Source organism: Litorimonas haliclonae, assembly GCF_965138505.1.
In the GTDB taxonomy this organism is placed as follows: domain Bacteria; phylum Pseudomonadota; class Alphaproteobacteria; order Caulobacterales; family Maricaulaceae; genus Litorimonas; species Litorimonas haliclonae.
Genome location: NZ_CBCSCO010000002.1, coordinates 452,052 through 566,083 on the forward strand (window position 1 = coordinate 452,052; position 114,032 = coordinate 566,083).

The 114,032-nt window shown below is 51.3% G+C and carries 106 protein-coding genes, 3 tRNA genes, 1 pseudogene and 1 riboswitch; of the genes and pseudogenes, 53 read left to right on the forward strand and 57 right to left on the reverse strand.

Annotation, left to right across the window (positions count from 1 at the left end):
• Positions 1–176 precede the first annotated feature (176 nt).
• The 3 genes from folE to ACNA05_RS06365 form a co-directional block, all read right to left on the reverse strand.
• Positions 177–797: a GTP cyclohydrolase I FolE gene (folE, locus tag ACNA05_RS06355; protein WP_415810579.1), complete on the reverse strand. Its 621-nt coding sequence runs from the start codon at positions 795–797 to the stop codon at positions 177–179.
• Between the two features lie 78 nt (positions 798–875).
• Entirely contained in the window at positions 876–1,709 is an 834-nt protein-coding gene (locus tag ACNA05_RS06360) for a hypothetical protein (protein WP_415810580.1), read from the reverse strand.
• Positions 1,710–1,896: 187 nt separating this feature from the next.
• Positions 1,897–2,505, reverse strand: a complete 609-nt coding sequence (locus tag ACNA05_RS06365; protein WP_415810581.1) for a hypothetical protein — start codon at positions 2,503–2,505, stop codon at positions 1,897–1,899.
• A gap of 78 nt (positions 2,506–2,583) precedes the next feature.
• On the opposite strand from ACNA05_RS06365, the gene cysS reads away from it, so the two are divergent.
• Positions 2,584–4,101, forward strand: a complete 1,518-nt coding sequence (cysS, locus tag ACNA05_RS06370) for a cysteine--tRNA ligase (RefSeq protein ID WP_415810582.1) — start codon at positions 2,584–2,586, stop codon at positions 4,099–4,101.
• Between the two features lie 182 nt (positions 4,102–4,283).
• On the opposite strand, the gene ACNA05_RS06375 is transcribed toward cysS, so the two are convergent.
• The 4 genes from ACNA05_RS06375 to ACNA05_RS06390 are packed head-to-tail and all read right to left on the reverse strand — an operon-like array spanning position 4,284 to position 7,160.
• Complete coding sequence (locus tag ACNA05_RS06375) at positions 4,284–4,736, reverse strand: PaaI family thioesterase (protein ID WP_415810583.1); 453 nt, start codon at positions 4,734–4,736, stop codon at positions 4,284–4,286.
• Positions 4,733–5,191 carry a PaaI family thioesterase gene (locus ACNA05_RS06380; protein WP_415810584.1) on the reverse strand — a complete coding sequence of 153 codons (459 nt, stop codon included), beginning with the start codon at positions 5,189–5,191 and terminating at the stop codon, positions 4,733–4,735. Before ACNA05_RS06380 ends, ACNA05_RS06375 begins: the two co-directional genes overlap by 4 nt.
• Positions 5,188–6,336 (reverse strand): serine hydrolase domain-containing protein, encoded by a 1,149-nt coding sequence (locus tag ACNA05_RS06385; protein ID WP_415810585.1) that lies wholly within the window; start codon positions 6,334–6,336, stop codon positions 5,188–5,190. Before ACNA05_RS06385 ends, ACNA05_RS06380 begins: the two co-directional genes overlap by 4 nt.
• Entirely contained in the window at positions 6,333–7,160 is an 828-nt protein-coding gene (locus tag ACNA05_RS06390) for a PfkB family carbohydrate kinase (protein ID WP_415810586.1), read from the reverse strand. The genes ACNA05_RS06385 and ACNA05_RS06390 overlap by 4 nt, the downstream gene beginning before the upstream one ends.
• 58 nt (positions 7,161–7,218) lie before the next feature.
• Between ACNA05_RS06390 and arsC the strand changes: the two genes are divergently transcribed.
• The 4 genes from arsC (at position 7,219) to ACNA05_RS06410 (ending at position 11,507) form a co-directional block, all read left to right on the forward strand.
• The gene (gene arsC, locus ACNA05_RS06395; protein ID WP_415810587.1) at positions 7,219–7,566 is read left to right on the forward strand and encodes an arsenate reductase (glutaredoxin); all 348 of its coding nucleotides are present in this window, start codon (positions 7,219–7,221) and stop codon (positions 7,564–7,566) included.
• A gap of 139 nt (positions 7,567–7,705) precedes the next feature.
• Entirely contained in the window at positions 7,706–9,016 is a 1,311-nt protein-coding gene (locus ACNA05_RS06400) for a hypothetical protein (protein WP_415810588.1), read from the forward strand.
• Positions 9,017–9,158: 142 nt separating this feature from the next.
• The gene (locus ACNA05_RS06405) at positions 9,159–10,460 is read left to right on the forward strand and encodes a hypothetical protein (protein ID WP_415810589.1); all 1,302 of its coding nucleotides are present in this window, start codon (positions 9,159–9,161) and stop codon (positions 10,458–10,460) included.
• Between the two features lie 204 nt (positions 10,461–10,664).
• Complete coding sequence (locus ACNA05_RS06410; protein ID WP_415810590.1) at positions 10,665–11,507, forward strand: hypothetical protein; 843 nt, start codon at positions 10,665–10,667, stop codon at positions 11,505–11,507.
• A gap of 476 nt (positions 11,508–11,983) precedes the next feature.
• Here the strand turns inward: ACNA05_RS06410 and ACNA05_RS06415 are convergent, their stop codons facing one another.
• Positions 11,984–12,358, reverse strand: coding sequence for a flagellar export protein FliJ (locus tag ACNA05_RS06415; protein ID WP_415810591.1), 375 nt, complete (start codon positions 12,356–12,358; stop codon positions 11,984–11,986).
• Positions 12,359–12,714: 356 nt separating this feature from the next.
• On the opposite strand from ACNA05_RS06415, the gene ctrA reads away from it, so the two are divergent.
• A complete protein-coding gene (gene ctrA, locus ACNA05_RS06420) occupies positions 12,715–13,410 on the forward strand; it encodes a response regulator transcription factor CtrA (protein ID WP_415810592.1) in 696 nt (231 codons plus the stop codon).
• 147 nt (positions 13,411–13,557) lie between these two features.
• A complete protein-coding gene (locus tag ACNA05_RS06425) occupies positions 13,558–14,505 on the forward strand; it encodes an Hsp33 family molecular chaperone HslO (protein ID WP_415810593.1) in 948 nt (315 codons plus the stop codon).
• Positions 14,506–14,529: 24 nt separating this feature from the next.
• Here the strand turns inward: ACNA05_RS06425 and ACNA05_RS06430 are convergent, their stop codons facing one another.
• Positions 14,530–15,996 carry a TrkH family potassium uptake protein gene (locus ACNA05_RS06430; protein WP_415810594.1) on the reverse strand — a complete coding sequence of 489 codons (1,467 nt, stop codon included), beginning with the start codon at positions 15,994–15,996 and terminating at the stop codon, positions 14,530–14,532.
• Between the two features lie 169 nt (positions 15,997–16,165).
• Here ACNA05_RS06430 and ACNA05_RS06435 point away from each other — a divergent pair, with 169 nt between their 5' ends.
• On the forward strand, positions 16,166–18,667 hold the full coding sequence (locus ACNA05_RS06435; protein ID WP_415810595.1) for a S9 family peptidase: 2,502 nt from the start codon (positions 16,166–16,168) through the stop codon (positions 18,665–18,667).
• A gap of 59 nt (positions 18,668–18,726) precedes the next feature.
• On the opposite strand, the gene ACNA05_RS06440 is transcribed toward ACNA05_RS06435, so the two are convergent.
• Positions 18,727–19,437 (reverse strand): tetratricopeptide repeat protein, encoded by a 711-nt coding sequence (locus ACNA05_RS06440; protein ID WP_415810596.1) that lies wholly within the window; start codon positions 19,435–19,437, stop codon positions 18,727–18,729.
• A 36-nt stretch (positions 19,438–19,473) separates the two neighbouring features.
• Here ACNA05_RS06440 and ACNA05_RS06445 point away from each other — a divergent pair, with 36 nt between their 5' ends.
• From ACNA05_RS06445 to ACNA05_RS06455, 3 genes are all read left to right on the forward strand, one after another.
• Positions 19,474–20,373: an SDR family oxidoreductase gene (locus ACNA05_RS06445; protein WP_415810597.1), complete on the forward strand. Its 900-nt coding sequence runs from the start codon at positions 19,474–19,476 to the stop codon at positions 20,371–20,373.
• A gap of 66 nt (positions 20,374–20,439) precedes the next feature.
• Positions 20,440–20,871, forward strand: coding sequence for an HIT family protein (locus ACNA05_RS06450; protein WP_415810598.1), 432 nt, complete (start codon positions 20,440–20,442; stop codon positions 20,869–20,871).
• Positions 20,872–20,998: 127 nt separating this feature from the next.
• A complete protein-coding gene (locus tag ACNA05_RS06455; protein WP_415810599.1) occupies positions 20,999–22,666 on the forward strand; it encodes a dipeptidyl-peptidase 3 family protein in 1,668 nt (555 codons plus the stop codon).
• A 106-nt stretch (positions 22,667–22,772) separates the two neighbouring features.
• Here ACNA05_RS06455 and ACNA05_RS06460 read toward each other — a convergent pair whose 3' ends face one another.
• The 3 genes from ACNA05_RS06460 to ACNA05_RS06470 all read right to left on the reverse strand — a co-directional run bounded on the left by ACNA05_RS06460 (position 22,773) and on the right by ACNA05_RS06470 (position 27,414).
• Entirely contained in the window at positions 22,773–24,713 is a 1,941-nt protein-coding gene (locus ACNA05_RS06460; RefSeq protein ID WP_415810600.1) for a transglycosylase domain-containing protein, read from the reverse strand.
• A 100-nt stretch (positions 24,714–24,813) separates the two neighbouring features.
• Entirely contained in the window at positions 24,814–26,772 is a 1,959-nt protein-coding gene (locus ACNA05_RS06465; RefSeq protein ID WP_415810601.1) for a cation:proton antiporter, read from the reverse strand.
• Positions 26,773–26,871: 99 nt separating this feature from the next.
• Entirely contained in the window at positions 26,872–27,414 is a 543-nt protein-coding gene (locus tag ACNA05_RS06470; protein ID WP_415810603.1) for a hypothetical protein, read from the reverse strand.
• A gap of 102 nt (positions 27,415–27,516) precedes the next feature.
• On the opposite strand from ACNA05_RS06470, the gene ACNA05_RS06475 reads away from it, so the two are divergent.
• Positions 27,517–28,035, forward strand: a complete 519-nt coding sequence (locus ACNA05_RS06475; protein WP_415810605.1) for a hypothetical protein — start codon at positions 27,517–27,519, stop codon at positions 28,033–28,035.
• Here ACNA05_RS06475 and ACNA05_RS06480 read toward each other — a convergent pair.
• From ACNA05_RS06480 to ACNA05_RS06490, 3 genes are all read right to left on the reverse strand, one after another.
• Positions 28,032–29,183 (reverse strand): GNAT family N-acetyltransferase, encoded by a 1,152-nt coding sequence (locus ACNA05_RS06480; protein ID WP_415810606.1) that lies wholly within the window; start codon positions 29,181–29,183, stop codon positions 28,032–28,034. The two genes, ACNA05_RS06475 and ACNA05_RS06480, sit on opposite strands and share 4 nt — an antisense overlap.
• Positions 29,184–29,204: 21 nt before the next feature.
• Complete coding sequence (locus ACNA05_RS06485; RefSeq protein WP_415810607.1) at positions 29,205–29,777, reverse strand: NUDIX domain-containing protein; 573 nt, start codon at positions 29,775–29,777, stop codon at positions 29,205–29,207.
• 53 nt (positions 29,778–29,830) lie between these two features.
• Positions 29,831–29,921 (reverse strand) — tRNA-Ser (locus ACNA05_RS06490).
• A gap of 248 nt (positions 29,922–30,169) precedes the next feature.
• On the opposite strand from ACNA05_RS06490, the gene ACNA05_RS06495 reads away from it, so the two are divergent.
• The 3 genes from ACNA05_RS06495 to ACNA05_RS06505 all read left to right on the forward strand — a co-directional run bounded on the left by ACNA05_RS06495 (position 30,170) and on the right by ACNA05_RS06505 (position 32,696).
• Complete coding sequence (locus ACNA05_RS06495) at positions 30,170–30,916, forward strand: N-formylglutamate amidohydrolase (protein WP_415810608.1); 747 nt, start codon at positions 30,170–30,172, stop codon at positions 30,914–30,916.
• A 10-nt stretch (positions 30,917–30,926) separates the two neighbouring features.
• Entirely contained in the window at positions 30,927–31,502 is a 576-nt protein-coding gene (msrA, locus tag ACNA05_RS06500; RefSeq protein ID WP_415810609.1) for a peptide-methionine (S)-S-oxide reductase MsrA, read from the forward strand.
• 258 nt (positions 31,503–31,760) lie between these two features.
• On the forward strand, positions 31,761–32,696 hold the full coding sequence (locus ACNA05_RS06505; RefSeq protein ID WP_415810610.1) for a hypothetical protein: 936 nt from the start codon (positions 31,761–31,763) through the stop codon (positions 32,694–32,696).
• 10 nt (positions 32,697–32,706) lie between these two features.
• Here ACNA05_RS06505 and ACNA05_RS06510 read toward each other — a convergent pair whose 3' ends face one another.
• From ACNA05_RS06510 to gshB, 3 genes are read right to left on the reverse strand one after another with little or no spacing between them, the layout of a single operon-like run.
• Positions 32,707–33,369, reverse strand: a complete 663-nt coding sequence (locus tag ACNA05_RS06510) for a nitroreductase (protein WP_415810611.1) — start codon at positions 33,367–33,369, stop codon at positions 32,707–32,709.
• A 24-nt stretch (positions 33,370–33,393) separates the two neighbouring features.
• Positions 33,394–35,058 (reverse strand): class I adenylate-forming enzyme family protein, encoded by a 1,665-nt coding sequence (locus tag ACNA05_RS06515; RefSeq protein ID WP_415810612.1) that lies wholly within the window; start codon positions 35,056–35,058, stop codon positions 33,394–33,396.
• A 41-nt stretch (positions 35,059–35,099) separates the two neighbouring features.
• Complete coding sequence (gshB, locus tag ACNA05_RS06520) at positions 35,100–36,062, reverse strand: glutathione synthase (RefSeq protein ID WP_415810613.1); 963 nt, start codon at positions 36,060–36,062, stop codon at positions 35,100–35,102.
• A gap of 141 nt (positions 36,063–36,203) precedes the next feature.
• Here gshB and ACNA05_RS06525 point away from each other — a divergent pair, with 141 nt between their 5' ends.
• The 5 genes from ACNA05_RS06525 to ACNA05_RS06545 all read left to right on the forward strand — a co-directional run bounded on the left by ACNA05_RS06525 (position 36,204) and on the right by ACNA05_RS06545 (position 38,951).
• Positions 36,204–36,878: a fasciclin domain-containing protein gene (locus tag ACNA05_RS06525; RefSeq protein ID WP_415810614.1), complete on the forward strand. Its 675-nt coding sequence runs from the start codon at positions 36,204–36,206 to the stop codon at positions 36,876–36,878.
• A 110-nt stretch (positions 36,879–36,988) separates the two neighbouring features.
• The gene (locus ACNA05_RS06530; protein WP_415810615.1) at positions 36,989–37,312 is read left to right on the forward strand and encodes a YbjQ family protein; all 324 of its coding nucleotides are present in this window, start codon (positions 36,989–36,991) and stop codon (positions 37,310–37,312) included.
• Positions 37,312–37,770, forward strand: a complete 459-nt coding sequence (locus ACNA05_RS06535; RefSeq protein WP_415810616.1) for a YbjQ family protein — start codon at positions 37,312–37,314, stop codon at positions 37,768–37,770. The genes ACNA05_RS06530 and ACNA05_RS06535 overlap by 1 nt, the downstream gene beginning before the upstream one ends.
• Positions 37,763–38,602 (forward strand): alpha/beta hydrolase, encoded by an 840-nt coding sequence (locus ACNA05_RS06540; RefSeq protein ID WP_415810617.1) that lies wholly within the window; start codon positions 37,763–37,765, stop codon positions 38,600–38,602. Before ACNA05_RS06535 ends, ACNA05_RS06540 begins: the two co-directional genes overlap by 8 nt.
• Before the next feature lies 1 nt (position 38,603).
• Positions 38,604–38,951 (forward strand): arsenate reductase family protein, encoded by a 348-nt coding sequence (locus ACNA05_RS06545; RefSeq protein WP_415810618.1) that lies wholly within the window; start codon positions 38,604–38,606, stop codon positions 38,949–38,951.
• Here ACNA05_RS06545 and ACNA05_RS06550 read toward each other — a convergent pair.
• Together ACNA05_RS06550 and ACNA05_RS06555 are read right to left on the reverse strand one after the other, a co-directional pair.
• Positions 38,944–40,014, reverse strand: coding sequence for an Mrp/NBP35 family ATP-binding protein (locus tag ACNA05_RS06550; RefSeq protein WP_415810619.1), 1,071 nt, complete (start codon positions 40,012–40,014; stop codon positions 38,944–38,946). The genes ACNA05_RS06545 and ACNA05_RS06550 overlap by 8 nt on opposite strands.
• Positions 40,014–42,014, reverse strand: coding sequence for a HEAT repeat domain-containing protein (locus ACNA05_RS06555; protein ID WP_415810620.1), 2,001 nt, complete (start codon positions 42,012–42,014; stop codon positions 40,014–40,016). The genes ACNA05_RS06550 and ACNA05_RS06555 overlap by 1 nt, the downstream gene beginning before the upstream one ends.
• A gap of 167 nt (positions 42,015–42,181) precedes the next feature.
• Between ACNA05_RS06555 and ACNA05_RS06560 the strand changes: the two genes are divergently transcribed.
• Positions 42,182–42,256 (forward strand) — tRNA-Val (locus ACNA05_RS06560).
• 714 nt (positions 42,257–42,970) lie between these two features.
• On the opposite strand, the gene ACNA05_RS06565 is transcribed toward ACNA05_RS06560, so the two are convergent.
• Complete coding sequence (locus ACNA05_RS06565; RefSeq protein WP_415810621.1) at positions 42,971–43,387, reverse strand: hypothetical protein; 417 nt, start codon at positions 43,385–43,387, stop codon at positions 42,971–42,973.
• Positions 43,388–44,466: 1,079 nt separating this feature from the next.
• Positions 44,467–44,649: a hypothetical protein gene (locus ACNA05_RS06570; RefSeq protein ID WP_415810622.1), complete on the reverse strand. Its 183-nt coding sequence runs from the start codon at positions 44,647–44,649 to the stop codon at positions 44,467–44,469.
• Here ACNA05_RS06570 and ACNA05_RS06575 point away from each other — a divergent pair.
• The 6 genes from ACNA05_RS06575 to ACNA05_RS06600 all read left to right on the forward strand — a co-directional run bounded on the left by ACNA05_RS06575 (position 44,641) and on the right by ACNA05_RS06600 (position 48,192).
• Positions 44,641–45,426 (forward strand): S1/P1 nuclease, encoded by a 786-nt coding sequence (locus ACNA05_RS06575; protein WP_415810623.1) that lies wholly within the window; start codon positions 44,641–44,643, stop codon positions 45,424–45,426. The two genes, ACNA05_RS06570 and ACNA05_RS06575, sit on opposite strands and share 9 nt — an antisense overlap.
• Positions 45,427–45,623: 197 nt before the next feature.
• Positions 45,624–46,277: an SOS response-associated peptidase family protein gene (locus tag ACNA05_RS06580; RefSeq protein WP_415810624.1), complete on the forward strand. Its 654-nt coding sequence runs from the start codon at positions 45,624–45,626 to the stop codon at positions 46,275–46,277.
• Positions 46,278–46,296: 19 nt separating this feature from the next.
• Entirely contained in the window at positions 46,297–46,638 is a 342-nt protein-coding gene (locus tag ACNA05_RS06585) for a hypothetical protein (protein ID WP_415810625.1), read from the forward strand.
• A 106-nt stretch (positions 46,639–46,744) separates the two neighbouring features.
• Positions 46,745–46,930 (forward strand): hypothetical protein, encoded by a 186-nt coding sequence (locus ACNA05_RS06590; protein WP_415810626.1) that lies wholly within the window; start codon positions 46,745–46,747, stop codon positions 46,928–46,930.
• A gap of 73 nt (positions 46,931–47,003) precedes the next feature.
• Positions 47,004–47,441 (forward strand): thermonuclease family protein, encoded by a 438-nt coding sequence (locus ACNA05_RS06595; RefSeq protein ID WP_415810627.1) that lies wholly within the window; start codon positions 47,004–47,006, stop codon positions 47,439–47,441.
• A gap of 52 nt (positions 47,442–47,493) precedes the next feature.
• Positions 47,494–48,192 carry a hypothetical protein gene (locus tag ACNA05_RS06600; RefSeq protein ID WP_415810628.1) on the forward strand — a complete coding sequence of 233 codons (699 nt, stop codon included), beginning with the start codon at positions 47,494–47,496 and terminating at the stop codon, positions 48,190–48,192.
• A 352-nt stretch (positions 48,193–48,544) separates the two neighbouring features.
• Here ACNA05_RS06600 and ACNA05_RS06605 read toward each other — a convergent pair whose 3' ends face one another.
• The 6 genes from ACNA05_RS06605 to ACNA05_RS06630 all read right to left on the reverse strand — a co-directional run bounded on the left by ACNA05_RS06605 (position 48,545) and on the right by ACNA05_RS06630 (position 54,975).
• Positions 48,545–48,673 carry a hypothetical protein gene (locus ACNA05_RS06605; RefSeq protein WP_415810629.1) on the reverse strand — a complete coding sequence of 43 codons (129 nt, stop codon included), beginning with the start codon at positions 48,671–48,673 and terminating at the stop codon, positions 48,545–48,547.
• Between the two features lie 69 nt (positions 48,674–48,742).
• Positions 48,743–49,072: a hypothetical protein gene (locus ACNA05_RS06610; protein ID WP_415810630.1), complete on the reverse strand. Its 330-nt coding sequence runs from the start codon at positions 49,070–49,072 to the stop codon at positions 48,743–48,745.
• 3 nt (positions 49,073–49,075) lie between these two features.
• Complete coding sequence (locus ACNA05_RS06615) at positions 49,076–50,422, reverse strand: tyrosine-type recombinase/integrase (RefSeq protein ID WP_415810631.1); 1,347 nt, start codon at positions 50,420–50,422, stop codon at positions 49,076–49,078.
• A 257-nt stretch (positions 50,423–50,679) separates the two neighbouring features.
• Complete coding sequence (locus ACNA05_RS06620) at positions 50,680–52,296, reverse strand: GMC family oxidoreductase (protein WP_415810770.1); 1,617 nt, start codon at positions 52,294–52,296, stop codon at positions 50,680–50,682.
• Positions 52,293–53,747, reverse strand: a complete 1,455-nt coding sequence (locus ACNA05_RS06625) for a coniferyl aldehyde dehydrogenase (RefSeq protein ID WP_415810632.1) — start codon at positions 53,745–53,747, stop codon at positions 52,293–52,295. Before ACNA05_RS06625 ends, ACNA05_RS06620 begins: the two co-directional genes overlap by 4 nt.
• Positions 53,748–53,853: 106 nt before the next feature.
• A complete protein-coding gene (locus ACNA05_RS06630) occupies positions 53,854–54,975 on the reverse strand; it encodes a GNAT family N-acetyltransferase (protein WP_415810633.1) in 1,122 nt (373 codons plus the stop codon).
• Between the two features lie 102 nt (positions 54,976–55,077).
• On the opposite strand from ACNA05_RS06630, the gene ACNA05_RS06635 reads away from it, so the two are divergent.
• Positions 55,078–56,058 carry a cation diffusion facilitator family transporter gene (locus ACNA05_RS06635; protein WP_415810634.1) on the forward strand — a complete coding sequence of 327 codons (981 nt, stop codon included), beginning with the start codon at positions 55,078–55,080 and terminating at the stop codon, positions 56,056–56,058.
• Here ACNA05_RS06635 and ACNA05_RS06640 read toward each other — a convergent pair.
• The 7 genes from ACNA05_RS06640 to ACNA05_RS06670 all read right to left on the reverse strand — a co-directional run bounded on the left by ACNA05_RS06640 (position 56,030) and on the right by ACNA05_RS06670 (position 62,640).
• Positions 56,030–56,554: a TerB family tellurite resistance protein gene (locus ACNA05_RS06640; protein ID WP_415810635.1), complete on the reverse strand. Its 525-nt coding sequence runs from the start codon at positions 56,552–56,554 to the stop codon at positions 56,030–56,032. The genes ACNA05_RS06635 and ACNA05_RS06640 overlap by 29 nt on opposite strands.
• Before the next feature lie 29 nt (positions 56,555–56,583).
• Complete coding sequence (locus tag ACNA05_RS06645) at positions 56,584–57,309, reverse strand: extensin-like domain-containing protein (protein WP_415810636.1); 726 nt, start codon at positions 57,307–57,309, stop codon at positions 56,584–56,586.
• A gap of 21 nt (positions 57,310–57,330) precedes the next feature.
• Positions 57,331–58,131: a S1 family peptidase gene (locus ACNA05_RS06650; protein WP_415810637.1), complete on the reverse strand. Its 801-nt coding sequence runs from the start codon at positions 58,129–58,131 to the stop codon at positions 57,331–57,333.
• Positions 58,132–58,136: 5 nt separating this feature from the next.
• Positions 58,137–58,550: a DUF350 domain-containing protein gene (locus tag ACNA05_RS06655; RefSeq protein ID WP_415810638.1), complete on the reverse strand. Its 414-nt coding sequence runs from the start codon at positions 58,548–58,550 to the stop codon at positions 58,137–58,139.
• Between the two features lie 129 nt (positions 58,551–58,679).
• The gene (gene rlmN / locus ACNA05_RS06660) at positions 58,680–59,852 is read right to left on the reverse strand and encodes a dual-specificity RNA methyltransferase RlmN (protein ID WP_415810639.1); all 1,173 of its coding nucleotides are present in this window, start codon (positions 59,850–59,852) and stop codon (positions 58,680–58,682) included.
• A gap of 106 nt (positions 59,853–59,958) precedes the next feature.
• The gene (locus ACNA05_RS06665; RefSeq protein ID WP_415810640.1) at positions 59,959–61,509 is read right to left on the reverse strand and encodes a BCCT family transporter; all 1,551 of its coding nucleotides are present in this window, start codon (positions 61,507–61,509) and stop codon (positions 59,959–59,961) included.
• Between the two features lie 222 nt (positions 61,510–61,731).
• On the reverse strand, positions 61,732–62,640 hold the full coding sequence (locus ACNA05_RS06670) for a LysR family transcriptional regulator (RefSeq protein ID WP_415810641.1): 909 nt from the start codon (positions 62,638–62,640) through the stop codon (positions 61,732–61,734).
• A gap of 103 nt (positions 62,641–62,743) precedes the next feature.
• Between ACNA05_RS06670 and ACNA05_RS06675 the strand changes: the two genes are divergently transcribed.
• Entirely contained in the window at positions 62,744–63,640 is an 897-nt protein-coding gene (locus ACNA05_RS06675) for a DUF4437 domain-containing protein (RefSeq protein ID WP_415810642.1), read from the forward strand.
• 107 nt (positions 63,641–63,747) lie between these two features.
• Positions 63,748–64,737, forward strand: coding sequence for a zinc-dependent alcohol dehydrogenase family protein (locus ACNA05_RS06680; RefSeq protein ID WP_415810643.1), 990 nt, complete (start codon positions 63,748–63,750; stop codon positions 64,735–64,737).
• Between the two features lie 87 nt (positions 64,738–64,824).
• Here the strand turns inward: ACNA05_RS06680 and apaG are convergent, their stop codons facing one another.
• Positions 64,825–65,280, reverse strand: coding sequence for a Co2+/Mg2+ efflux protein ApaG (apaG, locus tag ACNA05_RS06685; RefSeq protein WP_415810644.1), 456 nt, complete (start codon positions 65,278–65,280; stop codon positions 64,825–64,827).
• 167 nt (positions 65,281–65,447) lie between these two features.
• Between apaG and ACNA05_RS06690 the strand changes: the two genes are divergently transcribed.
• Positions 65,448–66,491 (forward strand): 2'-deoxycytidine 5'-triphosphate deaminase, encoded by a 1,044-nt coding sequence (locus tag ACNA05_RS06690; RefSeq protein ID WP_415810645.1) that lies wholly within the window; start codon positions 65,448–65,450, stop codon positions 66,489–66,491.
• Between the two features lie 15 nt (positions 66,492–66,506).
• Here the strand turns inward: ACNA05_RS06690 and ACNA05_RS06695 are convergent, their stop codons facing one another.
• The 4 genes from ACNA05_RS06695 to ACNA05_RS06710 all read right to left on the reverse strand — a co-directional run bounded on the left by ACNA05_RS06695 (position 66,507) and on the right by ACNA05_RS06710 (position 70,116).
• Positions 66,507–67,454, reverse strand: a complete 948-nt coding sequence (locus ACNA05_RS06695; RefSeq protein WP_415810646.1) for a cation efflux transmembrane domain-containing protein — start codon at positions 67,452–67,454, stop codon at positions 66,507–66,509.
• Positions 67,451–67,984, reverse strand: a complete 534-nt coding sequence (locus tag ACNA05_RS06700; protein ID WP_415810647.1) for a transporter substrate-binding domain-containing protein — start codon at positions 67,982–67,984, stop codon at positions 67,451–67,453. The genes ACNA05_RS06695 and ACNA05_RS06700 overlap by 4 nt, the downstream gene beginning before the upstream one ends.
• Before the next feature lie 17 nt (positions 67,985–68,001).
• Positions 68,002–68,952: an SDR family oxidoreductase gene (locus ACNA05_RS06705; protein ID WP_415810648.1), complete on the reverse strand. Its 951-nt coding sequence runs from the start codon at positions 68,950–68,952 to the stop codon at positions 68,002–68,004.
• 222 nt (positions 68,953–69,174) lie between these two features.
• Positions 69,175–70,116 (reverse strand): radical SAM protein, encoded by a 942-nt coding sequence (locus tag ACNA05_RS06710; protein WP_415810649.1) that lies wholly within the window; start codon positions 70,114–70,116, stop codon positions 69,175–69,177.
• 153 nt (positions 70,117–70,269) lie between these two features.
• On the opposite strand from ACNA05_RS06710, the gene ACNA05_RS06715 reads away from it, so the two are divergent.
• Complete coding sequence (locus ACNA05_RS06715; RefSeq protein WP_415810650.1) at positions 70,270–71,586, forward strand: PQQ-dependent sugar dehydrogenase; 1,317 nt, start codon at positions 70,270–70,272, stop codon at positions 71,584–71,586.
• Between the two features lie 13 nt (positions 71,587–71,599).
• Here ACNA05_RS06715 and ACNA05_RS06720 read toward each other — a convergent pair.
• A tRNA-Arg gene (locus ACNA05_RS06720) sits at positions 71,600–71,676 on the reverse strand.
• Between the two features lie 102 nt (positions 71,677–71,778).
• On the opposite strand from ACNA05_RS06720, the gene ACNA05_RS06725 reads away from it, so the two are divergent.
• Positions 71,779–72,774 (forward strand): TraB/GumN family protein, encoded by a 996-nt coding sequence (locus ACNA05_RS06725; protein WP_415810651.1) that lies wholly within the window; start codon positions 71,779–71,781, stop codon positions 72,772–72,774.
• A gap of 57 nt (positions 72,775–72,831) precedes the next feature.
• Here the strand turns inward: ACNA05_RS06725 and ACNA05_RS06730 are convergent, their stop codons facing one another.
• A complete protein-coding gene (locus tag ACNA05_RS06730; RefSeq protein ID WP_415810652.1) occupies positions 72,832–74,727 on the reverse strand; it encodes a TonB-dependent receptor plug domain-containing protein in 1,896 nt (631 codons plus the stop codon).
• A 117-nt stretch (positions 74,728–74,844) separates the two neighbouring features.
• Positions 74,845–75,044, reverse strand: a riboswitch (cobalamin riboswitch).
• A gap of 109 nt (positions 75,045–75,153) precedes the next feature.
• Here ACNA05_RS06730 and metH point away from each other — a divergent pair.
• Together metH and ACNA05_RS06740 are read left to right on the forward strand one after the other, a co-directional pair.
• A pseudogene (gene metH, locus ACNA05_RS06735) lies at positions 75,154–78,865 on the forward strand (methionine synthase).
• Positions 78,866–78,918: 53 nt separating this feature from the next.
• On the forward strand, positions 78,919–80,127 hold the full coding sequence (locus ACNA05_RS06740) for a M24 family metallopeptidase (RefSeq protein WP_415810653.1): 1,209 nt from the start codon (positions 78,919–78,921) through the stop codon (positions 80,125–80,127).
• A 70-nt stretch (positions 80,128–80,197) separates the two neighbouring features.
• On the opposite strand, the gene ACNA05_RS06745 is transcribed toward ACNA05_RS06740, so the two are convergent.
• A complete protein-coding gene (locus ACNA05_RS06745) occupies positions 80,198–81,631 on the reverse strand; it encodes a DegQ family serine endoprotease (protein ID WP_415810654.1) in 1,434 nt (477 codons plus the stop codon).
• Positions 81,632–81,791: 160 nt separating this feature from the next.
• Between ACNA05_RS06745 and ACNA05_RS06750 the strand changes: the two genes are divergently transcribed.
• The 8 genes from ACNA05_RS06750 (at position 81,792) to ACNA05_RS06785 (ending at position 88,123) form a co-directional block, all read left to right on the forward strand.
• Complete coding sequence (locus ACNA05_RS06750; RefSeq protein WP_415810655.1) at positions 81,792–82,343, forward strand: hypothetical protein; 552 nt, start codon at positions 81,792–81,794, stop codon at positions 82,341–82,343.
• Positions 82,344–82,432: 89 nt separating this feature from the next.
• Positions 82,433–82,825 carry a succinate dehydrogenase, cytochrome b556 subunit gene (gene sdhC, locus ACNA05_RS06755; protein ID WP_415810656.1) on the forward strand — a complete coding sequence of 131 codons (393 nt, stop codon included), beginning with the start codon at positions 82,433–82,435 and terminating at the stop codon, positions 82,823–82,825.
• Positions 82,822–83,232: a succinate dehydrogenase/fumarate reductase transmembrane subunit gene (locus ACNA05_RS06760; protein ID WP_415810657.1), complete on the forward strand. Its 411-nt coding sequence runs from the start codon at positions 82,822–82,824 to the stop codon at positions 83,230–83,232. The genes sdhC and ACNA05_RS06760 overlap by 4 nt, the downstream gene beginning before the upstream one ends.
• Before the next feature lie 25 nt (positions 83,233–83,257).
• On the forward strand, positions 83,258–85,054 hold the full coding sequence (gene sdhA / locus ACNA05_RS06765; RefSeq protein ID WP_415810658.1) for a succinate dehydrogenase flavoprotein subunit: 1,797 nt from the start codon (positions 83,258–83,260) through the stop codon (positions 85,052–85,054).
• A 90-nt stretch (positions 85,055–85,144) separates the two neighbouring features.
• The gene (locus ACNA05_RS06770) at positions 85,145–85,966 is read left to right on the forward strand and encodes an enoyl-CoA hydratase-related protein (protein WP_415810659.1); all 822 of its coding nucleotides are present in this window, start codon (positions 85,145–85,147) and stop codon (positions 85,964–85,966) included.
• A 9-nt stretch (positions 85,967–85,975) separates the two neighbouring features.
• Positions 85,976–86,707 (forward strand): DUF4197 domain-containing protein, encoded by a 732-nt coding sequence (locus ACNA05_RS06775; RefSeq protein ID WP_415810660.1) that lies wholly within the window; start codon positions 85,976–85,978, stop codon positions 86,705–86,707.
• Positions 86,708–86,900: 193 nt separating this feature from the next.
• The gene (locus ACNA05_RS06780; protein ID WP_415810661.1) at positions 86,901–87,209 is read left to right on the forward strand and encodes a hypothetical protein; all 309 of its coding nucleotides are present in this window, start codon (positions 86,901–86,903) and stop codon (positions 87,207–87,209) included.
• Positions 87,210–87,340: 131 nt separating this feature from the next.
• A complete protein-coding gene (locus ACNA05_RS06785) occupies positions 87,341–88,123 on the forward strand; it encodes a succinate dehydrogenase iron-sulfur subunit (RefSeq protein ID WP_415810662.1) in 783 nt (260 codons plus the stop codon).
• An 87-nt stretch (positions 88,124–88,210) separates the two neighbouring features.
• Here ACNA05_RS06785 and ppa read toward each other — a convergent pair whose 3' ends face one another.
• Together ppa and ACNA05_RS06795 are read right to left on the reverse strand one after the other, a co-directional pair.
• Complete coding sequence (gene ppa, locus ACNA05_RS06790; protein WP_415810663.1) at positions 88,211–88,738, reverse strand: inorganic diphosphatase; 528 nt, start codon at positions 88,736–88,738, stop codon at positions 88,211–88,213.
• A gap of 64 nt (positions 88,739–88,802) precedes the next feature.
• Complete coding sequence (locus ACNA05_RS06795; protein ID WP_415810664.1) at positions 88,803–89,420, reverse strand: LysE family translocator; 618 nt, start codon at positions 89,418–89,420, stop codon at positions 88,803–88,805.
• A gap of 115 nt (positions 89,421–89,535) precedes the next feature.
• On the opposite strand from ACNA05_RS06795, the gene ACNA05_RS06800 reads away from it, so the two are divergent.
• A complete protein-coding gene (locus tag ACNA05_RS06800; RefSeq protein WP_415810665.1) occupies positions 89,536–90,156 on the forward strand; it encodes an exopolysaccharide biosynthesis protein in 621 nt (206 codons plus the stop codon).
• Positions 90,157–90,159: 3 nt separating this feature from the next.
• On the opposite strand, the gene ACNA05_RS06805 is transcribed toward ACNA05_RS06800, so the two are convergent.
• From ACNA05_RS06805 to ACNA05_RS06820, 4 genes are all read right to left on the reverse strand, one after another.
• On the reverse strand, positions 90,160–92,823 hold the full coding sequence (locus ACNA05_RS06805; RefSeq protein WP_415810666.1) for a response regulator: 2,664 nt from the start codon (positions 92,821–92,823) through the stop codon (positions 90,160–90,162).
• A 448-nt stretch (positions 92,824–93,271) separates the two neighbouring features.
• Entirely contained in the window at positions 93,272–95,335 is a 2,064-nt protein-coding gene (locus ACNA05_RS06810; protein WP_415810667.1) for a peptidase domain-containing ABC transporter, read from the reverse strand.
• Complete coding sequence (locus ACNA05_RS06815) at positions 95,332–95,550, reverse strand: hypothetical protein (protein ID WP_415810668.1); 219 nt, start codon at positions 95,548–95,550, stop codon at positions 95,332–95,334. The genes ACNA05_RS06810 and ACNA05_RS06815 overlap by 4 nt, the downstream gene beginning before the upstream one ends.
• Positions 95,551–95,628: 78 nt before the next feature.
• Entirely contained in the window at positions 95,629–96,246 is a 618-nt protein-coding gene (locus tag ACNA05_RS06820) for a DedA family protein (protein WP_415810669.1), read from the reverse strand.
• A 178-nt stretch (positions 96,247–96,424) separates the two neighbouring features.
• On the opposite strand from ACNA05_RS06820, the gene ACNA05_RS06825 reads away from it, so the two are divergent.
• Positions 96,425–97,279 carry an AraC family transcriptional regulator gene (locus tag ACNA05_RS06825; protein ID WP_415810670.1) on the forward strand — a complete coding sequence of 285 codons (855 nt, stop codon included), beginning with the start codon at positions 96,425–96,427 and terminating at the stop codon, positions 97,277–97,279.
• On the opposite strand, the gene dapF is transcribed toward ACNA05_RS06825, so the two are convergent.
• Positions 97,276–98,124: a diaminopimelate epimerase gene (dapF, locus tag ACNA05_RS06830; protein ID WP_415810671.1), complete on the reverse strand. Its 849-nt coding sequence runs from the start codon at positions 98,122–98,124 to the stop codon at positions 97,276–97,278. The two genes, ACNA05_RS06825 and dapF, sit on opposite strands and share 4 nt — an antisense overlap.
• A 90-nt stretch (positions 98,125–98,214) precedes the next feature.
• Here dapF and ACNA05_RS06835 point away from each other — a divergent pair, with 90 nt between their 5' ends.
• Positions 98,215–100,467, forward strand: coding sequence for a prolyl oligopeptidase family serine peptidase (locus tag ACNA05_RS06835; protein ID WP_415810672.1), 2,253 nt, complete (start codon positions 98,215–98,217; stop codon positions 100,465–100,467).
• A 192-nt stretch (positions 100,468–100,659) separates the two neighbouring features.
• On the opposite strand, the gene fghA is transcribed toward ACNA05_RS06835, so the two are convergent.
• The 4 genes from fghA to ACNA05_RS06855 are packed head-to-tail and all read right to left on the reverse strand — an operon-like array spanning position 100,660 to position 103,698.
• On the reverse strand, positions 100,660–101,493 hold the full coding sequence (gene fghA / locus ACNA05_RS06840; protein ID WP_415810673.1) for an S-formylglutathione hydrolase: 834 nt from the start codon (positions 101,491–101,493) through the stop codon (positions 100,660–100,662).
• Positions 101,494–101,500: 7 nt separating this feature from the next.
• Positions 101,501–101,872, reverse strand: coding sequence for a VOC family protein (locus ACNA05_RS06845; RefSeq protein WP_415810674.1), 372 nt, complete (start codon positions 101,870–101,872; stop codon positions 101,501–101,503).
• A 35-nt stretch (positions 101,873–101,907) separates the two neighbouring features.
• Complete coding sequence (locus ACNA05_RS06850) at positions 101,908–102,591, reverse strand: hypothetical protein (RefSeq protein ID WP_415810676.1); 684 nt, start codon at positions 102,589–102,591, stop codon at positions 101,908–101,910.
• The gene (locus tag ACNA05_RS06855; protein ID WP_415810677.1) at positions 102,592–103,698 is read right to left on the reverse strand and encodes an S-(hydroxymethyl)glutathione dehydrogenase/class III alcohol dehydrogenase; all 1,107 of its coding nucleotides are present in this window, start codon (positions 103,696–103,698) and stop codon (positions 102,592–102,594) included.
• Positions 103,699–103,830: 132 nt separating this feature from the next.
• Here ACNA05_RS06855 and ACNA05_RS06860 point away from each other — a divergent pair, with 132 nt between their 5' ends.
• Positions 103,831–104,973: a histidine kinase dimerization/phosphoacceptor domain -containing protein gene (locus ACNA05_RS06860; RefSeq protein ID WP_415810678.1), complete on the forward strand. Its 1,143-nt coding sequence runs from the start codon at positions 103,831–103,833 to the stop codon at positions 104,971–104,973.
• A gap of 93 nt (positions 104,974–105,066) precedes the next feature.
• Entirely contained in the window at positions 105,067–105,207 is a 141-nt protein-coding gene (locus tag ACNA05_RS06865; RefSeq protein ID WP_415810680.1) for an entericidin A/B family lipoprotein, read from the forward strand.
• A 59-nt stretch (positions 105,208–105,266) separates the two neighbouring features.
• Here ACNA05_RS06865 and ACNA05_RS06870 read toward each other — a convergent pair whose 3' ends face one another.
• Entirely contained in the window at positions 105,267–105,806 is a 540-nt protein-coding gene (locus ACNA05_RS06870) for a demethoxyubiquinone hydroxylase family protein (protein WP_415810681.1), read from the reverse strand.
• Positions 105,793–106,296, reverse strand: a complete 504-nt coding sequence (locus tag ACNA05_RS06875; protein ID WP_415810682.1) for a disulfide bond formation protein B — start codon at positions 106,294–106,296, stop codon at positions 105,793–105,795. Before ACNA05_RS06875 ends, ACNA05_RS06870 begins: the two co-directional genes overlap by 14 nt.
• A 199-nt stretch (positions 106,297–106,495) precedes the next feature.
• On the opposite strand from ACNA05_RS06875, the gene ACNA05_RS06880 reads away from it, so the two are divergent.
• The 5 genes from ACNA05_RS06880 to ACNA05_RS06900 all read left to right on the forward strand — a co-directional run bounded on the left by ACNA05_RS06880 (position 106,496) and on the right by ACNA05_RS06900 (position 113,935).
• Positions 106,496–108,634 carry a GNAT family N-acetyltransferase gene (locus ACNA05_RS06880; protein WP_415810683.1) on the forward strand — a complete coding sequence of 713 codons (2,139 nt, stop codon included), beginning with the start codon at positions 106,496–106,498 and terminating at the stop codon, positions 108,632–108,634.
• Between the two features lie 40 nt (positions 108,635–108,674).
• Positions 108,675–109,604: a glycosyltransferase family 2 protein gene (locus tag ACNA05_RS06885; RefSeq protein WP_415810684.1), complete on the forward strand. Its 930-nt coding sequence runs from the start codon at positions 108,675–108,677 to the stop codon at positions 109,602–109,604.
• A 192-nt stretch (positions 109,605–109,796) separates the two neighbouring features.
• Complete coding sequence (locus ACNA05_RS06890) at positions 109,797–111,956, forward strand: TonB-dependent siderophore receptor (protein WP_415810685.1); 2,160 nt, start codon at positions 109,797–109,799, stop codon at positions 111,954–111,956.
• Positions 111,957–112,022: 66 nt separating this feature from the next.
• On the forward strand, positions 112,023–112,619 hold the full coding sequence (locus ACNA05_RS06895; protein ID WP_415810686.1) for a hypothetical protein: 597 nt from the start codon (positions 112,023–112,025) through the stop codon (positions 112,617–112,619).
• On the forward strand, positions 112,619–113,935 hold the full coding sequence (locus ACNA05_RS06900) for a PepSY-associated TM helix domain-containing protein (protein ID WP_415810687.1): 1,317 nt from the start codon (positions 112,619–112,621) through the stop codon (positions 113,933–113,935). Before ACNA05_RS06895 ends, ACNA05_RS06900 begins: the two co-directional genes overlap by 1 nt.
• The last annotated feature ends 97 nt before the right edge of the window (positions 113,936–114,032 follow it).

The following is a 114,032-nucleotide window of genomic DNA, read 5'->3' on the forward strand; positions in this document are numbered from 1 at the left end:
CCAAATGGCGGCGAAGAAAACGAACCGACCGAAAGGGGTTTTATGCGCTGCACTTACGGGCAACACGCGTTCCGGCCACCCAGCCGATTTCATAATTCCAAAGGCGAGGGAATGATGCGAAAGCTAAGGCAGCTTTGCGCCAAATCAGACCGGCGCTGCTCACAAAGGCTGCCGGCCTAAGACTTACCAATCAATTTCAGGAAACGATCCTGCAAAGACGGGTTGGTTTTGAACTCCCCGGTAAACTGGGTCGTAATCGTTGAGACATCAGGGTGGTGCACGCCGCGTGTCGTCATGCACTGGTGCACGGCGTCGACCATGATCGCTGTGCCGCGCGGCTTGAGCGCCTCGTCGATGGCGTCGGCAATTTGCGCCGTCATCGTTTCCTGGGTCTGGAGGCGTTTTGAGAAGACCTCGACAACCTTGACCAGTTTGGAAATTCCGACCACCTTTTCCGTGGGCAGATAGGCGACATAGGCTTTGCCGAGAAACGGCGCAATGTGATGCTCGCAATGGCTCTCAATGTCGATTTCGCGCAGAATGACCATGTCGTCATAGCCCGAAACATCTTCAAATACGCGGGAAAGCTCTTCGGCCGGATCCATATCATAACCGCGAAACCATTCACGGTAAGCCTGCACCACGCGTTTGGGCGTGTCTTTCAGCCCTTCGCGATCCGGATTGTCTCCGGCCCAGGCGATCAATGTGCGAACGGCTTCCATCGCTTCTTCCTTGGAAGGGCGGGGCGCATCATTCACGGCTTTAAGGGCGGGTTTGGAGGCTGGTTCAGTGTTCATAACCAGCATATAGGCAGGCTAACCTCGAAAAGCTAGCCTGCAAAACGGTAATTGCCCCATTCTAAAATGGGCCGGAGACTATTCTTCGTAGTCGCCTGTAATCATGCAAGTGCCGTCAGCTTGGGCGGTTGTTCCTTCCGGGCAATCTACGACAACGGTTTCGGCAGAGCCTTCCACAGCCACAGTCGGGGCAGCGACTTCAGGCGTTTCGACAACGACTTCTTTCGCGTCCGTCATTTCCGCTTTAGATTCCACCGCGTCTTTCAAAGCGTCTTTGGCCATATCCGTTTTGCTCGGCTTTCCGACAAGTGCCTTCATGCCGACAGTCGCTGCCGCGCTATCGCCCACGACATCTTCAACTGCGTCTTTGGCAGCGTCTTCGGCTTTTTCTTTCGCCATGGATTTCACAATCTCAGTGGCCTTTTTCTCAGCGGCGTCTTCGGCAGCGTCCAGGACAGCGGCATCGCTCAGCGTCGGGGCGGCGTCTTCAACCGCTTCAATAGCGGCCTCCTCAGCGGCGCTTTCTGCTTCGTCCTCAACCATTTCCATAGCATCCTCTTCGGCAGCCTCTTCAACGGCCTCCATTGTCGCCTCTTCCGCGGCGTCCACAGCGTCTGCTTCGGCGTTCATTTCCGCCTCTACCGCTGCGTCCATAGCTTCCACGTCAGCGTCAGCTTCAACTTCTGACTCAACTTCCGCTTCGATGGCTCCTTCAACAGCGTCCTCAGTGGACTTGGCAGCCTCTTTCTCGACCATTTCGAGGGCTTTCTCTTTGACGACTTCTTTGGCCTTATCCTTTGCGACGTCGACGGCTTTGTCTTTAACGGCGTCAGAGATTTGGGCGTAAGCGGGCGTAGCCAGTAAGGCGATCGCGGCAACCGAAAGGGATAGAGTGCGGGATAGATGGGTCATGTAACTCTCCAATTTGATAAACAAATGTTTCGTAACGGGCTAAATGAGGCCAAATTATGATCAAGATGACGATGCCGTTACCAAATTTTTAGTCTATTTTAAGAAGCGAGGCAAATTATTATAAAAGAATACGCTCAAAATCGGCGAGGTCAGATGGGCGCCCATTGCCAAGTAAAGATAGGTAATTTCAGCAACTTAAGGGTTCCGTCAAAAGATTATACTGATTTATTTCCTCCGGCGAGAGGATATGAAGCTCCTGCGGGGAGGCGGCGTCGCGCGTAAAGACATAAAACGCCGGGTCAATTCCCATATCGCGTAGAAATCCTTCCTGGCGCCTTTGTCTTGCGTCAAAAATGTCGTTTTTCGGCTCGTAAGTCTCAAGGCCAGCAATTGACCAGCTATGCACCCCGATTTGCGCGCCGCAGTCCATGGTCCGCTTTGTCCCCGCCAGAAACAGATCCACCGCGCCGGAGGCGATACGGCTATTTCTCTCCAGATGGGTTTTCAACCGGTTTTTCCGAACGGACCGCGCGAGGCGAAGATTCTGATCCGCATCAACCGTGCCGGGCATATATTTCAGAACCAGCGTGTCTACTTGCGGGTTTTCGCGGATAAGCGCGTCCACTGCTCCGGCAGAAGCGCTATCCGTTGTGCCGTAAACATAAGCTCTTTCGCCTTTCACATCGAAGTGAAGTTCGCCGTCTCCGGTATCTGGACGATTGAAAATCGCGACGGCCAAGACCAACAAGGCGAGAGCGCCCACAATGATTTGTTGTTTCTTGAAAGGGTTATTCATGTCGGCCTTTTGAACAAAACCCACCTGACAGACAAGAGAGGCTTCCAAACAAGAACAGCATTGGGTAGAGACACCGCCATGACCACGGAAGAACATCCCCTGACGCTCTATAATTCGCTGACGCGAAGCAAAGAGAAATTCATTCCGCAAGACCCTAAACGGGTGACGGTGTATAATTGTGGGCCGACGGTATATAGCTACGCCCATATCGGCAATGCCCGCGCCGCCGTGGTGGCCGATGTATTGTTCCGCGTGCTCCGCCATATCTATGGCGAAGACCATGTCGTCTATGCGCGCAATATTACCGATGTGGACGACCGAATTATCCAAAGCGCCAAGGAAACGGGCAAACCCATTTCCGAAATTACGGAAAAATACGCCAAAATTTACAATGACGATTTGGCGGCGATAGGCTGCCTTCAACCTACCTATCAGCCGAAAGCGACCGAACATATTTCAGATATGATCGAGATGATTTCAGAGCTGCTTTCAAAAGACTATGCCTATGAATCTGACGACCACGTCTTTTTTGATGTGTCCAAATATGACGATTACGGGAAGCTTTCCGGCAATACGCTCGACGCGCTGCGCGGCGGCGACCGTGTCGGGGAAGGCGAAGTGGCGCGCAAACGCAATGCGGCAGATTTCGTGCTCTGGAAACCGGAACTGGACGGGGTTGGTTGGGACGCGCCTTTCGGGAAAGGTCGCCCGGGCTGGCATATCGAATGTTCCGCTATGTCGAAAGCCAAGCTTGGCAAAACAATCGATATTCATTGCGGCGGGGTCGACCTAAAATTTCCGCATCACGAAAACGAAATTGCGCAAAGCTGCTGCTCAAACGGCACGGAAAAATTTGCCAATTTCTGGGTGCACAATGAATTCCTCAATATGGGCAGCGAAAAGATGTCCAAGTCCTTAGGGAACGTCACGCTGATCCATGACCTGCTGAAAGAGTGGGACGGGGAGGTTATTCGCTTGGCGTTGTTAAAGGCCCACTATCGGAGTGAGTTGCAATGGTCAGACGAGTTACTGCGAGAGAGTAAGTCAGATTTAAAAAGCGCATATAGTCAATTAAGTCGTACCAAAATAAACCTTCAAAAGTTAAACCGTGAAATCACTGAAGATGAGGAAGCGAAGCTAAAAAGCGACCTCGAAGATGATAAAAATAACGCAGAAATACTTACGGATTTAAACGCTCTGAATTCTGTTTTACTTGCTAGAACAGACATTAGCAACGCGGCGAAAATTTCCGATGGGATGATTGAAAATTCGAACAGACTCTCAACGAATGACTTCTTAGATGCTCATTTCTTTTTTAAAAAGGCAAACCGAGCTTTTCATTTAGTTGGTCTCCTTCAAAAAGACCCGGAAGACTGGTTCCGGGGCAACACGTCTGACGACGAGGAAGATGAAATTAACGACCTGATCCAGCAACGCGACGCCGCCAAAACCGCGGCAATTGCCGCCAAAAAACTCGGCGATAAATCCGCGATGGGTGAGCAATTCAAACGATCTGATGAAATCCGCGATAAGCTGAAAGCGCGAGGAATTGTGCTCGAAGACGGCCCCGACGGCACGACTTGGCGGCGTGAGTAGTCGCAAGTCCTCTTTCCCCATTCTCGGGTTTGAGCCAAAACGACGTTATACGTCGTGACGCGAATGGTCCTTCGAGAGTGGGGGTTGGGGGCGCGTAAATCGCTATCCTTTGTCGTGTGTGGATATTGGCAGTACCTCATGACCTGTATGTGGAATGAAGACGAGGCGGTGAAAGTGACCGCTTACCCTTTCGCGGTCAGGAAATGTCCGTGCAGAGTGGCGATGGGGGAGTCATAGCTTTCCTGCCACGCCCGTACCCGCACATTGGCCACGCGGCTACCTTGTTTGAAAATGTCGGCGCGGGCATATGTTTCGATAGGTTTGCCGCGGCGAAGATAGTCAATATTGATACCTATAGGCTTCGGGAAGTTTTCAGCTTTGCTCCCCATGATAAGTTCAGCAATTGCGCAGACTTCCATAAAGCCGCCGACGCCGCCGCCATGCAGAGCCGGGAGTGTTGGATTGCCGATATTCTCCAGCTTATATGGCAAAATGAGCGTAAACTCCTCGCCCATGAAAAAGGGCCTTACGCCTAGAGTCTGGGCGTAGGGAATAGATTCGAGAAGGTCTCGAATGTCAGGGTGGGACTTTGCGGGGTCTTCTGATTTTTCAGGGATGTTTGAGGGACGGTTCATTTGATATCCTCCGCTTTGAGACGCGGGCCAGTGGCCATGAAACAGGCTTGCGCAGTGGCGATCGGGTCTGTCTCGTCTCCGTCATGAGCAAAGGCCCGAATGAAGGCGACATGTTTGGTCGCCTTGTAACAATGAGCTTGCGCAATAATCGTTTTTTCAGGAGTCGCCGAGCGCATATAATCAATCCGAAGGGAGAGCGTTGCCGTCGCGCCCAGCGTCTCGAAGCCGGCCACCGCCGCTAATCCGGAGGATTGATCAAGCAGAGTTGTTACCGCCCCGCCATGCAATACACCTGTATTAATGTCGCCAATCAGCTCTTTATTATAGGGCAATGACATCGTCGCGCGGCCTTTATCGACGGCAACGAATTTGATGCCGAGCTTTTCAGCGTGCGGCGTCCCCGTCGTGAAGGTCGGCCCCATTTCCCAAAGGCGTTCTAATATCTTGTCACTCATTTTGAATTTCCTAAAGCGGCATAAGCGGCGTCAATAAGGCGGCGCGAACGGTTATCCCCGATCAGAGTGTTATGCTGACGGTTCATAACATAGGCGCCGTGAAGTCCAGTTTTAGGATCGGCGAAAACGCAAGATCCGCCCCATCCGCTATGGCCGACCGTTTCGGCTGTCGGTCCATAGAAATAATTCGGCGTATTGAGCATAACTCCGGCCGCGAAATTGATTTCGAACGGTAAGACCAAGTCATCTCCGCCGATGCGTTTTTCACGAAAGGCGGTCAACGTATCCTCACTTAGGACGGCGGCGTCTCCGCAGCGGCCATTGACTGCAATTTGCATGAGTGTCGCCAGTCCTTTCGCGGTGGCGTGGCAATTTGATCCGGCAAGTTGAGCCTCGCGCCAAGCGGCCGCGCCTTTACCGCCGGGCGAGGCGGCTTTGCTCATAAAAGCGGCTTTCGTTGCGGCGTTCATTTCGCCGAGATCCGCCATGGCTTTGGGCTTTGCAATCTGGGCGCAGCGCTCATGTTCGCTGGCAGGCAGTCCTATCCAGACATCTGCATCAAATGGGGCGGCCAGTTCTTCGCGCAGAATGTGCCCTAAGTGACGCTGAGGCTCATCGGCCAAGCGCGCAATTTCTCCGGCCAGGAAGCCATAAGTAACGGGATGATATCCGGTCTGTGTGCCGGGCTCGAAAATTGGTTCCTGAGCCGCCAAGGTCTTAATTGTTTTTTCCCAATCAAACCAATCTTCCGGTTTCCATTCCATATCCGTTATCCCGGGCAGGCCGGATTGGTGGGACATAATCTGTGCGATCGTCAGTTTATCTTTGCCGTGCTGTCCGAAATCCGGCCAGAGGGTCGTCACGGGTTGGTTATAACCAAGGCGGTCTTCTTCCGCGAGCCATGCTATCACCAGCGCGGCCATGGCTTTACCAGTCGAAAAGACACTGAATAGTGTATCGTCGTGAACTGGCATGGTTTGTTGGCGATCCATCCAGCCGCCTTTGAGGTCGAGCAAAACTTCGCCTTCCCGCATCAAACAGAATTGCGCGCCAATCTCATCCGTTTCTTTGAAATTGGCTTTGAACGCCTCGACCGCCGGATCCAATCCATCGGCGGCAAAAATATCAAACGGCGTTTCAGTCATATCTCTATCTTTCTACTCATCAAAGGGTCAACTTGGACAAGCGCTTCTTGTTTTCGGACAATTGGCAATTCACCAGCATCCAATTCCATCGCGGCAGACATGACTTCAAATATGGACGCGACAGAGAATTCCAAGGCCTGACGAGGCGATAACCCGAGAAGTATATGCCCCAAAAAAGTTGCCGCGAGGGCGTCCCCTCCACCATGAGGGACTTTATCAAATTTTTTATGTTGGACGAGAGAGGACTCTTCAGGCGTCACGAGCAAAGCGCCAATCTCCCCTCCAACCGGAACAGAGGTGACTAAAATGTCAGTGTCGGCGCTCCAATCTTTGGCTGTCTGAGCGATAGCCGGGGCAGTCTCAGACTCTTTTCCCGTCAAATATGACAGCTCCCAAACGTTCGGAGTCAGAATATCGGCGAGCGGGACAAGTTGCGACTTTACCATCATCGCGCGATCTTCGGGAATATAGAGTGCCCCTTCATCGCCCATAACCGGATCGACCAGTATTATGGCCTCCGGATTATCTTGTTTAACCTCTTGAACGATGCGGGCGCTTAGGGCGGCATGATCGACATGCCCCATATAGCCGGTCAGGACGGCGTCGAAATGAAGTCGCTGTTTTCGGATGGCCTGCCACATATCTTCTATCTGAGCCGTCTCGGCTGCGCCGCCCCCCGGCGCGCCCCATCCGGGGTGCCGACCCATTAAGGTCGTCGGCAAGACAATCGTCTCGACTCCGAGGCGGCGCAAGCAAAATGCGCTGACAGTGGCCCCGACCCGGCTGGACGCGACAAAAGAAGATATCACTAAAACCGTTTTCATTATCCCGTCATGACGCTATGATGTGGCGAAATCAACAAGCATCTCAATAGAGGCTCCCATGGATATCACCATTTATCACAATCCGCGTTGTTCCAAATCCCGTCAGACTTTGGCGTTGATTGAAGAGGCGGGGTACGAGCCTACTATCGTAAAATATCTGGAAGACCGTTTGAGCGCATCCGATTTGCAAACTCTCATGACCCGTCTTGGCATTGGCGATCCAAGAGAAATTATGCGTAAGGGAGAAGCGGTTTATAAGGAATTGGGTCTCAAGGACGAAACAGATCCCGCGACGCTTCTTAGTGCCATGGTCGAAAACCCTAAGCTTATCGAACGTCCGATTGTGGTGCGCGGCAAGCAAGCGATCATTGGCCGTCCCCCTGAAAATGTGAAGTTGCTATTATAACCGCGGTTCTAATGTGGTTAAATAATATCTAAAAAATTCAGCTCTTAAACGGCTTGTTAAGCAAAACAGGGCATTCCTTTGTTAACCATGGTCAGGAGTCCGTCCTTTTTCGGGCGCCTGCGTTTGAGGGGGATGTTTCATGCGTCTTGTTTTATGTGCGGTTTCGGCAATTGCTTTGTCCGGGTGTTCCTGGTTGGGAGGCCTGACGGGCAGTTCTCATCAGAAACAAAGTTCTTACGCCCAAAATGGCCAATACGGGGCCTATCAGGCGCAAGGAGCATATGATCCGTGTCAGGTTCCAACGGCTCAATCCACGGCGCCGCAGGGATGTGACCCAGCTGCAGTCACGATCGCGACATCACAATATGGCGCGACAAACGGATTTCCACAACAGCCACAATTTGGGCAGCCGAGCTATACCACTGGCGGATATGGCTTGCACGTTGGTTCCGCCGCTCACCAAGGCGCAAACTATCAGCCACACACCCCGCAACTCCGCAAACCGAAATTTCGCGGCTCTTTAAGCCTCGGCGCTGAGAAAAGTTTCCAAGGCGATGTTTTGGATTATAGAATATTTCCAACGGATCCTGAAACCGGTCTGTCGACTGACCCAACGGTTGGCTATAATCCTCAAGCCTATACAGAAGGCCGCGTCGAAGGTTCTGTTGCAAGCGGGCGAGTAGAATCGACAACTTACACCGCCGGAGCAAGAGACCGCTTTGGAGGCGAGCTGTATGACGAGGCGAGAACCCCGACAATTTCCTTTGATGATGCTTGGTCAACACCTACCCGTATAGCCATTGGCGGTGAATATATTCTGTCTAACAAGAATACCATTTTCGTTCAGGGCGGTTATTCCGCGGCGGAAGGCAAATCCGGCGTAGTTGGAACAGTCGAGGCAACGCTCTACCGCGATGTTACGACAACGGATTATGATGATACCGGCGCGCAACTCGGCCCTGCTGTGACACAAACAGCTTTTATTCCAAATGAAGATGTCGCGCGGTTTTCAGCCGATTTCTCAGATATGAAGCGTTATGACGTAGAAGTCGGCGCGCGCCATTATTTTAATCCGGTAAATAAAACGGGCGGGGTCAATACCATCACACCTTTTGTCGGGGCTTCTGTCGGCGCCTCGCACTATAACGCTGTATCTTATACAACAGATCAACAGCAGAGATTCTATGAGCAGGCTTTCAACGATCCTGATGGAGAAGAAACACAGTTTTACGATCTGGATGGGCAAGAGCGTACGGTCAATTTGTATGACAGCCAGTGGGTGCCATCGGGCCAATTAAACGCAGGTATTGATTGGCAATTAACGCCACGCGTTGGTTTGGCGTTCGAGACGGGATTACGTTTCGAAGGCGCTCGCAAATACGCCAATGATGAAAAAGGCGATACCAATATCGCTGTCCCGTTGACCATTCGAGGAAGTTATAATTTCTAGACGATCGGCGTTAATGAGGTCGATTAACCGTCTAATGAGTTGAAAATTAAGGTTTTGTTGTAGGTTTAGCAACGCTTTATTAAGCATAAGGTGGTTTAAAGTAAAACAGAACAGGACCAGTTTTGGGAAAAGGGAGGCCGATATGCGGCTCGCAGTTTGCGCTTTATCAGCGGTATTATTATCAGGTTGCTCTTGGCTCGGATCGGGCGGACATCAAGCCAATTACGGACATCAAGCAGGGGGCGCTTACGGCGTTTCAAATGCGGGCTTTACGGGCGCTTATGGTCAAGCTGGCTATGGCGGCTATGAACAAGCCGGATATGGCCAATATGGTCAAGCGGGTTACGGCCAGGCGGGTTACGGTCAAATGCAATATGCTCAGGCCGGATATGATCAAGCTGCCTACGGCGCCTCGGCCGGTGGTTACGCCCAAGATAGTTACGGACAACAAGGCGCCTACGGTCAAAATACCTACGGGCAGAGCGTCTATGGCCAAACCAACTACGCGCAAGGAAATGCTTACGCTCAAGGAAACGCCTACGGACAACAGGGAAGTGCTTACGGACAAAATGTCGTCGGGACGCAACTTTCTAATGGTCAATATGTAGACGGTGCCTATGTTCAAAACATCCAAGGTGAGCCAATATATGTGCCGCAACCCTATGCCGCCGGCGGCGCATGTTGCGGCTATCAGCAGCCTGTTCGTGTCGAGAGCGGGTGTTGTAGCTATCAAACCGGTCTGCGCGGCGGAAGCGCTGCTCTCCCATTCGGTTTTGAGGCGGGAATAGGGACAAGCTTCGACATAGATGGAGAGCTGTTTCCAGGTAAGGGGGCTGGGCCCGCGCTAGACGAAAATGGACAGCCAGATCCAAACCGCCTTGTCTCGGCAACGCCCGCGATCAGTTATAAAGACGCGTTTGAAAACGGCGTCAGTTATGACTTGGCCACCACCTACGACATAAGCCCTTCGACAACAGTTCTGGCCCGCGTGGGATACAGCGAAGCAGAGGGCAAGGACTTTTCTCTAGGCGACGCGACTGAAAACGGCGTTACAGCCCCGATTACAGGACGCCTGTCCGATATGGAGCAATACACGATTGAAGGCGGAATTCGGAAATATGTAGGCGGTTTCAATAACGGCCTGACAGGGCTACGTCCTTATTTTGGCGTCTCCGGTGGTTTCACCCATACCAATGATCTAACGTTAACCCAAACGTCTGCAGCCTTTAATGGCGGCGCCGGCGGTACTGAAACACAACAATATGTCGAAGGAGGTTGGACGCCAACTGCGGCAGGCGTCATCGGCGCTGAATATCAAGTGGGGGCCCGTACAGCGATCGGTGTGGAAACTGGCATACGCTGGACAGACGATTTGCAGACAAACGTTCAGTCTGACGACCGTTGGCAAGTGCCTGTAAAATTACGCGGACGCGTAAGTTTCTAAAAAATCCATATCTCTTACGGAAAGCCCGGCCTTAGGTCGGGTTTTTGCGTTTTTGCTTTCAAGTGAATTCCTCCGCTAATTTTTAACTCTTTGTGAACCACGTTTCCAATCAGAATATTTAGACTGGTGCTGTAATTGCATAGGCAGAACGCAACACATTGACGTGTCGGCAATTGTGCCAATTCAAAACACAGGATGAAAACAATGCGGATTTTATTACTCGGCGCAGCGACAATCGCGCTTTCAGGCTGTTCTTTCCTTGGATTTGGCGGCCAGAATAATTACTCACATCATCAGACCCGTAACGGCTATTACGGGCAAAATACGGCGTCTCAAGCTCCAAAGGCCTGTCATAGCGGGCAATGCTTAGCGCGCTGGAATATTGAAGGCGGCATCGGAGCGGCCTTCCCAGTGCACGGCGACGCTGTCACCGGGGACGAAGCGCATCAAGTTGCTGGTAAGGACATCAATAATCTGTCCTGGAATGATATGTATGATACAGGCTATCGCGCGGAATTAGGCGTCTCTTATGCGGTAAATCCAAACCGTAAAGTAACGGCCACAGCCCATTTGGAAAAAGCGGAGAGTTCCGGCGTGCAGGACTGGGGCGACGTTGCGACAGGTCAAAACCTTCGCGGGTCTCTTTCAGATTATGAATCTTATGGCGGTGAGATTGGCTTACGCCAATATTTCAAACCACGTCCGGGTGTTATCCTTAAAAGTGTTCGTCCTTATGTCGAAGGACGTTTAGGGGCCAGTTATGTAGACGATATTTCTATCGAGAATGCGTCTATCAATAATGTTGACACCCCTGCGCTCAACACGCGTTTTTACGATAGCGGATGGGTGGGATCTGCCGCAGCCCTTGTCGGCGTCGAAACGCCTCTGACGCGTTATTCTACGATTGGTATAGAAACCGGCGTCCGATATACGCAGGCCCTAGATAGTTCTGACTCAATTTCGGGCAGTTCACCGATTGCCGGCACGAATAATAGCCGGGGACGCACCACGATCCCGGTAATGCTGCGCGGGCGTTACCGCTTCTAGGGAAGTAGGTTTTTTAACACGCCCCTTATCATTCCTTTGGGGCGAGGGCAGACCTCCACAAGTGTGAGGTCATGATGGGGGCAAAGCCTTGACGAAGACGAGATGTCTTCGCCAAGGCTTTTTCATATTCAGAGGAGGCTTTCTGTGCTTCTTAGGAGCTTGATTTACTTAAGGAATCGAGAGATTCACTCTTTTTTTTCTCGCTTATTAGGGCTCAGACGCGGAACGAGAAGAGACGAAAGCAACCCGCTATTGCAACAGACGGCCCTACGGTCTGAAGTCCTATAGGCTACTGGGAGGTTCGTTTCGCAACGCACTTTCCGTGATCTCATATCGCTTCAAGAGAGGGCCTCGTCGGCCAACCCAAGGGTTTATCCGAACCTGCAGGAGCGTTAGCGGATCAAAAAAAAGCCCGCCAATTCAGGCGGGCTTCTAAATCAATGCGTGATTTATTCGTCAGATACGTAAGCGTCCGGTTATCCGGTGCGTCGGTTCATGGCTTTTTCTGCTTTTGCAGCTAGGCGGCGCGCGCGAACGCGCTCAAAGCTATCAAGAGAGTCCATTGCAATGCGGAGGTCTTCAGAAAGGTTGCCGGTCTGGTCCAGAATATCGTTTAGCGAACGGCGCAGGTTTTCTTTCCGGTCTATAACGGAATTGGCATAGGAACCGTAAGCAACATAACCTTCTTTTTGAGCGTTCGGATCCACATTGTCTTCTGGTACGCTATCGTTGAGCTTACGGATCTGGCGTTCCAAGTCCTCGCGGGTGGCTTCCAGAACACTGATGCGTTTTTGTAACTCGGAAATTGCAAACCGAGTTTTCTGGATAGACTTATCCATAGAGTGTGCCATTTTTATCTCCCAAAATCTCACTGTGATCGTTGCCGATCTTCACCATCCTTCTCCTCAGAAGGTCCGGAAGGGATCGCAAATCTTATAAAGTGACTTGTCGTCCTAACCGTCTTTGAAACTGTTATAAGTCAACAGAATTGCGATTCAGTGAAGGGATAGGGTTAAAAAACATTAGGAGGTCTTACCGCTTATTTAGACCTATTAACGGCCAATCTCCCATAAAAAGGCAGTTTTTCTGACATTTTAGTCAGATTGGTTAATGCCGTTAACATTTGGTTTACGGGATTCCCTTACCGATTGAGTTCCATTAACCATGTCTCATCGGCTAGAGACAATGATTCGCCTGGGAGGGAAATATGCGTGTACTTCTAATTGAGGATGACAGTGCGACAGCACAGGGCATCGAACTGATGCTCAAAACAGAAGGGTTCAATGTTTATACAACGGACCTGGGGGAAGAGGGCGTCGACCTCGGCAAACTCTATGACTATGATATTATTCTTCTCGATTTGAACCTTCCAGATATGCCGGGCTTTGACGTGCTGAAGACGTTGCGCATGGCAAAAGTCAATACACCCATTTTTATCCTGTCTGGTACGTCCGACATTGATACGAAAGTCCGCGGACTTGGAACAGGCGCTGATGACTATATGACCAAGCCATTCCATAAGGATGAGCTGATTGCACGTATCCACGCCGTTGTCCGTCGTTCTAAAGGTCACAGCCAGTCTGTTATTACAACAGGCGACATCAAAGTGAACCTAGACGCCAAAACAGTTGAAGTCGGCGATCACCGCGTTCACCTGACCGGCAAAGAATACCAAATGCTCGAGCTCTTATCTCTTCGTAAGGGCACAACCCTGACGAAAGAAATGTTCTTGAATCACCTTTATGGCGGCATGGACGAGCCTGAATTGAAGATTATTGATGTCTTTATCTGTAAGCTACGCAAGAAATTGGCGTCCGCGACACAGGGCGATCACTACATTGAAACTGTTTGGGGCCGCGGCTATGTATTGCGGGATCCTTCAAAGGATAAAATGAGCGCTTAAAGCTCGCTCTCAATTTAGAAAATTTAGAGGGTCCTCCCACCCTCCTTTTTTGCCTCGCCTTGCCAGCGGGGCTTTTTACTATGACACTGACGAACTTCAGGGACCGCTGTCATAACGTCCCTTGCAAGCCCGCAATGCCAACCCCACATGAGCGCCATGACCGATACGAAACAGCCTATCGCTGACCTCGATAAAATGACTGATAATGAAGTGACCGTTTTTCAATTGGACGGCCAACCTGTGCGCGGACGTGCCGTGCATTTGGGGGAAGCGTTGAATGACGCTCTGACTGGCCCGAAGGGAGAGTCACGCTATCCAGACGAAATTTCCCGCTTATTAGGCGAAGCAATGCTGATTGGCGCCCTCGTGACACAAGCGCTGAAATTCGAGGGCCGTCTGGTGGTACAATGTCATGGTACAAATGACGGGGCGGTAAGCTTGCTCATGGCGGACTGTACGACGGACGGCGCCATTCGCGGCTATGCCCGATGGGATGACGCAAAGTTGAAAGAGACCAAACTTGATAACCGAAATCCCGGCGCAGAAGCGCTTTTGGGCGGCGGGACGTTTTCCATGACAATAGATCAGGGCCCAGACATGGATCAGTATCAGGGACTGGCCGCCATTCAGGGTGAACGCCTATCTGATTGCGCGCAGCATTATTTTGAGCAATCTGAACAAATCCCGACGGAAATCCGATTGGCCGTGGGACAGGTACAGGAAGCGGGCAGCGCCCCCTCTTGGCGCGGCGGCGGTATGATGATTCAGAAAATTGCTGATGATAGCGCCCGCGGCGATACCCAGGAGGCGTGGGACACCGCGCGATCTCTCTTTGGCACGCTGAGTGATGCCGAATTGATTGATCCGGATTTGTCCCAGAACAGATTGCTTTTCCGTCTCTTCCACGAAGACGGAGTCCGCATTGTCGAAACTCATAAGGTCTCCGGCCAATGTCGATGTTCGAAGGAACGTCTGGAAAACACGCTGAAAAGCTTCGAGCGTGATGCTCTAGAGGATATGGCTGAGGACGGCACTATTAAGGCCAATTGCGAGTTTTGTGCGACAGATTATATTTTTAAATTGAGCGAGCTCTAAACCCGAATTCAAAAGCCCTGAATTTTAATTCCGCCAGAACCCCGGGCTAAGCACCACAAGGGCGGTAACGATTTCCAGGCGACCGGTGATCATGGCCGTCATCAAGACCCATTTCGCGCTGCCGGGCAAGGACTGGTACGTTCCCGACGGGCCGATAATCTCGCCCAAGCCGGGTCCGACATTGGCCACGGCGCTACCCGCGCCTGACCACGCCGTCAGCGGGTCTAGACCTATGATGGAGAGTAAAATAGCGGTCACGGCGAAGGTCAGAAAGAATAGAAAGAAATACCCTAAGACCGAATAAACAACGGCTTCCGGCAATACCCGTCCGCCGTAGCGCAAGGGGGCTACGGCATGATTTCGCGGCATTTTGAAAAGATAAGCCCGCAAGCCTTCGAACGCGACCTGATATCGGAATATCTTAATAGAACATGCCGTCGAGCCCGCACAGCCACCAATAAACATAAAACAGAAAAAGCCTGCAACGGCCAGAGGACCCCAGAGATTGTAGTCCGCTGTTGCGTAGCCGGTTCCGGTGACTATCGAGATCGTATTAAACGCCGAAAGCCGCAGAGCGTGCCAGAAACTTTCATTGTCAGACGAGCCAAATTCGGTTCCGAGCCAGAGCGCAAAAGCAATCATCAGGCTGAGTATCAGTAGTACGGAAATAAAAGCTCTGACTTGGGGGTCCTTCAAGGGGGCGTTGAAATCACCACGCGTCATGAGAAGGTAAACCCCAAACGGGATACCGCCGGCAACCATAAATATCATTCCGACCAGATCAGCCCCCTGATCCATAAACCCGCCCATAGACGCATCGGATGTGGAAAACCCACCCGTCGCCAAAGTCGTCATAGCATGGGCTATGGCATCAAACCCGCTCATCCCAACGGCCATGTACAAAATGGCGCAGACGAGCGTCAGGGTCAGATAAATCAAAGAAATCGCCATAGCGATAGAGGCCGCCCTTGGCAGAATTTTTTCGCCCATATCTGAGCTTTCCAACCGGAAAAGCTGCATTCCGCCGACTTTAAGCATAGGCAGGACAGCCATAGCCGTCACGATAATACCAATTCCGCCAATCCATTGTAACATCGCCCGCCAGAGCAATACGCCTTTTGGCAAATCATCCAGACCTGTCAGGATTGTCGCTCCTGTCGTTGTGATACCGGATGTCGCTTCAAAAAGGGCATCCGTAATGGATAATCCGACAGGCTCCATGATAAACGGAACAGCGGAGAATACGGACAGGGAGACCCAGCTGAATACAGTAAGGAGAAAAGCCCCCCGGGCGCGAAGATCAGGATTAGGTGTGTAATTTGCCAGGGAAAGCGCTCCGCCAAAAAGGGAAGTTAAAATTCCGGAGACAGCAAAGGCGCGCCAAGAGCGACCTTCGAAGGCCACATCAATACCCATAGGTATAAACATCAGTAAGCCCAGAACGGCGACCATCAAGCCGATAACAAAAAAGACTGGGCGCAAATCCGGCATTGGCAAACCCTATCCAAAAGGAAAAGAATTGCAAAGCGATAAGCAAAATTTTGCGTGAAAGACGCGCTTCAATTGCGAGAATAACTTGAATGACCTGTCCGCATGATATTTAACGGAAACATCATTTTATGACACCTCCTATAAGAGCTGTTCGATACAAGGCTATGTAATGTCGTCTCTCCGACCAAAACCCAATTTCCTATCGCTTAAAACGACATTAGTTCGTAGAGCTACTTTTGCAGCATTTTTGGCCGGCAGTCTTACACTTTCTGCCTGTAATAATGACGGCGCAGAGCCTTCAGAGCGGGTGAGTGAGAACGAAACGTCTTCATCGACAACGTCTCAGGACAGTTTACAGGCCGCGGCCAGACAGGCTCAGACTCGCCAGCGTCCAAAGACATATCTCACAGCCGATCCAGGGAACGGTTTTCTTACTCCGGAAAACATCAACGGCTCCCCGGCTCTGTCCGGAAAGACTCTTTCCAGCCCGAAAATTGCGCCTAGCGGAGAATTCATTACCGTTCTGCAGGGCCGCGAGGACGACGCCAGACAACAAGACCTTTGGGCGTATGATCTGACGACGGGGGAAGGCCGACTTTTGGTGAGTTCAACAGATCTGCTCGAAGAGCCTGAAGTTCTGTCAGAGGAAGAAAAGAACCGCCGAGAGCGCGCTCGTGAATATGGCAAAGGTATTATCACCTATTCCTGGGTGGGCGAGAATCTGCTTTTGTTCCCATTAGGCGGGGATATTTATCTTTACGACCTAGAAGCCAAAGAAAGCCGTCAGGTCACAGCCACGAAAGGGTTCGAAACCGATCCGAAAGTGAGCGCCGACGGCAGTAAAGTCGCCTATGTCCGCGCAAATGAGCTATATATAAAAGATTTGAAAAGCGGGTTGGAACGCCAGCTTTCTGACGGCGCGAGCGAAACGGTTCGTAATGCGACGGCGAGTTTCGTTGTTCAGGAAGAATTAGATCGTAATACAGGGTTTTGGCTTTCTCCAGAGGCTGACTATGTCGCTTATACTCAAATTGATGAATCCGAAATTGCGATTGAAAACCGCCTCGACTTCGGAGCTGATGGGGTAGAGAATATTTCCCAACGTTACCCGTTCGCAGGCACTTCCAATGCGACAGTTAAGTTAGGGGTTGTCAGCGCCAAAGGTGGCAAGACCCGCTGGCTTAATCTCGGAAACGATGAAGACATTTATTTAACGCGTGTCATCTGGGATGAAGACGGTAAATCGTTGGTCGCCGGAGTTTTGTCGCGAGATAACAAAACCCATACCTTCCGCCGCTATAATGTTCGCAATGGGAATGCTGAGGTTTTATATACTGAAACCTCGCCGACTTGGTTGAATATCGGAAATGATTTGAGATCTCAGCCGGATGGAAGCCTTCTATGGTCAGCGGAACGCAATAACTTCCGCCAAATTTTCAATATTGATACGCAGGGGGACATAACGGCCCTCACGCCAGAAAATCTGAATGTGCATAATTTATTATGCCAAAATAATCAGACAGGCGATCTTTATGTTTCCGGTTGGCAGGATAGCCCTTTGGAAAATCATATTTTCAAAGTCTCCCAAACAGAGGAGTCCGACGCAGAATCCAGCACTGAAGCGGACGAAACTGAAACAGATGATGCGGAGGAAGACAATTCTGCAAATGAATTTGCAGGCACCGTTACCCAAATCACCCAAGGGGCGGGTCAGCATTCTGCCAGTTTTAATCAGGATTGTACGCGTTATATCGGAACTTACAGCAGCGTTGACACGCCCCCACAAACTCGCGCTTTCAATGCCGATGGGACGCCCTTGGCGTGGCTTAACGAAAACAAGCTGGATGGTGACCATCCATACGATCCGTATTTATCTAACCACATCACACCAGAATTTGGGCAGATCAGTGGTAAAGACGGCACCAAACTCGACTATATGCTATTCAAACCGCTTGATTTGAAAGCCGGGCAAGAACGCGCGAGCATTACAATCGTCTATAACGGTCCGGGCGTTCAGAGAGTCAAACGCGATTTTCGAAACCAATTCGCTCAAATGCTCGCCCATCACGGATTTGTTGTGTTTCAAATCGACGGACGCGGGGCGAGCAATCACGGTAAGGATTTTGAAGATGGTCTGAACCGAGCGATGGCCACAGTTGAAGTGACAGATCAAATTGCCGGGGCGGATTTCCTACGCGCTCAGAGCTTTATCGATGACGACCGTATGGGAATATATGGGTGGTCTTATGGCGGGTATATGACACTGCAAATGCTGGGTCAGACAGATATTTACGCCAGCGGCGTTGCCGGAGCGCCTGTCACAGACTGGAGCCTTTACGATACAGCCTATACCGAGCGCTATTTGGGCGACCCTAATCCGGAATCAGAGAATTATACGGAAGGTGCCTATGAAAACAGTAGTGTCTTCGCGCATATTGACGGCATCACCGAACCTATTCTCCTCATCCACGGTATGGCGGATGATAATGTCGTGTTCCGTCACTCCATCAAATTTATGGATGCGATGCAAACGTCCGGAAAGCAGAATTTGCGGGTAATGACGTATCCGGGCGAGAAGCACGGCTTTCGCAAGACGGAAAACCGCATTCACCGCGATCGTCAAATTCTCGAATTTTTCCTAGAGACGCTGGATTTACCAGACGAAGGCTAAAAAAATGGGGGCTCAAAGCCCCCAATCTTATCTTTTGGTCTTGGGTTCTAGCGTAAGAGTTAATTCGCTTCTGAGACCGTTTCAGGTTTTTTCTGTTTGCGGATAGCCTCTCTAATGCGTCCACGAAGAACGGCGGTTTCGACGCTTTCGGGATTAAGCGTCAAAGAGGCCTCAATATCCTCGAGAGCGGCTTCTAATCTATCCTGCTGCATTCTCGCATCCGCCCGGTAGCGCAAAGCTGCCGCACTTTCGGGATCAAAAACAAGAGCGGAGGTCAAGTCCGTTTCCGCGTAATCATATCGCCCTTCAAGACTGTAGGCGCGCGCGCGCGCAATTCGTAGATCCGTATGATTTTCTTTTAACTTCAATCCGGCTGTGGAAGAGGCATAGGCTTTTTTAGGATCATTGGAGATGAGCCAGAAATTCGCGGCTTCTGCATAAAAGTCAGCTCTCATCGCTGGAGTGCCGCCATCGGAGGCTTTGGCAAGTTGATCCAGACGGTGAGCGGCTTCATCCTCATGTCCCAGGGAAAACAGCGCCATCGCCTCGCAATGCTTAGCCCGGCGGCCGCCGCCCTCTGAACGCCAAATCATAGCTTCTTCATAAGCGAGGTCGGAGTCTTCGGCGATACGCTCCAAGCATTGCTTATGTTTCTGATCAAAAGCGTCCGTCATATCGTCCGCAAAAGCCGGGTGAGCGATAAAGGTTATTGCCACCGCAGACACAGCCGATAAGACAGGGGTCAAACAAATAAAAGGGCGTCGTAACATAAGAGCGCCTTTAGCAAGGGGAGGGGCGGCGCAGCAATGCCGAGCCACATTAATTCGCAGACAGCTAAGACGGGCAAAACGGCTTTACTTTTGGGGGTAGGGTATGTCGCCTCCCGTCTCGCGCCTACCCTCGTAAGGCAAGGTTATGATGTTCTGGGAACAACCCGGTCTAATGACCCTACAGGAGAGCTAGAAAAGTGTGGAATCACTCCGATTGTTATTAAGAATTTGAACGAGCCGGAATTGCGGGATGCATTTGAGCAGGCGGACCTTATATTAAGTTCGATCTCACCGAAAAAATTATCGGATGTAAACGGGTTTTATGACCCGGTTCTTCAGGGACTAAATCAAGCAAAAATAAACGCGAAATGGGTTGGATACCTCTCTGCGACAAGTGTATATGGTAACCGGGCCGGACAATGGGCCTTTGAAGGGGAATCGCCAACGCCAAGTTTGAAACGGGGCCGGGCCAGAGCAGAAGCTGAAATGGAATGGCTCGAGACGCTCTGGCCTGTGCATATTTTTCGTCTCGCCGGAATATACGGCCCTGGACGTGCGCCTTTCGAAAAACTGAAAACGGGGGACGCCCGCGCCGTTATAAAGGAAGGTCATGTTGTCAACCGCATACATGTAGACGATATCGTGTCCGCTGTGATGGCGTCTATCGCAGCGCCTAGCCCGCAACGAATTTATAATATCGCAGATGGTCATCCGGCCCCGCCGCAAGATGTTCTGGACTATGCTGCCAAACTTATAGGCGCTAAAAAACCTCCTCGGGTAGGAATGGATGATGAAAGCGTGTCTAAAATGGCTCGTAGCTTTTACAGCGAAACCAAACGTGTGGACATCAGCCGCGCGAAACGTGAATTGGATTGGTCACCTAAGTATAGAGATTACAAGGACGGCCTTCGAGCGACTCTAGACGCGGAGGCTTAGGATACACCTCGTAATTAATTCAAAACCCCTGCTGACATTTCCGATTATAAGCCTTAGGCTTAAGTCATGACCCTTCACGCCGAATATGACCCAAGCAATGTCTTTGCCAAAATTATTGACGGTGAAATACCGTCAGCAAAAGTTCATGAGGATAAGGACACGCTCGTTATTATGGATGCGTTTCCGCAATCACGCGGTCATTGCCTCGTGATTCCCAAAAGCCCTGTTCGCAATCTGCTGGAACTCGCCCCTAAAGACATCGGGCGTTTGTTCGGCACGGTTCAGCGGGTCGCCCAAGCTGTGGACAAAGCCTTTAATCCGGACGGAATAGTTGTAACTCAGTTTAACGGGGCTCCGGCTGGACAATCTGTCTTCCACCTTCATGTACATGTCATACCGAAATTTGAAGGCGAAGCCTTTTCGGGGCATGGCGACGCCAAATCCGGGGATATGGACGCGCTGAAGTTACTGGCCGGAGAAATCGCCGCTCAGCTTTAAAGCTTGGCCTCTTCCCTGTCTGTGATTACTATGCCTTTAATAAGAGGCGGGCTGCGCGGTTTTAAATCCGATAACGTTCCATTTTGCGCCACAGGCGGTCTCGAATAGATAGATAAAGGATAAATTCATGCGCTCTTCGCTTCTTAAAACCTCACTTCTAACTCTTTCAACTGCGGCTCTGGTTTCGGCCTGCGCAACCGCTCCGAAAATGATGATGGAAGACGGCACGGAATATGATGTCGCCGCGCAATATCAAAAATTTGCTCAAGTCGATATGAACCCGGACACAAGCTTTCTAAGCGCGTCTGAGAAAGCAGTGGTGAACAAGCTAATAGAGGCCAGCGAATACCTTTCCGAAATTTATCTCCGCCAAAGAGGGGCGAATTATCCGGCTCTGAGGGAAGAGATCGCGCAGAATGGTTCCAAAACCCAGCTCGCTATGTTTGATCTCCATTACGGGCCTTGTGATAGCCTAGAGGGTGATTTTGCTTTTTACGGCAATAATGAATGTCCTGAGGGGGCCGGGTTTTATCCGGCTGATATGACGCGTCAGGAATTTGAGGACTGGATTGCGGCCCATCCCGAAGACGAGGAGGCTTTCACCTCCGGTTATACGGTTATTCGCCGCACGGAAGACGGCGGATTAAAAGCTATTCCATATCACGTCGAATATGCCGAGTTTCTTAAACCGGCGGCGCAGCTTATGCGCGAAGCTGCGGAGCTGTCCGAGAATGCAAATTTGAAAAAGTTTCTAAATCTGCGCGCCGATGCCTTTTTGGATGATGATTATTTTGAATCAGAAATGGCCTGGATGGATTTAGACGGTGATATCGAAGTCGCGATCGGCCCTTACGAAGTTTATGATGATGGATTGTTTGGTTACAAAACAGCTTATGAAAGTTTCGTGACGATCAAAAATCCCGAAGAATCTGCGGCCCTCGCAAAATATAAAAATTATCTCCGCGATATGGAAGCTAACCTTCCCGTCGAGGAAAGTTACAAGAATTTTTCACGCGGTTTTGCTTCGCCAATTGCTGTGACCTATCAGGTTCATGGCGGCGGTGATAACGAGAATGGCGTACAGACAATTGCTTTTAATTTACCCAATGATGAGCGGGTGCGCGAAGCCAAAGGCGCGAAAAAGGTAATTCTAAATAATGTGCTCGGCGCGAAATACGACCGCATTCTCGCCCCGATTGGCGAACGTGTTTTGGTACGCGAGCAAGCTGAACTGACTACTAAAAAATATATGAGCTATAATACGCTCTTTCATGAACTCTCCCATTCTCTCGGCCCCGGAAACATCACGGTGGACGGAGAGGAAACAAGCGTGAGTGCGCAGCTGAAAGACCTCTATTCCGGTGTGGAAGAGGGAAAGGCCGACGTTATGGGCGCCTATAATATCCTTCATATGATGGAACGCGGTGAATTGCCATCTGCTGAGAAAAAAGAGTTTCTAGCGACGTATTTCACGGGGCTGTTTCGCTCAATGCGGTTTGGTATTACCGAAGCCCATGCCAAAGGGGCGGCGTTCCAGTATAATTATTATATGCAAACAGGAGCCGCCGAATGGCTTCCGGACCAAGAACGCTACCGCGTAGACTTTGATGTGTTGGAACAGTCTATTTCCGATCTGACCGGAGAAGTGGTGCGCTTACAGGGTGATGGCAGCTATGAGGCAACGGAAACCTTTTTGCAGACATATGTGAAGCTCGACGAACCTGCAAAAGCAGCGCTCGGGAAGCTTGAAGATATTCCTTACGATATCCGTCCCGTCTACCCGTCTGAGATCTAATTCAGCGGCGCCGAACTTCGCAACCTGATCGAAATAGATGAACGTCCCTCTTAACAACGGGCCTTCATAAACGGCGCGAAACAGTTACTTCGCCCTGTCTTAATTTTTAAGGCAGGGTGTTTTCTATCGTTTGCAGCAGGGTGTCGAGTGAGCGATCTTTGCGGCTACGCTGCTGCGTGACGCGGTTAGGTTCCGTCGCGACCATCAATTCAGACTTAGGCCAAAATTGCAGCGTGCCTTCCATATAGTCGTGAAATATCTCTGTCGGAATGGTCCCGCCCGTTACGCGTTTCATCGGCGCGTTTTCGTCATTCCCGACCCAAACCCCTGTCACTAGGTCCGGGTGATAGCCGACAAACCACGCATCGCGAAAATCATTTGTTGTCCCGGTTTTCCCGCCAATATCGCGCTCGGGGATACGCGCGCGTCCGCCCGTGCCGCTTTCGACAGTATGCATCATGAGGCGATTCATCTGCGCCAGATGGGTTAGATCCATCACGGGGGTAAGCTCGGGGGTCGCAGCGTCGTAAAGCGGCGACCCCTCGGCCGTCGAAATAGAGATAATTCCATAAGGCTCGGCCATTTTCCCCCAGTTTGAAAAGGGAAGATAAGCCCGGGTCAAATGAAGCGGCGTTGTCGTTTGCGCGCCGAGGGAGACACTCCGTAAGGGTTTGAGCGGACCGAGGCCGAATCGCTCTGCTGTGGCAACGACCCTCTCTCTCCCGACGTCTTCGGCGATGGAGACCGCGACAGTATTAATTGATTTGGCAAAAGCATCTTCGAGTAAAATATTGCCGGCATATTCTTTTTTAAAGTTTCGGGGGGACCAACTATCAATACGGCTCTTGATTGTAATCGGCGCGTCGACCTGCATATCCCACGGACTCATTCCGGCTTCCATAGCAGTAAGGTAGACGAACGGCTTAAAAGCCGAGCCGGGTTGCCGTTCGGCGTTCACCGCCCGGTTGAACTGGTTCTCGGAATAAGACGCGCCGCCAATCATGGCGATGACGGCGCCTGTCCCGTCCAGGCTGACCAGGGCGGCTTGGTCGGCACGGCGGTCTTTATCCAGATGCTTTGATACGGCCCTTTGGGCGTAGCTCTGCGCGGTCATATCAAGCGTCGTTTGCACGACAACATCCTGTCCAGGCGGGCCGCCCAGCACGCGTTCTATGTCGGACCAAATCCAATCAACAAAATATTGGGCGGAGTTATCAGATTGCGGTCTGTGGATGCGGATGGGGTAACGCAGGGACGTCTCATACATCTTGGCATCTATAATATTCTGATCCCTGAGAATATCCAACACGACCTTGGTCCGGGCGGCGGCTTTGTCCGGGTTGTTGACGGGATTATAAGCCGATGGCGCTTTCAACAACCCGGCGAGCATGGCGGTTTCCGGCAGGTTCAGCTTTGCGGCCGGCTTATCGAAATAGCGTTTCGAGGCTGCTTCCAGTCCCCAGGCCCCGCTGCCGAAATACACTTTGGAAAGATAAAGCTCGAGAATTTCCTCTTTAGTAAAGCTCCGCTCCAGCCAGAGAGCCATCATCATTTCCTGAGCCTTACGGCGCAAAGTTTTGTCAGGCGAGAGAAACACATTTTTGGAAAGCTGTTGTGTCAGGGTCGAGCCGCCCTGAACATATCTTCCTGCCTTTAGGTTAGCAACAACAGCCCGGCTGAGCGCTTCGGGATCGACGCCGATATGACTAAAATACCGCCTGTCTTCGACGGCGAGCATGACGAGCGGGATATGAAATGGGAGTTGGTCGACTTTAACGCGCGGCGCAACCGTGGCCCCGCGAACTAAAATATCCCGTCCTTGCCTGTCGACGATTTGTACGCTGACGGGGCGTTGATTTTCCCAAAGCCGTTTCGGATCAGGTAAATCCCGCGCCGCTAGGGCAAAGGCCCCAAAGCCGGCCATGCCGCAGATATAGGTAGTGAGCGCGACGCCCACGGCTGCAAATTTCAAGCCTGACTTGATTCTGGGGGGGAGGGCAGGCGGCTGCCAGTCAGGAAAACGCAATGATGTCAGAAACTCGCGCATGGCACTCTAGGTAACAGGGTTAATAAGGCGTTAGCCCTGTTCTGCGCTCCAACCCTTTAAGACGGGTTTAACGCCGACTGCCATCGGTAGAATAATACAGCTACGAGGGCAGTGGTTTCGAAGGCCCGGCAAGACCTCCAGACTTCTTGGCGCCTTCGCCGCGAATAGCCCCTTTTTCCTGTTTTTCTTTGGGCGGAGGCGAGAAGCTCAGCACGGTCATGCCCTCGGCGCGGGACTCTTGTCCGGGCTGAATGAAATCAATCGTGCCATCCTGACGTTTGGTCAAGATGAGGTCTACATCATTGCCGCGGTCATTATAGAGATCCTCTAGCGTATAAGCTTCAGACAGGTTGGTCGAGCGGAAGCGCCAGCCGCCCCACCAGTCACGCGTAAGCGCATCAAAGCTGCGGCCGCGGGAGGTCAGCGTGCGACCCCGAGACGTAAAGGCAATTGTATCGCCGTCTTCCTCATCATTTTCTTGCGCAGGCACTTGAAAGACGCGGTGGCGCCCAAGTTCGGGGGCAAATTCAACGCAAACGAGCGAGTTATAAGCGTCATTCGGCGTTGCTGCGATAAGAACGTTAAAGGCTGAGTGATCAAGGGAGTAATCAGCATTTTCCGATAAAACTTCGCCGTAAAAAGTTTGATGCCCTTCCAGACGGGCGCCGCGAAGACGTCGCCAGTTTGTATCGGCGACCGTCACGTTAATCCCCATATCTTTAATGGCTTTGGCCAGTCCCAGTGACCAGGGGTTGGCTCCGACAATCATAACACCTTGTCCGCCGCCTGCGGCCAGACCTAGCATTTTCGCAATGGGGCTAATGAGAAACCCTGCGAATAGAACGGTGGCAAATACAAGGGCAAAGGCAAGCGGGACGAAGAGTGTACCATCCGCTCGACCTAGCGCGTTCAACTCTGCAGCAAAAAGACCCGCAACTGCTACAGCCACGATCCCGCGAGGGGCGATAAAGCTAATAAGAATGCTTTCCTTCCAGGTAAGTCCGGAAAAAAGCGTCGACACCATCACCGCTATTGGCCGGACGAGGATCATCATGGTTAAAACAAAAGCAAGAACGCGCCAGTTTGTGACAAACTCTCGCAGAATGGCCGGAGTCAAAGTGGCGGTCAAAATCACGAACACGCCGGAGACAAGAATAATCGCGATGTTCTCTTTAAAGCGGCGCATTTCCACCATGGCCGCAAATTTGGTGTTTGCCATTGTCATGCCGAGGGCCGTAACAGCCAAGAGACCTGTCTCATCTGCCAAACGGTTCGCGATAACGTATATGAGCAAGACCCAGGCGAGGACGATAGGGGCTTTAAGATATTCCGGGATGTGTCCGCGGCGGAAGGCCCAGGCCATACCAATACCCGAGACTATCCCGACGAGAGTGCCGAAAATCGCTGCAAATGCGAGCTTACCAAAGACAAAGAACATAGAGGCTTCGGTCAAAGAGAAGCGGATAAATTCATATCCGCCGACCGCAAAAAGCGCTCCAAGGGGATCATTTACAATCCCTTCCCATTTCAACACATTGGCGGGACGGGTTTTCAGATGGGCCTGACGAAGCAAGGGCATGATAACGGTGGGTCCGGTCACAATGAACAGACCCCCCACCATTACGGAAATATCCCACGCTAGGCCGACGATGTAATGCGCTGCAAGAGTGCCTAAAACCCAGGCAATGGGGGCGGCAACAAAAACCATACGCCCGACGGCATGGCGTGTGTCGCTTAAATCCCTAAACCGGAGATTCATCCCCCCTTCGAAGAGGATAATTGCCACGGCCAGTCCAATCATGGGTCGATAGAGCTCTCCAAAGTCGTTTACCGGATCGAGCCGCAACTGTTCGAACAAATGCTCAATGGGGCCCGGTAGGTTAAACCCGAGGAGATAGCCAAGGAGAGGGCCGAAGATCAGGCCTGAAATAGCCATGAGCACAATTGCTGGTCGCTGTAAGCGCCAAGCTAGCCATTGGGCGCCAATGCCAAGAGTGCCGATGAGGGCAATTTTAAGAGGTAAGGCACTTACCGCGTGATGGGCAATATCAACCGCCATGCTATTCCTTTATCAAACTCGAAAGTATCGATTTACAAGTTGGGCATGGCCTACATTGCCACCGAGCGTTCGGCGATTCACGCAACAGCCCCGTCCTATTTAGCTATTCATTCGTAGAATATCAAACCCGATATCCGTATTTCCGTAATCCCCATTGTCATAAGCATCGACGCCGTCTTGGAAATATTCCATCAGATGAGCATAGAGCCCTTCAATCAGGGCGTCCATTTCGGTGTCATTAATCGGCAGGCTGAGTTTATGTTCCCGGCCCTTTTCGGGGCTAATATACATATAGCCGCCTTCTTTCCGGCAGGTAATGACAAGGCGCATGTAATCGCCGAATTTTGTGATCGCGACTGCGAGACCAAAACTAATCGGCTCAAGGGGTAAAAAGCCTTTCCCGGAAACAGAAAAAGCGGCGGAACCAGCATTTGCTGCAGCAAACGGGCCCTTTGGGGGGACGAGAAATACGCACAGGCGGTCTTCATCCAGAAAGAGGCAAAATTCGTCGCGCAGGGTTTCGGCAACATTCCGGATCTGGGAATAGTTGTGGAAACTGCGATTTCCGTAAGTCTGGGCGGCTTCGGCCAGCTTTTCCAACCGATTGGGGCGCGGGGAAGTCACATTCGTCTTCTTTGTCATGCGTCGTCCTTCATTCATCATAATCTGTAGGCCTAACCTATCTTTACGGACATTGGCACAGAAATTGTATGACTTCTCTCATATTCATTTACGGAGAGCAGAATGAGACAGTTTTTAAAAGCTGCGATGTTGAGTGTGGCTACGCTGGCCATTGCAGGGTGCGCACAATTGGGCGCAGTTGGCGATTTTGCTTGGAACGCGACCGAAAACACCGCCAATTTCTTCTATAAGCCTGTGGTGTCTTTGCTTCGTCCAGCACCGGAACAGGCTTATGTGTTTAACGAGCGCGAAAACTACGAAGTCGTACTTTATGAAAATCCCGGTCAGGCAGAAACACTCGCCACGGCTCGAACAGAGCAGGCTGTAGCACCTCCGGCTCAGGTAACGGGCACCGGATATTATCAATCCGAACCATTGCCGGTTATTCCTGATATATCCTTTGCTAAAGTGGGCGGCGGATCAAATATGCAGGATTGGCTTGCCTGCGAGGCAAAATCGGGTGGTTATCTTTATTGGGAAGACGGTAAAGGCTACGCGCTTGATCCAACATTTGAGAGCTGTATGCGCGGCATGGATTATGCGCTTGAAAGCGAAATCGCCAAGAAAAATAGTGCACTCTAGCCCTCACTTTTTTTAAACGGCGTATGCTGATCTAAAATTTTAATTTCATGTTCGACGGCTTCCCGTTCTCGGACGAGGTAGTTTTCCACCGCCGCCTGTAAACCCGGATGGGCCAGGTAATGCGCGCTGTGAGTCGCCACAGGCTCATAGCCGCGCGAAAGCTTATGTTCGCCTTGCGCGCCAGCTTCGACACGCGGTAGCCCTCTTTCCAGCCCGGCTTCGATGGCCTGATAGTAGCAAAGTTCGAAATGCAGGAATGGCTTATCAATTAGAGCTCCCCAATTGCGCCCGTAAAGCGCATCAGAGCCGATGAAATTCAAAGCCGCGGCAATAGGGTCGCCGTTCACCCACGCCATAACCAGGCAAATATCGTCCCGCATAGTTTCTTGCATTCGGGCGAAAAATTCACGGTTCAAATAAGGGCGGCCCCATTTGCGCTGCCCGGTATCCAGATAACATTGGTAAAAGACGTCCCAGTGCTCGTCTTTTAAATCATCACCCGTCAGCCGCTTTATGACTACGCCCTCTTGGGCGGCTTTGCGCTCCTTGCGGATATTTTTACGTTTACGGCTGGTTAGGCTGGCGAGAAATGAGTCAAAATCTTTATAGTCACGATTGATGAAATGAAATTGCCTGTCCTCGCGTGCGGCAAAGCCCATTTCATTTAAGACCTTCCGGTCATTCTCTTGCAGAAATGTCAGATGGATTCCTGACATCTCCCACTGCTGACACGCCGACACCATAGCCGTGGCCAGGGCCCGCTTATGGGCGGGCGATGTTGCCAAGAGGCGCGGGCCTGTCGCAGGCGTAAAAGGCACGGAGCATTGCAATTTCGGGTAATATTGCCCTCCTGCGCGGGCGAGGGCGTCCGCCCATCCATGGTCGAAAACATATTCGCCTTGGCTGTGGAGCTTTGCATAAAGCGGCGCCGCGCCGAGAGAGTTTCCTTTTTCGTCCTCCAACCAGATATGACGCGGGATCCAACCTGTCTCGTCCGCCGCGCAGCCGCTCGCTTCCAAAGCGTGCAGAAACCGCCAGCTCAGAAACGGGTGTGAACCATCTGGTAAATGGGCATCCCATTCGGCCTCACTCACCTCATTGATCTGAGTGAGAATACGCGCGCTAAATGTCTCTGAAGAGGATTCCATTATAATCCTTACGGCTAGAGCCTAATCAAGTTCACCAGAAAGCTGTAAGAGGCGGAGTTTGTAGACGGCCGCGATTGTCATGCAATCCGTGATGCGTCCGTCTTCGATATGAGTGATCGCGTCTTCGATTGAGAGCTTGAGCTGCGTAATATCTTCGGATGCCTCGGGCTCCGTCTCTCCCTCGCTTAAACCCGTCGCCAGATAAATTTGTCCCCATTCATCGGTTATGGAATTAGATGTGTGTACATCAAAAAGATGGGTCAGAGTCTCGGCCGTCAAACCCGTTTCCTCTCTCAGCTCCCGCTTGGCGGCCTCAATCATGTTTTCGCCCTCGGGCACGCCGCCTTCAGGAATCTCCCAGCTATATTCGTCTAGCGCGTAGCGGGTCTGCCCAACCATCCAAATCATTCCGTCCTGATAAGGAATTATGCCAACGGCGCGATTTTTAAACCGAACAACCCCGTACACGCCGTCCGACCCATCCGGTAGCTCCACAGGATTAGCTTCCACACGCATCCATGGATTTTCGTAAACAGTCTCGGTCGATTTCGTCACCCAAGGATTGGGCGGAGAAGGGGGGAGCGGTTTGGTCATGGGCTGGGTTTAGCGAATGAGGCGCGGGGGTAAAGGGAAGAGTAGAGGCCCGCTGGAGGTGAGGATGGGATTCGAACCCACGTTAGGCTACAAACCTAAACACGCTTTCCAAGCGTGCGCCTTAAACCACTCGGCCACCTCACCTCTGAGGCATTGACCTCGGCAAACGCCGAGGGGTTTGAGATAAGCGCACGCTTATCTTTAATGTTTGCGCCGCTATGCGGCGCGGGCAGTGCGCCTTAAACCACTCGGCCACCTCACCTCTGAGGCATTGACCTCGGCAAACGCCGAGGGGTTTTCTGAATAAGCGAAGGCTTACCCACATGTAAGCGCGGGCCATTAGCATCGAAACTTTACTGGCACAATAGCGTAATATGCGCCAAGTGGGAGGAATGACAGAGCCATTCAAACTTATTCCTGAAAAGGGCAATCATGACATTTTTGTTTTCGGAGATCATGCGTCCAACCAAATTCCGTCGGAGCTTAATAACCTCGGATTGAGCGGCGAAGATCTGACGCGGCATATCGCCTGGGATATTGGGACAGAAACCGTCATTCGGCAGCTATGCGAGCATTTCGGATGTGTGGGACAATTGGCGGGGTTTTCCCGGCTGGTTATTGATCCAAACCGGGGCACGGACGCGATTGACCTAGTGCCCGAAATTAGCGACGGAACGAAAATACCTGGGAATTCGAATTTATCTGCGAAGGATGTCCAGCAACGGATCGAAAGGTATTATCAACCCTATCACAATCAAGTGAACGCAACCCTAAAAGCGCTCGGAAATCCGTTCGTTATCTATATTCATAGCTTCACGCCGCACCCCCATACAGGCGAAAAACGGTCGATGGATTTTGGTCTGCTTGTAAAGCATGACCCCAGTAGCGCGGAGGTTTTGCGGCAAAATCTAGTGGAGTTGCCTCAAAATTTCACGGTCGAAGTGAACGAGCCTTATTCGGCGGAATATTATAATCACACTATGGATACGCATGTCACGTCGCCTGCCTTGCGTCATCTTGCAATCGAGATAAGGCAGGACCATATTGATACGGAAGAGAAAGCTCGGCAAATTGCCGCTCTCCTCGCGGACTGTATAGAGCCGATTATTAACGGGACAGTTTCGCCCCTTTCGACTTAAGGAGATTACTATGCTCGCGACTATCGATAAACATCATGTAAATGGAAATTCCATGTTCGGTGATATTCCGGATGGAATGCAGCAGGTTCAGTTCGGCATGGGCTGTTTCTGGGGCGCGGAACGCATTTTGTGGAAACTGGATGGCGTTTATGTGACTTCTGTTGGTTATTCTGGCGGCACGCACCCCTCGCCGGATTATAGACTCGTCTGTTCCGGTTCGACTGGACATGCGGAAATGGTGCACGTCGTTTATGATCCCAAAGTCATCACATTCGAAGAACTCCTAAAAGTCTTTTTTGAAAACCATGACCCGACTCAAGGCAATCGTCAGGGTAATGATCGCGGCACACAATATCGCAGTGCAATCTTTACCTATAGCGACGCACAGATGGCCGCTGCAAAAGAAGCGTCCAAACGTTATGAGGAAGCTTATGGCCGAACTGTTACAACGGAGATAAGAGACGCGCCGGAGTATTACCCGGCAGAGGATTCCCACCAGCAATATCTGGCGAAGAATCCGCAAGGTTATTGCGCGCACGGGCCAACCGGCGTGACGTGCCCGATACCGGAGCGCGCCAGCGCTTGAAGAAAGCGGTAATAATCAAAAAATTGAAAGCGGGCCTCAGGGCCCGTTTTTTTATGCGGGTTTAATATATAGGTCCTCCGCCGCGATAGCGGGGGATGAGGAGGGGGTAGTTCCTATTATTGCTGCTACGTCACAAATCTTCTTCGCCACATGCGAGAAGAGGAAAATAACCCTCTCTTATATTCGCGCAACGTCCTGAGATTAAACCGCTTTCCACAATCCCGTCCCCGCTTTCAAAATTGCGCCTATATTCGCCTCATGACCTTTGAGGACCGCATATCGCTACGGGAGCCGCTTCCTGACCTCGCGCCGCTACGGACGCAATATACGCTTCTTTGTGCGCAGCTCCTCGCCGCGATTATTTATCCGGACGCCGCCCTTACTCTCGCCCGCCAATTACGGCGGCATGTCCGCGGGATGATACAGGCCTCGCAGGCCCATTTCCGAAGCCGCCAGAAAATGGCCATGCTTCTGCGCACCGATTGGCGGGAGAGGGTGATATCTGAGCTGGGCGGTTGGAGTCGACTTCGGCTCTGGACATATCGCCAAGAGGCTTTGGAGGTCGTTCCCCCAAGTAAAACCTATAAACCCCCTGACCATCCTGCCCCAGACGCCGAAGAGTTCGAGCGCCGCGCCCGAATGCGGGAATTGATGAAAGCCAGTATTCATCCACGTATACTGCGCGATCCTTGCCGGATGGATTTTGACGGCTGGTTCAGACTGCCGCCGCAAATCCGTTTGAAAAATCCGATCAATGAACATCCGCAATACTATGATTACGAGTATGACTTTGATCCCAGACCGGTGGCGAATTTCACCGGAATAAAAATCCCGATCACCGTTTGGCCGGAGGAGTTCAGAGCGGCGGCGGAGGTGCGGCCAGCTATGGACGAGAGGGAGAGGGAAGAGGAGCTAGCCTCAATTAAGGTTGTCACCCCGGACACCGATCCGGGGTCATTGCCCTCGCAGCAGTTAGGATATTGCCGAGGCTCTCCCATCTTTCCGCCCGTTCCAAACGACAATGTTCCAATCGTCGCCCCCAAAAGGATCCCGGCTCAAGGCCGGGATGACAAAGGCCAAGAAAATGAGCGAAAACCATACGCCTCACGCGCGCCGCCCCGTATTCGAGGTTCGCCAAAAACGGTCCTCCGCCAAGCGCCTCTTGGCGGAGCGCTTTCGTGTGGCGTCATTTAGAAAGGAATTTTCAGGAGAAAAACTTAACAGCTTCGCCAAGCTCAACCCGGTCTGTACGGGCCGCATTAGCGGGATGGTCAGGGTCTTCATATCCAAAAGACATGCCAAATAAGATGCCTTTGGAGTCCGGGATGTCCAGGAGCTTTTCAACTTCATCAGGAAATTGCCCCAGCGCGCCCTGCATACAGCTCTGAATGCCATTCTCAGCGAAAAGTAGGTTTAGAGTCTGCGCGTAAATACCGACATCCACCGCGCCCATAATTCCCATATAGGTTTCCATCGTAAAAAAGACGGCATGGGGGGCGTCGAAAAATTGCCAATTGCGGAGCATGGCCATGTTGCGGGCCTGTTTATCCTCACGCTTGATATTCATGGCGGAGTAAAGTGCATTGGCGGAGCCGAATTGCCGTTGCCGATGCTCGTCCTGATATCGCGTCACCCAATCAAATTTTGGATTGGGAGGATTACCTGACATGACGGATTTCAGCATGGCGTTCGAGACTTTATCCCGCATTTCACCGCTCACAACCAGCGGCTCCCAAGGTTGCACGTTGCAATTTGACGGCGACATTTGGGCCTGAGAAAAGATTGATTTCAATAGCTCTTTGTCAACGGGGTCAGGCTTGAAGCCCCGAACAGAGTAACGGTTTTCAAGGAGGTTTTTAAGGGTCATGGTTTATCCTGTTTTCGTCTCTCATCAGACAGTTTTGCGAAGTGCCTTTTTGTCGATTTTTCCAACCGGTGTCAGAGGAATAGAGTCAATGAAATGGACGTGTTTCGGAACCTTATAAGGGGCCATAGCCTCTCTACAGAACTGAATGATTTTTTCTGTCACTGAGTCTGGATTGTCACCCTTGTGCCCCGCGGAAAGCTCGACAAACAGATGAACAATATCGTTGCCGGGGCGTTCGGCATCTTCTGCGCCGACCACGGAACAAACGGCGATTTCGGGTAAGGCGCAAAGCTTGTCTTCGACCTCGACAGAGAAAACTTTATATCCACCGACAATCAGCATGTCCTTGGCGCGGTCACACAGGAAAATATAGCCGTCTTCGTCCATATAGCCGACATCACCGGAAAACATATATTGCTCTCCGTCGATTTCACGCAGGGCATGAGCGGTTTGTTCTGGCAGGTTGAGATAGCCTTTCATCACTTGGGGTCCGGAACAAACGATTTCTCCCGGCTCTCCAATCGGCATATCCCGTGTTCCCGTTTCAATATCGCGAACACGAACCGTCACTCCGGGCATGGGGATTCCGACAGAGCCGATCTTGTATCGTTTGGGCGGATGGCCCGTATAGCAAGGGCTTGTTTCTGTCATACCAAAGACATCGGAAATTTTACCCTCGCCAATGATGGCAGAGAGGGCGTCATAGCTCGTGCGTGTGAGCGGCGCCGCTCCGGTCAAAGCCGTCTTAAGCTGGGAAAATTCGGATTTTGCAAATTTCGGATTGGCTACCATCATATCATATAGCGCGGGCACGCCTGCCATGATGGTGGGGGGAAAGGCTTTGATTTGCTGGCAGATAAAATCCGTATCTCTCGGATTGGGGATGAGAACCAGTAACCCACCGTATCGCGCGGCTGAAAGCGCATTAGAAAGCCCGGCTATGTGAAACATGGGAAAAGCGCTGATGATGGTTTCACGGCCCTCTTCCCACTTGTTGATAGATGTGGTCTGGGCGGCGTTATGCATCACATTCCGGTGTGACAGCATGGCTCCTTTAGGCTTGCCAGTTGTCCCTCCGGTATATTGGATCATGAACGTGTCATTCCACTCTACATCCACCTGTTGAAACGCATCGTCAGCGGGGTCCGTCAGGCCCAAATAGGAAAGAACTTCTACCCCTTTAATATCAGGGCATTCAAATGGCGCGCGCGTCAGAAAATCAGCGGAGCCGGTGACAATAACGGTTTTAAGAGATTTCGGCACATCTGGCATTTTCGCCAAACCGCCGGAAAGATCGCTCAGGGAGATGACGGCTTTGACGTGTCCGTCGTTAATTTGATGGGCAAGTTCAGGCGGCGCTAAAAGGGGGGAGAGTCCTGTTCCTATTGCACCTATCTTGCTGATAGCGACAACAGCGATAACATATTGCGGTATATTTGGCATATGAAGCCCGACGACGTCGCCGCGCTTGAGACCCAGAGCGATAAAAGCGTTTGCCAGCTGGTTTGAGGCGGCGTTTAGCTCGGCGTAGGACAGCACCGTCTCGACATAAGCCAAAGCAGGAGCGTCGGGTCTTTCCCTCGCATGTTCTTCAACATAGCTGCCAACCGGTCGGTCTTCGAAGTCAGGGGTAGGAATGCCCAGTTCCTCGTAAAAGGTGAGCCAAGGCTTCGCCGTTTCTACCTGCATACTCAATCCCCGATAATTTACTCCGTCAAGGCAGAGTGTTTTTATTTTTCATTCAGTCGGCGTTCAATCGCGTCCCAGCTCAGCGCCGCCGCATCGATGCCGGAAAAGCGTTTAAGCTCTTGGACGCCCGTAGGACTGGTTGTGTTTATCTCCGTCATTTTGTCGCCAATGACATCTATTCCGACCAAGATTTGCCCGCGTTTTTTTAGCATGGGCCCAATGGCGTCACATATTATCAAATCACTTTCCGTCAGGTCGGATTTCATGGCTTTACCCCCGACATGCATGTTGGATCGGGTTTCACCGGGTAAAGGCACGCGGTTAATTGCGCCAACCGGATCGCCGTCGATAATAATAATCCGTTTATCCCCTTTGGATACGTCTTTCAGGAACGCTTGAACGATGATTGGCTCGCGCGAGGCAGTGAAAAACATCTCTAGGAGCGACGCATAATTACTATCGCCGCCTTTCATCCTGAAAACCCCGACGCCGCCATTTCCGAAAAGAGGCTTGATAATAATGTCTCCATGTTTTTCACGGAAGGCATCAATTGTTGGAATGTCCCGGGTGATGAGCGTTTCAGGCATAAGATGCGGGTAATCCAACGGCAGTATTTTTTCCGGGCCGGAGCGCACCCATTCCGGGTCGTTCACGACTAACGTGTCGCCTTTGAGCCGTTCGAGGATATGAGCCGCCGTGATGTACGACATATCAAATGGGGGGTCTTGCCGCATCCAGACGACATCGACATCTTTGGCGAGATCGAGGGTCACGCGCTCGCCAAAACTGACATGATTGCCTTTTTTGCGCTGTACCGACATCGGGCGGGCGCTGGCCGTCACCTGACCCACATTATAAGCGAGATGTTGAGGGCCATATTCAAAAAGAGTCATTCCACGTGCTGCGGCGACCTCCGCCAGAGCGAACGTCGTGTCGCCGTCGATATTGACGGTCTCCATGGGATCCATCTGAAAAGCTACGCGCAAGGGGGGAGAGTTCGTCATATCCGTTTCGTGCCAGAGCGAATGAAGAGGCGCAAGCCTTCCGAGGTCTCAAAATTGAATATTACGAATTCGTTAGAATAGGAACCGCGAGCGAATTCAAGTCGTAACTTAAGTATAATTTATTTTAAGGAGATACCCTGAATGACCAATTTTATTAAAACAGCCTCTGCTGCCGCTATTGCACTTACTCTTGCGGCTTGCGCCTCAACATATGATGATAGTGCCTCAGACGAAGCGATGATGGAAGAGAATGCCATGATGGCTGAGAAGGCCGAAATGACAGAAGACAAAATGATGGCTGAAGAAAAAGCCATGATGAAAGAAGAAAAAATGATGGATGCGCCAATGGTTGGCGGAGCCGCCATGTATCCAAGCAAAACTATAGTTGAAAACGCTTCTGCTGCGGACAATTTGACGACGCTTGTCTCCCTTGTAAAACAGGCTGAGTTGGTAGAAACTCTTTCTGGTCCCGGACCATTTACAGTCTTCGCGCCGACAGATTCTGCTTTTGAAATGGTTCCGGCGGATACGGTGGAAGCTCTGACTGACCCCGCAAACAAGGATATGCTTACGAAAGTTCTCACAGCCCATGTGATTTCGGGCAAGGTAACATCTGCTGACCTAGCTGCGGCTTTGGAAGGAAATGCAAGTTACTCCGCAACAACCGTCAGCGGTGACACGCTCACCTTCTACAATATGGATGGCGGAATTCGCGTCGCAGATGAAAACGGGACTCTAGCGATGATTGAAAATGCAGACGTTATGCAATCCAATGGTGTCGTTCACGTCGTAAATAGCGTGCTCGTTCCGCAATAAATTTACAGACATAAACTGATACAGCCTCACTCTTTTCAGAGTGGGGCTTTTTTATTCGCTTATTGATATGTGATTGGCTATGTTTTCAAAAAGAGATTTTGGAGATATGAATGAGCGAGCTAATTTTATCCACGATGGAAACTATTCCAGGACGTGAGATTGTGTCTTGGAAAGGGCTCGTACAGGGCAATACGGTTCAATCCAAACATGTTGGCCGGGATATTATGGCCGGACTAAAAAATATTGTAGGCGGAGAGCTGCGAGGCTACACCGAGTTGCTGGATGATGCCCGCAATAAGAGCGTTGACCGGATGGTCGAACAAGCGCGATCACTGGGGGCCAATGCGGTAGTCAATATCCGCTTTTCGACAAGTTCTGTGACTGCCGGAGCGTCCGAGCTATATGCATATGGCACAGCTGTGGTGGTCGATTAATGTTTGAATTCGTCGTCTTTATAGCTTTGTTGTGTATCGGGGTGATTTTCGGGACACTGAATGAACGCCGTCACTTCCAGAGGTTAAGAGATGACGAAGCGGCCCTGTCACATATTTTGCAAACCAATTTGAAACATATTCCGGCGCCGCACGGTGATCTGCAAGAAGGCGCAATTATGGTCAGCGGCAACGTGGTTGTGGCGCTTGATTTTTTCAAAATCATCGTGGCGCGGCTCAAGTCAATTGTTGGGGGATCGCTCCGGTCTTACGAGTCTGTTTTGGAGCGCGCTCGACGCGAAGCGATTGTGCGTATGTTGAAAGAGGCGGACGCGGTCGGCGCAACGGCCGTGCACAATATTCGGATCGAGTTTTCGACTATAGGTGGCCAAAACCCTCAACATCCCGGCGGGTCCGAGATTCTGGCTTTTGGCACCGCTGTGAAAGTGCGCAATGACTGAGCCTTTATCCGGTCAGCCTTTCGCTACTAATAGCCTTGCGGATGGTCTTGCCCTTCAAGGTCGCTACTGGTCTCCAGTGAAACCGATTGGCGTCATGAGCCTGATCCACGGACTCGGGGAACATTCAGGGCGATATGCTGAATTGGCTGAGGCTATGGGCGAGGCCGGCGTAGCGGTTGTCGCATTGGATCTGCGCGGACACGGGAACAGCGGCGGCAAACGCGGCGTCTGTACAGATTATAAATTGCTTCATGGGGATATGGAGACTTTGTTGGAGAAATCACGGGGTCTTTACCCTGATTTACCGCATTTTCTTTATGGCCATTCGTTGGGCGGCGGGCTTGTTTTGGATTACGGGCGTGCTCCTGCGCCAGATATCAAGGGCATTATCGCGTCGGCGCCGTTTATTGCTCTGCCGACTCCGACACCGGCAATAATCGGGCATATTGCAAATTTTGTTCGCCGCGTCTTTCCGGCCGCGACTCTCGGGCAGCCCTTGACCGGCGATAAAATCTCAACACTTCCCGAAGAACAAAAAATTTATGAGACCGACCCGTTAAATCATAGCCGGATCAGTTTCGGCCTGGCCGTAGATGCTATTCGCGCGGGTAAGCGGGTTGCGGCTTACGCCTCACAATGGAATACGCCGCTATTGTTGATGCATGCCAAAGGGGATCAGCTTACCTCCTGCGAGGCGAGCGAAGCGTTTGCGAAAACAGCGCAGAATGTGACGTTTCGGAGCTATAAAAACTCAGAGCATGAAATGCATCACGATACTCCGAAGACAAAAGTTTTCGGCGAAATGATAGACTTTATTAAATCCAGGGCCTGATATGACACTCCGCGTTTACCACCTGAAAAGCTGCGATACTTGCCGCAAGGCAATAAAAGAATTGAAGGCATCTCATGAGGAATTGGATCTCACCGATGTGCGCGCAGACGGCGTCGCCGAAGAAACACTCCATACATGGATAAAAACTATCGGCTATGAAAAAGTATTGAATACGCGTTCAACCACCTGGCGCGCACTGGATGACAGCGCAAAATCTGAAATGGACGACGACAAAGCCTTGGCCCTTTTGAGCAAGCATCCAACGCTTATCAAACGCCCGGTCATCACAGACGGCGACACAATCACCGTCGGATGGAAAGATGATGCCAAAGAGACTTGGCTTAATTAAAGGCCGCTTCTGCCAAATTCGAAAATAGTGTTGCTTCGGCGGAATCACCTGCGGCAACGGGCTTTCCTGAATCCCCGCTTTCCCGGATTGACATCGTCAAGGGCGCCGCGCCCAGATAGGGGATGCTGAGTTTTTCTGCGTCACGTTTTGCGCCGCCTTCACCGAAAATGTGGTGTTGCGACCCGCAATCAGGGCAGGTGAAAACGGCCATATTCTCAATCAAACCCAACACAGGGATACCGACTTTTTCAAACATGCGGACGCCTTTACGTGCGTCCAAAAGGGCGAGGTCCTGAGGAGTCGAGACTATGATAGCGCCGGCGGGTTTGATGTCTTGTGCTAGCCCCAATTGCGCGTCCCCTGTGCCCGGCGGCATGTCGATAATCAGAACGTCCAGCTTTCCCCAGTTCACGTCCCAAACCATGCGCGAGATCGCGCCTTGCACCATCGGGCCGCGCCAAACGACGGGGCCGTCATCTTCGGTCAGGAATCCGATGGACATGGCTTTAATGCCGTGCGCTTGCATTGGTTTAATTAAGCGGCGGCCTTCTGCAGTTTCGGTTTTAGCGCGCTCTCCTGAGAGGCCCAGCAGCATAGGCGCGCTCGGGCCGTGAATGTCGGCGTCGAGCACGCCGACGGCTTTACCGGATTTTGCGAGAGCGACAGCGAGATTGATCGCCATGGTGGATTTACCGACACCGCCCTTGGCGGAGCTAACCGCTATAACGCGCTTTACATGGGTATCGCCTTGATAGCCTTCAGGGCGGCGGGCCTGATGCGGAGGAGGGCGTTTCCGTCCGCCGACAGAGGGCGCCGCTTTATGCGCCGATAAAATCACGGACGCCTTTTCGACGCCGTCAAGCGCCGCCAAAACAGCTTGAGCTTCGGCTTGAGTATTTTCATATTTAGCGGCTTGGGCCGGGTCGATCTGCAAAACCGCGCGGAGCGTGCCGTCTTCAAAATTCAGACTTCCCAATAAACCCGCTGTGACCAGATCTTTCCCGCCCACAGGATCGGTCAGAGTTTGCAGAGCCCGAAGGGCGGCGCTTTCAGAATAAGGCATTAAGGCGTAACCTGTGATTTAGAATTAGGAAGGTTTAAACACCCTGGAACAACGACGCCGTTGGGTAAAAGACGCAGGGGCGGGTGAGTAATGCTTAGTATATAATCAGGGATTCTGCCTTTTTTCGGCAGCTCTCCAAAACTAATCAAAAGGGAATTATCAGCTAATTGCTCTATAGTCTTTGGCGCTCTTGGAAGTTCAAAGTACCTCTTAACTTCAATCTCTTCGCTTTGAACAGATACGGATAAAATTGTGCCTCCGCTGCCGAGGTGGTCTAAGCCAGTGAAAGTCCAATAGTCTTCGCCATATTGCCCGAGAGGGCGTTGAACTTTCGGCGCTATGCCGACGACGTTCGGCACGTAGTATTCTTTATAAGATTTATCAGGATTCGCTTGGCCGTATATCAACTCACCGTTTCCTGTGCGGTTGTCATAATAAACTAATCCGCCCGAAAACTCGCCTCGATCGTAGCCCGCGAGCCACCCCCCTCCAGTCGAGATGGCGGAGGAAAGAGAGGCCCTATCTGATATTCGGGAATAGGCAATAGGCGTTGCATTGAAAAAAGGGAGCTGCGTGGAGTCACTTTTAAAATCATGTGGCTTAACCGAACACCATTTTGCTTTACTCGCCAGTTTCTGTCCCCAAATACGCTGTGATTTGGACTGGCCCGTTCGATCGCCGGACAAACTGTCCAATGCCGCCAAGGCTGAGGCTCTGGCATTCAAAACTGGGTGACCTTGGGCGATTTCTTTCAGGCTAGGCTCAAGGGTCGATAGGTTTTGCGCGCTCGCTATTTCGGCTGCTTTTGCCGCGACACTCCAATCGACTTCGTTTTCCAAGGCAGCCTGCAAAATTTTCAATGTTGTCTCATTAGGCGGAATTGTGGAAAGGGCGCTCACAAAATCAAACGCATTAGGTGAAACCCGCATTTCAAGAGTTTCCCAGAAAAGCTTCAGTCCTCTTTCAAGATTTCCTCCAAGCTTTTTCTCTAGGTCCCTTATATAAAATAATGGGACCGTGCCGTGAGCTGCCAAGGCGTTTTGCAATCCGGCCAAGGCAATTTCGGATTCGGGTAATTTGGTTTCCGACCCTAGTCCCATCAAAATGTCAGCGCCAACCATGGCCGCATATTTATTAGAAGACGTGTCTGTAAGCAGCCGCTTTGCGAAGACGATAAATGCCTTATCCTGCGTGTCGTCATATTCTGTTCGTACGGCGTCCGCGACCGCGAGAGCTATGTTCTCTTCCCCAGCTTTCAACTGGGAGACAGTCTCTCGCAGGAAGTCGATGCTGGTTTCACTGTCAAAACTATAAAGAGCATTCAGAGCTGCGTGAACAACCTCCGAAGATTTAGAGGAGAGTAAACTCTTCAATATGGGTTGAGCTTGTTTTGGGGGATATTGAGCGAGAAACTGCGTTATCTCTCGGGTAGGATATTCATAGGCGGCTTCAGACAATTGATTAAAAGCCTCAGCTGTGGGTTTAAAGGGATTAATTTTGGACTCGCTTAGTCGAAAATCCATTTCTCCAAACTTTAAAATTTCGCGTGACCAAAATGCTATATCTTCATTCTGGCTTGTGAGAGTGGCAATGGCCGCTTGCCGTATGCAGGGTGAATATTCGCTGATCATCAAATTTGCTAAGGCTTCAACATCTCCGTTCGGCCATTGATCGGCAATGTATTTAATATCGGTGGCGTGAAACTCATAATTAGAGAGTGACAACAAAACGACCGCGTGTTTCGACAGGTCGGGGTCACCATCCGAAATGGCCCGCAGCAGACGCTTTTTGCCAGTCCCGCCAAATTTAATGAATTCGTTTTTCAGAACTTGGTAGTCAAAACTTTTAGCGTCATGATTTTTTAAAATTTCGAGGCAGTGGCGTAGGTTTTTACAGACCGTTTTTTCGGCCGCCGTCAAAGGGCTGGCAGAAACGGATTGAGCTGCAAAGCCGAAGGCTAAAAACGCCAAACCCAACCATTTTATTCCAGCATTGAACATGTGTATCGCTTAGGCCCTTGGCCCAATCACTGCAAGCGGGCGATGTTGGACCGGCCTGTGACGCCCATCTGCAAAGGAGGCGTTTCACCCTTGATTAGCTTTGCGGCCTCGCCTATAGACCCGCTTCCCGATGACGTGGTTCCCACGTTATTGACGTCGAATGGGACGGGCGATTAGCTCAGCGGGAGAGCACTACATTGACATTGTAGGGGTCACTGGTTCAATCCCAGTATCGCCCACCATCTTTATTTCCTAATAAATACAACGGCTTAGTGGTAAGTATAGGCTCTTTTGAGGGACTGTATTTTCTTTCAGTTTCGACCGCTGGGGCTACTTTGGGGCTACTTTTAAGAAATTCGCAGGGTTATCTAGGTCTGGTAGTGCAAGCCTTCACGTAGTCTCTAAGGTCTCCCACCAGATAGGTTACAGGAGTGCCAAGTTGATAAGGCGGTCCTACGCGCTTATAACGCCAGTTCTGTAAGGTTCTAAATGAACGGCGAAGCATGAGGGCGGCTTCATGCGTCCTCACAGGGGTGCTATCAGGAAGCCCCCAAAGGTCAGCAATCTTCATCGCCTCTTCATTAAGGGCGGGGGGCGAAGGCTTTTCAAACTCAGGAGGGAGTCCTGAGGAGAGAGGATCGAAGGTGGGGGGTATGGGGGCAATAGTATTATTCATCATATTGTATCTCTTGCGCGTGAAAAATTGCTCCAAAATTTTCCCTACCCTTCATACTCGCATAGAAGAGTCCTCAGAGACTCGCTGAGAGCCTCTGTAGGGTTTTTGAAGGGATGGGTGGGAGCGGTGGAAACGAGTCTGTAGGAGCTTCTCAGGAGTCTCTAGGGCCTAATTACTTAGGGCTACCTGTAGCTACTCGATAAGAAGCCCCCACGGTGAGGTGAGGGCGTTGGAAGGATTAAGGATGAGAGCTTTTAGAGACGTCCCTGTGAAGGTTCCGCTAGGCGGTCTCTTTCTCCTCAATATCCTCCGGCAATTTCCTAACCATTTGCTTTTTATAGCGAGGTTTTTGCGGGACTAGGTTACAGCGCCGCATATCAAGGCGGTTGTTATTTCTGTATCCTATAGCTTGTCGCGCTGGCTCATTCATAATCAAGCGGGCGACCTGCGAATTGTTTCCGTCAATTTTTACTCTTACGTAGAGGTGAGAGCAGCCGTTAGAGTTTGCCATCCAGTGCTTCTCTGTAAGGCCCTTGGCGGATAGCCGTTCAAAGTCTTTCAAATCGACAATGGCGAAGCGCCCTTCACGATTGCTGATTTCTTTCTTTACCACGGGCTTGCCGTTCATCTTCGTATGAAAGATGCGGGTAGCTGGGGGCTTACGCTTTGGGCGGCTGGATTTGGTTTTAGTAGTCATAGATAAGGCTTCCTAAGAAGAGGCCCACCATCTCTCACAGAGGCTCCCATAGGAAAGCCGTCGTGGATGTGTGGACGTAGGTTGAGTTTTATAATGAAAGGGAATTGTAGTGAGGCTCCTCGGGAGCGCCTGCAGATGTTTGGAAGGGACTCCTGTTGGATATCCTCGCAAGTGGTTTCCATCATCCTCTTTTCAATCGTCTTGAAGTGGGAGGATAAGGAGAGGTGAGCCTAGAGATGCTCCTGTAGGACTTCCTGAGGGAGGGGCTTCTTTGGCCTTATGTCAGGATTAATCGACTAGCCCTAATTTCTATAGTAACTTTAGGATAGAATGAGGGAGTCTCTAGGCTGAATGGGCCCCTTAAGGGATTAGGCTCAGAATTACGTTCTTTCCCCATCGTCTCACATAAGGTTTCAGGGCTTCAGAAGGGCTCCTATAGTAACTTTCGGAGAGAGCGAGGGGTCCCTGGGCTGTATGTGCGGATTAAGGATTTAGCGTTTTCCCCTTTAATAGCTTTCAGATGGCACATGGCTTCTGGCTATATGTCACCCGTAAGAGTATCGGCGTCCTAGGCTATATGTGCCGCGTTAGGACTTGCTATACCGATCCTATTGTTACTTTCAGGCTCAAACAGGGTCTCTTGGCTGTATGTGCAACATAAGAGTAATTGAGGTCTCAAGGCTGTATGTCTGCATTAAGGGGCCAAAGTTAACGGTGAAACTTCCCTGCGACCATTGAAGCTCATACCCCTATAAATGTTTAGGGAACTGAGGGGGCTTCTGGCTATATGTCTGGGTTAAGGAAATGTCGTTGTTTTTCAATAACTTACAAATCGGCTGTTTTGGGCCCTTCTGAAGCCTATTCTAGCCTTTTCTGAGACCCCCGAAGGTAAACGCTTCACTACCTATTTTTTTGAAGTGAATGATGATAGGTTCATCCCCCAGATGCTCCTAAAGAACTTCCCCCTAAGACTTCATGCCGAATATCACACAGGAGCCACTCAAGGACTCCCACTATACTCCTATAGTAACTTTCGGAGAGAGCGAGGGGTCCCTGGGCTATATGTCAGGATTAAGGATTTAACGCCCTAATCGGCCTTTTTTCTTACGTTTAGGAGGCTTGAACTTATTCTTCAGAAGGCCTTTGGAAAGCTCCTTCACCCTCTTATCGAGAGCCTTTTGGGAGGCTTTAGCCGCAGCCTTCTGAGTTAATTGTTCTGGCGGGTTGCTTGCCAAGCCGTTATAGGTTTGACCATGCTTCATATCAAAACTTTAGCCGCGTCCGTTGTCATAGGATTAGTTCTCCCCTCGCAAGCTGTTGCATGGGGTAAGACAGGCCACAGAGTAACTGGCGAAATAGCTCAGGCGTATCTCTCAGAAGGAGCTCGGGAAGAGATTAGTCACCTACTCGGCGTTGAAGACTTAGCGGAAGCCTCAACGTGGCCGGACTTCATGCGTTCAAGCCGAGATCAATTTTGGACAAAAGAAGCAGGGCCTTATCATTACGTCACAATTCCCAAGGGTGAAACCTATGAGAGCGTAGGAGCTCCTGAGAAGGGAGACGCAATAGCGGCGCTGGAGAAATTTAAAGCCGTTCTGCAGGGTGAGGCAGCGTCACAAGAAGAGAAGCAGTTAGCGCTCCGTTTCACCGTTCACATCATTGGAGACCTTCACCAGCCCCTCCACGCGGGGAATGGAACGGATAAAGGTGGGAATGATTTTAAAATGACGTTCTTCTGGGAGCAAACAAACTTGCACCGCGTCTGGGACTCTCAGCTAATCGAACAGGAAGAGCTATCCTATACCGAGATGAGCCGTTGGTTGTCCCGTAAGATAACTCAGGAAGACGTAAGAGCGTGGACGGTTACTGATCCTATCGTTTGGGCAGAAGAAAGCGCGTCCATAAGAGACGAAATTTACCCTGAGGGAGACCGTGAGGAGGCTTGGGGTTACGTCTATGAGAACCGCGATATTGTGAGGCGGAGGCTTTCTCAGGGCGGCGTGAGGATAGCGGCCTATCTCAATGAGGTCTTTGACTGAAATGGTCCCTCAGAGTGCAATTGGTGAATGGTTTTTTCTTCTCCCCATCCTCTTTGTGCTAGTCATATTTGGTAGCATCTCGCTCTGGGGCTATATGGCTCCCTGCCGCCACTGTGGTTCCCGTAAGTGCCGCCCTCGGACTATCTGCGTAAACGGCGGAGAAAGCCCTGAGAGCGATTGAGAGAGGCAACTTCATTATGTGCAATCTATACTCACACAAAACCAGCACCGGAGAACTCGTAAGCCTTTTCTCTCAGACTTCTTCAGGGCTCACTCAGGAAAGCCGTGGGCTGAATATCGAAGGTGGTTACGTGGGGGCTGACCAAGATGGGCTCGTTATTGTCAATTCAGACGAAGGCGGAGGGCAGCTAGATATTGTCACTAAAAGATGGGGCTTTCCTGCGATCAAGGACGGCGCAAAGCCAATTACCAATATCCGCAATCTAGATAGCCGATGGTGGCAGAACGTAAACGGCAAATATCTCCATGAGCCTGAGTATAGATGCTTAGTTCCGTTTGAGCGCTTTGCAGAATGGAACAAAGAAATGAAGGAAAATGCTTGGTTTTCTATAAAGGCTCCTCAGGCGTTCTTTGCTGGAATTTGGAGACCTTGGAGAGGTGAGCGGCTTACTGAGATTGAAGGAAAGAAGAGACGGGAGAGGCGGGTTCAGGATTGGCAGCTTTACGCCTTCCTCACAACAGAGCCAAATGATGTTGTTGCTCCTATCCACCCAAAAGCCATGCCCGTCATCTTGACTGAGTCTGAAGAGTTGGAAGAGTGGTTAGGAGGAGGGGCAGAGAGCTTAAAACTGCAACGGCCTCTACCGAGCTCACTCACGTCTCTTCATTAACTCCAACAGGCCCTTTCAAATGACTCTCTCAGAAGCGCTCACAAAACTTACCAATAAAGAAGTTCTACAGGTCGTTGGTAAAACCAGACGCAATAACAACCAACTCGAAATTGGCGTGGTGTGGGTCTGGACTAATGGGGAGAGGTATCGCGCTCTGAGCATCGAGAAAAACAATCCTAAAAGGCTTTTGGAAGGCTGGACTTTCACAGATGCTGTTCTGAGCTCCTTTGATAAGCTAAAGCTCACGGGCCTAGACTTTTCATTTCATAATATTGAATCGTCTCATACTCAATTTGAGAGGCTAGATGATGTATGGGACGCACGGGCTTGGTCCATATCCTCGCCCAAAGACGCGGCCTGATTTATTTAGGGATGACGCAAAACTCTCCATGAGAAATAGTGAACTGCTCGGCGGTAACGCGCCCATGCTAGCCCGGGTTTAATCACTAACCAACAATGGAGTAACTATGCCTACCCTTAAACCTGAGAGAGATTCAGAAGCCCAGCTTTATGACTTTGAGTGCAATATCGACTTATTAGATAGGCTCATAGATAGTCTGGTAGATGATAGGATGACTGCGAACGCCCTAACTGGCTTGCGGGGAAATCTTGAAAGACTTTATGAAGAGTTTGCCGATACTTTGAGGTCCTAATTCTGAATGGGTCGCGGCGCTTGTCGTTGCGGCCTTTTCGACGCATCTGAAAAGTCATTCTAAGAGTTCTGCAATGAAACCTATAATTACCGTCTTTTTCCTTTCCAGCGCCTTTCTCGGAGCCTCCGCTGAAGCCTCTGAAGTAGTAGAGGTGAAAAGCATTTACTGGAGCGATGCTGACAGTGGACGGATAAACGGAAGCCTCAAATTCAGACTGAATAGCGTAGACGCTCCTGAGACAGGCGGAGTTGGCGCGGCAATAGGCGGCGCGAAATGCGAGAAGGAACGTGAGCTAGGCTTTGAAGCTAAAGAATGGATTGTAGGTTTCACCAAGGAGAAGGCTTTGGAAGTATCTAAAGGCTATGGAGAAGACCGTTATGGGCGGCTTATCATTGATCTGAGCTCTGGGGGAGTTGATGTGGGTCGTGAGGGGGTTTCTGAGGGGCATCTGAGAGTCTGGCCACACGAGGGGTCAAAGTCACTCGCTCCTAAGCCGAGGTGGTGCTCTTAATAGTGAAGTTTTCGAGTTCAGCGTTTCGGCTTAGGTCCCACTAGGAGGGAAAGTGAAAAATGTGAGAAACATCAGTTTGTTCAGTCAGAACAATCCGTGGCATCGGTATTTGAGAAGAGTCGGACTGGTCGGCCTTTCTACTTTTTACGTGAAATCTGCGATGATTGTCCAGCTCGCCTTGTTGCCATTATTAATATATTTTTCGCTCACATCAGGGCCAGCCAAAAGTGAAGAGATAATATTGGTTCATCTAGTTTTCACTCCAGCGATGGGGCAGTTTGGGCTGCTAGTAGGGATATCATATCCGAGAAAAAAGAAGAGTTCTTTTCACCCCTTTGGGGTCGTGTTTACAGCCATGCTTGTTTCATTATTAGTGAGTATAATCTTTTTTCTTTACGGCTTTAACGAAGATGAGTTCATAAGCCTTGGAGCCTTTTTAATTGCTCTATTAGGCATGTTTAGTGCGTCATACTTTATTGGACTTTTAGCACTAATTTTAAACTCGCCATCAATTGGCGGAATTGGTCTAAAGTCGCTTGAAATTGCTTTAGTAACTGGAGGCGCGTTTGCGTTTTTCCTGACGCTAATCAATTCAAGGCCAGACCTGTCGGCATCGACCGAAAATTTGTTATTCTCGATTGCTTCGATAGTCGTGGCGATCGTGGCCCCAGTTCAAATCTCGAAACTTACATACGAGTTCTTTCAAAGTAAAAAATCCGGCAAAGTGCGTCCATTATCGAACGGCGATTGATTGCAAAGGCTAAAGATTATGATGAAAAGGCCAAAGCGGCTCATTACTCTGAAGTTCAGTGAGGTCATTGAGCTATCCGAGGAGAATAACAATAGGACGCGTGTTCGTGGAGTAAACGGTGAAGCTAATCAAGAGGCAGTGGGATAGTGAGTCCCCACTATGTATAGTTTCGCAGAACGTGATAATTGCATGACTGATTATTCCACAAGACCCTTAGTCCAAAGCACATGCTCAACTTCTTTCAGGAACTCCTGAGCTTCTTCCCTAGTCTCAAATTTGACTTTATCAGTTTTAGTGAAGATGGATTTAGAAGGCAGGTCGGCTGGTAGATGCCGCGTGGTTAGCCAGAAGGTTATCCCAAAGGCGCGTAGGCTTTCATCTGGACAACGTAAGCTATCCCGCCTTGCTTGTTATCAATTTCCTTTATCCTATAATTCTCCATCCCGCCGCTATCGACTCTGATTTTAGCTCTCTGGTTCATTTAACCCTCCCTGTAGTATTGTTCATTGTAGCAATCTGAGGAAGGCCCTCAGGCCCTCCCTGAGTTCATCTAAGCGGCTTCCAATTCTCTCATTGAGTGACGCTCTTCAAGCTGGGCAAAAGCCTGTTCACGGCTTACCTCGGAGCTGTTGATTTCACTCCTCAGGACGCCCTTAGAAGCTCCACCGATAAACCAACGGCCTATGCGGATTTCATAACAGCCTTCATCAGCCTCTTGACGTTCAATCCAAGGGAGGCCTTTAGGGAGTTGGCAACCGTAACCTACGCCGCCTAACTTGGAGATATAGAAGGGGCGTGAAGAGGCTCCTACGGGTGGCTCTATTTCTATTAATCCCTCATAGAAGAGTTTCATCATGGGGAGGCGGTTTAGTATCGTCATAAATTATCCTTTGCTGTTTGACGATGATGGAAAAGGGTGAACGGTAGCGTTAGACTGAGCCTCCTTCAGGCCCTCGCTTAGTTTGTTGGCATGGGCTTCAATAAGCTCTCTCTGGGAGGTCATAGAGGCGCTGTTAATATAATGCTGAGTGGTGCGCCCATCGGAATGAGCCATGAGGTTTTTAAGATGGTGCAAGCCCATTCCGCCGCTTGCCATAGTTGTTCCAAAGTAGTGCCTGAGGTCATGGAAGCGGAGCCCTTCAACATTAGCCCTCTCGACAATGGTTTTCCATGCGGTCTTAATGGAAGCCCTGTGAGGTCTATCCCACTCAGGCGTCGCAAGTTTCGAGGAGTCTCTTCTGCCTTTGTCATATTGAGTTGATGTGGATGGGAAGATGAAACCCTTGTTCCGCGTGATAGTCCCAAAGTCCCCTTTAGAGTTCACCACGCCCAGCCTCCTACGCCATTCCTCTAGGCGCTCCATTAGGCGAGGCGGGATTAGAACGCTATGTTGTCTCTTACCTTTCATCTTAGTGGCACTGATAGTAAGAACTCCATCTCCTATCTCTTGCCACTCAGCTTTCAGGATATTGGATTTACGGAGTCCCATCGTCATAGCTATCTCGACTATCAGGCCCATCTCTTGCGAGTGCTTATAGGACTCCCTGAGAACTGCTGAGCTTTGCTCCTGTGTGAGCGGGTATTTGTCCCTCTGGATTATCTTGCGGGGCTTCACGGCAGTTACAGGGTTTATATCGACGTAGCCAATAGAGATAGCCTCAGTGAAGAGAGTGGAAAGCAGGGCTCTTACGTCATTGACTCTTGCTCCGTTCTTTGACTGCCGATGATTACGGATTTTCTGAAAGGTTTCATCGAGGAAACTCTTCACCATTGTTCTATCTACGTCCTCGACCTTCACGCCTTTGAAGAAGGGGAGGATATGATCTGACCAAGTGCGCTTATCGCCTTGCTGAGAGGAGGGGGCTTTGTCTGCAAACCTAGAGCTTTTCGTGAAGTCGTCCCAAAGCTCCTCCATAAGCGGAGCCTCACGAGCCTCACGTTTCACCTGAGCAAGGTTAGTCCCCTCGCTGGCCTTCTTACGCATCTCAGCGGCCCATATACGCGCTTCCTCCACGTTGGACGGGTCAACTTTTCCATTCCCTAAGATGTGAACGGCCCCCATAGTCGCTCTAAAGAAGCTACCGCCTACTTTCCTCTTGAAGTTCCACGTCATGCCCCCTGAGGCTCCCATACGAATGAGGAGGCCCTGAGAGTCCTTAAAACGTATCTCTTGACGTTTCCCGTTGGCTTTTAGGGAGTCGATTGTTCGCGGTGTGAGGCTTCTGGTCATCGTTCAATACTCTAGCTGGGGCTACTTTGGGGCTAGCTGGGGCTACTTTGGGGCTACTAAATGAGGGTATCAGGGAGTAGCAAAAAAGCAGTCGAGCGTGGCGCCATGTGAGTAAATCCTTGTTATAACGTGGTTTTACGTATAAGCAGAGTATGTGAGAGAAGGGAAGGGTTTCGTCAACCGTGAAATTGACATTGTAGGGGTCACTGGTTCAATCCCAGTATCGCCCACCATCGCGCCGCAACGGCGCGATTTTTTTATACGCCTTCGGGCCAATCCTCTTTAATCATTTGCGCGCCTTTTTCGCCGATCATAATGGTCGGAGCGTTGGTATTGCCGGAAATGACTTGTGGCATGATGGAGGCGTCTATGACGCGGAGGCCCTTGAGCCCATGAACGCGTAGACGCGCGTCCACCACAGCCAATTTATCAGTTCCCATTTTGCAAGTTCCGACGGGATGATAAATTGTATCTGCTCGGTTTCTAATATCTTCTCTCAAACGGTCTTCATCCTCTTCTTCGGTGCCGTAAATTGGCTTGCCTCTGATGTCGTCGAAAGCGGCGGATTGCAGCAGCCTTTGAGTGAGGCGCGCGCCTTGATAGAGTTTTTCCATGTCGCGCTCATCTTCGAGAAAGGCAGGGTCAATGAGGGGCGCGTCAGAGGGGTTAGAACTCGCGAGGCTCACACTTCCTCGGCTTTTCGGACGCAGCAAGCAGACATGTACTGAAAAGCCATGACCCCAATGTAGTTTTCGTCCGTGGTCATCTACGATTGATATAATGAAATGAAGCTGAATATCTGGTGCGGGTTCATCCCGGTCGAGATAAAGAAAAGCCCCGGACTCAGCGATATTAGAAGAAAAAATCCCCGTTCCGTCTTTGCGGTACTTCAATATTTCGCCAATCATATTGAATGTTCCGGGCAGAGAGAACCCAATCGTTTCTTTGTGAAGCGACCGTTTACCTTTGTAATTGGCAACCCAGTCCACATGATCGTGAAGGTTTTCTCCCACCCCCGGCAGGTCATGCTGCGTTTCTATTCCATGCGGTAAAAGCTTTTCGGGTGGGCCAATTCCAGACAGGAGCAAGAGGTGAGAGGAGCCAAATGTGCCGGCAGAGACAATAACTTCCCGTCGTGCCAATAGGGTTTTCTGCCCGGATTTGGTTCGTATCTGCACCCCTGTGGCTTGTTTACCTTTGAGTATAATTCTTTCTGCCAAACAATCTGTGACAATCGTCAGATTATTGCGGTCGACCACGGGGTCCAGATAGGCATTGGCCGCAGACCAACGTTTGCCGCGTTTTTGCGTGACATCGAAGAGTCCGACGCCTTCTTGGCGTTCGGAATTAAAGTCTTTTCTAAGCGGAATTTGAAGGCTCTGCGCGGCCTCAATGAATGTTTGATTTAGCGGCGAGGCTTCTTTTTTATGGGTGACGTTGAGCGGCCCGCCAGTGCCGTGGAACTTGCTCTCTCCGCCTTCGAAATGCTCAGACTTTTTGAAAAAAGGAAGAACCTCTTCGTATGACCATCCTTTATTTCCTAGCTCTGCCCAGTGATCATAGTCGGATTTATTTCCCCGAATATAAATCATGGCATTGGAGCCGGACGAGCCGCCAAGCATTTTCCCGCGGGGCTGATAGCCTTTACGGCCATTCAATCCTTTTTGCGGAACGGTTTCAAACCCCCAATTCCGTTTTTTCGTCACCATATTGAGGAGCAGGAGGCCAGGTGTGGAAACAGAGAAGTGTTTATGGCTTGGGCCTGCCTCAATCAGGCAAACGGAGATATTTTCATCTTCGCTTAGCCTCGCGGCAAGCGTGGCTCCAGCAGAGCCCGCGCCGACAATGACATAATCAAATTCGGTTTCCATCAGAGGATTTTTTTCATCAGACCCATCATTTTACGTGTTTTGTCCGTATAGGGCGGGTGCAGAGCTTTGCCTTGGCTGAAACGGCTTTGATGGAAAACGCCTTTCAGATGAGAGAAGCTCTCAAAACCGTGCTCGCCGTGGTAAGCGCCCATACCAGACGGGCCGACACCGCCGAAGGGCAGGTCATCTTGCACGACATGCCATGCGGCTTCGTTAATACAAACGCCCCCGGAATGGGAGGTTTTCAAAACCTTATCTTTCTTGTCAGAGTCTTCGCCGAACCAGTAAAGCGCCAGAGGGCGTTCCTTCGCTTGCACATATTGCAGGCTTTCGTCCAGGGTTTCGGACGCCACAATCGGTAGGAGGGGTCCGAAAATTTCCTCCTGCATAATTTTCATCTCCGGCGTCGTGTTCGTCACGACAGTTAAAGGAACGCGCCGCTCTTTCGCCAGTTGTTGTTTGTCATCGCTCCCCGCTACGGCAATTTTAGCGCCTTTGTTTTCCGCGTCTTCCAGGAGGTCCTGCAAACGGGCGTAATGCGTATCCGCAATTATAGAGGTGAAATCGTCATTGCCGGCAAAAGTCGGATACATTTTCTCTGCTTGTTTCAGCACAGCCGCCGAAAAAGCGTTGATGTCATTTTGCGGCATCAGGACGTAATCCGGCGCAACGCAGGTCTGTCCGGCATTGAGAAGTTTTGCATTCACCAATCTTGGAATGACCAAATCGAGCTTGGCGCTTTGATCGACGATGACCGGTGATTTTCCGCCTAGCTCCAGGGTCACAGGCGTAAGGTTTTTCGCGGCTGCCTGCGCAACTTTTCGTCCGACACTGGTAGAGCCGGTAAACACCAAGTGATCAAAGGGTAATTCGGAGAACGCCGAAGCGACATCCACGCCTCCTGTGGCCACATAGATTTCTTCATCAGAAAAGTTATTGGCGATGACGCTTTTAAGGAGCGCAGAAAATTTAGGCGTATATTCGCTCGGTTTGAGCATGGCTCGATTGCCCGCACTTAACGCTCCGATCAAAGGCATGATTGCCAGTTGAAGGGGATAGTTCCAGGGGCTGATAATCCCAACAACGCCTAAGGGTTGAGGCACAATACGGTTTTTCGCGGGCCAATAGGGCAGAGCGGTGGAGGCTTTTCGCGTTTTCATCCATTTCGGCGTATGTTTCAGTGCATGGGAAAACCCGCCTTTCAGGACCAAAAACTCTGCAATCATAGTTTCTTCGGCCGCGCGGTGGCCGAAGTCTTCGGAGATGACTTTAATAAACGCGTCTTCGGAAGCAAAAATAGCGTTCCTTAACTTTTCTATATTGGCCTTCCGAACGGACCAGCTGGGATAAGGGGCGCGATCAAAGTCAGCGCGTTGAGAAGAAAGGATAGCTTTCAATTCCCTGGGTTCATCGAATTTGCCTTTTAATTTTGATGAGGGATCAATCCTGACCATATCCTTCTCCCGTTATTATTATATTTATCAATACTGCACGGGAAGGCAGGGTGTGTCGAGTGAGGTTGAACGAACAGTTTTGCAGGACTGCCAAACAGAGGAGCTATCAAAGTCGGCAATTTGCGACTGAACGAACCATGGCCTTGGCGCGGCCGGTAACAGTATTTTCGCAGGCCGCGATTTGGGAATATCGGCGGCGAAGCCGACCCGGAGCATCACCTAGCTTTTTCTGTCCAAGTTTTTCGGCGGCATCGTAAACTTGAGCTAAAGCGGCAGCCGGTCCTGAAATCGGAGTGAAGCCTGAGGATGTCGTTACATCTTCGGTGGCGTAATGGCGTTTGAACGCATCTATCCCGACTCCTAAATCAAGGCGTTCATACCCTAAATCATCTGATTTATCGAGGATAGCGTTTAGCAGCCTCGCGCCTGGCGAATAAATCCCCAATGTGGGATCATAAGCGACGATCCAACTATGATAGGTTGTCCCATCGGTTAAACCTGTGTCGATTGCAGCAAGCCTATCCCCGATATAAAGGGCGTGCATGTCTACTCGCAAAGGGGCGCAAATTGGACGCTCCCAAAGATCTCTCAAAAGCTGGGAAGTCCATTCAACCCCGAAAATGTTGTAAAACCCGCTTCGCTCATACTGGGCTATTTTCCACTTGAAGAGGGTTTTCAACAAATCTGGATTTTGGCTTCTAAATTCAAATCGGCTGGACCCGATCTGTTCATCACTTTTACGGGTGCGACGCCGCAAATCCTTCATGTGGCGGGTATAAGAGCTGCTTTGTGCTTTTTTCCACGCTTCGGCCCCGTCCGGGAAGTAAATCATGGCTCCCCGGGATGTATTCTCGGAATTATGCATCCCATTTTCGACAAGAGCGCTGTAGTGAAAAGCTCCGACCGAACTATCTTTCAAAATATCACCAATCGTGAGACCGCAGTCTGGGCGGCAAATTAGACCATGATAGTCTGTCATTGGGGCGCCTATGGGACGAGCAAAGCGTTCCCCTTGGAATGGCAAGATCGCCAAGATTTCCTTCTCGTCTTCCGCCACGGCAATTCGAACATTATCCACGAGGCTTGCGATAGTTTTCGTGTAATCCGGGTGAAAATAAGGAGAGTATAGGCGCGGATTAGAGCTACGTAACTTGGGCCAAGCGGAGGTGACAGATGCAGGAAGAACATCTGCTTTATAGATTGCTGTTTTGAATCCAGTTTTTGTCACGTCTTAAGTCTTCAATGAAATCTTTTCATCTTGATAATCGCAAAGGGCTAATATCGGCTTAAAGCGGTTGCAATAATTGGAAGACCCGTTTTATCTCAGATAATGAGCTCAAATCACGATAAAACCCACGCAGAATCAGAGTTTCACAGCCACGATTCGCATCATAAACACCACCATGATCATTCCCATTCTCCAAAAGTTGATGAGACAAATCGTAATCGGGTAGGGATTGCCGCGCTACTGACCGGTTTATTTATGTTGGTCGAAGTGGCCGGCGGATATATCTCTGGCTCGCTTGCTCTCTTGGCCGATGCAGGCCACATGCTGACTGACTTTGCAGCGCTGGGAATGGCGTGGGCAGCATTTAAGCTTGCAAAGCGTCCGGCAAATTGGCGTCATACATTCGGTTTTGATAGATTTTCAATTCTTATAGCTTTCGTAAATGGCCTGACGCTATTCGTTGTGGCGGCCTTAATCGTAAAAGAAGCGATTGAACGGCTTCATACCCCCGGTGAAGTTCTGGCGGGGCCCATGCTCTATGTCGCGATAGCTGGCCTAATCGTGAACCTATTGGTCTTTTGGATTTTGCGCGGGGCTGATCAGCATAACCTCAATATAAGAGGAGCCATTCTGCACGTGTTGGGGGATCTTTTGGGGTCGGTCGCCGCTATTATTGCTGCTATTGTTATTTTCCAGACAGGATGGACGCCGATTGATCCTATTTTATCTGTTTTTGTTGCTTTAATTATCCTGCGTAGTGCTTGGGTCCTTGTGAAAGATAGCGCTTACATCCTATTGGAAGCCGCGCCTGAACATATTGATCGAAGGGCTATTATTGAGGATTTACTGGCCCATATCCCGGATATTCTTGCGGTTGAGCACATCCATGCTTGGTCAATTACTCCGGAACGACCCATGCTAACCCTTGAAGCGTTTGTAGGCCCCAACACCCGTATCGAACCCGTAAGTCAGGCCATAAAAACCCGCCTAAAGGAAAAATTCGAGGTCGAGCACGTTACCATTCAAGTTATGCGGAGAGTCGAAGGAGAAGCGCTTAACCCAGCAAATTCATGCGTTCCTTAAAGCGCCGGATAAACTCTTTCTGCTCCGCTGTTGCCGGCGTTTCGCAGCTCGCAACGCGCTCCATCATCTGAGCAAGTTGCTGCGCGTCCTCGCGCTCTATTGATGTTTTCAAAATGTCGACCATCGGATAAAGGGCGGTTTCAGGTAAAGTCACATCGTGGGTGACATTATACATCTGGCGATAAATTCCATCCGCTGCGTCTGTACTGAGCTGCATATGGTTTTCAAGCTGTAAGGTAATCGCCGCAATTTCGGCTTCGCTGACCCCGCTGAGAGTGTCCATTTTGGCCGTTGCAATCATCAACACAGTGGCGGCTTCGACAGGTGTTTCCACCAGATCATAGCCCGACTTTCCGTGAAGCTTTCGAAATCTATTCTGACGAGGGCGGTTTTTGAAACTGCGCGCCGCATCGGCAATATCGCGAGACCCTCTGATCGCGCGGCTTATCCAGAAAATCGCAATGGCAATGGTCGTTAATATCCCGATGATATGCATGGCATCCTCTTTATAACGACTTTCCTTACTTAGCGACAGGCCGATGATGGCCCCATATCTAAATGAAAATGATCATAATGGGCCGCATTATAGTCCGGGCTAAGCGTGACATTGAAGACTTTGCAAGCGGCGTTTCGAATATCACGTAAAAACTCGGCATCGCCGTCTTCCCCCGTCCAATCGCTGCGGACGCTCACCAGATGTCCGTCCGTTAGTTCAAAGCTCGCCACATCCCACGCATTGCCATAGGCATGTTGGCTCCAGCGCCCGGAATTATTCCCATTTTGACGGCGGCAGGAATAGGTCCCCATGTGATGCATTTTGGCAAGCCCTTCTCCGTACCTTTCTTGGGCGAGACGGTCGATTTCCCGTGTCCAGAGATAGGTGGAAACAGAAAGCGGACATTTCATATTGGCTTCGCCCGGCGTGAGAACAATATCATCTTGGCCGTAGACCAACCGAGCAACCTCCCAGCCACAGACGTCTTTGCCGTCGCCTGTTGAGGGGCCTTCTTTGGGGTCCGACGGTATAGTTTCAAATCCGGCAGTGTCCCGGGCTAAATCCATACATACCTCTGGGGGCGAGAGCGCCATGCGTAGAATTTGCGATTTCGTCGCTTTCCCCAACGGTCGGGACGTATCCAATTCTTTCCAGGGGAGGTGTTCTCCCGGAATATGTTTATCTGCCAGATAGGCCCCGCCAGCAAAAATTGCGGCTGTTGCTATCCAAATCAACGGTCCTTTCCAGCCACTCATAAGGTGTTTTTAGAGTTTGATTTAGGGCTGTTCAACCAGACAAAACACTTGGGCGATGCGGCGGGCGCGCCTTAATTGGTCGGCCTGTAAGCCATAACTTTCCGTATTCAGAGGTTCAGCTTCGCCCGATGGGTCGCTAAAAAAGGGGAGAAGCGCTCGCGGCGCAACCGTGTAAATCCGGCCTCGACGGGGATTCTCGGCAGAGACGACCCCGATAATTTCACCGTCTCTATCAAGAACTGGCGCGCCGGAGAGCCCACTCAGAGGCCCCCTCAAGCCGTTTGTCCGGCCGATTTCAGCCCATGCCAAAACAGACTCATCAGAACTATACCTGCCCCTAACTAACATTCGGCTGCGCGAGATAAGGTTTCCGACGACTTCCCCGGGACGTCCTTGCGGGAAGCCAATGAAAAATCCTGACTCTCCGACCCGCCGCTGAGAATTAACATCATGCGGCAGAGGCGGGCGGGACCATTTCGTCGTCAGCTTTGCTAAATCGTGCTTGAGATAGACTTCAGCTTTGGCGGGAATAACGCGGTTACGGCCGACTTTGAGGGCGACTTCAGTACATCCATCTACAACATGACGGGCGGTGAGCCAGCTGCCGTCATCATCAATGGCAAAGGCGGTACCTGTTCCGGAGCGGGGGATGTCAATTTGGGTCAGGACCTGTTCATCCCGAGGGCTCTCGCTCGGGAGGAGAGGCCCAAGTTCAGAAGGAGGGGGCGGAGCCTCAACATTTTTATTAACTAGAAGGGCGCCGATATAAATGGACGCCAGAACGACGCCGTAAAACAGCCAATCCGGTATATGCCGGAACATAGTCCCTAACCTGCGATGGCGAAGGCGAGAAGGATGGACCCGGCAAGTTTAAACGAGGCAAGAACCAGCGCCGGTGCGGATTCGTTATTCGTAATACGCTGCGGCATCCCCTTAAAAATAGCGTCGGTAAGCCGGAAGAGAAATAATTGTAAAAACATGCTTGTCGTGCCCCAAATGGCGACATCAAACAGGCTGAACCGCTTAATCAGACAAGCGGCGAGCGGGATGGTGAGGCTTAGGATAAGCGAGCTGAAATGGATGGAGGCAGCCATATTGCCCTGTTGGACGAGCTCTAATTCCTTATGCGGCGTAAGCTTGGTGTAAATGACAAGGCCAATAATGAAAATGGCAGTCACGACCAAAAGATAAAATATCAAATATGGCAGCCCATTGGCGAGACTGTCGAGTGCAGGACGCATGCGGATACCCTTCCTAAAGTTTCCCCCTTATCGAGCCCCGTTTCGACACTGGAAACATGGCCTAAATGTGACTGATAACGCAAGTCAAACCTGAAAGAGTGACGTGGATTTAATTTAGTTTGGAGAGTTTTAAGCGGTTTCTGCGGATTTGTTCTCGGCGCGGATTTGACTGGCGCGCTTTTTCTCTGATTCCGATTTCAGCTGACCGCAAGCGGCGAAGATATCACGCCCGCGCGGCGTACGTATCGGGCTGGCATAGCCGGCGCGGTTGACCATATCGGCGAAGGTTTCAATCGTGTCCCAATCAGAGCATTCATAATCCGACCCGGGCCAAGGGTTGAACGGGATGAGATTCACTTTGGCCGGAATGCCCCGAAGTAATTTAATCAATTCCTTGGCATGTTTCGGGCTGTCATTGACGCCTTTGAGCATAACATATTCAAAGGTGATGCGCTTGGAATTGGACAGGCCCGGATAGTCACGGCACGCCTGCATCAGCTCGGCGAGCGGATATTTCTTGTTAATCGGCATAATTTGAGAGCGCAGGTCGTCATTCGCGGCATGAAGAGAAATAGCCAGCATGGCAGAGGTACGCTCGCCCATCGGGCCAATATCGGGGACAACGCCGGAGGTCGAAACGGTGATGCGGCGGCGGCCAATGCCTAATCCTTCGGGATCGCAAATGACGTCGAGGGAATCCCCGACCGCATCCGTATTATAAAGCGGCTCGCCCATTCCCATAAAGACGATATTGGTCAGGCGGCGATTTTCCTGCGTGGTCGGCCATTCGCCGAGATCGTCGCGCGCGATAATCACCTGCAAGACAATTTCGCGCGGCGTGAGATTTCGGACCAGACGCTGCGTACCCGTGTGGCAGAATTTGCAGGTCAGCGTACAGCCAACCTGGCTGGAGACGCAAAGCGCGCCAGTTTTTGACACATCAGGAATGAACACGCTCTCGACTTCAATACCTGGCGCCATGCGGATAAGGTATTTGCGCGTTCCGTCTTTGGAGATCAGGCGCTCGACGATTTCCGGCCGGTCGAGAGTAAAATGTTCCGCCAATTTCGCCCGCAAGGGCTTGGCGATATTGGTCATCTGATCCCACTCGGTGACGCCGTAATTATAAATCCAGTGAAAGATCTGCTTGGTCCGCATCCGGATTTTCTTCGGCTCAATTCCAAGTTCCTCCAGATGGGCGGCAATTTCTTTACGTCCCAAGCCCACAAGGGACGGGCGCGCAGGCGCGGGCGGCGTCTGTGTCAGGCCGGGTTCGGCATTCTGGAGTAAAGTTGTGCTCATAAAAGGGGCTTTAAACGCTTTCAGGGTGAGGGAAAACCGAAAAGGGCATATACCCTCCGAATGACGCGCCTGAAAAACAGGCGTTTGTAAGGATGCGACATCACATTCAAATTTTTACATCCTTTAATTTCACAGTGCCTAAAATAAGTAGCGTAACGTTAAACATAATGAGAATAAAAAGGGCCGGAAGCCCGCCAAGATTAGAGAGCATTTTCACGCCTTCAATGCCCGATAAAGTCGTCATAATCCAAGCCGCAAATCCAACCACGAGAGCCCAAATAAGTTTAAGCGCTAAATCTGTTTTCCGGGGTTTTGCGCGTTTTTCAGCTTGAGCAGGTCTGTCGCTGACCGCGTCGTCTTTTGTCGTCAGGTTAGAGATCACATCAAGGCTGGAATCCGCTGCGGTGACATAAGACAGAAAGGAGATAACGACAACGAAACCCGCCAAAGCGGTGGCAAAGGGAAGGTAATCCAGGACGCCATATAAAATGCGCTCCGGGCCAAGTCTTTCTAATATGTTGTTAAGGAGGTTGGGGGAACCGAGTTCTATATTGAGGGCCAATCCGCCAAAGATTGTCATCCAAATGACAGAGAATAAAGCCGGCAGGACGAGATTGACCAGAATATATTCTCTGACCGTGTAACCGCGTGAAATCTTTCCTAGAAACAAAGCGGCCAGAGGCGCCCAAGCCATCCAGTTTGCGAAATTAAATACGGTCCAACTTTTTAGCCAAGGGTCATTATCAAAAGGCGCGAGGGTGAGGGAGCGCGGGACGAATTCTTTGATATACTCCACAAATGATCTCCCCCCGAGGCTTAAAATTTCCCAAGTGGGGCCGGCAATCAGCGCGAAGACCATCAGAGCCAGAAACATTCTCGTATTGATGTCGGATAGAACCCGAATGCCTTTGTGAAGACCGCTGGCGGAGGACAGGAAAAAAGCGCCGACAATCGCCAAGGCGACACAGCCCGTCAAAACGGGGCCGCTTACCAAAGAGGTGAGGCGGTCTATGCCGCCCGAAATGGTCAGAATTCCCGCGCCCAGACTGGCGGATAGTCCGAATAAAAGCGCCAATAAAGCCAGGCAATCAATTGCATCGGCCCCTATTTTTGGGGCGGGGCGTCCTATCAAAGCCGCAATGGGGGCGGACAGCGAAAACGGCGTTTTGAGGTTATAATAGCAAATCGCAAAGGTCAGGCTCGGCACCGTATAAATAGCGTAAGGTGTAAACGACCAATGCATATAGAGCGACACCATCGAAAACTCGGCGGCTTCCGGCGAATTCGGCTCAATCGGCAAACCGCCCGGATTATAAAGATGATAGATCGGCTCGGCTGTTGCCCAGAATAAAATACCAATCGCAATCGTCGTCGTCAGCGTAATTGCCATCCAATTCCACCGCGATAATAAAGGAGTCGCGTTTTTTCCGCCAATCTTGACTTTCCCAAGAGGTGAAAGCGCCGCCCAGAGGCAGGTCAGAACAAAGGCAAAGGCGGCAATAGTGAACCCATTGGAGAATATATCCAAGATCCAGTCATTGAGACGCGTCGCGACCGTCAGAAACGCATCCGGACTAATCAGGCTGGTTATAACAAGCAGAACGAACAGGCTCAGCGGCGCCCAGAAAACAGTTCGGCGAATTGACGTCTCTCTCATTCCTATACCCACATTGCGGCGCGGTCTTGGGTCCGAAAATCAAGGCCAGACCCTACCTAGAAGCTACGCATTTATTTACAGAGGCGACAAGGGCCGATTTAATTTCGCCTTGCGGTCAGTCATCAGAAAATCGCAGGAAGCAGTCCAAATAGGCCTGCTGGTTTTCTGCATGCTCCCGAACGGCGTCGTCCATAACGTCTGAGGAATACGACGTATACAGTTCTATTCGATTCGCTGCCACGGCGGTTGTTTCCCTATATGTTCAATCAGGAAGTCAATGAGCGCTCTGACCTTTGGCGATATTACATTTGACTTAGGATAAACTAGCCAAAGACCCGTTTCGTCATCTATTGTATATTCGGGCAAGATATGGACGAGTGTACCTGACTCAAGTTCTTTCCAAATATTCCAGATCGAGCTCACGGATATACCACCCCCCGCGATAGTTGCCAGTTTGAGACTTAATCCGTCATCCAAAATTAAACGGCAATTGTGATCATCAGGGTCGAGTGTCGCTACTTTGCCTTTAGGGCCGGTAATCACCCGCTGGCCCAAATTAAAGGCGATGAACCTGTGTCCTTCTAGCTCCTCGGGTGAGTTGGGTGTTCCGTTTTGGGCGAGGTAGCCGGGGGACGCACAGAGTATGCGAGTATCATCTGTGAGTTTGCGGGCTTTCAAACTACTATCTTCTAGAGCCATGGCCCTGAGAGCAAGGTCAAAGCTGCCGTCGATGAGGTCGAGTGCCGTATCGGATAATCGTAGGTCGAGCTTGATGAGCGGATAACGCGCCAAAAAATCCGGCAATAAGGGAATGATAAAGCTTTGTGCAAAAGTACTGGAGGCGGCAAAGCGTAATTTTCCGCTAGGTTCGGTTTCTCCTTTTCCCAGAGCCGCGAAAGCTGCATCTTCTTGCGCAATGATCTCTTGGGCGAAGGGGAGAAAATCTTGCCCTTCAATAGACAGGGACACTTTTCGGGTAGTGCGGTGTAATAAATCCGCCCCCAAAGCAGTCTCCAATTTCGCGAGCTTGTTGCTGGCAACGGCGGGGGCCATACCAAGCATTCGCCCGGCGGCGCTGATATTAAGTCTGTCCGCTGCAATCACGAACAGGCGCAAGGCATCTGTATCCATATATTATATCCATTTCACGAATACTGAACTATATTATGCCGACTTTATTTAAAAAACAAAAGTGATAAATCTGGATAATCGAATACTTTAAGAGGCTTATCGAATGGCTAACCGTTCAACATTTTCAACAATTGCAAGCACAACAACACTATTAGGGCTTCTCGCAACACTTTTGGGAAGCGCTGCAGTCTCGGCACAGGACATCAGTCCAGCAGCAGAAGTTGTTCTCGGGTCGGATCTCACCTTTGTGCCGTTAAACCCCGCCCGCGGCGACGCGGCCCCTCAGGCAGGGGTTCTTTGGGGTGATATAAAAAGAAATGTCCCGAGCGGCGTGCTTCTCAAATTCGCAGACGGTTTCTCATCGCCTCCGCACATTCATAACATCACTTATAGAGCTGTTGTCATTGAAGGAGCCGTTCACAATGATGACCCGAATGCAGAGGAAATGTGGATGGGAGCTGGCTCCTATTGGACACAGCCCGCTGGTGAATCGCATATTACAGCAGGCGCAAATGGGAGCGGGGCAACAGCTTTTCTGGAAATATTAGAAGGCCCATATTTAGTTCAACCCGCAGAGGAAGCTCTCGACAATGGTGAACGTCCGATAAATATGGACGCTAGCAATATCGTCTGGCTCGATGCCGCAGATGTAACCTGGGCCTATAAACCCACGAATGACGAGATTGAAACCGCTCCCAAAATGGCCTTTCTCTGGGGGTCGGTAGAAAATGATGAAAAGAACGGTACGTTTTTAAAGTTACCGGCTGGCTATGACGGAACCTTGACAGGCAATGATGCCTGGTTGCGCGCGGTCGTAATCAGGGGAGAAATCAATCATCAACTCCCGGACGCTTCCAAAAGCCGTGAATTGGAACCGGGTAGCTATTTTGGCGCGGAAGGCGATATTCGCCACCATATTTCCTGCGGAACCGGACAGGACTGTACGCTCTATATAAGTACAGAGGGCCGCTACGCTATCGCGGACAGCCACAAAGGATAGAAAGTATCAAATCTCGAGTGGAGACGGAGAATGCTCAATCGTATTTTTCTGACCATTTCGTGAACACCTCACACCAACATCAAACACTATTTTATTAGGAGACTCCCATGAAAGTCATGGCTCTAAACAACTACGGCGAAACCGCAAAATTCGAAACAGCCGATATATCCAAGCCAGAAGCTAAGCCCGGCCACGTAATCGTCAAAGTGTCTGCGACCAGTGTAAATACTGTCGACACCATGATCCGCGCTATGGGGCAGGAGCAACTCCCATTTGCGCCGGACCTGCCCGCAGTTCTCGGGATGGATTTCGCAGGGACCATTGAAAGCGTTGGCGAAAACGTAACCGAGTTCTCTCCAGGGGATGAGGTCTACGGTTGCGCAGGCGGTCTGGCAGATTTGCAAGGGGCCCTCGCGGAATACATGCCCGCGGATGCTCGCTTAATTGCCCATAAGCCAAAATCCCTGACCATGCGCGAAGCGGCAGCGTTGCCCCTCGTCGGCATCACGGCATATGAAGGGTTAAAACGTGCGGGAGCCGACGAAGGCAAAAAGCTGCTGGTCCATGGCGGTACAGGCGGTGTCGGTCATTTGGCCGTGCAGCTCGCTAAACAGTTTGGCGCAGAAGTTTATACAACCGTCGGCGCGGATGCAGAGTTCGAGATTGTAGAAGGATATGGCGCAACCGCAATTAATTATAAAAAGGATGAGGTCGCGGATTATGTTGCCAAGCACACTGGCGGGTCAGGATTCGACGTTGTATTTGATACCGTTGGCGGAGAAAATTTGCCAAAATCATTTGAAGCGGCTGCGCTTAACGGCAATGTTGCCACCACCGTGTCCTTGCTGGAACTCGACTTAAGCCCTGTGCATTTTAAAGGCCTGTCCTTACACGTGGTCTTTATGCTCATCCAGATGTTGCATGATTTCCAACGGGACGCGCATAAAGAGATTTTGACTGACATTGCAAGAATTGTAGATGCAGGCGCACTCAAGCCTTTATTGGATGATACCGAGTTCACATTGGAAGAAGCAGGGCAAGCTCATGAGCGCTTAACAAGTGGGCAGGCAACGGGAAAAGTGGTGATTAGTGTCTAGTTTTAACCAACTAGGATTTGTTTGAATTGCGCATTAGCTACAAAGCCGCTCAACGAAGGTCGGGTTTGGGGGAGTTCCTCCAAACTCCTAATTTGCGCCGAGGCCCTCATGCGGGCTGTCTAGGACGAAAGCCGGGATGTCTATGTCGTAGCTCTCGCCGTCCGGTGATTCGACGCGGTATGTGCCGAGCATCATGCCGGACGGGGCCGTGAGCGGTGCGCCGCTTGTGTAGCGAAAGACTTCGCCGGATTTGATTGTGGGCTGTTCGCCGACGACGCCTGCGCCGCGGACTTCTTGAACTTGGCCGCGGCTATCCGCGATTTGCCAGAACCGTCCGGTCACTTGCAGGTCTTTCTCGCCCTGATTGTCGATTTCGACGGTATAGGCCCAGATAAAACGGGAGTCGGAGACGGAGGATTGTTCGGCAAGAAATTCAGGTTCGACGCGGACAATGACGTCTTTAGTGCGTTGCTCAAACATAGGAGAGGCCACTGTCTCGTCCACTTTGATGCTGCTCGAAAGGGCCGAATCTATTCTCGCCATACCCCCACTCCTCTTATTTTACGCCCGGAGCCTTTATCGGTCCGTGACGCCTCTCTCTAACCTGACAATGCGGTCTGTCTTCGCGACTCGCAAGGGATTTACCCACTATCCCCCAAAAATTTACAGTCTTTTCTTGTCAGACGCGAATAGCGTGCTACCTCAAATCCATGCAAAAGGGCATTCTTCCACAGCAGGCCATTAAGGGCCTGATAGATGACGGAGTCATCATGCAAACCGCGTCCGGACAAGGCCGCGCGGGGGGCGTGGAAGGCGATTTGCCGCCTCTGGTTCAACCCGCCAGCCTCGATTTACAGCTTGGCACAACTGCTTACCGGATGCGGGCGAGTTACTTGCCGGGCAAGGGCGAAACGATTGAAGATACGCTCGGCGCGCTGTGCCTACATTCTATCGATATTTCCAACGGTGCCGTTTTAGAGACGGGCTGTGTTTACCTGATTCCTTTAAAAGAGGCTTTGGCTCTGCCGAAGGACTTAAGCGCGGCGGCCAATCCGAAAAGCTCGACCGGACGGTTAGATGTATTCACTCGCGTGATTTGCGACGGGGCGACGCGGTTTGACGCGGTGCCGAGCGGTTACCACGGGCCGCTTTATGTCGAAGTGGCCCCGCGGACTTTTCCGATATTGGTACGGCCAGGCGACCGTCTGGTACAGCTGCGTTTTCGCTCTGGTGAGCCGCACGTTCTTAATACTCAAACGGTCAGCATTGACCTGAAAGGCGTAGACGAGAGCGGGATTGTCGGCTGGCGCGCGCGGCGTCATTCCGGCCTCGTCGATTTGCGCGACATTGCAGGGCATAATGCTCGAGATTACTGGGAGCCATTGACCGCGCCGGACGGGCAGCTCGTGCTGGACCCCGAAGAATTTTACATTCTCGCAAGCCAAGAGGCCGTGTCTATCCCGCAGGATCAGGCCGCCGAAATGGCGCCGATTGCGCCGGAAATCGGTGAGTTCCGCGCCCATTACGCAGGCTTTTTCGACCCGGGTTTCGGGCTCGATGAGGCCGGCGGTCAGGGCAGCCGCGCTGTGCTGGAAGTGCGCGGACGCGACGTGCCGTTTCTTTTGCGGCACGGGCAATCCGTGGCGAAGCTGGTCTTTGAACCGTTGAGCGAAAAACCCGCCGGACTATACGGCGGCGAAGGCTCCCATTATCAATCCCAAGGCTTGCGTTTATCCAAACACTTTGCTCTTTAAGGCATTTTCTTAGGTTCAAATGTCTTCTTGGCGATCTACCGTCAAGGAAAAGTCCTGCACCCGCCAATCCATGACCTGAACGATCTGCATGGCTTCGCGCATTTTTTCAGGGGGTATGGGGTCTGTATTTGCAGTTTTTACAACGCCATCTCCAAAAATAAGATGGCCGTGTTCGTAAAGTCTTACGCGGGCCCGCTCTATCCAGTCGATGCGTTCGAGTTCTGTCTCAATTTGCTTATGAAGGTCGAGATAGTTGTCATCTAACGAGGTCGGCGCCCGATTTATAAGTCCAGTCACCGCATCCTTACTTTGTTTCCACCCGTCTTTGACAATATCAAGGGAGATTAACGCGGCCGCGCCAGCGTCAGCCCACCACCACCCCATACCTACGCCCAAAACGCCGCCTATCGCAGCGACGGCCGTCATCCAGTCCGCCTTGTTCATCTTGCCGTCCGTAATCAAAATTTTATCGTGCAAAGTTTCTGCATATTTGATCTTTGCGCGGCCAAGAATTACCGGCGGGAAAGTTCCCCAGAGCAATACGAGGATCATCCACCACCCCAACCATGCGTCTTTCCCGAAAAACTCTTTCATCCCTATCGTCGGGTGTTCGCGTCCACCCAATTTGATGAGGGCATCTACCAGTAAATATGTGCCCATACAGAGGAGAGCGAGAGCCGCACATAGAAACAGTACGGAAACTACTCGGTGAAACCCATAAGGGTAATGTTCTGAGGGCGGACGCCAACAAATCCGGGATCCAACTAGAAAACAAATAGGCGGGATTAAGCTAAGACAGTCTTCAATCCACGCCGTCTTCATTGTTTGGGACGCCCCCATAACTAAATACATTAGAATTATAACGCTGATGAGATAAGCGATTGAAATCCATTCAAGACGCCGGGCTTTCTGCATTGCGGCCCGTTGCGTCTCGCTGAATTCATATTGGGGCGCCAATTTCATTCGCGCGCCTCATTTTGACTGTTTTGGGTCAACCCATCTTTGCGCGATTTCAGAAATGTTTCCAATGTAGTCACGAGTTGGTTTTCACCTGGAGCGATTGCCATCACATGGCCGCCGGTCTCTTGATTCTGAACAGCGGAATAGGGTCGCGTAAATCCGACCTCTTTTTTTCGTGGACTACTTTGGGTTAGCCCGCCGATGACGATATCCAACTCATGATGGACAAGTTTTTCCACCGCTTCGGCCTCGGACAGAAAGGTCCATTGTGGAGTTGCCCCCAAGCTCGCGGAAAATTCCCTGAGGAGTTCAACCTCAATCCCTTGCGGCCCCATTTGGTCGTCAACGACCCAAGGAGCATGCTCAATTAACCCGACGCGAATTAATTGGTTTTCTTGAATTGTGTCCGAAGTGCCATTGACGTCCTTTGGATAATCCTCGCAAGCGGATAAAAATAAAAGCGCAATGCAGGCAGACACCTTTGCCGCTAACTTTTTTAGATCGAGGGTTCCAATAGTCGCAGGTTTCACCATGCCGCTCCCGGACCAACTTAGCCGCCTATGATAGTTCCGCCGTTTGGATGGATCACTTGCCCCGTCATATAGCTGGCATCTTGTGAGGCGAGGAAGATGTAGCTTGGAGCGACTTCGTCTGGTTGGCCGGCACGGCCCATCGGTGAGTGCTCTCCGAACTCCTGGACCTGCTCTGCATTAAATGATGCTGGGATAAGAGGGGTCCAAATCGGGCCTGGGGCCACTGCGTTCACGCGGATTTTCTTTTCTGTCAAATTAGAGGCGAGGGAGCGAGTGAAACCCACTATCGCGCCTTTGGTGGCGCCGTAGTCCATCAATACATCTTTACCTCGATAGGCAACAATAGAGGCTGTATTGATGATGCTATCACCTTCCGTCAGGTGCGGCAAAGCGGCCTGCGATAGAAAAAATAAGCCGAAGAAATTCGTGTCAAATGTTCGGCGTAATTGATCTTCGCTTATATCCAGAAGATTTTCCTGAACGTGTTGCTCGGCAGCATTATTTACCAATATATTTAAACTGCCTAATTCGCTTACGGTTTTCGCCACGGCATCATTGCAAAATTGCTTTTCAGCTATGTCGCCCTTTATCGCCAGAGCTTTGCGACCCTCGGCTTCGATGTGTTCCACGGTAACCCGCGCATCTTCTTCTTCGTCCAAATAGATAAAAGCCACGTCTGCCCCTTCTTTGGCAAATCCAATTGCCGTGGCCCGGCCAATACCACTGTCGCCGCCGCTGATAAGAGCAACTTTTCCCTCAAGTTTCCCAGCTGCCTGGTAATTCTTCATGAAGGAATCCGGGGGAGGTATCATTTCATGTTCATCACCTGGTTGGTGTGATTGATGTTGCGCTGGTCGAGTATCGTCGACGGCTGCTTCCCCCGGTGTCCAAGAAGGAGGATCACTCGCGGGGAACGATTCATCAAGCGCTTCATCTACTTCTATTTCTTTTCGCTTTCGTGACGTCATCAGGATATATCCTTATCGTGGAATTATTCTAAATTAACACACGTGAATAAAGATTAGTTCCAGTGGGTGTCGGTTGATCCGCTACTTGCGGAACCTGTCCCGAGTTAAACGAGCCTACGCAACGTAGTTTTCTGGATATCCCTGTGTCTTGCCACTCAAAGCCTTAACTTCACAATTTGGGGAGCGCTAAGGACAAGGGGAAGACAATTTTGCGGTAGTCAATTACGCCGAACAGCTCGCGCCGCCGAGGACGCAGAATTTGGCGCAGTGTGGATGATTGAGCGCGACGGGCTCCAGGCTTTTGGTGAGGGTTTTCCCTGTTTCGAACTGTTCGTCATCCCAGAGCAGGGTGCAAGCGAGAACGCAGGCGCGGCCGTCGCCCTTGCGCCTGACCACCATGCGAGAGCTGGAGCACATCATGGCATTAGGACTGACGTCTAATATGCCCCAGCACTTGCTCGTGATTTCCGGCACGTCGACTTTTTCGTCCATTTCCGGGAACAGGATTAATTGGGCGGGATCCATCGCGTCTATGTCCCAGCCCTGTTTCGCAATCAAAGCGCCGTAGCCCGCCCGATCTGTCGCTTCGTCTTCGGAAAACATAGCCCGTCCGGCGATGTTAAGAGCAACGCCGTTTTCAGTTAGCCAGTTCATCCCCGCCACCCCCGCGGCAAAACTCCCCGCGCCGCGTTCGGCGTCATGACCTTTTTCAGAAAAATGATCGAGGCTGACGCGCAACGTCATTTTCCCAGGGAAGCGTTTATTTAAGTCTATGACGCCCTTTTGAACCCGGGGCCGCATAAGGGGTTTCATCGCATTGGTCAAAATAAGGAGGCTGTGCCCGCGCTCTAGCGCCATTTCCGACAGACGGAAAATGTCAGGGTTCATATAAGGCTCACCCCCCGTAAAGGCGATCTCAATTGGCCCCTCTGCAATTTCGTCCACTTCGTCCAGATAGGGCGCCATGTCCTCGGGGCTGAGATAGACAAAGTGATCCGCCGTCGGGCTGCTGAGGATGTAGCAATTCTCGCATTCAATATTACAAAGCGACCCCGTATTGAACCAGAGCGTTTCAAGGGCGTTAAACACGACGCGTGCGCGGCGCTCACCCTTAGCGGTCACATCTGGGTTTTTGAATTTTTCAGGATCAATCAAAGCGGTCATAAGTCGCGTCTAACGCCTGCAATATGTCATGTCACATTGAAAACTCTGCGGAGGTTCGTCGTAGGGGCAGGATCAAACTGAACTTGAGTTTTGATGGAACCCTTGGCCGCGGGGTGAGTTCGATTAGAAAGCTATTTACCGGAGACTTACCCAATGCGTTACTCCCCTTTCTTGCTCACTCTCGTCGCCGCCATGCTTCCCGCCGCCGCTTTCGCGCAAGCGGGCGCCGGCAGTAGTGACCCTTCCGCCGATGAAGATAAAGGTAGGAAAGGCGTAGAAATTGTAGGTCATGTTCTCAAACCTGTCCCCTTGAAGTGGAGCGAGGAGCGGATGGCTAAGCTCGCCCTCCCGAAAGGGTTCGACATCAATGTCTATGCACGCGATTTGAAAAACGCCCGAATGATGCAGGTGGCGGAGGACGGCTCGCTTTACCTTACTCGCCGGGCGCAAGGTGACGTGCTGATGCTAAAAGATACCAACGGCGACGGCAGGGCTGACACCCGGCAAGTCGTCGCGCAGAAAGACCAGATGCACGGAATAGAGATCGACGGAGACACCGTCTATTTGATGACGGTGAATGAGCTTTACCGAGCGCCTCGACTGGAAGACGGCTCTCTCGGCGAGCTTGAGGAGATTGCCGCGGATTTTCCGGATGGCGGGCAGCATCCCAATCGTATGGTCGTGATGGGACCGGATGAGAGGCTCTATGTCTCTATTGGCTCCACTTGTAACGCCTGCGCGGAAACGGATGATGAAAGCGCCGCCATAGTTTCCTTAAATCCTGACGGAACGGATCGACGCATTTTTGCGTCTGGTCTCAGAAACACAATTGGCTATGGGTTCGAGCCGACATTAGGCACCCTATATGGTTTTGACCACGGCATTGATTGGTTGGGGGATAATGAACAACACGAAGAGTTCAATCTATTGACCGCCGGAAATCGATATGGATGGCCTTATGTTTACGCTCTTTCGCGCTTTAACCCGCAGGATACACCGCCTGATCAGAGCTTTTCTGACTACGCCGCGGGAAGCGAGGAACCCATTGGGCTCCACACACCGCATTCCGCGCCTATGCAGCTCGCATTCGACGCTAAAAACGCGCTCCCGGACGATTACAAGGGAGACGCTTTTATTGCCATGCGCGGGTCCTGGAATCGCATGCCGCCTTCTGGCTATGAAGTCCTCAGAGTGGATTTTGAGGACGGGACGCCCGTCGGGATGAAGCCATTTGTGACCGGCTTCCTGATGCAGGATGAGGAGAGTCCAACGGGGTGGGGACAAATGGGCCGCCTAGCGGGACTAGCCCAAGGACCTGATGGCGCGATGTATCTGTCAGATGACGAGAACGGTATTATCTACCGTATAGCCTATAAGGGCGACAACGCTGCAGAACGTCCCGAGCCGGAGTTCACAAACGCGAATGCGCCAGAGCTGAATATCGGTCTGGTGCAAAGAAACGAAAGATAAAATGAGGGGGTAATGGCGCACCTAGCACGATTCGAACGTGCGACCTCTGCCTTCGGAGGGCAGCGCTCTATCCAGCTGAGCTATAGGTGCTTCCAAGTTTTGCCGATAACGACAAGACCCGCCTCTTAAGGGAAGTCTTGCGGCTGCGCAATGATGGTTTTCATCTGCTTTGGCCTAGAGTAGACCGCAATCATGTTCAGATTTTTCTTACTTCTCTCCGCGGCGGCCGCCCTATCATTCTTGAGTGCGTGCGACAGCGGCTCCGGCCCGACGGTGTCTGTCGACGACCGCGTCGCGCAGGCCCGGGCTCGCAATGATGGTCCGGCAATTTGGAAAGTGAGCGATCATGACAGCGAGCTTTATCTCTTCGGGACAATTCACCTTTTGCCTGAGGATTTGAATTGGCTGAAAGATGATTTGCGCGATGTCATGCAAGACGCCGGAACGGTCTATTTTGAGGTGGATACATCAGAAAAGGCGCGCATTGATGCGACAGTCCTAAGCGCGCAGCTGGGGTTTCGAAAAGACGGACTGCGCTTGGCTGATAATCTCGATAACTACCAACTCAAACTTTTGGACGCTGTGGCCAATAACGGCAATATTCCATTGGCAAGTTTGGACGCTATGAAGCCTTGGCTTGCCAGTGAATACTTGACTTTTACCGCCGCAAAAGAGGCCGGCCTCTCAGCGGATTTATCTGCTGACGAAGCGCTCAAATCACTCGCGCGCCGACAGCAGAAGAATATAATCTATTTGGAAAGCGTCGAGGACCAGATCCGCGCGACAGCAGATTTGCCCGTTGGATTGCAACTCGAAGTCCTGACGGAAACGATGGAAGATTTTAGCGATTTGGGACGTCAGCTCACGCGTTTGGCGAAGGGCTGGTCCGTTGGGCAAACGGATTTTTTGACTCAACAAATGATAGATCCGCTCAAGGCCGACGCCGGAGAAATGTACCGATCCGTTTTGGTCGATAGAAACGAAAAATGGGCCAAAACTCTCGTGCGGCATCTGGAGGGGAGCGGGACGTCTGTCGTCGCCGTGGGTATGGCGCATTTGCTGGGCGAAGAGAGCCTCATTACCGATTTGGAAGAGGCAGGGTATGAGGTCGAGCGATATTACGCGTTTATGGGCGAGAATGTTATCTCGCCCACAGAGCTAACGATAGAACGCCCGGATCGGGAGTAAATAATCTCCTGTCCTTCCGGGGCGCAAGGCGACCCCGGAAGGACAATGTTTAATCTTCTAAAAATCGGCGCTCACGCCGGCAAAGACGCCGCGGCCTTCGCTCGCATATCCGAATACGTCTTGGTAATCTTCATCGGTCAAATTAGTGCCGCGTAGGTAAACACTGACAATGTCGGACACCGCATATCGGACATTTGCGCCGATGAGTGTGTAGGAGCCCAGCTGGACTGTTGAAAATGTCCCAAAGTCAGTGTCGAGTTGCGACCCTGTGTGATCAGCGTTTACGGTCAGAGACAATTTATCCGTCGCGTCCCATGTTGCCGTGGCGCTTGCCAGAAATTCCGGACGGCGGATTTCCTCAATCCCGTCTTGTTCACTGTCGAGAAAGCTCGCTGAGCCGGTTAGGTAAAGCGTGTCGGCAATATCCCATTGCGCCGCCAATTCGATACCTTCGCGCGTGCTATCGGTTGCCAGATTGATGACGGTGCTGGTGAAGTCGGGATTAAAGATTGTGGTGATTTCGTCTTCGAGTTCGGATCGGAAATAGTCCGCCGAGAGAGTGAGACTGCCCAAGTCCTGTTCATAGCCAATGGAGTACCCCAAAGAGTTTTCAGGCTTCAAATCAGGATTTCCTGTAAAGCGGCTGGCAGGGAAAAAGCCGAAAAGCTCAACCAAAGTAGGATTCTTGACACCCGTTCCGACAGAGCCGCGAATACGTCCGTCCCAGCCAAATTTATAGCCGGCTCCAACACGCCAAGTGGTGGCGTCCGCAAACACATCATTTATGTCCTGGCGAATAGACCCCGTCAGAGTGAGCGCTTCGCCGTTAAAGCTGTAATCCGCGACAAGACCGTAATTATAAATATCCGGCACGTCGGGGTCGCTCGCGAGTTCATATTCTTCGCGCTCGACTTCGCCCAAAAGGGTCAGGTCGTGACGGTCAGAGAAGGTGCGCTTCGCGGCCCAGCTCGCATTTTGGCGCGTGCCAGTAGATAAAGTCGGGAAGCTGGATTTTGTCTCGGTTTCCGTCTCGACCATGTTGGATTGAACGAGGTGGTCAAAGCCTGCGAGGGCAAACCGGGCGTCAATACGGGCCGTTGTCGTTTTGACGTCAGTTTCACTGTTCGTATTATTTAGTAGGCCGTCAAAATCTGTATCGCCGTCAAAATCTGTGCGGCGAAGGTTGATAGCGCCATTTGCAGAAAAAGTAATTCCGGCGAGGTTTACCTGATTAAGCCCAACGGAGAGGCGCCGACTGTCTGCGCCGTCTTTTTCGCCGCCCAGACCAGACACGTCATAGCCTTCGGTGGTGAAGGCATTGCCGTTAATGGAAAGCGCTGCGTTGCCAAGCGGCACAACGCCGCTAAACTGGCCTTCTAAAGTTTCGCGACTCCCGGCTTCGACGGAGGCTCGAAATCTTTCTGTATTCGATCCAGCCCTTGTGATGATGTTAATCACCCCGCCTACAGCGTCAGAGCCGTATAGTGCGGATTGCTCCCCGCGCAGGACTTCGATTTTAACGACGTCATCACTGCGAAGTCCGCCCAAGTCAAATCCGCCATCTGTGGGATTGTTCACTTCGACGCCGTCAATCAGGATAAGCGTATGATTTGCTTCAGAGCCGCGGAGGCGAATATTGGTCAGGCTCCCGCCGCCGCCGGATTGGCTAATGGCCAAGCTTGGCACGGTACGCAAGAGATCAGAAATATACGCTTGGTTGCGGTTGCGGATTTCAGCTTCTGTCAAAACGGTGACGGGGGCGGTCAGTTCGTCCCGGGTCGAATATCCGATCCGATCCGCCGTGACGATGATTTCATTTGAATTTAAATCGACTGAATTTGCTGTTTCATCTTCGGCCGTTTGTGGCGCCTGGTCGTTAAAATCGCTCTGAGTTTGCGCGAAGCTGTTTGCGGCGAAGGCACTTAGCGCCACGCCTAATAATAGTCGTTTCATGTCACACTCCATTAAGTCCCGCCCAAAAAGAGCAGGGTGACGGTCAAAAGAGTGTCGTCATTGGAGGCAGCCCGACCATTCGGGCCTTTCCATACGCATGGTTCATCCCGCCCAAGCGTGCTGGCGACGTCGTTGGCAGGTCTTCTGACTTAAGGCTTGAGCAAGGCTGACACGTCTTCCCGGTTTCCCAGTGACGTATGTGTCGCCTCTTACCTTTCACAGCGGCGGGAGCCGTCGGACAATTTCAGTCCATTCCCATATTCACGCCTATTGCTCAGTTGAAAAAGCATCAGGCGACCAACGGCGCCTCCTCTAAGGATTTTATCCAATAGAGCAAGTAAAAAAACTGCGATATAAAGATTTCTTTATATACTCTTGCGGCTGAGCCTGTTAAACGGCGCCGAATTGCAAAATAAGGATAGCCCTATGTCCAGCTGGTCACAGATTGAAAAAGCGATAAAAGAGCGGATTATTATGCTCGACGGCGCAATGGGCACGATGTTGCAAAAACAGAGCCTACAAGAAGAGGACTTTCGCGGCGAGCGATTCAAAGACTGGCACGTCCCTTTGCAAGGCAATAATGACCTGCTCGTCCTCACCAAGCCGGAGGCCGTTGCCAAAGTTCATAATGACTTTCTTGCGGCCGGCGCGGACTTGATTGAAACCAACAGCTTTAACGCGACGACTATTTCGCAGGCGGATTATGATATGGCGGAGCTCGCGCCGGAAATTGCCCGGGCGGCTGCGCAGGTCGCGCGCGATTGCGCGGATGCGTGGACAGAAAAAACGCCGCAGAAACCTCGCTGCGTTCTTGGCTCTGTTGGCCCGATGAATAAGACCTTGTCTATCTCACCGAAAGTTGAGGACCCGGGCTATCGCGACGTCACATTCGATGAAGTGAAAACCAGCTATATCGGCCAGATTGAAGCGATGGTGGATTTGGTCGATGCGGTGTTGATCGAAACCGTGTTTGATACACTTAATTGCAAAGCTGCCATTGCCGCTGCGCGCCACGTTTTTGACGCGGTCGGATATGAAAAGCCGATTATCATTTCCGGCACGATTACCGACCGCTCCGGCAGAACTCTCTCGGGCCAGACGGCGGAAGCCTTCTGGATTTCCGTTGCTCATTCAAAGCCATTCGCCGTCGGGCTGAACTGCGCCCTCGGCGCGGATGAAATGCGTCCACATATCGAAGCGATTTCTCGCGTGGCCAATACTCATGTCATCTCTTTCCCGAATGCGGGTCTGCCCAATGCCTTCGGCGAATATGATGAGAGCCCGTCAGATATGGCAGAGCAAATCAAGCCTTGGGTCGAAGAAGGTTTCGTCAATATCCTTGGCGGGTGTTGCGGCACCACGCCGGACCACATTGCGGCGATTGCAAAAGCGGCAGAAGGCCTGCCGCCGCGTAAGCCCGTCGACCCCGAAACAACCCTGCGCCTGTCAGGGTTAGAGCCTTTCCAAATAGCGGTATAAGCCAGATAGCGGAATAATCATGAGTTCTACAGCAAATTTCGTAAATATTGGCGAACGGACAAATGTGTCCGGCTCAGCGCGGTTTAAGAAACTGATCGTCAAAGGCGATTATGACAAAGCGCTTTCGGTCGCCCGCCAGCAGGTCGAGAGCGGTGCGCAGATTATCGATATCAATATGGATGACGGCCTGATTGACGGCGTTGCGGCGATGGAGCGCATCTTGCAGCTGGTCGCCGGCGAGCCCGATATTTCGCGCGTGCCAATCATGATCGACAGTTCCAAATGGGAAGTGCTGGAGGCAGGTCTGAAATGCGTTCAGGGCAAATGCGTGGTCAATTCGATCTCTATGAAAGAGGGCGAGGAGCCGTTTCTAAAACATGCTAAAATGTGCCGCGACCTCGGCGCGGCGGTTGTTGTCATGGCCTTTGACGAAGAAGGCCAGGCCGAAACGGCGGATCGCAAATATGAAATTTGCGAACGCGCTTATAAGCTTCTGACCGAAGAAATTAATTTCCCGCCCGAAGATATTATCTTCGACCCGAACATCTTTGCGATCGCGACCGGGATTGAAGAGCATAATGATTATGCCGTCGAATTTTTTGAGGCCTGTAAGCGGATTAAAGCCAATTTGCCACACGCCCGTATTTCAGGCGGTCTGTCCAATGTCAGCTTTGCCTTTCGCGGGAACGAACCTGTGCGCGAAGCCATGCATTCGGTTTTTCTCTATCACGCCATCCCCGCCGGGCTCGACATGGCGATTGTCAATGCCGGGCAGTTGACGATTTATGACGATATTCCCGACGAATTGCGCGAGCGGGTCGAAGATGTCGTTCTGAACCGCCGCGATGATGCGACGGACAGATTACTGGACATTGCCGAGAAATATCGAGGCGACGGTAAAGCCAAGGCCGCTGTTACGGATACAAAATGGCGGGAGCAATCTGTTGAGAAACGTCTTGAACACTCTCTGGTACGCGGCATTACCGATTACATCATCGAAGACACGGAAGAAGCTCGCTTGGCTGCGGAGCGTCCGCTCCACGTCATTGAGGGGCCGCTGATGGACGGCATGAATGTCGTCGGCGACTTGTTCGGCTCTGGTAAAATGTTCCTGCCGCAAGTGGTGAAATCCGCCCGCGTGATGAAAGCCTCCGTCGCGCATTTAATGCCCTTCATGGAAGCGGAAAAGGAAGAGCTTGGCACAGCCGGATCGTCCAACGGCACGGTTCTGATGGCCACCGTGAAAGGTGACGTGCATGATATTGGCAAAAACATTGTCGGGGTGGTCCTGCAGTGTAACGGCTATGACGTTGTCGATCTGGGCGTGATGGTGCCTTGCGATAAAATCCTGGCCGCCGCCAAAGAACACAAAGTCGATATGGTCGGCCTCTCCGGTCTGATTACGCCGTCGCTCGACGAGATGGTTTATGTCGGCAAGGAGATGCAGCGCCTTGGTATGGATATGCCACTGCTCATTGGCGGGGCGACGACGTCCAAAACTCATACAGCGGTGAAAATTGAACCCGCCTATAAAAACGGCCCCACCGTCTATGTGACAGATGCCTCCCGCGCCGTCGGCGTGGTTAGTACACTATTAGGGGACGGCAAAGATAAATATACCGCCGAAATCAAGGCGGATTATGAGCGTGCGCGCGACGCGCACAATCGCGGCCAAAGCGCCAAAGCGCGACTGACCCTCAAAGAAGCCCGTGATAATATCTGGGAGCCAGAGGGTGGCTGGGACAAATTTACCCCGCATAAACCAAGCTTTATCGGCACAAAAACATTGACGGAATACCCGCTTGAGAAACTCCGCGATTATATCGATTGGACGCCTTTCTTCGCGACATGGCAGCTTAAAGGACGGTTCCCGGCCATTCTGGAAAATGAAATGTATGGCGAGGCGGCGCGGGACCTCTATGAAGATGCCCAGAAAATGCTCAATCAAATGATAGAAGAGAAATGGGTCAAAGCCAATGGGGTGTTCGGGTTCTGGCCAGCCAAGCAGATCGGTGATGATATTGAAGTGTTCGCCGATGAAGAAATGAGCGATAAAAAAGCCACGTTCCATGGTTTGCGTCAGCAAATTTCCAAAGGGGATAATAAGAAACCCAATTTCTCTATCTCTGATTTCTGCTCGCCCAATGGTGACTATATTGGCGGGTTCTGTGTGACCGCTGGTCTGGGCGAAGAGGCCAAATCAAAGACCTTCACCGAAGCGGGAGATGATTACAATTCAATCCTGTTCAAAGCTCTTTGTGATCGTTTGGCCGAAGCCTTTGCCGAACACCTTCATGCGCGGGTGCGCCGCGAATTCTGGGGGTATGCCCCGGATGAGAATTTCTCCGGCGAAGACCTGATTGCAGAGCGTTATGCGGGTATTCGCCCGGCTCCCGGCTACCCGGCCCAGCCGGATCACACGGAGAAGGCGACGCTGTTCAGCTTGCTGGACGCCACAAAGGAAACCGAGGTCATCCTGACCCAAAGCTTTGCCATGCATCCGGCCAGCTCTGTTTCAGGGATTTATTTCGGTCACCCAGAAAGCGTGTATTTCGGCGTTGGTAAGATCGAGAAAGATCAGGTCGAGGATTATGCCCGCCGTAAGAAAATGACAGTGGAGGATACGGAACGCTGGCTCGCGCCGATTTTGAACTATTAGGTCTCGTCCCTATATACGGTTTAGATTCTTTATAATGTAAATCGGAGACGACGATGACGATTGGTGTAGGCGGAAAAACCCCTGAACAGGCGCTCGCAACGCTGAGTGATATGACCGAAGGATTCGACCCTATTGGATTATCGGAAATCAAATCCCGAATAGCCAAAGCGCAAAAAATGATGGCCGAGAAGAACTGGGCGGCGCTTTACCTTCATGCCGGGTCTTCGCTGTATTATTTTACCGGCACGCGCTGGCCGGACTCAGAGCGCATGGTCGGAGCTTTTCTTCTACCCGAGGGCGACCCTGTCTATATTTCTCCGGCTTTTGAGGTCGGGACACTGAACCAGTTTATGACAGTGAAAGGCGATGTCCTTCCCTGGGAAGAGCATGAAAGCCCTTATCCTTTGATGTTCAATTATCTCACTAAGTTGGGAATCAAAAAAGGTACAATTGGAATTGATGAGGCGACACCGTTCTTTGTTTCCGATGGTTTGGCCAAAGCCGGCAAGGGATTTGATTTTACCAATGGGTCAGAAGTCACGGCCGCTTGCCGGATGATTAAGTCCGAACATGAATTGAACTTGATGCGCCGCGCCAAGGAAATGACTTTGGAGGTGCATAAAGCCACGGCATCCATGCTCCGCGAAGGCATCACGACCGCCGAGGTGAATGATTTTCTTCATACCGCTCACCAGAAAGTCGGCGCGCCGAAAGGATCGTTTTTCAAAATTGTTTTGTTCGGGCCGGATTCGTCCTTTCCTCACGGCGTTAAAAATCCAAAGCCGCTTGAAAAAGGCGACATGGTCTTAATCGATACCGGCTGTCAGCTTCACGACTATCTTTCAGACATTACGCGTTCTTATGTCTTTGGCGAGCCGAATGACAGACAGAGAGAGGTCTGGGAGGCGGAAAAGGCCGCGCAGATAAAAGCTTTCGAAGCGGCGCGAATAGGCGAGCCTTGTGCGGCGGTCGACATTGCGGCGCGGGACGAACTTGAAAAACGCGGCTTCGGCCCCGGCTATAAAACACCGGGCCTTCCCCACAGAACGGGCCACGGCATTGGACTGGATATCCATGAATGGCCTTATCTTCACATGGGCGACCAAACGCCTTTGGCACCCGGCATGTGTTTTTCAAATGAGCCGATGATCGTCCTGGAAGGCGAGTTTGGGGTCAGGCTGGAAGATCATTTCTATATGGATAAAGACGGCCCTGTCTGGTTTACCGAGCCGAGCCACAGTTTGGACAATCCGTTCGGCTAAATAGTTTGTGATATAGCCAATAAAAAACCCGCGCCAAAGACGCGGGTTTTATTTTATTTTTTAATTGTTTTTATTCGACCGCAAGGAAAATGCGGGAACCTCCGCGCTCAACGGAGAGAGCAAAGGGGCCTTCTTTGTCTTTGATGCGCGTCTCGAACTCTTTCAAATTAGCAACATCTCTGCGGTTCACCGCGCGGATGACATCTCCGCGGCGTAGCCCTGCTCGGAACGCGTTGGAGCCAACTTCGACGGAGTCAACATAGACGCCTTCATCGCCGCCGCGGAGCTCAACATCGCTCGGAATATTCCGGATGGTTGCACCCGAGAAAGATTCCATAGACGGGTTCGTCGGCGCTGCGGCATCGGCGCTCAGCACCTCATCCTCATCCACCTCGGCGACTCTGATTTTCGTCGTGCGGGTCTTGCCGTCGCGGATATAAGTCAGATCCGCCTGCGTTCCGGGAACGAGGAGACCGACGGCGTTCCGAATATCGGAGCTGTCGCGAATCTCTCCGCCGTTAAAGGCTGTGATAACGTCGCCTTCCTTGAGGCCGGCTTTTTCGGCAGGAGTTCCATCCTCGACGGAGCTTACCAATGCGCCGTTCAGCGTTGTCAGGTTAAGAGACTGACGCAGACCAGGTGTGATGTTCTGAATCAAGACACCAATACGTCCGCGGCGCACTTCGCCGTTTTCTTCGAGCTGTTCAATGACAGAGCTGATGATCTGCGTCGGAACCGCAAACCCAATACCGTTATTGCCGCCGGAGCGGGACAGGATGGCGGTATTCATACCGATCAACTCACCTTTGGAATTGACGAGCGCGCCGCCGGAATTACCCGGATTGATGGACGCATCTGTTTGAATGTAATCCTGATAATTATCGTTGCCGCCTTGCTCGCGGCCTAGAGCGCTAACAATGCCGGTCGTAACTGTGCTAGACAAGCCATAGGGGTTGCCGACGGCGATGACGTAATCGCCGACTTTAACATTGCGGCTGCTTGCAATCTTCAAATCGGACAAATTATCCGCATCAATTTTAACGAGCGCAATATCAGTTTTCGGATCTGTTCCAACCAGCTCACCTTGCAACTGGCGTTTATCTTTGAGGGTAATTGTAATCCGATCGGCGTCCTTCACGACGTGATTATTTGTAATGATCAGGCCTTTGTCAGCGTTAATGATGACGCCTGAACCCAGACCGCGAAGCGGACGACTCTGGGGTTGATTAGGGAGTTGACCGCCAAAGAAACGGCGCAGAAACTCTTCCTGCTCACTCATATCACCAGACTCTTGCGTCCGGGTGCCCTCAACATCAATAGAGACAACGGCAGGGGTCACGACTTCTAAAAGGGGCGCCATGGTCAGCACGCCGCGCGCATTATCTATGGTTAGGGCGCCGCTTTGTCCGATGGCCGGGCTATTGGAATATACGCCTTGTGAAATGGCCAGGGGCGCCGCTATAAGCGCAATCCCGCTTGCGGCAATGAGAAGAGTCTTTTTCATGAATACATCCTTCAACTTTAAGAGACGGCGCGGGAGAAGCTCTGAAAGCCACCCGCGACAGTTAATCTAATAGCAATGTAGGACTCACCTGGTCTATCTCCAAGGATGTGGAACAGAATATGACCGTGTTTTAATTCAATAGGATATGTTAGGAAAACCTATGAAATATTTTATACCCTGCCTTTTCGTACTGGCCGCCTGTCAATCAGAGGCCAAGCTTCTGCCTCAAACGGAGTTCGCCGCTAATCTGGTCGAATTGTGTGGACAGACTTTCAAAGGCGAGGTTGTAAGCCAAGACCCGCAGGATGATGATTGGAGAGAGCAAGTCCTTACGCTCGGTCCCGTCGATTGTACGGATGTAGCGATGACTATTCCTCTGGCCGTCGGCGAGGACGAGAGCCGTGTTTGGACGATCACACCGCCCTCCGTCAATGAGGACTGGATCAAACTCACTCATGCTCACACTTTGGCAGATGGATCGCCAGACCCAGTTACAGGATATGGCGGCAAGACCTTAACCGAAGGCACAGCGACCCGGCAGGAATTCCCCGCCGATGAATACTCGAAGACGCTTTTCCGTGAAAACGGATTGGATGAGTCGGCCGGAAATGTTTGGGCTCTTGAAATAACGCCGGATGAAGCTCTCGTTTATGAGCTCACACGTGAACAGCGACATTTCCGCGCGGAGTTTGATCTGTCAGACCCACAATAACGTATATAGAGTAGCCTTTTTGGAGCGTAACGCGTTGACTATACTGACAGGCAGATTAGGTTGCGCCCAACTTAGAGAGAGAGTTTTTCATGTCTTCATCTTGGAATAACAAGCGGCCCATGTCGCCGCATTTGCAAGTTTGGCGTTGGCACGCCTCCATGGCGTCCTCCATTCTTCATCGCGCAACGACGATTGTGAGTTATGTCGCGCTGTTTCTTGTCGCAATTGGACTTTTATGTCTTTCGGCATCCGGCTCTCTGCCGCTTGAAGGCTTGATCTTCAGTCCACTCGGCGCGATCGGCCTTTTCATTTTTGTCTTTTCGTTTATTTTTGTGGGCTTGGCGCAGCTCAGACACGCAATTTGGGATACGGGAGCGATGCTCGAGCCCAAATTGAATAATACACTGTCTTACGTAATGATTGCTCTCGCGGTGGTGGTTGCGTTGTTGGTGACAATTGTCGGATCGGGAGTGCTGTCGTGAGTACAAAAAATTCTACAGATACATCAAATATTCGAACACCCGACGCTCCTGGTTACACGGCCAAACATGTCGGAAAAGGGCATGGAACCACGCACCATAAAATTCGGGGTTTCACAGGCTGGGGTTTAATCATTGGATTGCCCTTTGCAATTTGGTCAGCAGTTTCCGCCATTGGCGGAGGATCAGACGGTTTCGCTGCCTGGCTTTCTAGCCCGATTGGTGGCTTGGGCTTTCTCGCCTTTGCCACGGCGGCCATCTGGTACTGTAAGTTGGAAATGGACGAAGTGATTCTCGATTATTTCGAGGGTGGTGTGCGCACATTCGGCTTGATTAAGAACAAGATCGTCGCTGGCCTTATCTGGCTCGCCATCGCTTATGCTGTCCTCAAACTTGCCTTTTTGGGCTAAAAGTTAAAAAATTAGGAAAGTCGATATGACTGCCAAAAAAACACAATGGATTGATCACACTTACGACGTTGTCGTAGTCGGGGCAGGTGGCTCCGGTCTCCGCGCGACGCTTGGCGCCGCTCAAGCTGGCCTGAAAACAGCCTGCGTCACCAAGGTTTTCCCAACCCGATCTCACACAGTTGCGGCCCAAGGCGGCATTGCCGCGTCACTCGGAAATATGGGTGACGATGACTGGCGCTGGCACATGTATGACACGGTCAAAGGCTCTGACTGGCTCGGTGACCAGGATTCTATCGAATATCTTTGCCGGGAAGCGCCTAAGGCGGTTTATGAGCTGGAACATTGGGGTATGCCGTTTTCGCGAACCGAAGAAGGCAAGATTTACCAGCGTCCCTTTGGCGGTATGATGCAGAATATGGGCAAAGGCCCGGAAGCCCAGCGCACCTGCGCGGCGGCAGACCGGACGGGTCATGCCATGCTTCACACGCTTTACGGCCAATCTCTTCGCAATGACGCCGAATTTTTTATCGAATATTTTGCGCTCGACCTGATTATGGAAGACGGCGAATGCCGGGGTCTCACAGCCTGGAAACTGGATGACGGCACACTTCACCGTTTCCGCGCGCAAACGGTTATCCTCGCCACGGGCGGCTATGGCCGGGTGTTCTTCTCTGCGACCTCTGCCCACACTTGTACAGGCGATGGTAACGCGATGGTGCTTCGCGCCGGACTTCCGGTGCAGGATATGGAATTTGTTCAATTCCATCCGACCGGCATTTACGGGGCAGGGTGCTTGATTACCGAAGGCTCTCGCGGCGAGGGGGGTTATCTCACCAATTCAGAAGGCGAGCGTTTTATGGAGCGATATGCGCCCTCGGCCAAGGATCTGGCGTCACGAGATGTCGTTTCCCGCGCCATGACGATCGAAATCCGGGAAGGCCGCGGCGTTGGCCCGAATAAAGACCATATCTTCCTTCACCTAGACCATCTCGATCCTGCTGTTCTTGCGGAACGTCTGCCAGGCATTTCCGAAACTGCCAAGATTTTCGCAGGCGTAGATGTCACCAAAGAACCTATCCCGGTATTGCCGACCTGCCATTACAATATGGGCGGCGTTCAAACCAATTTCCACGGCGAAGTCCTGACGAAAAAAGGCAAGAACCCCGACAGTGTTGTTAAAGGCCTCATGGCGGTCGGCGAAGCGGCTTGCGTTTCTGTTCACGGCGCAAACCGTCTTGGCTCTAACAGCTTGATTGATTTGGTCGTCTTTGGCCGCGCCGCTGGTATGCGTTGCGGCGAAATCTTGGAAGCCAATGCTGAGCAAAAACCTCTGCCCGCCAATGCAGGTGAGGAGGCTGTCGCCCGTCTGGAAAAATACAAAAACGCCAATGGCAAAACTTCGACTGCAGACCTACGCCTGCGTATGCAAAAGGCCATGCAGGAACACTGCGCGGTTTTCAGAACCGAGGAGAGCCTCAGCGAGGGCGTGAAAAAGGTAGAATCCATCGCGGCGGATATGGCTGATATTTCTGTCACGGATAAGACCATGGTCTGGAATACGGACCTTATGGAAGCACTTGAGCTCGACAATCTCATCGGCCAAGCCCGCGTAACAATTGCCTCCGCCGACAACCGCAAGGAAAGCCGCGGCGCTCACGCGCATGAGGATTATCCGGACCGGAATGACGGTGAGTGGATGAAACACACTCTGGCATGGTATGATTACGGGAAAAACAAGGTCAAAATCGACTATCGCCCCGTTCACGATTACACCATGACCGATGGAATTGATTATATTGAGCCGAAAAAGCGCGTTTACTAATCAAATGCAAAACTATTGAAAAAGCGGGTCTTGGACCCGCTTTTTTTATGCTTCATAAGGGGACGTACTCTGCAAAATAAGTTGGAAAATATGAAAACAATAACCGTTACGCGTGATACTGAAAATTCTTCTGTTGCGATTATTACCCTCAATCGCCCGGAGCAGATGAACAGCTTCAATGTTGAAATGTGTGATGAATTGATTTCCGCTTACTCTGATCTGGATACCGACACTTCCGTTAGGGTGATTATTGTGACGGGCGCCGGGCGAGCCTTTTGCGCTGGCGCAGATATTTCCCAAGGGTTTGAGTCGGTCGGCGGGGTAAATTACCATGAAGGCGTTGCGCGGGATAAGGGCGGCGAACTCGTGCTCTCTATGTTCGAATGCGACACCCCAATTATTGGCGCCATAAACGGCGCAGCCGTCGGTATTGGGGCGACAATGCTTCTTCCAATGGACCTTCGAATTGCGTCAGTAAAGTCAAAGTTTGCCTTCCCATTTGCGCGGCGCGGAATTGTTTTTGACGGGGCTTCAAGTTGGTTCCTGCCAAGGCTCGTCGGATTTGCCAAAGCCAATGAATGGGCGCTCAAGGCGAGCATATTAAAGGCTGATGAAGTCTTGAAAGCCGGACTTGTCAGCGAGCTAAAAGAACCGGAAGAGGTGCTCCCATATAGCTTGGAAATCGCTCGGGATATTGCTCAAAACTGTTCTCCGACTTCCACCATCCAAAATAAGCGTCTCTTGAGGGAGTCTATGATGGGGTTCGGCGCGCTGGACGCCGCGCCGTTTAAAGCGCATATGAAAGAGAGCGCTTTATTGGAAAAGGCGTTTGTCAGTGAGGATTGCCGAGAGGGCGTCACGGCCTTTTTCGAAAAGCGGGCCCCTGAGTTCAAGGATTACCAAAACGACTAAGGACAGATTATGACTCTCAATCGCCGCCACATTCTCCTCACGCTTCCCGCTTTGGGACTTACCGCCTGTGAAACCTTTGATCCTTCTATTCTGAACGGCGTTATCAATTCAGGTGCTTTGTCACAGGGCGAAGCCGCTGCTGGCATCCGGGCGGCTTTGAATAACGGGATTGGCTCTGCGATTAGCACGGTCGGCCGCGAGGGCGGGTTTTTGAATAATGGCCGGATTCGAATTCCGTTGCCCCAAAGATTGCAGGACGTCCAAAGTGTGCTTCAGCCCCTCGGGGCAGGCAGATTGCTCGCGGAGCTGCAAACACAGCTTAATCGCGGGGCGGAAAAAGCCGCGCCCGTGGCCAAGGATATTTTCATTGATGCGGTGGCCGACCTTTCTATTCAGGACGCCATCGGGATTGTCCGCGGCCCGGATAATGCGGCGACGCAATATTTACAGGGGAAGACAACCGACCGCCTGACAAGACTGTTTACGCCGATTATGAGCAATGCCCTTCAGCAAACCGGAGCGTTGCAACTGGTTGATCAGGTCTCTGCCCAACTTGACTCCGTGCCTTTTGCAACCGGGCTCGGCGCAAATGCAAAATCTGATCTTGTTGGTCACGGCGTGAACTATGGTCTGGACGGGGTGTTTACTTATATCGGGGACGAAGAAAAAGCGATCCGTGAAAACCCGGCCAAACGCACGAGCGAAATCTTGCGCCGCGTTTTCGGGGCCTACTCTGCCTAGCGAGGCGATTGCGAGGGCGGAATTTGCTGAAAACGTCACCAATTGTGTCAAGATTATGATTTTTTTAGGTTTTCTGCAAAAATCATTTCACAAGAGCCAAGAAATCCTCTTATTAATTTGTTAAGATATAATTAGGCCGCAACGGGATTGTCGGGACCGAAATATCTCAATTTTGAACTCAAAAGGGGAGTTTATGCCGAAAGAGGGATCGGTTTTTACTGAAATGTTCGATTTGGAAATATCCGAGGACGAGATTTCGCAACCGCCTTGTTTTGAGGGGGCAGAGTTTGTCTGCGGCGCTTTGCAAGAGTCGGAAAGCGCCCCTCTGCGCGAAAGAAAATCTATACAGACGGATGTGGCTGACACATTGAATTGCCGTGTGGAAGCTCTTTCGTTTTTGTGGGCTCAACCCATTAGAGGCGCGGAAATACTCGATTGCGAAATTCCAGATTTCCGGGAAGTCAGCCTTGATCCAAGCCTTTTAACTTTGGCAGCGGAATAAGCCCCTTTAAACCGCCCTTTTTCGACTAGATGCGTCAAAATGAATGCGGAACATAACAGCTTTTCCCTTCGTTTTTGAAATAATTCTGTTTATAAGACAGGTTCAAAATCTAAAGAAAACCAAGGTAAATCATGGTTCAGTTAGCTCTGCCAAAAAATTCCAAAATTCGCAAAGGCAAAGACTGGCCTGCGAAAGCTGGCGCCACACGCCTTAAGACGTTCAAAATCTATCGCTATGATCCCTCAGATGGCGGCACGCCATATTGGGATACCTACCAGATTGATCTGGATGAATGCGGCCCGATGGTCCTGGACGCGCTGTTCAAAATTAAAAACGAAATCGATTCAACGCTCGCTTTCCGCCGCTCTTGCCGCGAGGGCGTTTGCGGCTCCTGCGCCATGACGATTGGCGGTCGTAATACGCTGGCCTGTACGAAGGGTATCGATGAAGTCGGAGGCGGGGATACGATCACAATCTCTCCTTTGCCGCACCTTCCTGTTGTTCGTGACCTCGTGCCGGACCTTTCCAATTTCTATAAGCAATATGCCTCTATCGAGCCTTGGCTGCATACGTCCACGCCTCTGCCGACTGAGGAAATCAAGCAGAGCCCGGAAGACCGGGATAAGCTGGACGGATATTACGAATGTATTCTTTGCGCGTCTTGCTCAACGGCTTGCCCGTCTTATTGGTGGAATGGTGACCGGTATCTCGGCCCAGCCGCGCTCCTTCAGGCCTACCGCTGGCTCGCGGATAGCCGTGACGATGCCGATGATGAACGTCTTGATAATCTAGAGGACCCCTTCAAACTCTATCGTTGCCACACCATCATGAACTGCGCGAATGTCTGCCCTAAAGGCCTAAACCCGGCCAAAGCCATTGCCGAAGTGAAAAAAATGATGGTCGAGCGGGCGTAAGCCCCGGCCCGTCGGTCGGAACCCAACTTTACAAATATAAAAAAAGCCCCGCGTAAGCAGGGCTTTTTTATTTGCACGTAGTGAGCGTTATTTCTTTCCCGCTTTAATGCCTTCAACGATAAGTTCCCCGGCCTTTTCAGCGTCTTCCCAGCCCAAAACCTTAACCCATTTTTCTTTTTCCAAGTCTTTATAATGGTTAAAGAAATGCGGGATACGATCCTGAAGAACTTGTGGTAAGTCCGTATAGCTTTGGATCTTATCATAGTAAGGCGTCAGTTTGCCGTGAGGTACGGCGACAATTTTTTCGTCTATACCGGCTTCATCTTCCATCATGAGAACGCCGACGGGACGGGCGCGGACCACGCAGCCCGGCATTAGGGCGCGTTGACCCACAACCAAAACGTCGGTCGGGTCGCCGTCATTTGACAGGGTATGCGGGATGAAGCCGTAATTACACGGGTAGCGCATAGACGTGTACAGGAACCGATCAACAAACATGGCGCCGGAGGCCTTGTCCATTTCATACTTGATAGGTTCGCCGCCCAGCGGGACTTCGATGATCACGTTGATATCAAAAGGCGGGTTTTCTCCGGCTTTGATTTTGTTCATTTCCATGGGGTTTGATTCCTCAGTTGGTTTTGCCTGCGCCTCTTAGCGTGCTTGTGTATTGTTGCAAGCCTTATGCTGTCGAAATAACCGCCCAAGCGCCGGAGGCAATCATGATAATCCCAATGAGGACATTAAATGTGCGCGCCGCCCTTTGGCTTTTTAAAATGCGTTTGATCACCAAAGCTCCAGCGGCGTAAACGGAAAGTCCGAACATTTCCAAACAGGTGATAGTGACGAGCATGATAGCAAATTGCGGCCCCAAATGCGTGTCGGCCTGAAAGAACTGCGGCAGTAACATGCCGAAATAGACGACAGGCATAGGGGATGTCGCTTGGAGCAAGACGCCTTTGCCATAAAGGCGGGAGCGCCGCGGCGCGTCATCGGCAGAAACGTCCAGATTAGGGAGCGGCCCGAACATGGTGGCTAGCCCCATATAAAGCAGCACCGCTAGTCCGATGAGCTTCAGCGCCAATGTGGCGGTCGGATATAGCTCAAACAAGACGGCAGTGCCGGACGCGGCCAAGACGAGCCACATCACATTGGCCGAGGCGACGCCCATCGCTGGTAATAAAGCGGGCTTGAATCCGTATCGAAAAGAAGAGGCAAGCACGAGCATTACCGCCGGACCGGGAGTTAAGCCGCCGACAAAAAATAGCGCCACCAATGCAAACCAAACATCCAGAGCCATTATAAGAGCCGTTCTTTCTCTTAAAGTGAAAGAACGGCTCTTGGTAAATTTAAGGGCAAATGTAAATGCGTTGCGGCTATATTGACTGTCTCATTCGAAAAGGGTGTGATAGCGCATGGCCATGACGGAAGACGAACATTCCCAGGTGAAATTTAAAACACAAACTGATGCGCCTCTGAAGGGCTTGTTGGATCGTGTTGAGGACATTTCCGGCGGACAGACGGTGGACCTGAAAACCGTTATAGAAGCATTGGGGAACCGGTCGTTCGGCCCGGTATTACTGCTTTGCGGACTATTCCTTTTAACGCCTCTCGGTATGTTGCCAGGGGTGCCCATGGCTCTGGGCGTTATCATTATACTGTTTTCCGCCCAACTATTATTTCGTAAATCTCACCCTTGGATGCCGAAATTCCTGCGCCGCGTTAAGGTCACAGCGAAAAGCCTGGAGAAAGCCAGAAAGTTTGCCGGGCCTTGGCTCGACCGAATTGATAATGTGGTGAGACCAAGGCTGCAATGGGCGGCGCGGGGGCCAATGCTGGTGGTAACGGCATTAGTCGCCATTTTGCTGGCGGTAACGATGCTCCCTCTTGGCGCCGTGCCTTTTGGCGTTGTTGTCCCGGGCTTTATCATCGGTCTCATGGGTCTCGGCATCACAGGCCGTGACGGCGTATTCATTTTACTGGGACTCGTGCTGAGTTTCGCCGTTCTAGTTATGATCTTCCAGATGGTGCTGTAAGGGTCAGGCTCTTTTTGAGAGTAGGCGGGGCTTAGCCTCTTCAGGTTTAAAGGACTGCTGGGTGACCGTTTCAATCGCCGCCATTAGGTCTTTCGATCTCACCGGCTTTGTCAGGAACATATCGATACCGGCCGCTATACAAGCCGATTGATTCTCGGAGGCAGCGTCGGCGGTCAAAGCGATGATAGGTATATCCGACCAAGTCTGCCCTCCGGCTCTGATGCGGCGGGTCGTTTCTATTCCGTCCATTCCCGGCATATGAATATCCATCAGAACGAAATCGAAACGTTGCGTTTGTAGTACATTCAGCGCCTTCTCTCCGCTTTCGACAGGAACATATTGAATCCCGGCTGCGTCAAGCATCACGGCGATCACATCCTGATTGGAGCTTAGGTCTTCCACAATCAAAGCGCGGCTCTGGCGTGGTCCTTCGGCCTCGGTGTTGTCGGCGGCGAGGGTCGGCTCCAAAAGGAATGTAGGCCCCGCTGGTTTCATAGGCGGCGTGGCAGGAGGCGTCACTTCAGCCGCTTCAAAGTCTGTTTCCATGACAGGTATTTCAAGTTGCGCGCTCGGTTTCGCCTTGAATGTCAAGGTGAACTCAGACCCGCGGCCCTCTTTAGATTTCAGGGTAATATCTCCGTCCATCATTCGGGCCAGCATCCGGGAAATAGCGAGCCGGAGACCGGAGCCGCCATGCTTGCGCGTCATGGACGTGTCGGCCTGAAGAAACGGCGTAAAGAGTTTTGCTTGCACTTCTTCGCTTATGCCCTGTCCGGTATCCGCGACAATCACTGTGATTTCACTTTGGCCGGTTTTCCTGTCGGCTTCCTCCGTGACGTGAAGGTGAATCCGGCCTTCCGTTGTGAATTTCAACGCGTTGCAAAGAAGGGTGTTAACGCATTTTCCGACGCGCTCAGGATCGAGGTCAAATGTTTGGCCGCATTCCGGCGCAATGTAAGATGTAAAGATGATCCCTTTCTCAGCCGAGCGGCGCTCCATACAGGCCAGATCTCTCTCGATTAGCGCTTTCAGGTCTGTCGGCTCGGGAGCCAATTCCAACTTTCCGGCTTCCAGTCTCGACATGTCGATGATATTTTCAATTAGCGAGAAGAGAATATTGCCCGAGGTTAGGATAATGTCTCCGCGCTGGCGCACCTCTTCGGTCGGGCCGGAAGTCGCCAAGACATCGGCAAGGCCGATGATGCCGTTCAACGGCGTGCGTAGTTCGTGGCTGACCATTCCCAAAAATTCGGTTTTCATCCGATCTGCGCTCTCGGCTTCACGGGACTTAATTGCCAGAAGCTTGGCAAGCTTATCGCGATGCCGGGCAAATAGTAGCGCGCAAATTCCGGTTAGGCCAATTAAGAGCATAAATGCAATCAGCAGCTTGTTAATGCGCTGTTGTTGATCGAGCTTTGTCTGGATAAGGGCCGCTTCGCGCTGCAAAGCCGCTTCGCGCTCCGCCTGTCTTTCACTCGAATTCTCTAACTCCGCAAGCATTTCCATCGTGTCACGATTGGTTGCTTTGAGGATTTGTGTGACTTTGCGGTCATATTTCTGATTTAATAAGGAGAGGGCTTTTTCTAAATTTCCTTCTTTTAATGCAATGAGAGCATTTGCGTAGGAGACCGTTGCGTCATTTGAATTCAATTGATTTTCCATCGAATCCAGAAGACTTTTTGCTTTTTGAGTTTCACCTAATCCGGCATATGCGGTGGCTAACTGGATAGAAGCAATACGTTTGATTGAATCAATTTTTGCTTCGTCTAAGCTTTCTAGGGCTGCAATTTTTGCATCTTCATAATTCCCAGTATCATTATTTACTCGAGCAATATGGGTGCTGGATAGACCGGGCGTTGTTGACCCGAACTTAATTTCGAGCCTTTTCAGGGTTTTCGCTAGTTCTAATCGCGTTTCATAATCTCGCCATTCCGTTAGCGAAAACATTAAATTATTTATGAGTTCAATGCCGTCAATCGGTTGTCCTGTCTCCAGTTTTAAATCGATAAGACGCTGGGTGTTATATAAGGCAAGATCCTTGTTCCATGTAATATTTTGAAGGTATGCCAAGAGCTCCAAAGCAAAAATTCGGGATTCTGTCGCTTCAGGAGAAAGGTCGTTGGGAATTATATCAATCGCTTCTTGGGCGGTACGTAAAGCCAAGCCGTTTTTATAAGAAAGTGTATGAACGAAGGATAGAAGTCGTTTGGCGTGAAAACTGACGAGCCAGTCTGATTTATTAGAATAAAAGCCCAGGACTTTCACTAATTCATCGTAATTAGCCCCTAAGTCTTGAAAGTCATAAATTTTAGAGAAGTGTTCAAACACCTCAACTACATTTTGGTCGCGCTCGGAATCATAAGCATCTGCTAGCTCGCGGTAAAAAGAGACAGCTTTTTCGAATCTTTCTCTATTTCCACTGGGAAGCGCCTCTAATATTTGTTTTCTGGCTTCTTCAACCGTCTCTGGCTTGGACAGAGCTTGATCGCTATTTACCTCGACAAGACTTAAGTCTTCAATTTGGCTTGCAATGGAAAGTGCAGAAACGGGTGGTTCATCTGAATCAGGCAGCGCAAATCCAGATCGTGTTCCAGACAGGACGAGAAGCAAGGTCGTCACGAGGACGCCAATTTTTCGTAAGCTCACTGAATTTTGGCAAAACGCCATGTCAATCCCGTCAATATTCAACCTCGGCATACGAACTAAAGATTAAAATTAAGTGGCTAAAATTACGTAATTGAGCTTAGCTTGAGCTACATACATAAAAAAACCCGCCTTGCGGCGGGTCATAAATTCCACATCTGTTAAGATTCTTAGTTTTCGCCGGCACCGCCGATTACGATGGGAAATCCACCTGTGACGACTTCAACTTCTTCAAGAGTAAGCTCACGCATTGATTTTCTCTTTCGTTAAGTGTTCAGAGCACCACCATTGATGCTCTATGTTAAGACATCAGAAACCATGTTGTCTGGCAAGTAAAAATTGCTCTGTTTTAAAACAATCTATGGTTAATGATATGTAAACTACGTAAATTACTAGGAAAGGTTGCAAAAAATCGAGAGAATTTCAGAGAATTTGGTTGAGAACGCAACCTTTTTCAGTTTTTCGTACGTTTTCAGATAGTGACAACGATATCGGAGGCTTTAATAAAAGCGGGGCGATGTGCAACTATGACGCGTGTAATTTCAAGGTTTTGTATCACGCTTACGATCGCTTTTTCCGTTTCCGCATCTAGATTGGCAGTGCCTTCATCGAGAAATAAGACCTTGGGGTTTTGATATAGCGCCCGCGCGAGGAGTAGCCTTTGCTTTTGCCCGCCGGACAAGATAGAGCCCATATCCCCGACGACAGAGAGGTAATTCATCGGTAAGCGCGCAATCGTTTCATGAATTTGCGCTGATTGAGCGGCTCTTTGGACGCGCTCCATATCCATTTCCGGATCGAAGAAACTAATATTATCGGCGATCGTCCCGGAGAGCAGGCGGTCATCTTGCATGACAACCCCGATTTGAGAGCGCCAATTTGTAAAACCGATCTCTGACAGGGACTGACCGTCAATGTTCAGCTCCCCGCTTTCAGGGGCGTAAAGTCCTAGCATTAGCTTCATCAATGTCGTTTTTCCGCCGCCGCTTTTCCCCGTGAGGGTCACCATGTGGCCGGCCGGAATATCAAGAGACCGATTTTCAAGCACCCACGGGTCAGAGTCGGCATAACGGAAGAACACATCTTTCAGTTCAATATGGCCTTTAATATCTGGCGCAGCCTCAATAACGGCGCGCTGAGGCTCTCGCTCTTCGAAAATAATATCGGACAGTCGATCCAGATGGAGCGAGAGCAGGCGAAACTCTATTCCCTTTTGCAAAAGCTGTGAGACGGCATCGGTAAAATACTGCCGATACGCCAAAAAGGCGACGAGCATCCCTAAGGTAAACGCGCTGCCATCTCCCATCATCAAGACCGCTGCCGCCCAGACGACGATAACAATCTGTAGGCCATTGATTAGCGTCTCGGCGAATTTCTGGAGCACCAGAAATTTTCCATATTCGACATTGGCATTAATGAAATCGGTGTAGAGGTTTCGCCAAGCCGCTTCACGCTCGGCCTCGCGCCCGAACAACTTCACGGTTGTATTGGCGCGGATGGACTCGATCACATGGGTGTTCTCGACCGCCTTGGCATAAATAGTTTCTTCTTGGGTGCGGCGCAAATGCGGATAGATGATCAAAGTGGCCGTGATGAGCAGAGCCGCGCTGAGAAGCACGATGGCGAATAGCAGGGGCGAGTAGAAAAACATCACCGCTAGCATCAAGGCGGCCATGACCCCATCAATCAGCACGGAAACTACGGACTGCGTCAGAGCCTCTTGAATAGGTTTGGTGCTGTTCATCCGGCTGATAATGTCGCCGACATGACGTTTCTCGAAATACCGCGTGGGCAGGCGGCTCATATGCCGGAAAACATTCCCGACCATCTGCAAGCTCATTTGGTTGCCGTAAACGAGGATAGCCCAGCCCCGCACGGCTTCACTGACGGCGCGCAGGATAGCGAGACCCCCAAAACCGAGCGCCAATCCCAAAAGCAGTTGATAGTCCCCGCGCGGCAGGGCTCCGTCGACAACCAGTTGGAGGTAAAACGGGCTGACCAAGACGATGAGCTGAAGCACGATCGACAGGCTCAGAGTCTGGAAAATCGCGCGCTTCAAACCGACCAGCCGCGACCATAGCAAGGACAAATGCGGACGGAGGCGCTCATCCTGCGCGCTAAACTCGGCTGTCGGGGAAAGCTCCATCGCCACGCCGGTGAAATGTTTAGAAACTTGAGACAGGCTCATAACCCGCTGACCAATGCCCGGATCTATGATCTTTACCTTGTCCCCTTTAACGGATTTCAGCACAACAAAATGATTAAGGTCCCAGTGCAAAATGGCGGGTGTTTGCAATTTGTGAAGTTGGTCAAGTTCGACCCTGAGCGGCCGAGGCGCGAGATCCAGCGTCGCCGCAATTTTCATCAGACCGCCCAGCGACGTCCCGCTCATAGAGACGAGGTGCCGCCGCCGCAGAATATTTAAATCTATATCGTGACCATGATAGCGGGCAATCATTGCCATGCAGGCCAAGCCGCATTCTGTCACTTCCGTTTGTAAAATAACCGGTAGGGAAGGACGGGAAAACAAACTCATTCGCCTTTCGCCCCGTTAAGTAGCCAAGTCATAAGCCGCACCGGCCCGTCGGCGGTTTGCACTTTCAAACCCAGCAAAAGCCCTATGCCGATAACCGTAAAAACGAGAATGAGCGCCGTTAATATCCAGGTGGTCAAGGGCCCGCGCAGAGCAACTTCGCCGTAAAGCGCCCGCGACCGATTTTCCAAAGCTTCTTTGCGAAACAAATCAGACATGAAACGGGGTTAAGGAATTTGCCATGATTTGGGAAGAGGTCATTTAACGGGATTTGTTAAAAGGTCGGGGGAGCCGAGTTATTTTTCCATCGAATTATTGTGACGTTTGTCAAAAGTCATCACACCGTAAATATACCACGCAATAAAAGCGCCAATAACTAGCCAAGAGATCGGATTTAACCAAGCTTCGACTTTCTCATATTGTGATTTCAAAATATATCCAGCTCCGGTCAGAATGGCTGTCCAGAGCAAAGTGCCAATCGCTGAGTACAAAAGGAAAATGGTGAAATTCATTTTCGCGATTCCTGCCGGAACAGAGATCAGGCTTCTTACTCCCGGTATTAAACGGCCAATAAAGACAGCCCCCTTACCATGGCGGTGAAACCAATTTTCTGCGCGCTCTATATCGGATGGAGCTAAGGCTATCCAACGACCATGTTTGGTGGAAAAAGCTATAAGGCGGTCGCGCCCTAAAACCTGGCCAATATAAAACCAGAACACGGCTCCGGCCAAGGACCCAGCCGAGCCGGCGAAAATAACGGCCCACACCGAGAACTTACCCTGCGCCGCTAAAAACCCGGCCAGCGGCATAACGAGTTCAGACGGGATAGGGGGAAAGACATTTTCGAGAAGCATCAAGAACGCGAGGCCGAAATAGCCGAGATTTTGTATAATCTGTAAAATCCAGTCAAACATAAACATCCCTCTTAAAGCAAATTCTCAGGAGTTATTCGAAACTCTAGCAAGGATGATGAGATTTCCAAGGTTAATTGGCCTTCGAGGGAAATTGTTTTTCAAAGTCAAAGCAAGAACGGACACGCAAAAAAATATAAAGGCGCTAAATATTCATTTTAAACAAATGGAGAATGTAAAAATGGTAGCGAAACCTGAGATAATAAAATCGATAGAGAAGGCGATAGATTATATTTCGGCCTGTTTAGAGGAGGACAACTTTCCGATCCTTGAAGGCGCCGCAAAAGCATCAGGTCTCTCGAAATACCATTTTCACAGAATTTTCAAGCTCGTGAGCGGCGAAACATTTGCTGACATGGTGACGCGATTGCGCCTTGCCAAAGGTCTAGGAACGCTAGCTTCAGAGAAAACAAGTATTACCCAAGCAGCCATGGCGGCGGGATATGGATCGAGTCAGGCTTTTGCAAAAGCCGTAAAGCGAGAAACTGAAATGACAGCTACTGACATCAAGAACGAGCCGGATCGTCTAGCGGCAATCTACCAAACATTATCCAGTTCACCTAAAAATACAGGGCCATTGCGTGTTGGGATTTGTACTCTGGATCCGTTCGCGCTGATTGTGACTGAAACCACGGATAAATATCCAGCTTTAAATGAAGTATATGGTGAGTTATTTGAGACGATGGGGGACCCGTCCAATATAGTTGGGGTCTTGGGCATACCTCACCGTGATATTGAAACTTTTGAAGGGAAGGATTTTACCTTTGATTGCGGCCTGGCGGTGCAGAAAACGCCCTCGGACTTTGGGCCCAATATGTCGGTCAAAAAGCTCTCGGAAGGTATTTATCTCACTATTCGACATCGCGGGTTGGACAGGACACTACCCTCGACATTGGACGTCCTGTACAAAACGGCTCTAGAGCAAACAAACTTAGTTATTTCTGATAGCCCTTGCTTGTTTCATTACATTGACGATCCGGAAGAGGTCGAAGAAGCTCACTGCAGAACAGATATCTATTTGAAGGTAGAGACTTAAACCTCGCCTTCTTTTTCGAGCTCTACCGGACCTGTCATAAGGACATGGTCATCCGCTTCTCGCCAATGAATGTGCAGGACACCTCCGTCAACGACGACGGCAACTTCGCGGCCCGTGCGTTTCTGGCGGTGCGCGGCGACAACGGCCGCGCAGGCGCCTGTGCCGCAGGCCAATGTCATGCCGACGCCGCGTTCCCAAACTTTCAGCCGGATTTTCTCTTTGCTTTCGACTTTCGCAAAGCCGACATTAGTTTGCTCAGGGAAGAGGGGGTAAAACTCGACCATGGGCCCGACCAGCTGCGGCTTAGCGCGCTCAAAATCTTCGACAAAGAAGACGCAGTGCGGGTTGCCCATGCTAACGGCGCCGGGATTATGCAAAATCGGATTGTCTATGGGGCCAATTTTGACGTCGATGTGGTGAGTGTGCATCGGCTCTTTGAGCGGAATTTCTGACCAATCGAGGCGCGGCCGGCCCATATCTACTGCGACCTGGTAGGTGTCTTTCAAGGCGCAGTGAAGCAAATCGGCATTGGTTTCAACGGTGCAGTTTTCCGTTTCGGCGTCGCGCATGAAAAGCCAGGCGATACAGCGCGTGGCATTGCCGCAGGCATTAACTTCAAATCCCTTCTGATTACGGATTTCCATGAAGATATCGGCTTCAGGTGATTTCGGATGACGTATAATGATGAGCTGATCCGCGCCCTTTTTTCCCATGACTTTGCTGCCGGGCGTGCAGATATTGATGACCTGTTCATCAGACAGGGCAAAATCCGGCTGCTGGCGGGCATCGAATACCGCAAAACGGTTTCCCGCGCCGTTCATGATTAAAAACTTCATCCCGCGCATATAGGCGCACTTGCGCTCCGGCGCAATCTGGGCTTTGTTGCCGTAACGCCAAAGTGTTTGGCAATTCAGATACAATATGGGGAGATAGTGATGACACTGTCCAAATTTAAAACCGGCCTGCTTTTGGGCACAGCCTTTTTACTCACAGCCTGTAATGGCGACGACGCAACAGAAACCGCAGAAGCCACGAAAGCGCCCGTAGAAACAGCCACCACCGAAGAGGCGGCAATAAAGGATTTAGACTATAAAATGGTAACTTACGACACACCCGGCCAGACCGATGAAGATCATCTCTATCTGGAAGAGGTTCTGGGCGAAGAAGCACTGGATCAGGTCAAGACTTGGAACAAGCGCACGCTGGACCATTTGATGGCCGACCCACGTTTCGAAGAAATGCAGGGCGAGGCACTGGAAATTCTGAACTCCAAAGACAAGATTCCTTATGTGTCCTACCGCGGCGGCGAGGTGCATAATTTCTGGCAGGACGCTGACCATGTGCGCGGTATCTGGCGCAAATCCACCCTTGAGAGCTACCTTGGCGAAGACACCTCATGGGAAACCGTTTTGGATTTTGACAAGCTCGCGGAGGCTGAGGGCAAAAACTGGGTCTATAAAGGCAATAGCTGCCTCGCCCCGGATTACGCGCATTGTATCATAAACCTGTCGGATGGCGGAAAGGACGCCGTGGTTCGGCGCGAATTTAACGCCGACACAAAATCTTTCGTCGAAGACGGATTCGTCACGGAAGAATCAAAAGGCACAGCCTCATGGCTCGACGCGGACCATCAGGTCATCGGTGTCGATTTCGGCGAAGGCACCATGACCGATTCCGGCTATCCGATGGTCGCCAAACTCTGGACACGCGGCACGCCGCTTTCCGAGGCGGTTGAGCTTGGACGCGGAGAGAAAACGGATGTCGGCTATTGGCCGGGTGTGTTTGAGCTGTCCGATGGTCGCCGCGAAATTGTTATTTCCCGGTCCAAAACATTTTACGATTCCGAAGTCTTCTGGGTCCCGATGGAAGACGGCGCGCCGCAGGCCCCGATCCAATTCCCGATCCCGGCCAAATCCGATCTCGGCAGCGAGTTTAAAGGGCAGGTTCTGTTGTCTCTCAACGAAGACTGGCGCGGATTTAAATCCGGTGACTTGGTCAGCTTTGGCATAGACGATTTCATGGAAGACGGGGAAATCGCCGATGTGCATCTGGTCTATAGCCCGGATGAGAAATCGTCCCTCAATGGTTACGGCGTGACCAAGTCGAAAGTCCTGATGAGCGTGTCTCGCGACGTCGCTGGCACAGCCTACGCCTTTGATTGGAACGGCGAAGACTGGAGCAGCGAGCCGCTCGATTTCCCTGAAAACGGATCGGTCAATATCGGCGCAACAAATGACAAGGAAGACGTCGCTTTTATCAGCACGGAAAGCTTCCTCACCCCCGACACGCTCTGGACGTTCAACACAGAGACGATGGAAAAGGCGCAAGCCAAATCTCTGCCGAGCTGGTTTGACGCTTCGACTATGGTGTCAGAGCAATTCTTCGCAACTTCCAAAGACGGCACGAAAGTTCCGTATTTCGTTGTCCGGAATAAAGATATTGAAATGGACGGCACGAACCCGACCTTGCTTTACGGCTATGGCGGTTTCGAAATTTCTCTCAATCCGAGCTATAGTGCGACGCGCGGCAAGCTCTGGCTTGAAAATGGCGGCGTCTATGTATTGTCCAATATCCGCGGCGGCGGGGAATACGGCCCGAAATGGCATCAGGCGGGTCTGAAGACCGACCGTCAGCGCATCTATGACGACTTCATCTCCGTGGCGGAAGATCTGATCGATAAAGGCATCACCTCGCCCGAACATCTCGGCGTCGAAGGCGGCTCTAATGGCGGTCTATTGACGGGCGTGATGTACACGCAGCGCCCTGATCTAATTAACGCCGCGATCGTCGCTGTGCCGCTCTTGGATATGCTGCGCTTTAACAAGCTGCTCGCGGGCGCATCCTGGATGGGCGAATATGGCGATCCGGACGATGAGTCCAAGCCGGAAGAGCGTGAATTCCTTCGCAAAATCTCGCCTTATCACAACATCCGTCCCGACGTGGACTATCCCGAGGTCTTTTTTGTCACCTCGACCAAAGACGACCGCGTCCATCCCGGCCATGCCCGTAAGGCGGCCAAGCGGATGGAAGATCAGGATCATGACTTCCTATATTATGAAAACATTGACGGCGGCCACTCCGCAGCGGCAAACCTCAAGGAAACCGCCAAGCGCTTGGCTTTGCAACATGTTTACCTGATGCAGAAACTGAGTGACGGCGAAACTGAAATGGATAGCGACGAGGAATAGTCTCGTTCACATCAGCAATAAGAAAAGGGAGCCTCGGCTCCCTTTTTTGTTTTTAAGAAGGTTGCGGTCTTTCTCCCTCTCCAATGGGGAGAGGGTGCCCGAAGGGCGGGTGAGGGGCATCAAACCTTCAAAGCATCGCAGCCCCTCATCCGTCACTTCGTGACACCTTCTCCCCACGGGAGAAGGGAATCTCTACTTCAATGCCTCGGCGTGCCAGCGCAAATGGTCTTCCATAAAGGTGGCGACAAAATAATAGCTGTGGTCATAGCCCTCTTGCAGGCGAGAGGTGAGCTTTTGGCCCGCCGCTTCGCAAACGCCTTTGAAAATTTCGGGCTTTAAATGCACTTCGCGGAAGTCGTCGGCCAGACCTGTATCAATCAGGATGTGCGCCTCTGTGGTATGGCCGGAGCGCACGAGCTCAGTCGCGTCATAAGCCGCCCAGGCGGATTTATCTTTGCCGAGATAGGCGATGAAGGCCTTTTCACCCCATGGCACAACAGACGGGCTGGTAATCGGGGAAAAGGCGGAGCAGCTTTTGAAATGGTCCGGGTTTTTCAGCGCAAAGGTAATCGCGCCGTGCCCGCCCATGGAATGACCAAACACGCCCTGGCGCTCCATATCACCGTTGAAATTCTTGGCGACCAGACGCGTCAGTTCCGACAGGATATATTCGTCCATCTTGTAATGCTGAGCCCACGGCTCTTGCGTCGCGGAGAGGTAAAACCCTGCGCCTTGGCCGAGGTCATAGGCGTCGTCATTGGCAACATTGTCACCACGCGGAGAGGTGTCCGGCGCGATAATCATCAGGCCAAGCTCTGACGCGATGCGTTGAAGGCCGGATTTCTCCATCACATTCGACCAATTACAGGTCAGACCCGAAAGGTACCAAAGGACAGGAAAGGGTCCGTCCCCCGGCGGACTGTAAACCGCAAACGTCATCGGGGTCCCGGTGACTTTGCTCTCATGTTCATGCACGGACAGCGTGCCGCCAAAAGATTTCCACTCTGATTTGGTTGTGAGGGTCATTTAAGTCCTATTTTTTAGTCCAGAAGGCGCAGATTTTATTTCCAACAGGGTCGCGAAGATAAGCGCCGTAATTATCGCCGGGCGCGCCGTCGCGTTTGCCGGGCTTGCCGTCGCAGGTTCCGCCATTGGCGCATCCTGCCGCGTGAAACGCGTCAACCTGTTCTTTGGTGTCCGCCTTAAATCCGATAGTGCCGCCATTGCCAAAGGTCGCGCTCTGCCCGTCCCGCGGCGCGCCGACACCGAAATTCCCGCCATTGTGAGAATAAAAGGCGCGGTCCCCCATATTGTGCCCCTTTATGCCGAGCGCCCCTAAAGCGGCGTCGTAGAATTTGATGGATTCGGCGGGGTCATTCGCCCCGACCATGATGTGTGTGAACATTTGTCTCTCTCCTGCAATTATTTTCCCTAAAGACCCTAATTGAGGTTTCTTAGCAAATGAATCATATCTGCTGAAATACTAAATCGTTTTTCGTTCAAAGTGCTTCCGTGCTGAAAAACTTTCCCGCTATTCCAAAGAAAGAAAATTCGTTTGAATCGGTCAGTGTTTTCATAAGGAAACGTGCATATGAGACTCTGATAAGCTTTACTTTCCTCATCGGCTCTTTCTGAGTCTAACCAGATGACATTATTCCCTTCAACGTAGATGAGTAAGTCTGTCGGTTTTGAACGAACATACCCCTTCATAGATTTCTTGTTAATCGCGGCTTGTATATTACAAGCTATTTCTGCGGCAGAACTTAAATCGTCCTGTGCTTTCCTGCCGCCGAAATCACCGATGTAATAAAGCTCGACTTGCTTTTTGGCGGCCAAAGAACGTTCGCGTGCATCGACTTCTGAAATAGCTCGAGTAATTTCCAACCAGTAGCTTTTTTTGTTTTCTGTGATTTCAAAATCTGGTTCTTCACGTTGAGTAATTGATACCGGATATTCTATCATGCTATTGTCGATCAATGCCGTTAAAAGCCTTCTTGCACACCAGGCTTCCTGTTCTTGCTTTTCAATCTGACGGTCGTTTTTACTTGAATCGACCCAAAGGCCTTCGTCTCCGAGCTTCATATAAAAATCTGATTGCGACTTGGCAGCGCTAATTGTTAGCACCTAGAACTCCACCACGCTCCGGATGCTTTTGCCTTCATGCATCAAATCAAATGCCTTATTGATATCTTCAAGCGGCATTTTGTGCGTAATCAGGCTGTCGATATCGATGCGGCCATCCATATACATATCGACGATTTTCGGCACGTCTGTGCGGCCTCTTGCGCCGCCAAAGGCGGAGCCGCGCCAGACGCGGCCTGTGACGAGCTGGAACGGACGAGTCTGGATTTCCGCGCCGGCGGGGGCCACGCCGATGATGACGCTCTCGCCCCAGCCCTTGTGAACACATTCCAGCGCGTCGCGCATGACATCGACATTGCCGATACATTCAAAAGAATAATCCGCGCCGCCGCCGGTTAGCTCGACCAAATGTCCGACCAGATCGTCATGGTCCCTCGGATTGACGAAATGGGTCATGCCGAATTGCTTGCCGAGCGCTTCGCGGGCCGGGTTGATATCCACGCCGACAATCTGGCGCGCGCCAATCAGGCGAAGGCCCTGCAAAACATTCAGGCCAATTCCGCCAAGGCCAAAGACAACGGCGGTGGAATTAGGCTCGACCTTGGCGGTGAACATGACCGCGCCGATTCCGGTGGTAACGCCGCAGCCAATGTAACAAATTTTATCGAACGGCGCGTCCTTGCGAACTTTGGCGAGGCTGATTTCGGGCAGAACGGTAAAGTTAGAGAAGGTGGACGTTCCCATATAGTGGAGAATCTTCTCGCCCTTATAGGAAAAACGAGATGTGCCGTTTGGCATCACGCCTTTGCCTTGGGTTGCGCGGACTTTTTGGCAGAGATTTGTTTTTGGGTTCAGGCAATATTCGCATTGGCGGCATTCGGCGGTGTAGAGCGGTATAACATGATCGCCGGGCTCGAGCGAGGTGACGCCTTTGCCGACTTCGCGAACAATGCCTGCGCCTTCATGACCGAGAACCGCGGGGAAAGCCCCTTCCGGGTCGTCGCCAGACAGCGTGAAAGCATCGGTATGGCAAACACCCGTTGCCATGATTTCCACCAAAACTTCTCCTTCTTGCGGCCCTTCTAGATCGAGTTCGACAATTTCGAGGGGTTTTCCAGCTTCAAAAGCAACGGCGGCACGGGTTTTCATAGGAACTCCAGGGGGAATTTAAAGTTTCAAATTAACATAGGTTTAAACCATGTTAAATCTGTTTGATTTTAGTTGTAATGGTTGTAAGCCAAACAGCATACGCATGAAAGCGTAGAGTTTAGTGGGTGATTAATGAAGGCCGATTTACATCCGATGGAAGATATTCGTCTCGCTGCGCTGTCTGCTGCGAATATCATTGATACGCCGCCTGACCCTAAATTCGACGCCATCACCGATTTAATCCGCGACTTTTGCGACGTCCCTGTCGCCCTGGTCAGCCTGGTCGAAAGCGATCGCCAATGGTTTAAGTCCGTCAAAGGGCTGGATATTTGCGAGACGCCGATCGAACAATCCATTTGCGCCCATGCCATATTGCAGCCGAATTTATTTGTAATTCCTGATACGTGGGAAGATGAACGCACGGAAAATAATCCGCTTTGCCGCATAGATTTTATGTCCGGTAAACCCTTTCGATTCTATGCGGGCATGCCTCTCAACAGTCCGAATGGTCAACCCTTAGGGTCACTTTGCATTCTGGACTACAAGCCGCGTGAGCTTGGCGATAAACAGAAAAAACTTCTGACCGTAATGGCCGAGCAGGTCGAAACCTTGATTGAGCTTAACCAGCATATTGCCAATCAAGAGATCCTTCATAATGAGATGGATCACAGGGTCAAAAACTCTCTGCAATCTGTCTTATCGATGATCCGCCTGTATAGCTCCCGCGCGGAAAAGGATAAGGCATTGGGGCCCTCAGGTCGCGAAGCGTTTAAAGCCGTTCAACGCCGTGTGGAATCCATCGCGCTTTTGCATGAAGAGCTGCATCAGGCCGAAACGTCCGGAAATATCAATCTCAAAACCTATCTCGAAAAAATCGTAAAGCTACTTCAAACCTCGGCGCCGGCAAATGTTTTGATAAAGGGCTCTTTTGAACAGATGTCTGTCTCCTCACATGAGGCGACGGCTATCGCTGTGATCGTCAGTGAATTTTCTGCGAACTCAATTAAACATGCTTTCCCGGACAATCGGGACGGGATAGTTACTTTTAAGGTCGAAAGCCCATCCGAGGGGGGGCTGCGGCTGCTTTGCCAGGATAATGGGGTTGGCGGGGACGAAGCTATGCGCGAAACGGGCGAAAATAAGGTGGACGGGCTTGGCCTCCGGCTTATGGAAGCATCAGCGTCACAGGTCGAGGGTATCATGGAACGCGGATCGAACAAACATGGGTATCAATTAGAGCTTATAATCCCACCGCTTACGGCCTCTGCCGAGTAATTGCTCGTTTTTTATTTCTGCAAAAGAAATAAAAATGGGAACCGAGCTCCTTTAAACGGGTTTAATCCCTATCACTAATCAAGGGAGTATCCTGTGAAACACTTTAACATTCGTAACTTTCTAGCTGCTATCGTCGCTATGTCTGCTCTTTCCATCACGGCCTGCAACACTGTCGAAGGTGTCGGCGAAGATACAGAAAGCGTTGGCCGCACGATTGACGATGCCGCTAACTAGGCTACTCTAAATTTTATTAAACCCGCTTTTCCTATTGGAAGAGCGGGTTTTTTTGTGCCTCAGATCTTTTCCGTAATTCGGATCGCGGTAAGGCAGCCTTGGCGGATAAACCTCGATAACAGCCCGTAGCCGGGAGCCTCTTTCGCGCCGCCTTCGACGGCAATATCGCGGTGGTGCAGTTCGTCTTCGCGAAATTCGGCAAAGGTAGCTGCAAGCTCCGGCTCGACTTCGGCGATTTCTTCGGACTGGCTGCCATAATGCTGCTCTATCACGGTCTCGACGGCTTCGGTGCAGGCATGGGCGGCTTTTTCCCCCATCAGCGCGGTTACCACGCCCAGACCATATCCGGCCACATTCCAGATCGGCGTCATAGCGGTGGGGCGGACATTTCGTTCAACCAGAAGCTTGTCGAATGCGTCGAGGTGCTTTTGCTCTTCGTCCTGCATTTCCTGCAGCTGATCCGCCATTTCCTTGGTCTTGGGATTTGCGCCAAAGACAGCCTTCTGACCTTTATAAATCGCCACAGCGCCGTATTCCCCCGCGTGGTCAACACGCAGCATCTCGGCAATTCTGGGATTGGTTCTCTTAGCGTTTGACATGCCGAAATCCTAACACAGCCGTCATGATAGCGCCACCGAGTGACAGCAGGCCGTTCCATGTCGCCATCGATAAGCCAAGGAACACCCAGACCGCATTCGAACAAGACGGCGGCATGATTTTTTTGTCGAGATTGGCAAAGGGATCACCGCCTGAGAAGTCAGGCAAAGCCGCGCCGCCGCCCGAGCAGGTCTTGGGGCCGTCCCACCACTTAAACTCGACGCCGGTATGATAAAAAGCGAGTCCCGCACTGCCCAGTAATAAGAATACGAGTAAAAGCGTGAGAGCACGGCTCAGCGGCAGTCCCATCCGCGCCATAATCAAGGCGAGCACAGCCACAACCACGACCGCTTTGTGAACATGGCGCTGCCAGTAACACATAGTGCAGGGTTGATAGCCGAAACCGTATTGAGAAACCCAGGCCCCGATCAAAAGCCCGCCGGAGAGGAGCAGAGCAAATAGCGGGGCGCGATAAGGAGGAGAAATCGTCATAAATTCGATATAGTCGAGTAAGGCGGCCCTGTCATGTGACAGATTGGCAGGACTTCGGACAAATGAAAAATTGACGAGGGGGACTAGGAAAAATGCCTCCGACGACTTCGCTTGGCATCAATTCTGCATAATTCCTTATGGAAACCACCATTGCGCCTGCTTTCGGCGCAAATTGGGACAGAATGCTGGGACTTATAGAATGAGTGCATCAATAGCCGTCACTGACAGCCGATCCGATTGGACAGGCAAGCCGGCTCGTTTGCCGTCAACCCGCTTTCGCTGGCCCGAAGATATGCGGCGCAATCTCGGCAAAGCGACGTTTCAGGCAAGTCACAACGCGCATCGCCTCGAGCAATTTTCCGATGCAAAGCTAGCCGAGTTGTTGGATGTTTACCCTAGAGAGAAGCTCGGCATTTACCGCTTTCCGAGCCGCGACAAAGCCGCGCAAAAGGCCGAACATGGCTGCGCCCCGACTTTGTCCGGCGCCGAGATTATGGACGCCGTCAGAAACGGACAAATTTGGTTAAATTTACGGGCCGTAAATAAAGAACTGCCGGAATATGAAGCTCTGGCCGAAACGATATTCAGTCAACTTAAAGAAGCCTCGGGGACGGCAACATTTAAAGAAGATGTCGGGGTCCTGATTTCCTCGCCCAATATTCACGTCCATTACCATTTGGATATTCCACTGGTTTGTTTGGTGCAGCTTCGCGGCGAAAAGAAAGTCTCTATCTATCCAAGGCGGGCGCCTTTTGTGGAGCCAGACCAAATATCGGATTTTGCCTTAAGACGCCAAGACGAACAAATGACATATTCGGACCGTTTCGAAGCCGCCGCGAATGTTGTTTCATTAGAGCCGGGCCTCGCCGTCACCTGGCCTCAAACTGCGCCGCATCGCGTTCAGAACGGAAACTCTTTGAATGTCTCGCTTTCCTGCGAGTTCATGACGGGCGAAGGCATTTTAAAGGCAAATGCGCTTCATACCAATGCGAGTTTGCGCAAGAGAAACCGTCAAGCCAAACCCTTTCCTGAAACGGTCAATTTATCAACTTTGACAAAGGCAGGGGCCGCGCGGGTATTAAAGAAAGTTGCCCCTTTACCGAAGAAAGCGCCGACTCCAATTACGTTCGAGCTTTTAAAAGGCGGCGAAATCAAACCTCTAACGCAGAAAAAAGCGGACACAGAATCTGATTTAACTTGCCAGGTCTTGAAGCCCAAAGAATTATCTTATCAGGATCGGCGGGATTGGAGAGAAATTTTACAATCCGATTTCCAATATAAAACCCCCCTTTTGTCTCCGGACTTCATGGACTTGATCGCCAATTTTAGATCAGATGTACGCTGCATTCTGGTGCGGCGCGGATATGACTTGGTCGCCGTGCTTCCTGTATTCCAAAGAAATTTTGGACTGGTGAGGCCTGTAGGCGCGCCGTTTTCAGACTACGCGGCGCCGATCCTTTCTAAAGAGGCGAATTTGACAATTGAAGAAATTATCGCTCTGTCCGGCTATTCGGTTTATCGGTCAAATGCGGTGCTCCTCCCCGTATCAGAAGAGGCAGATATTGAAGCAGACTCTGTGATGCGGTCATTTATTATTCATTTGAATGGACAAACGGCAGAAGAGCATTTGGAATCCAGCCGGGCTCAACACGCAAAACGCTATAAAAACTTTCGCCGTTTGATGAACAAGCTAGAGCGCGAATGTGGAGAGATCGAATTTGCTTTTGGCCCGGCGAAAGACCTCCCAGTGGAAACGCTTTTGGAATGGAAGAGCGAGCAATTTGTCCGGGAGGGGTTATTGGATCTGACAACGTCCCGTAACAGTGCTTCAATTCTAACCCAAATGTCCAAACTGGACGCGCCAGATGAAAGTAATCTATCCGGTTTTATGACCTGTCTTAAAGTCAAAGGCGAAATGGTCGTCGGCCATTTTGGCGTGCGGGACGAGGCGAATTTCCATCCTTGGATTTCTGCCTATGACCCTGACTTTGAGGAATACAGCCCGGGACTTTTATTGCTCTATAAAATCGTTGAGGAAATGGATCATATGGGACTGGAGAGCTATGACCTTTCGACCGGACATGAATCCTACAAAAAATATTTCTGTAGCGCGGCCCGGTACACACGCGACGTCAATATCACAGCGCCCACTGTCATGGGCCGCTTACATAAGATCGGATATGAAAGCTGGAACCGGATTGGCGGGCAAAACCCTGATAGTCCGGCGGCGCGTATGCGGCGTAGATTTGATCATATTTTTATTTGCGAACCTAAAATCTGGGGCCGACTGAGAGAAATTATTTTAGCCTTCGTCAAAAGGAGCCGGGTAACGGGGTGACCGCGTTTGCGCGCGATACTTCTCAAGGGGCAGGCTGGACATGACTTACGAAAACAAAATATCTATTGTCGTCCCGACCTATCACCGTCCGGAGGGGCTGTCTAAAACTCTGGAAAGCCTTCGGGCGCAGGACTTTACCGAGCTACCAATTGAGATCGTTGTCGCGGATAATAATCCCGGCGGAGACGAGTTATGTCTCGTGTCAGAGTTTGCAAACTCCGCCCCGATGGCCGTTAAATATGTTCATGCAAAAGTTCCGGGCGTCTCCAATGCTCGTAATGCGGCGATGGAACAAGCGACTGGCCGATATATAGCGTTTTTGGATGACGACCAATATGCCGCGCCCAACTGGCTGTCCGCGCTTTATGCGGTGCTAACTGAAAACGCGTGTTGCGCGGTATTTTGCAAGACCCTTGCTTGTGTGGATGAAAGCTCTCCGCATAGTCTTTTCCTGAAACAATTTTTTTCTAGAGACAGGCCTGATCTAGGTACAGGGGTTATTGACCGGTTTTTCGGGGCCGGAAACTCCCTTATCGACAGAGGCGCGATCCTCATGCCCAAGCCCGCCTTTAACCCCGCCATGAACGAGACTGGCGGAGAAGATGATATATTATTCGACAATTTTCGGAAACAAGGCGGTCTCATGGGGTGGAGCAAAGAGACTCAGGTTTTTGAAGATATTCCGGCTAAACGACAGACGGCAAAGTATATTCGCGTTCGAAGTTTTGCCTTTGGACAAGGCCCAACCCGTATGAATGTTGATCTTGGACCGTTTAATTTACTTGGTATTGTTAAATGGATGAGCATCGGCGCCGTTCAATTTGTACTTTTCGCGCCCATTGCAGCGCTCTGCCGATATTTGAAGCCCCGGCTTTATCTGCACTATCTCAGCAAGGCCAGCGCTGGGGCGGGTAAGGTCCTCTGGCAAAAACCATTTCGGCCTAAGCTTTACGGGGCAGGGGCTTCCTAGCTTCACCGTTTGTCGATCTACACGGAAAATTGCTGAATTATCTTTCTTATCACAGTCTCAATTTTCAATTTTAGAATGGTCTGACTTTTTCTTCATTTTGTTCTTGCGACTTATTATTAATTACGTTAGGCGCCCTCAGACAAAAACTGCGAGTAATTCGCAATATTAGAATGAAGTTTGAAGGAGAGACGTGTGAGTCTTCAACGCCGATTATTGGGCAGCGCTTTGGCCGCTTTGCCTATTGTATTTTTCCAGACGCTTTCAGTGCAAGCCCAAGAGGTTCCGGAACAAGACGACGAGATTGTTGTTACCGGGCGGGTTTCAACTTTTGGCGCGACAAAATCTGATATTCCGATTTTGGAAACAGCCCGATCCGTTAGCGTTATCGGCGCCGACGAATTTTTGGAGCGCGGCTCTCTGACTCTGGATGATACGTTAAATTACACAGCCGGCGTTGTCGGAGATACTTTCGGATATTCCACTCGCGGTGATTTCCCCCGGGTGCGGGGACTGGATGTCCCAGAATATCTCGACAATATTCAAGTCCTTTTCGGGTTCTACAACAATGCGCGCTCCGATATTTACACGCTAGAGCAGGTTGAAATTCTGAAAGGCCCGGCGTCTGTACTTTATGGGCAAGGGTCTCCCGGCGGAATTTTGAATACGGTTAGTAAAAAGGCCGGGTCAGAAAATTTGGGGCGCGAAATCGTGCTGGATTACGGCACACATAACCGCATGCAGGCCGCAGGCGATTTCGGGATTGATTTATCGGGAGACGGGGAATGGACAGCCCGCCTCGTCGGACTAATTCGTGAGAGCGATACCCAGGTCGATTTTGTCGAAGATAATGCAATTGTTTTTGCGCCCTCCGTGACATTTGAAAATGCGAACACCACAATTACCGCGCTTGTGAACTACACGGATAGAGAAAGTGATACGTCTCACCAGTTTCTCCCGCTCTCCGTCTCTGGATGTGGTAGTGATGAGGTTCAAATTTCCGAAGCTGAAATTTGCGACGGAACAACCGGAAACGAAGTTGATCCGTCTGTTTATGTCGGCAGTCCGGACTTCAACAGATATGATACTGAGTCATTCTCCTTCACCCTTTTTGGACAACAAAAATTAAACGAAATATTCTCGCTCGAAGGGACGGCGCGGTATCGCGATAATGAGGCGGACTACAGACAAAGCTGGATCTCCTTTCTCGGAGCAGGCACAGCCCGCACCACGCCGGACGGTACCGCTATTGGACGAAGCTGGTATGACGCCCCGGCCGGGTCTAACCAGTTCGCATTGGACAGTCGGTTGCGCGCAAGTTTCGTGACTGGCCCGGCCTCTCATGAAGTACTGGCGGGGGTAAATTATCAGGATGTTGAGACGGAACTCCGCGCCGCTTTTCTGGGGAGGCCTACCACGTTCAATCTTTTCAATCCTGTCTATGACGGATCTGAAATACCGTCTGAAGCCGCCTTTAACGCAGCCCGGGGGTTAACGGAAAGTACAACTGAGACCATCGGATACTACGTAAATGACCAAATCAGTGTCGGAAATTTTGTGCTAAATGCCGGGGTCCGGTTTGATGATCTGGAGTCCGGAAACGGAACGACAACACAGGATGACAGCGCCACAAGTTTCAGCTTTGGCGGGTTGTATAAAACCTCTTTCGGATTAAATCCTTACGTCAATTACGCGGAGTCATTCCAAGCCACAGTTGGCGTCGACACAAACACAGGTGAAAATCTTAAACCTCAAGAAGGCGAACAAATTGAAATTGGCGTGAAATATCACCCGGCCGGATCGCCGACTTATATCACCGCCGCCTATTTCGATATTGAGCAATCTAACTTGCCAAATCCTCAAGCTCTGCAAAATGCCGCATCGCAACAAGAAGGTATCGCCAAAATCACAGGGTTCGAAGTCGAAGCCCGAACGGCCATCGGCGATCTGCACCTCGACGGGAGCTTCAGCACATTAGATACGGAAGACCCTAACGGAATTCCAATTTCCAGCATTCCGGAAGTGCAGGGATCCGCTTGGGCAACATGGAAACCTTCAACCGGTCAGCTCGAAGGATTTCGTCTGGGCGCGGGCGTGCGCTATGCCGGAGACAATGAGAGCCAGGGCGTGTCCTTCCTTGCCTCAAACAATTTCCAGCCATCTGTCGTGAAAGTAGAGACGGATGGGTATACCGTATTTGACGGTCTTATCGGTTATTCCTTTGACCAAGTCGACCTGACCCTAAACGCGCGGAACCTGTTTGATACGGATTACTACGGGACATGTTTGGCGCGGGGGGACTGTTTCCCGGGTGAAGGCCGCACTGTCGTCGCCAGAGCCGCTTACAGTTTCTAGCTTTAAATAAAACGGCCTTCGCATCGCTGCGGAGGCCTACAGGTCCGCAGGGGGATTTAAATTGAAATGACTGCCGCAGAGCTAATATTTGCCTTTATCGGGTCCGGGCTTTCCGCCTTGGGCCTTTTCGCGCTTTACAGGGCTTGGAAAGGTCATGCGAAGAAAAAGCTTCTGAGTTGTTTGGGATGGGCGGCTCTGTTCCTTGCGGTAATCTTGTGGGCGGTTTCAGGCGGCAAGGACCGGGGCGTGGCGCTGGGCATCATCGTCATCAGTCTGCAAGCGCTTTTGTTTGTCGCCTATCAAGCCTTTATCGACAAAGCGCCGAAGAAAAAACGGGGCGCGCCAAAGCCGCGGAAAATACGCTCAGAAGAAAAGATGGGGCTGGCTGTTGTATCCAGACGCGCGGGCAAAGCGCTTTGGGTGAGTGTCGGCTGCGGGGCGCTGTCTTATCTGACGGCGATCGGACTGCACGAGCTGTTTTGGAATTCGGGGGTGCACGCCTCTAACTCGCTCGTCTTGGCGCTGTTTATTTTTCCCATTCTCTGGGCGTCATTGAGTGCCTTGTCCCTGACCTCCCAGAAGACAGGATTGAAGCTGGGAACTTACGCCTTTTTAGGGGTGAGTAGTAGCGTCATTCTGTGTCTTGGAAACGGATTTTTCTGATGCTGGAGAAAACACAAACCGCCGCTCCGGCTATTGCGCCGCCCGCCAAACCGTCTCTTGTTAAACGCGCCCTCTCTGCTCATGCAGTGATGGGCATTACGATTTCTGCCGTGCTCTATATCATTTGCCTGAGCGGGACTGTCAGCGTGTTCAAAGAAGACATTCACAAGCTGGAGCAGCGCGGCGAACCGCGCGTCGCATATCTCTCGCCCGAAAGCGCGCAGCAGGCCGCCGAAGTCGGATTTAACGAAGAGCCAAGCTCCGCCCACCTTTATATCCAGATGCCGTCGGATGGTCATAGCCGCGCCTTAGTCCAGACGGATAATCAGGAACATTACGTCGACGAAAGCGGGGCGTTGTCAGATTCAATCGCTCATCCGTGGAGCACGTTTCTGATCGATCTGCATTATTATCTGCATTTGCCGAAATCCTTTGGCATGATTGTCGTCGCAATTTTCGGCGTGTTTTTGTTTGCCATGTCAATTTCGGGACTGCTCGCCCATCCCAATATTTTCAAAGATGCCTTTTCCTTTCGGCGGTCAAAGTCGGAACAGATTAAAAAGGTCGATCTCCATAACCGGCTGAGCGTCTGGACGGCGCCGTTTCATATTTCCAACTCTCTGACCGGAGCGATGATCGGGCTCGCGGTTCTATCCATCGCGGCGCTCGCCCCGCTAAAATATGGCGGCGACCAGCACGCGGTGTTTGCGCCCGTTTTCGGCGATGAGCCGGTGGTTGACGAAACCCCTGCGCCCATGGCCAATATCGCTAAGGCGCTGCAATATATGGCGGAGAATCATCCGGAGAAGCCGCCCGTCTATGTCATTCTGCACGACCCGAAAACGGCGGGGCAATATATGCAGATCATGGCCGAACATCCCCGCCGCCTGATCTATGCGGAGAAGTATAACTTCACCGGAGACGGAGAGTTCATTGACACGGTGGGGTCAGCGGATGGCACCATCGGGCAGCAGGTCGCGGATTCGGTGTACAAGGTTCACTTCGGCCAGTTCGGCGGCCTGCCGGTCAAGCTCGCTTTCGGGATTTTCGGGATTTGCCTGCTCTATATCATCACGTCGGGCCTTCGGATCTATTTCCTCAAGCGTCGGAATAAAGGCCGGGGCGCTCCGGCTCTGGAAGGGGCGTGGAAAGGGCTTATCTGGGGCGCGCCCATCCTGATGGCGACGAGTTTTGCCGCGTCCATGGCGCTGCCGCTTTCGGCCCCGCTCCTCACCCGCATGTTCTGGATAGGGCTCATCCTGTCCGCGGTTGCCGGGGCGGTTCTGGCTAAACAGAGAGAGGGCAGGGCGGCGTAAACTCTCCGCCCATTGCAGCCCCTTAAAAGTTCGCGTGACCTGCGAAAGGTCTTTGCATTTTTGTTCATTTTGATTAACGGCTCTTTCACCACATTTA

Coding starts and splice junctions, on each gene's coding strand:
- folE (WP_415810579.1), bottom strand. CDS start 797: ATGAACACTGAACCAGCCTCCAAACCCGCCCTTAAAGCCGTGAATGAT.
- ACNA05_RS06360 (WP_415810580.1), bottom strand. CDS start 1,709: ATGACCCATCTATCCCGCACTCTATCCCTTTCGGTTGCCGCGATCGCC.
- ACNA05_RS06365 (WP_415810581.1), bottom strand. CDS start 2,505: ATGAATAACCCTTTCAAGAAACAACAAATCATTGTGGGCGCTCTCGCC.
- cysS (WP_415810582.1), top strand. CDS start 2,584: ATGACCACGGAAGAACATCCCCTGACGCTCTATAATTCGCTGACGCGA.
- ACNA05_RS06375 (WP_415810583.1), bottom strand. CDS start 4,736: ATGAACCGTCCCTCAAACATCCCTGAAAAATCAGAAGACCCCGCAAAG.
- ACNA05_RS06380 (WP_415810584.1), bottom strand. CDS start 5,191: ATGAGTGACAAGATATTAGAACGCCTTTGGGAAATGGGGCCGACCTTC.
- ACNA05_RS06385 (WP_415810585.1), bottom strand. CDS start 6,336: ATGACTGAAACGCCGTTTGATATTTTTGCCGCCGATGGATTGGATCCG.
- ACNA05_RS06390 (WP_415810586.1), bottom strand. CDS start 7,160: ATGAAAACGGTTTTAGTGATATCTTCTTTTGTCGCGTCCAGCCGGGTC.
- arsC (WP_415810587.1), top strand. CDS start 7,219: ATGGATATCACCATTTATCACAATCCGCGTTGTTCCAAATCCCGTCAG.
- ACNA05_RS06400 (WP_415810588.1), top strand. CDS start 7,706: ATGCGTCTTGTTTTATGTGCGGTTTCGGCAATTGCTTTGTCCGGGTGT.
- ACNA05_RS06405 (WP_415810589.1), top strand. CDS start 9,159: ATGCGGCTCGCAGTTTGCGCTTTATCAGCGGTATTATTATCAGGTTGC.
- ACNA05_RS06410 (WP_415810590.1), top strand. CDS start 10,665: ATGCGGATTTTATTACTCGGCGCAGCGACAATCGCGCTTTCAGGCTGT.
- ACNA05_RS06415 (WP_415810591.1), bottom strand. CDS start 12,358: ATGGCACACTCTATGGATAAGTCTATCCAGAAAACTCGGTTTGCAATT.
- ctrA (WP_415810592.1), top strand. CDS start 12,715: ATGCGTGTACTTCTAATTGAGGATGACAGTGCGACAGCACAGGGCATC.
- ACNA05_RS06425 (WP_415810593.1), top strand. CDS start 13,558: ATGAGCGCCATGACCGATACGAAACAGCCTATCGCTGACCTCGATAAA.
- ACNA05_RS06430 (WP_415810594.1), bottom strand. CDS start 15,996: ATGCCGGATTTGCGCCCAGTCTTTTTTGTTATCGGCTTGATGGTCGCC.
- ACNA05_RS06435 (WP_415810595.1), top strand. CDS start 16,166: ATGTCGTCTCTCCGACCAAAACCCAATTTCCTATCGCTTAAAACGACA.
- ACNA05_RS06440 (WP_415810596.1), bottom strand. CDS start 19,437: ATGTTACGACGCCCTTTTATTTGTTTGACCCCTGTCTTATCGGCTGTG.
- ACNA05_RS06445 (WP_415810597.1), top strand. CDS start 19,474: ATGCCGAGCCACATTAATTCGCAGACAGCTAAGACGGGCAAAACGGCT.
- ACNA05_RS06450 (WP_415810598.1), top strand. CDS start 20,440: ATGACCCTTCACGCCGAATATGACCCAAGCAATGTCTTTGCCAAAATT.
- ACNA05_RS06455 (WP_415810599.1), top strand. CDS start 20,999: ATGCGCTCTTCGCTTCTTAAAACCTCACTTCTAACTCTTTCAACTGCG.
- ACNA05_RS06460 (WP_415810600.1), bottom strand. CDS start 24,713: ATGCGCGAGTTTCTGACATCATTGCGTTTTCCTGACTGGCAGCCGCCT.
- ACNA05_RS06465 (WP_415810601.1), bottom strand. CDS start 26,772: ATGGCGGTTGATATTGCCCATCACGCGGTAAGTGCCTTACCTCTTAAA.
- ACNA05_RS06470 (WP_415810603.1), bottom strand. CDS start 27,414: ATGACAAAGAAGACGAATGTGACTTCCCCGCGCCCCAATCGGTTGGAA.
- ACNA05_RS06475 (WP_415810605.1), top strand. CDS start 27,517: ATGAGACAGTTTTTAAAAGCTGCGATGTTGAGTGTGGCTACGCTGGCC.
- ACNA05_RS06480 (WP_415810606.1), bottom strand. CDS start 29,183: ATGGAATCCTCTTCAGAGACATTTAGCGCGCGTATTCTCACTCAGATC.
- ACNA05_RS06485 (WP_415810607.1), bottom strand. CDS start 29,777: ATGACCAAACCGCTCCCCCCTTCTCCGCCCAATCCTTGGGTGACGAAA.
- ACNA05_RS06495 (WP_415810608.1), top strand. CDS start 30,170: ATGACAGAGCCATTCAAACTTATTCCTGAAAAGGGCAATCATGACATT.
- msrA (WP_415810609.1), top strand. CDS start 30,927: ATGCTCGCGACTATCGATAAACATCATGTAAATGGAAATTCCATGTTC.
- ACNA05_RS06505 (WP_415810610.1), top strand. CDS start 31,761: ATGACCTTTGAGGACCGCATATCGCTACGGGAGCCGCTTCCTGACCTC.
- ACNA05_RS06510 (WP_415810611.1), bottom strand. CDS start 33,369: ATGACCCTTAAAAACCTCCTTGAAAACCGTTACTCTGTTCGGGGCTTC.
- ACNA05_RS06515 (WP_415810612.1), bottom strand. CDS start 35,058: ATGCAGGTAGAAACGGCGAAGCCTTGGCTCACCTTTTACGAGGAACTG.
- gshB (WP_415810613.1), bottom strand. CDS start 36,062: ATGACGAACTCTCCCCCCTTGCGCGTAGCTTTTCAGATGGATCCCATG.
- ACNA05_RS06525 (WP_415810614.1), top strand. CDS start 36,204: ATGACCAATTTTATTAAAACAGCCTCTGCTGCCGCTATTGCACTTACT.
- ACNA05_RS06530 (WP_415810615.1), top strand. CDS start 36,989: ATGAGCGAGCTAATTTTATCCACGATGGAAACTATTCCAGGACGTGAG.
- ACNA05_RS06535 (WP_415810616.1), top strand. CDS start 37,312: ATGTTTGAATTCGTCGTCTTTATAGCTTTGTTGTGTATCGGGGTGATT.
- ACNA05_RS06540 (WP_415810617.1), top strand. CDS start 37,763: ATGACTGAGCCTTTATCCGGTCAGCCTTTCGCTACTAATAGCCTTGCG.
- ACNA05_RS06545 (WP_415810618.1), top strand. CDS start 38,604: ATGACACTCCGCGTTTACCACCTGAAAAGCTGCGATACTTGCCGCAAG.
- ACNA05_RS06550 (WP_415810619.1), bottom strand. CDS start 40,014: ATGCCTTATTCTGAAAGCGCCGCCCTTCGGGCTCTGCAAACTCTGACC.
- ACNA05_RS06555 (WP_415810620.1), bottom strand. CDS start 42,014: ATGTTCAATGCTGGAATAAAATGGTTGGGTTTGGCGTTTTTAGCCTTC.
- ACNA05_RS06565 (WP_415810621.1), bottom strand. CDS start 43,387: ATGACTACTAAAACCAAATCCAGCCGCCCAAAGCGTAAGCCCCCAGCT.
- ACNA05_RS06575 (WP_415810623.1), top strand. CDS start 44,641: ATGCTTCATATCAAAACTTTAGCCGCGTCCGTTGTCATAGGATTAGTT.
- ACNA05_RS06570 (WP_415810622.1), bottom strand. CDS start 44,649: ATGAAGCATGGTCAAACCTATAACGGCTTGGCAAGCAACCCGCCAGAA.
- ACNA05_RS06580 (WP_415810624.1), top strand. CDS start 45,624: ATGTGCAATCTATACTCACACAAAACCAGCACCGGAGAACTCGTAAGC.
- ACNA05_RS06585 (WP_415810625.1), top strand. CDS start 46,297: ATGACTCTCTCAGAAGCGCTCACAAAACTTACCAATAAAGAAGTTCTA.
- ACNA05_RS06590 (WP_415810626.1), top strand. CDS start 46,745: ATGCCTACCCTTAAACCTGAGAGAGATTCAGAAGCCCAGCTTTATGAC.
- ACNA05_RS06595 (WP_415810627.1), top strand. CDS start 47,004: ATGAAACCTATAATTACCGTCTTTTTCCTTTCCAGCGCCTTTCTCGGA.
- ACNA05_RS06605 (WP_415810629.1), bottom strand. CDS start 48,673: ATGAACCAGAGAGCTAAAATCAGAGTCGATAGCGGCGGGATGGAGAAT.
- ACNA05_RS06610 (WP_415810630.1), bottom strand. CDS start 49,072: ATGACGATACTAAACCGCCTCCCCATGATGAAACTCTTCTATGAGGGA.
- ACNA05_RS06615 (WP_415810631.1), bottom strand. CDS start 50,422: ATGACCAGAAGCCTCACACCGCGAACAATCGACTCCCTAAAAGCCAAC.
- ACNA05_RS06625 (WP_415810632.1), bottom strand. CDS start 53,747: ATGGTCAGGATTGATCCCTCATCAAAATTAAAAGGCAAATTCGATGAA.
- ACNA05_RS06635 (WP_415810634.1), top strand. CDS start 55,078: ATGAGCTCAAATCACGATAAAACCCACGCAGAATCAGAGTTTCACAGC.
- ACNA05_RS06640 (WP_415810635.1), bottom strand. CDS start 56,554: ATGCATATCATCGGGATATTAACGACCATTGCCATTGCGATTTTCTGG.
- ACNA05_RS06645 (WP_415810636.1), bottom strand. CDS start 57,309: ATGAGTGGCTGGAAAGGACCGTTGATTTGGATAGCAACAGCCGCAATT.
- ACNA05_RS06650 (WP_415810637.1), bottom strand. CDS start 58,131: ATGTTCCGGCATATACCGGATTGGCTGTTTTACGGCGTCGTTCTGGCG.
- ACNA05_RS06655 (WP_415810638.1), bottom strand. CDS start 58,550: ATGCGTCCTGCACTCGACAGTCTCGCCAATGGGCTGCCATATTTGATA.
- rlmN (WP_415810639.1), bottom strand. CDS start 59,852: ATGAGCACAACTTTACTCCAGAATGCCGAACCCGGCCTGACACAGACG.
- ACNA05_RS06665 (WP_415810640.1), bottom strand. CDS start 61,509: ATGAGAGAGACGTCAATTCGCCGAACTGTTTTCTGGGCGCCGCTGAGC.
- ACNA05_RS06670 (WP_415810641.1), bottom strand. CDS start 62,640: ATGGATACAGATGCCTTGCGCCTGTTCGTGATTGCAGCGGACAGACTT.
- ACNA05_RS06675 (WP_415810642.1), top strand. CDS start 62,744: ATGGCTAACCGTTCAACATTTTCAACAATTGCAAGCACAACAACACTA.
- ACNA05_RS06680 (WP_415810643.1), top strand. CDS start 63,748: ATGAAAGTCATGGCTCTAAACAACTACGGCGAAACCGCAAAATTCGAA.
- apaG (WP_415810644.1), bottom strand. CDS start 65,280: ATGGCGAGAATAGATTCGGCCCTTTCGAGCAGCATCAAAGTGGACGAG.
- ACNA05_RS06690 (WP_415810645.1), top strand. CDS start 65,448: ATGCAAAAGGGCATTCTTCCACAGCAGGCCATTAAGGGCCTGATAGAT.
- ACNA05_RS06695 (WP_415810646.1), bottom strand. CDS start 67,454: ATGAAATTGGCGCCCCAATATGAATTCAGCGAGACGCAACGGGCCGCA.
- ACNA05_RS06700 (WP_415810647.1), bottom strand. CDS start 67,984: ATGGTGAAACCTGCGACTATTGGAACCCTCGATCTAAAAAAGTTAGCG.
- ACNA05_RS06705 (WP_415810648.1), bottom strand. CDS start 68,952: ATGACGTCACGAAAGCGAAAAGAAATAGAAGTAGATGAAGCGCTTGAT.
- ACNA05_RS06710 (WP_415810649.1), bottom strand. CDS start 70,116: ATGACCGCTTTGATTGATCCTGAAAAATTCAAAAACCCAGATGTGACC.
- ACNA05_RS06715 (WP_415810650.1), top strand. CDS start 70,270: ATGCGTTACTCCCCTTTCTTGCTCACTCTCGTCGCCGCCATGCTTCCC.
- ACNA05_RS06725 (WP_415810651.1), top strand. CDS start 71,779: ATGTTCAGATTTTTCTTACTTCTCTCCGCGGCGGCCGCCCTATCATTC.
- ACNA05_RS06730 (WP_415810652.1), bottom strand. CDS start 74,727: ATGAAACGACTATTATTAGGCGTGGCGCTAAGTGCCTTCGCCGCAAAC.
- ACNA05_RS06740 (WP_415810653.1), top strand. CDS start 78,919: ATGACGATTGGTGTAGGCGGAAAAACCCCTGAACAGGCGCTCGCAACG.
- ACNA05_RS06745 (WP_415810654.1), bottom strand. CDS start 81,631: ATGAAAAAGACTCTTCTCATTGCCGCAAGCGGGATTGCGCTTATAGCG.
- ACNA05_RS06750 (WP_415810655.1), top strand. CDS start 81,792: ATGAAATATTTTATACCCTGCCTTTTCGTACTGGCCGCCTGTCAATCA.
- sdhC (WP_415810656.1), top strand. CDS start 82,433: ATGTCTTCATCTTGGAATAACAAGCGGCCCATGTCGCCGCATTTGCAA.
- sdhA (WP_415810658.1), top strand. CDS start 83,258: ATGACTGCCAAAAAAACACAATGGATTGATCACACTTACGACGTTGTC.
- ACNA05_RS06770 (WP_415810659.1), top strand. CDS start 85,145: ATGAAAACAATAACCGTTACGCGTGATACTGAAAATTCTTCTGTTGCG.
- ACNA05_RS06775 (WP_415810660.1), top strand. CDS start 85,976: ATGACTCTCAATCGCCGCCACATTCTCCTCACGCTTCCCGCTTTGGGA.
- ACNA05_RS06780 (WP_415810661.1), top strand. CDS start 86,901: ATGCCGAAAGAGGGATCGGTTTTTACTGAAATGTTCGATTTGGAAATA.
- ACNA05_RS06785 (WP_415810662.1), top strand. CDS start 87,341: ATGGTTCAGTTAGCTCTGCCAAAAAATTCCAAAATTCGCAAAGGCAAA.
- ppa (WP_415810663.1), bottom strand. CDS start 88,738: ATGGAAATGAACAAAATCAAAGCCGGAGAAAACCCGCCTTTTGATATC.
- ACNA05_RS06795 (WP_415810664.1), bottom strand. CDS start 89,420: ATGGCTCTGGATGTTTGGTTTGCATTGGTGGCGCTATTTTTTGTCGGC.
- ACNA05_RS06800 (WP_415810665.1), top strand. CDS start 89,536: ATGGCCATGACGGAAGACGAACATTCCCAGGTGAAATTTAAAACACAA.
- ACNA05_RS06805 (WP_415810666.1), bottom strand. CDS start 92,823: ATGGCGTTTTGCCAAAATTCAGTGAGCTTACGAAAAATTGGCGTCCTC.
- ACNA05_RS06810 (WP_415810667.1), bottom strand. CDS start 95,335: ATGAGTTTGTTTTCCCGTCCTTCCCTACCGGTTATTTTACAAACGGAA.
- ACNA05_RS06815 (WP_415810668.1), bottom strand. CDS start 95,550: ATGTCTGATTTGTTTCGCAAAGAAGCTTTGGAAAATCGGTCGCGGGCG.
- ACNA05_RS06820 (WP_415810669.1), bottom strand. CDS start 96,246: ATGTTTGACTGGATTTTACAGATTATACAAAATCTCGGCTATTTCGGC.
- ACNA05_RS06825 (WP_415810670.1), top strand. CDS start 96,425: ATGGTAGCGAAACCTGAGATAATAAAATCGATAGAGAAGGCGATAGAT.
- dapF (WP_415810671.1), bottom strand. CDS start 98,124: ATGCGCGGGATGAAGTTTTTAATCATGAACGGCGCGGGAAACCGTTTT.
- ACNA05_RS06835 (WP_415810672.1), top strand. CDS start 98,215: ATGACACTGTCCAAATTTAAAACCGGCCTGCTTTTGGGCACAGCCTTT.
- fghA (WP_415810673.1), bottom strand. CDS start 101,493: ATGACCCTCACAACCAAATCAGAGTGGAAATCTTTTGGCGGCACGCTG.
- ACNA05_RS06845 (WP_415810674.1), bottom strand. CDS start 101,872: ATGTTCACACACATCATGGTCGGGGCGAATGACCCCGCCGAATCCATC.
- ACNA05_RS06855 (WP_415810677.1), bottom strand. CDS start 103,698: ATGAAAACCCGTGCCGCCGTTGCTTTTGAAGCTGGAAAACCCCTCGAA.
- ACNA05_RS06860 (WP_415810678.1), top strand. CDS start 103,831: ATGAAGGCCGATTTACATCCGATGGAAGATATTCGTCTCGCTGCGCTG.
- ACNA05_RS06870 (WP_415810681.1), bottom strand. CDS start 105,806: ATGTCAAACGCTAAGAGAACCAATCCCAGAATTGCCGAGATGCTGCGT.
- ACNA05_RS06875 (WP_415810682.1), bottom strand. CDS start 106,296: ATGACGATTTCTCCTCCTTATCGCGCCCCGCTATTTGCTCTGCTCCTC.
- ACNA05_RS06880 (WP_415810683.1), top strand. CDS start 106,496: ATGAGTGCATCAATAGCCGTCACTGACAGCCGATCCGATTGGACAGGC.
- ACNA05_RS06885 (WP_415810684.1), top strand. CDS start 108,675: ATGACTTACGAAAACAAAATATCTATTGTCGTCCCGACCTATCACCGT.
- ACNA05_RS06895 (WP_415810686.1), top strand. CDS start 112,023: ATGACTGCCGCAGAGCTAATATTTGCCTTTATCGGGTCCGGGCTTTCC.
- ACNA05_RS06900 (WP_415810687.1), top strand. CDS start 112,619: ATGCTGGAGAAAACACAAACCGCCGCTCCGGCTATTGCGCCGCCCGCC.